At 33.6% G+C, this 115,343-nt stretch carries 110 protein-coding genes and 4 tRNA genes (1 of these 114 only partly in view); 28 read left to right on the top strand and 86 right to left on the bottom strand.

Translation table 11 applies throughout. The features are described 5' to 3' along the window. Positions 1-7: 7 nt before the first annotated feature. The 20 genes from rplF to CLAVI_RS01920 form a co-directional block, all read right to left on the bottom strand. Positions 8-562: a 50S ribosomal protein L6 gene (gene rplF / locus CLAVI_RS02015; protein ID WP_194843910.1), complete on the bottom strand. Its 555-nt coding sequence runs from the start codon at positions 560-562 to the stop codon at positions 8-10. Positions 563-581: 19 nt separating this feature from the next. Continuing rightward, positions 582-980 (bottom strand): 30S ribosomal protein S8, encoded by a 399-nt coding sequence (gene rpsH, locus CLAVI_RS02010; RefSeq protein ID WP_194843909.1) that lies wholly within the window; start codon positions 978-980, stop codon positions 582-584. A gap of 16 nt (positions 981-996) precedes the next feature. Beyond that, complete coding sequence (gene rplE, locus CLAVI_RS02005) at positions 997-1,539, bottom strand: 50S ribosomal protein L5 (protein WP_194843908.1); 543 nt, start codon at positions 1,537-1,539, stop codon at positions 997-999. After that, positions 1,526-1,873 carry a 50S ribosomal protein L24 gene (rplX, locus tag CLAVI_RS02000; RefSeq protein ID WP_194843907.1) on the bottom strand — a complete coding sequence of 116 codons (348 nt, stop codon included), beginning with the start codon at positions 1,871-1,873 and terminating at the stop codon, positions 1,526-1,528. Before rplX ends, rplE begins: the two co-directional genes overlap by 14 nt. Positions 1,874-1,875: 2 nt before the next feature. Beyond that, entirely contained in the window at positions 1,876-2,244 is a 369-nt protein-coding gene (rplN, locus tag CLAVI_RS01995) for a 50S ribosomal protein L14 (RefSeq protein ID WP_194843906.1), read from the bottom strand. 45 nt (positions 2,245-2,289) lie between these two features. Then, positions 2,290-2,547 carry a 30S ribosomal protein S17 gene (rpsQ, locus tag CLAVI_RS01990; protein WP_194843905.1) on the bottom strand — a complete coding sequence of 86 codons (258 nt, stop codon included), beginning with the start codon at positions 2,545-2,547 and terminating at the stop codon, positions 2,290-2,292. Between the two features lie 2 nt (positions 2,548-2,549). Further along, positions 2,550-2,753, bottom strand: coding sequence for a 50S ribosomal protein L29 (gene rpmC, locus CLAVI_RS01985; RefSeq protein ID WP_267239483.1), 204 nt, complete (start codon positions 2,751-2,753; stop codon positions 2,550-2,552). Between the two features lie 2 nt (positions 2,754-2,755). Then, positions 2,756-3,172 (bottom strand): 50S ribosomal protein L16, encoded by a 417-nt coding sequence (gene rplP / locus CLAVI_RS01980; RefSeq protein WP_194843903.1) that lies wholly within the window; start codon positions 3,170-3,172, stop codon positions 2,756-2,758. Positions 3,173-3,192: 20 nt separating this feature from the next. Next, complete coding sequence (rpsC, locus tag CLAVI_RS01975) at positions 3,193-3,837, bottom strand: 30S ribosomal protein S3 (RefSeq protein ID WP_194843902.1); 645 nt, start codon at positions 3,835-3,837, stop codon at positions 3,193-3,195. Next, positions 3,837-4,190, bottom strand: a complete 354-nt coding sequence (gene rplV / locus CLAVI_RS01970) for a 50S ribosomal protein L22 (protein WP_194843901.1) — start codon at positions 4,188-4,190, stop codon at positions 3,837-3,839. The genes rpsC and rplV overlap by 1 nt, the downstream gene beginning before the upstream one ends. A 22-nt stretch (positions 4,191-4,212) precedes the next feature. Further along, a complete protein-coding gene (rpsS, locus tag CLAVI_RS01965) occupies positions 4,213-4,476 on the bottom strand; it encodes a 30S ribosomal protein S19 (protein ID WP_194843900.1) in 264 nt (87 codons plus the stop codon). A gap of 5 nt (positions 4,477-4,481) precedes the next feature. Then, positions 4,482-5,336 (bottom strand): 50S ribosomal protein L2, encoded by an 855-nt coding sequence (gene rplB, locus CLAVI_RS01960; protein WP_194843899.1) that lies wholly within the window; start codon positions 5,334-5,336, stop codon positions 4,482-4,484. A gap of 32 nt (positions 5,337-5,368) precedes the next feature. Continuing rightward, the gene (gene rplW, locus CLAVI_RS01955; protein ID WP_194843898.1) at positions 5,369-5,692 is read right to left on the bottom strand and encodes a 50S ribosomal protein L23; all 324 of its coding nucleotides are present in this window, start codon (positions 5,690-5,692) and stop codon (positions 5,369-5,371) included. Then, positions 5,692-6,372, bottom strand: a complete 681-nt coding sequence (rplD, locus tag CLAVI_RS01950; protein WP_194843897.1) for a 50S ribosomal protein L4 — start codon at positions 6,370-6,372, stop codon at positions 5,692-5,694. The genes rplW and rplD overlap by 1 nt, the downstream gene beginning before the upstream one ends. A gap of 13 nt (positions 6,373-6,385) precedes the next feature. Then, positions 6,386-7,063, bottom strand: a complete 678-nt coding sequence (gene rplC / locus CLAVI_RS01945) for a 50S ribosomal protein L3 (protein ID WP_194843896.1) — start codon at positions 7,061-7,063, stop codon at positions 6,386-6,388. A 486-nt stretch (positions 7,064-7,549) separates the two neighbouring features. Beyond that, a complete protein-coding gene (gene fabZ, locus CLAVI_RS01940; RefSeq protein ID WP_194843895.1) occupies positions 7,550-8,017 on the bottom strand; it encodes a 3-hydroxyacyl-ACP dehydratase FabZ in 468 nt (155 codons plus the stop codon). A 122-nt stretch (positions 8,018-8,139) separates the two neighbouring features. After that, positions 8,140-9,108, bottom strand: a complete 969-nt coding sequence (locus CLAVI_RS01935) for a hypothetical protein (protein ID WP_194843894.1) — start codon at positions 9,106-9,108, stop codon at positions 8,140-8,142. A gap of 323 nt (positions 9,109-9,431) precedes the next feature. After that, complete coding sequence (locus CLAVI_RS01930) at positions 9,432-10,181, bottom strand: putative quorum-sensing-regulated virulence factor (protein ID WP_194843893.1); 750 nt, start codon at positions 10,179-10,181, stop codon at positions 9,432-9,434. 12 nt (positions 10,182-10,193) lie between these two features. Next, positions 10,194-10,706 carry a tRNA (adenosine(37)-N6)-threonylcarbamoyltransferase complex ATPase subunit type 1 TsaE gene (gene tsaE / locus CLAVI_RS01925; RefSeq protein ID WP_194843892.1) on the bottom strand — a complete coding sequence of 171 codons (513 nt, stop codon included), beginning with the start codon at positions 10,704-10,706 and terminating at the stop codon, positions 10,194-10,196. Further along, complete coding sequence (locus CLAVI_RS01920; protein WP_194843891.1) at positions 10,682-11,401, bottom strand: DUF2709 domain-containing protein; 720 nt, start codon at positions 11,399-11,401, stop codon at positions 10,682-10,684. Before CLAVI_RS01920 ends, tsaE begins: the two co-directional genes overlap by 25 nt. A 301-nt stretch (positions 11,402-11,702) precedes the next feature. Between CLAVI_RS01920 and trxA the strand changes: the two genes are divergently transcribed. Next, positions 11,703-12,014, top strand: a complete 312-nt coding sequence (gene trxA / locus CLAVI_RS01915; RefSeq protein WP_194843890.1) for a thioredoxin — start codon at positions 11,703-11,705, stop codon at positions 12,012-12,014. Between the two features lie 11 nt (positions 12,015-12,025). Here trxA and CLAVI_RS01910 read toward each other — a convergent pair whose 3' ends face one another. The 4 genes from CLAVI_RS01910 to hisS are packed head-to-tail and all read right to left on the bottom strand — an operon-like array spanning position 12,026 to position 16,241. Further along, the gene (locus CLAVI_RS01910) at positions 12,026-12,475 is read right to left on the bottom strand and encodes a tRNA (cytidine(34)-2'-O)-methyltransferase (RefSeq protein ID WP_194843889.1); all 450 of its coding nucleotides are present in this window, start codon (positions 12,473-12,475) and stop codon (positions 12,026-12,028) included. A gap of 24 nt (positions 12,476-12,499) precedes the next feature. Next, positions 12,500-13,192, bottom strand: coding sequence for an FKBP-type peptidyl-prolyl cis-trans isomerase (locus CLAVI_RS01905; RefSeq protein ID WP_194843888.1), 693 nt, complete (start codon positions 13,190-13,192; stop codon positions 12,500-12,502). Then, complete coding sequence (gene aspS, locus CLAVI_RS01900; protein WP_194843887.1) at positions 13,189-14,955, bottom strand: aspartate--tRNA ligase; 1,767 nt, start codon at positions 14,953-14,955, stop codon at positions 13,189-13,191. Before aspS ends, CLAVI_RS01905 begins: the two co-directional genes overlap by 4 nt. Next, positions 14,952-16,241, bottom strand: a complete 1,290-nt coding sequence (gene hisS / locus CLAVI_RS01895) for a histidine--tRNA ligase (protein WP_194843886.1) — start codon at positions 16,239-16,241, stop codon at positions 14,952-14,954. The genes aspS and hisS overlap by 4 nt, the downstream gene beginning before the upstream one ends. Before the next feature lie 309 nt (positions 16,242-16,550). Between hisS and pgtP the strand changes: the two genes are divergently transcribed. Both pgtP and dnaE read left to right on the top strand, forming a co-directional pair. Then, a complete protein-coding gene (gene pgtP / locus CLAVI_RS01890; RefSeq protein WP_194843885.1) occupies positions 16,551-17,900 on the top strand; it encodes a phosphoglycerate transporter protein PgtP in 1,350 nt (449 codons plus the stop codon). A 39-nt stretch (positions 17,901-17,939) separates the two neighbouring features. After that, entirely contained in the window at positions 17,940-21,662 is a 3,723-nt protein-coding gene (gene dnaE, locus CLAVI_RS01885) for a DNA polymerase III subunit alpha (RefSeq protein ID WP_194843884.1), read from the top strand. Between the two features lie 2 nt (positions 21,663-21,664). Here the strand turns inward: dnaE and CLAVI_RS01880 are convergent, their stop codons facing one another. Beyond that, the gene (locus CLAVI_RS01880; protein ID WP_194843883.1) at positions 21,665-22,576 is read right to left on the bottom strand and encodes a hypothetical protein; all 912 of its coding nucleotides are present in this window, start codon (positions 22,574-22,576) and stop codon (positions 21,665-21,667) included. Positions 22,577-22,759: 183 nt separating this feature from the next. On the opposite strand from CLAVI_RS01880, the gene CLAVI_RS01875 reads away from it, so the two are divergent. Together CLAVI_RS01875 and CLAVI_RS01870 are read left to right on the top strand one after the other, a co-directional pair. Then, a complete protein-coding gene (locus CLAVI_RS01875; RefSeq protein WP_194843882.1) occupies positions 22,760-23,734 on the top strand; it encodes a tetratricopeptide repeat protein in 975 nt (324 codons plus the stop codon). Between the two features lie 146 nt (positions 23,735-23,880). Continuing rightward, positions 23,881-24,357, top strand: a complete 477-nt coding sequence (locus CLAVI_RS01870) for an ATP-binding protein (RefSeq protein WP_194843881.1) — start codon at positions 23,881-23,883, stop codon at positions 24,355-24,357. Here the strand turns inward: CLAVI_RS01870 and CLAVI_RS01865 are convergent. Further along, positions 24,343-24,756, bottom strand: coding sequence for a hypothetical protein (locus tag CLAVI_RS01865; protein ID WP_194843880.1), 414 nt, complete (start codon positions 24,754-24,756; stop codon positions 24,343-24,345). The genes CLAVI_RS01870 and CLAVI_RS01865 overlap by 15 nt on opposite strands. Positions 24,757-24,880: 124 nt before the next feature. Here CLAVI_RS01865 and CLAVI_RS01860 point away from each other — a divergent pair, with 124 nt between their 5' ends. Next, a complete protein-coding gene (locus CLAVI_RS01860; RefSeq protein WP_194843879.1) occupies positions 24,881-26,182 on the top strand; it encodes a D-alanyl-D-alanine carboxypeptidase family protein in 1,302 nt (433 codons plus the stop codon). Here CLAVI_RS01860 and CLAVI_RS01855 read toward each other — a convergent pair. The 8 genes from CLAVI_RS01855 to CLAVI_RS01820 all read right to left on the bottom strand — a co-directional run bounded on the left by CLAVI_RS01855 (position 26,179) and on the right by CLAVI_RS01820 (position 34,870). Further along, positions 26,179-27,315 (bottom strand): RsmB/NOP family class I SAM-dependent RNA methyltransferase, encoded by a 1,137-nt coding sequence (locus tag CLAVI_RS01855; RefSeq protein ID WP_194843878.1) that lies wholly within the window; start codon positions 27,313-27,315, stop codon positions 26,179-26,181. The two genes, CLAVI_RS01860 and CLAVI_RS01855, sit on opposite strands and share 4 nt — an antisense overlap. A gap of 22 nt (positions 27,316-27,337) precedes the next feature. After that, positions 27,338-28,480, bottom strand: a complete 1,143-nt coding sequence (locus CLAVI_RS01850) for a hypothetical protein (protein WP_194843877.1) — start codon at positions 28,478-28,480, stop codon at positions 27,338-27,340. 87 nt (positions 28,481-28,567) lie between these two features. Continuing rightward, on the bottom strand, positions 28,568-30,013 hold the full coding sequence (locus CLAVI_RS01845; RefSeq protein WP_194843876.1) for a hypothetical protein: 1,446 nt from the start codon (positions 30,011-30,013) through the stop codon (positions 28,568-28,570). Between the two features lie 207 nt (positions 30,014-30,220). Then, positions 30,221-30,571 carry a hypothetical protein gene (locus tag CLAVI_RS01840; RefSeq protein ID WP_194843875.1) on the bottom strand — a complete coding sequence of 117 codons (351 nt, stop codon included), beginning with the start codon at positions 30,569-30,571 and terminating at the stop codon, positions 30,221-30,223. Between the two features lie 84 nt (positions 30,572-30,655). Next, on the bottom strand, positions 30,656-31,516 hold the full coding sequence (locus tag CLAVI_RS01835; protein ID WP_194843874.1) for a hypothetical protein: 861 nt from the start codon (positions 31,514-31,516) through the stop codon (positions 30,656-30,658). Between the two features lie 122 nt (positions 31,517-31,638). After that, complete coding sequence (locus CLAVI_RS01830) at positions 31,639-32,838, bottom strand: phosphoglycerate kinase (RefSeq protein WP_194843938.1); 1,200 nt, start codon at positions 32,836-32,838, stop codon at positions 31,639-31,641. A 68-nt stretch (positions 32,839-32,906) separates the two neighbouring features. Then, the gene (locus CLAVI_RS01825) at positions 32,907-34,178 is read right to left on the bottom strand and encodes an inorganic phosphate transporter (protein WP_194843873.1); all 1,272 of its coding nucleotides are present in this window, start codon (positions 34,176-34,178) and stop codon (positions 32,907-32,909) included. Positions 34,179-34,201: 23 nt separating this feature from the next. After that, positions 34,202-34,870, bottom strand: coding sequence for a TIGR00153 family protein (locus CLAVI_RS01820; RefSeq protein WP_194843872.1), 669 nt, complete (start codon positions 34,868-34,870; stop codon positions 34,202-34,204). 53 nt (positions 34,871-34,923) lie between these two features. Between CLAVI_RS01820 and CLAVI_RS01815 the strand changes: the two genes are divergently transcribed. The 4 genes from CLAVI_RS01815 (at position 34,924) to CLAVI_RS01800 (ending at position 38,358) form a co-directional block, all read left to right on the top strand. Further along, positions 34,924-35,916 (top strand): ABC transporter ATP-binding protein, encoded by a 993-nt coding sequence (locus CLAVI_RS01815; protein WP_194843871.1) that lies wholly within the window; start codon positions 34,924-34,926, stop codon positions 35,914-35,916. Beyond that, on the top strand, positions 35,906-36,721 hold the full coding sequence (locus CLAVI_RS01810) for an ATP-binding cassette domain-containing protein (RefSeq protein WP_194843870.1): 816 nt from the start codon (positions 35,906-35,908) through the stop codon (positions 36,719-36,721). Before CLAVI_RS01815 ends, CLAVI_RS01810 begins: the two co-directional genes overlap by 11 nt. A 194-nt stretch (positions 36,722-36,915) precedes the next feature. After that, positions 36,916-37,527, top strand: a complete 612-nt coding sequence (locus CLAVI_RS01805) for a hypothetical protein (RefSeq protein ID WP_194843869.1) — start codon at positions 36,916-36,918, stop codon at positions 37,525-37,527. 78 nt (positions 37,528-37,605) lie between these two features. After that, entirely contained in the window at positions 37,606-38,358 is a 753-nt protein-coding gene (locus CLAVI_RS01800) for a polysaccharide deacetylase family protein (protein ID WP_194843868.1), read from the top strand. Here CLAVI_RS01800 and CLAVI_RS01795 read toward each other — a convergent pair. The 6 genes from CLAVI_RS01795 to CLAVI_RS01770 all read right to left on the bottom strand — a co-directional run bounded on the left by CLAVI_RS01795 (position 38,348) and on the right by CLAVI_RS01770 (position 47,615). Then, a complete protein-coding gene (locus CLAVI_RS01795) occupies positions 38,348-39,598 on the bottom strand; it encodes a SufS family cysteine desulfurase (RefSeq protein WP_194843867.1) in 1,251 nt (416 codons plus the stop codon). The two genes, CLAVI_RS01800 and CLAVI_RS01795, sit on opposite strands and share 11 nt — an antisense overlap. Further along, complete coding sequence (locus CLAVI_RS01790) at positions 39,591-40,856, bottom strand: SufB/SufD family protein (RefSeq protein ID WP_194843866.1); 1,266 nt, start codon at positions 40,854-40,856, stop codon at positions 39,591-39,593. The genes CLAVI_RS01795 and CLAVI_RS01790 overlap by 8 nt, the downstream gene beginning before the upstream one ends. A 4-nt stretch (positions 40,857-40,860) precedes the next feature. After that, a complete protein-coding gene (gene sufC, locus CLAVI_RS01785; protein ID WP_194843865.1) occupies positions 40,861-41,613 on the bottom strand; it encodes a Fe-S cluster assembly ATPase SufC in 753 nt (250 codons plus the stop codon). A gap of 3 nt (positions 41,614-41,616) precedes the next feature. Beyond that, complete coding sequence (gene sufB, locus CLAVI_RS01780; protein WP_194843864.1) at positions 41,617-43,065, bottom strand: Fe-S cluster assembly protein SufB; 1,449 nt, start codon at positions 43,063-43,065, stop codon at positions 41,617-41,619. Between the two features lie 144 nt (positions 43,066-43,209). Then, entirely contained in the window at positions 43,210-44,277 is a 1,068-nt protein-coding gene (locus CLAVI_RS01775; RefSeq protein ID WP_194843863.1) for a tetratricopeptide repeat protein, read from the bottom strand. A gap of 68 nt (positions 44,278-44,345) precedes the next feature. Beyond that, the gene (locus CLAVI_RS01770) at positions 44,346-47,615 is read right to left on the bottom strand and encodes a penicillin-binding transpeptidase domain-containing protein (RefSeq protein WP_194843862.1); all 3,270 of its coding nucleotides are present in this window, start codon (positions 47,613-47,615) and stop codon (positions 44,346-44,348) included. Between the two features lie 235 nt (positions 47,616-47,850). Between CLAVI_RS01770 and CLAVI_RS01765 the strand changes: the two genes are divergently transcribed. From CLAVI_RS01765 to CLAVI_RS01725, 9 genes are all read left to right on the top strand, one after another. Further along, positions 47,851-47,921, top strand: a tRNA-Gly gene (locus tag CLAVI_RS01765). A gap of 96 nt (positions 47,922-48,017) precedes the next feature. Beyond that, complete coding sequence (gene rpsB, locus CLAVI_RS01760; protein WP_194843937.1) at positions 48,018-48,842, top strand: 30S ribosomal protein S2; 825 nt, start codon at positions 48,018-48,020, stop codon at positions 48,840-48,842. 1 nt (position 48,843) lies between these two features. Then, positions 48,844-49,677 carry a translation elongation factor Ts gene (tsf, locus tag CLAVI_RS01755; RefSeq protein ID WP_194843861.1) on the top strand — a complete coding sequence of 278 codons (834 nt, stop codon included), beginning with the start codon at positions 48,844-48,846 and terminating at the stop codon, positions 49,675-49,677. Then, positions 49,678-50,379 (top strand): UMP kinase, encoded by a 702-nt coding sequence (gene pyrH / locus CLAVI_RS01750; protein WP_194843860.1) that lies wholly within the window; start codon positions 49,678-49,680, stop codon positions 50,377-50,379. It abuts the gene before it with no gap. Positions 50,380-50,389: 10 nt separating this feature from the next. Next, a complete protein-coding gene (gene frr / locus CLAVI_RS01745; RefSeq protein ID WP_194843859.1) occupies positions 50,390-50,944 on the top strand; it encodes a ribosome recycling factor in 555 nt (184 codons plus the stop codon). Positions 50,945-50,996: 52 nt separating this feature from the next. Next, positions 50,997-51,071 (top strand) — tRNA-Glu (locus CLAVI_RS01740). 19 nt (positions 51,072-51,090) lie between these two features. Then, positions 51,091-51,162, top strand: a tRNA-Lys gene (locus tag CLAVI_RS01735). Positions 51,163-51,251: 89 nt separating this feature from the next. Then, entirely contained in the window at positions 51,252-51,764 is a 513-nt protein-coding gene (locus CLAVI_RS01730; protein WP_194843858.1) for a UvrB/UvrC motif-containing protein, read from the top strand. After that, on the top strand, positions 51,748-52,815 hold the full coding sequence (locus CLAVI_RS01725; RefSeq protein ID WP_194843857.1) for a hypothetical protein: 1,068 nt from the start codon (positions 51,748-51,750) through the stop codon (positions 52,813-52,815). Before CLAVI_RS01730 ends, CLAVI_RS01725 begins: the two co-directional genes overlap by 17 nt. A gap of 550 nt (positions 52,816-53,365) precedes the next feature. Here CLAVI_RS01725 and CLAVI_RS01720 read toward each other — a convergent pair. The 21 genes from CLAVI_RS01720 to CLAVI_RS01620 all read right to left on the bottom strand — a co-directional run bounded on the left by CLAVI_RS01720 (position 53,366) and on the right by CLAVI_RS01620 (position 78,987). Next, complete coding sequence (locus CLAVI_RS01720; protein ID WP_194843856.1) at positions 53,366-53,992, bottom strand: hypothetical protein; 627 nt, start codon at positions 53,990-53,992, stop codon at positions 53,366-53,368. Positions 53,993-54,050: 58 nt separating this feature from the next. After that, positions 54,051-55,385: a hypothetical protein gene (locus tag CLAVI_RS01715; RefSeq protein WP_194843855.1), complete on the bottom strand. Its 1,335-nt coding sequence runs from the start codon at positions 55,383-55,385 to the stop codon at positions 54,051-54,053. A 176-nt stretch (positions 55,386-55,561) separates the two neighbouring features. Next, complete coding sequence (locus CLAVI_RS01710; protein WP_194843854.1) at positions 55,562-57,118, bottom strand: hypothetical protein; 1,557 nt, start codon at positions 57,116-57,118, stop codon at positions 55,562-55,564. 149 nt (positions 57,119-57,267) lie between these two features. Beyond that, complete coding sequence (locus CLAVI_RS01705; RefSeq protein WP_194843853.1) at positions 57,268-57,606, bottom strand: hypothetical protein; 339 nt, start codon at positions 57,604-57,606, stop codon at positions 57,268-57,270. Between the two features lie 143 nt (positions 57,607-57,749). Beyond that, positions 57,750-57,956: a hypothetical protein gene (locus CLAVI_RS01700; protein WP_194843852.1), complete on the bottom strand. Its 207-nt coding sequence runs from the start codon at positions 57,954-57,956 to the stop codon at positions 57,750-57,752. 514 nt (positions 57,957-58,470) lie between these two features. After that, complete coding sequence (locus CLAVI_RS01695) at positions 58,471-59,973, bottom strand: hypothetical protein (protein WP_194843851.1); 1,503 nt, start codon at positions 59,971-59,973, stop codon at positions 58,471-58,473. A gap of 53 nt (positions 59,974-60,026) precedes the next feature. Further along, positions 60,027-61,529, bottom strand: a complete 1,503-nt coding sequence (locus tag CLAVI_RS01690; protein WP_194843850.1) for a hypothetical protein — start codon at positions 61,527-61,529, stop codon at positions 60,027-60,029. A 34-nt stretch (positions 61,530-61,563) separates the two neighbouring features. Continuing rightward, positions 61,564-63,093 carry a hypothetical protein gene (locus CLAVI_RS01685; protein WP_194843849.1) on the bottom strand — a complete coding sequence of 510 codons (1,530 nt, stop codon included), beginning with the start codon at positions 63,091-63,093 and terminating at the stop codon, positions 61,564-61,566. A 42-nt stretch (positions 63,094-63,135) separates the two neighbouring features. After that, on the bottom strand, positions 63,136-64,680 hold the full coding sequence (locus CLAVI_RS01680; RefSeq protein WP_194843848.1) for a hypothetical protein: 1,545 nt from the start codon (positions 64,678-64,680) through the stop codon (positions 63,136-63,138). A 191-nt stretch (positions 64,681-64,871) separates the two neighbouring features. Beyond that, entirely contained in the window at positions 64,872-66,401 is a 1,530-nt protein-coding gene (locus CLAVI_RS01675) for a hypothetical protein (RefSeq protein WP_194843847.1), read from the bottom strand. 348 nt (positions 66,402-66,749) lie between these two features. Continuing rightward, a complete protein-coding gene (locus CLAVI_RS01670) occupies positions 66,750-67,763 on the bottom strand; it encodes a hypothetical protein (RefSeq protein ID WP_194843846.1) in 1,014 nt (337 codons plus the stop codon). Positions 67,764-67,928: 165 nt separating this feature from the next. Continuing rightward, positions 67,929-68,930, bottom strand: a complete 1,002-nt coding sequence (locus CLAVI_RS01665) for a hypothetical protein (protein WP_194843845.1) — start codon at positions 68,928-68,930, stop codon at positions 67,929-67,931. A gap of 135 nt (positions 68,931-69,065) precedes the next feature. Then, entirely contained in the window at positions 69,066-70,034 is a 969-nt protein-coding gene (locus CLAVI_RS01660) for a hypothetical protein (RefSeq protein WP_194843844.1), read from the bottom strand. 193 nt (positions 70,035-70,227) lie between these two features. Continuing rightward, positions 70,228-71,790, bottom strand: coding sequence for a magnesium and cobalt transport protein CorA (locus CLAVI_RS01655; protein ID WP_194843843.1), 1,563 nt, complete (start codon positions 71,788-71,790; stop codon positions 70,228-70,230). A gap of 115 nt (positions 71,791-71,905) precedes the next feature. After that, entirely contained in the window at positions 71,906-73,411 is a 1,506-nt protein-coding gene (locus tag CLAVI_RS01650; protein ID WP_194843842.1) for a magnesium and cobalt transport protein CorA, read from the bottom strand. Between the two features lie 249 nt (positions 73,412-73,660). After that, positions 73,661-74,590, bottom strand: a complete 930-nt coding sequence (locus CLAVI_RS01645) for a hypothetical protein (protein WP_194843841.1) — start codon at positions 74,588-74,590, stop codon at positions 73,661-73,663. 162 nt (positions 74,591-74,752) lie between these two features. Beyond that, positions 74,753-75,814: a hypothetical protein gene (locus CLAVI_RS01640; RefSeq protein WP_194843840.1), complete on the bottom strand. Its 1,062-nt coding sequence runs from the start codon at positions 75,812-75,814 to the stop codon at positions 74,753-74,755. Positions 75,815-75,925: 111 nt separating this feature from the next. Next, positions 75,926-76,138, bottom strand: coding sequence for a hypothetical protein (locus CLAVI_RS01635; RefSeq protein ID WP_194843839.1), 213 nt, complete (start codon positions 76,136-76,138; stop codon positions 75,926-75,928). A gap of 245 nt (positions 76,139-76,383) precedes the next feature. After that, positions 76,384-76,617: a hypothetical protein gene (locus CLAVI_RS01630; RefSeq protein WP_194843838.1), complete on the bottom strand. Its 234-nt coding sequence runs from the start codon at positions 76,615-76,617 to the stop codon at positions 76,384-76,386. A 50-nt stretch (positions 76,618-76,667) separates the two neighbouring features. Continuing rightward, the gene (locus tag CLAVI_RS01625; RefSeq protein ID WP_194843837.1) at positions 76,668-77,636 is read right to left on the bottom strand and encodes a hypothetical protein; all 969 of its coding nucleotides are present in this window, start codon (positions 77,634-77,636) and stop codon (positions 76,668-76,670) included. 379 nt (positions 77,637-78,015) lie between these two features. Next, positions 78,016-78,987, bottom strand: a complete 972-nt coding sequence (locus CLAVI_RS01620; RefSeq protein ID WP_194843836.1) for a hypothetical protein — start codon at positions 78,985-78,987, stop codon at positions 78,016-78,018. A gap of 219 nt (positions 78,988-79,206) precedes the next feature. Between CLAVI_RS01620 and CLAVI_RS01615 the strand changes: the two genes are divergently transcribed. Further along, complete coding sequence (locus CLAVI_RS01615) at positions 79,207-79,377, top strand: hypothetical protein (RefSeq protein ID WP_194843835.1); 171 nt, start codon at positions 79,207-79,209, stop codon at positions 79,375-79,377. Between the two features lie 95 nt (positions 79,378-79,472). Here CLAVI_RS01615 and CLAVI_RS01610 read toward each other — a convergent pair whose 3' ends face one another. The 21 genes from CLAVI_RS01610 to CLAVI_RS01510 form a co-directional block, all read right to left on the bottom strand. Further along, on the bottom strand, positions 79,473-79,847 hold the full coding sequence (locus tag CLAVI_RS01610) for a hypothetical protein (RefSeq protein ID WP_194843834.1): 375 nt from the start codon (positions 79,845-79,847) through the stop codon (positions 79,473-79,475). Positions 79,848-80,030: 183 nt separating this feature from the next. Beyond that, the gene (locus tag CLAVI_RS01605; protein WP_194843833.1) at positions 80,031-80,990 is read right to left on the bottom strand and encodes a hypothetical protein; all 960 of its coding nucleotides are present in this window, start codon (positions 80,988-80,990) and stop codon (positions 80,031-80,033) included. A gap of 534 nt (positions 80,991-81,524) precedes the next feature. After that, a complete protein-coding gene (locus CLAVI_RS01600; RefSeq protein ID WP_194843832.1) occupies positions 81,525-82,616 on the bottom strand; it encodes a hypothetical protein in 1,092 nt (363 codons plus the stop codon). Positions 82,617-83,135: 519 nt separating this feature from the next. Continuing rightward, a complete protein-coding gene (locus tag CLAVI_RS01595; protein WP_194843831.1) occupies positions 83,136-84,137 on the bottom strand; it encodes a hypothetical protein in 1,002 nt (333 codons plus the stop codon). Positions 84,138-84,374: 237 nt separating this feature from the next. After that, positions 84,375-84,755, bottom strand: coding sequence for a hypothetical protein (locus tag CLAVI_RS01590; RefSeq protein ID WP_194843830.1), 381 nt, complete (start codon positions 84,753-84,755; stop codon positions 84,375-84,377). A gap of 318 nt (positions 84,756-85,073) precedes the next feature. Further along, positions 85,074-85,295: a DciA family protein gene (locus CLAVI_RS01585; RefSeq protein ID WP_194843829.1), complete on the bottom strand. Its 222-nt coding sequence runs from the start codon at positions 85,293-85,295 to the stop codon at positions 85,074-85,076. A gap of 27 nt (positions 85,296-85,322) precedes the next feature. Then, positions 85,323-85,472, bottom strand: a complete 150-nt coding sequence (locus CLAVI_RS01580; RefSeq protein ID WP_194843828.1) for a hypothetical protein — start codon at positions 85,470-85,472, stop codon at positions 85,323-85,325. A gap of 40 nt (positions 85,473-85,512) precedes the next feature. Further along, a complete protein-coding gene (locus CLAVI_RS01575) occupies positions 85,513-86,472 on the bottom strand; it encodes a hypothetical protein (protein ID WP_194843827.1) in 960 nt (319 codons plus the stop codon). 568 nt (positions 86,473-87,040) lie between these two features. Further along, entirely contained in the window at positions 87,041-87,976 is a 936-nt protein-coding gene (locus CLAVI_RS01570; protein ID WP_194843826.1) for a hypothetical protein, read from the bottom strand. 1,082 nt (positions 87,977-89,058) lie between these two features. Further along, positions 89,059-92,430, bottom strand: coding sequence for a secretin GspD/PilQ domain-containing protein (locus tag CLAVI_RS01565; protein WP_228547629.1), 3,372 nt, complete (start codon positions 92,428-92,430; stop codon positions 89,059-89,061). Continuing rightward, positions 92,427-93,995: a serine/threonine protein kinase gene (locus tag CLAVI_RS01560; protein ID WP_194843825.1), complete on the bottom strand. Its 1,569-nt coding sequence runs from the start codon at positions 93,993-93,995 to the stop codon at positions 92,427-92,429. The genes CLAVI_RS01565 and CLAVI_RS01560 overlap by 4 nt, the downstream gene beginning before the upstream one ends. A gap of 1 nt (position 93,996) precedes the next feature. Then, positions 93,997-95,160 carry a type III secretion system cytoplasmic ring protein SctQ gene (sctQ, locus tag CLAVI_RS01555; protein WP_194843824.1) on the bottom strand — a complete coding sequence of 388 codons (1,164 nt, stop codon included), beginning with the start codon at positions 95,158-95,160 and terminating at the stop codon, positions 93,997-93,999. 24 nt (positions 95,161-95,184) lie between these two features. Next, a complete protein-coding gene (locus tag CLAVI_RS01550; protein ID WP_194843823.1) occupies positions 95,185-97,482 on the bottom strand; it encodes a DUF5421 family protein in 2,298 nt (765 codons plus the stop codon). Positions 97,483-97,492: 10 nt separating this feature from the next. Beyond that, the gene (locus CLAVI_RS01545) at positions 97,493-97,987 is read right to left on the bottom strand and encodes a type III secretion T3S chaperone (RefSeq protein WP_194843822.1); all 495 of its coding nucleotides are present in this window, start codon (positions 97,985-97,987) and stop codon (positions 97,493-97,495) included. 29 nt (positions 97,988-98,016) lie between these two features. Continuing rightward, positions 98,017-99,342, bottom strand: a complete 1,326-nt coding sequence (gene sctN / locus CLAVI_RS01540) for a type III secretion system ATPase SctN (protein ID WP_194843821.1) — start codon at positions 99,340-99,342, stop codon at positions 98,017-98,019. Between the two features lies 1 nt (position 99,343). Then, entirely contained in the window at positions 99,344-100,066 is a 723-nt protein-coding gene (locus CLAVI_RS01535) for a hypothetical protein (protein WP_194843820.1), read from the bottom strand. Between the two features lie 32 nt (positions 100,067-100,098). Further along, positions 100,099-100,548: a tetratricopeptide repeat protein gene (locus CLAVI_RS01530; RefSeq protein ID WP_194843819.1), complete on the bottom strand. Its 450-nt coding sequence runs from the start codon at positions 100,546-100,548 to the stop codon at positions 100,099-100,101. Between the two features lie 39 nt (positions 100,549-100,587). Continuing rightward, on the bottom strand, positions 100,588-100,827 hold the full coding sequence (locus CLAVI_RS01525; RefSeq protein ID WP_194843818.1) for a DUF5407 family protein: 240 nt from the start codon (positions 100,825-100,827) through the stop codon (positions 100,588-100,590). Positions 100,828-100,873: 46 nt separating this feature from the next. Continuing rightward, on the bottom strand, positions 100,874-101,131 hold the full coding sequence (locus tag CLAVI_RS01520) for a DUF5398 family protein (RefSeq protein WP_194843817.1): 258 nt from the start codon (positions 101,129-101,131) through the stop codon (positions 100,874-100,876). 37 nt (positions 101,132-101,168) lie between these two features. Further along, entirely contained in the window at positions 101,169-103,622 is a 2,454-nt protein-coding gene (sctD, locus tag CLAVI_RS01515; protein ID WP_194843816.1) for a type III secretion system inner membrane ring subunit SctD, read from the bottom strand. A 6-nt stretch (positions 103,623-103,628) separates the two neighbouring features. Next, positions 103,629-104,024 (bottom strand): type III secretion system chaperone, encoded by a 396-nt coding sequence (locus CLAVI_RS01510; protein ID WP_194843815.1) that lies wholly within the window; start codon positions 104,022-104,024, stop codon positions 103,629-103,631. Positions 104,025-104,545: 521 nt separating this feature from the next. Between CLAVI_RS01510 and CLAVI_RS01505 the strand changes: the two genes are divergently transcribed. The 7 genes from CLAVI_RS01505 (at position 104,546) to CLAVI_RS01475 (ending at position 110,745) form a co-directional block, all read left to right on the top strand. After that, a complete protein-coding gene (locus tag CLAVI_RS01505; RefSeq protein ID WP_194843814.1) occupies positions 104,546-106,369 on the top strand; it encodes a toprim domain-containing protein in 1,824 nt (607 codons plus the stop codon). Between the two features lie 7 nt (positions 106,370-106,376). Then, positions 106,377-108,308: a DNA topoisomerase IV subunit A gene (locus tag CLAVI_RS01500; RefSeq protein WP_194843813.1), complete on the top strand. Its 1,932-nt coding sequence runs from the start codon at positions 106,377-106,379 to the stop codon at positions 108,306-108,308. Next, the gene (locus tag CLAVI_RS01495) at positions 108,301-108,603 is read left to right on the top strand and encodes a CT656 family putative T3SS effector (RefSeq protein WP_194843812.1); all 303 of its coding nucleotides are present in this window, start codon (positions 108,301-108,303) and stop codon (positions 108,601-108,603) included. The genes CLAVI_RS01500 and CLAVI_RS01495 overlap by 8 nt, the downstream gene beginning before the upstream one ends. A 10-nt stretch (positions 108,604-108,613) precedes the next feature. Beyond that, positions 108,614-108,940, top strand: a complete 327-nt coding sequence (locus CLAVI_RS01490) for a hypothetical protein (protein WP_194843811.1) — start codon at positions 108,614-108,616, stop codon at positions 108,938-108,940. After that, positions 108,897-109,859, top strand: coding sequence for an RluA family pseudouridine synthase (locus CLAVI_RS01485; RefSeq protein ID WP_194843810.1), 963 nt, complete (start codon positions 108,897-108,899; stop codon positions 109,857-109,859). The genes CLAVI_RS01490 and CLAVI_RS01485 overlap by 44 nt, the downstream gene beginning before the upstream one ends. After that, positions 109,847-110,287 (top strand): D-aminoacyl-tRNA deacylase, encoded by a 441-nt coding sequence (dtd, locus tag CLAVI_RS01480; RefSeq protein WP_194843809.1) that lies wholly within the window; start codon positions 109,847-109,849, stop codon positions 110,285-110,287. Before CLAVI_RS01485 ends, dtd begins: the two co-directional genes overlap by 13 nt. 212 nt (positions 110,288-110,499) lie before the next feature. Further along, a complete protein-coding gene (locus tag CLAVI_RS01475) occupies positions 110,500-110,745 on the top strand; it encodes a KH domain-containing protein (RefSeq protein ID WP_194843808.1) in 246 nt (81 codons plus the stop codon). 5 nt (positions 110,746-110,750) lie between these two features. Here the strand turns inward: CLAVI_RS01475 and CLAVI_RS01470 are convergent. The 4 genes from CLAVI_RS01470 to CLAVI_RS01455 all read right to left on the bottom strand — a co-directional run bounded on the left by CLAVI_RS01470 (position 110,751) and on the right by CLAVI_RS01455 (position 114,474). Further along, a tRNA-Arg gene (locus CLAVI_RS01470) sits at positions 110,751-110,823 on the bottom strand. Between the two features lie 242 nt (positions 110,824-111,065). Next, on the bottom strand, positions 111,066-111,899 hold the full coding sequence (locus CLAVI_RS01465; RefSeq protein WP_194843807.1) for a hypothetical protein: 834 nt from the start codon (positions 111,897-111,899) through the stop codon (positions 111,066-111,068). 30 nt (positions 111,900-111,929) lie between these two features. After that, a complete protein-coding gene (locus CLAVI_RS01460; RefSeq protein WP_194843806.1) occupies positions 111,930-112,097 on the bottom strand; it encodes a hypothetical protein in 168 nt (55 codons plus the stop codon). 76 nt (positions 112,098-112,173) lie between these two features. Further along, entirely contained in the window at positions 112,174-114,474 is a 2,301-nt protein-coding gene (locus tag CLAVI_RS01455; protein ID WP_194843805.1) for a CT620/CT621 family type III secretion system effector, read from the bottom strand. A gap of 214 nt (positions 114,475-114,688) precedes the next feature. On the opposite strand from CLAVI_RS01455, the gene CLAVI_RS01450 reads away from it, so the two are divergent. Further along, a protein-coding gene (locus tag CLAVI_RS01450; protein ID WP_194843804.1) for a CT620/CT621 family type III secretion system effector crosses the window boundary here: on the top strand, positions 114,689-115,343 show its 5' end (the start). 1,451 nt of this gene lie beyond the right edge of the window; only the first 655 of its 2,106 coding nucleotides appear in the window; its start codon is at positions 114,689-114,691; its stop codon lies off the right edge, out of view.

The following is a 115,343-nucleotide window of genomic DNA, read 5'->3' as shown; positions in this document are numbered from 1 at the left end:
GAGCTACCTATTTTTTGCCTGTTTTACCAGATTTCCCTGCTTTACGACGCACATATTCATTAGCATAACGAATACCTTTACCTTTGTAGGGTTCTGGGGGTTTTTTTAATCGTACAACTGCTGCAAATTGTCCAACTTCTTGTTTATTTATTCCTTTAACAGAAATGAGAGTATTCTTTTCTACTGCAACTTGAATACCTTCAGGAATTAATACTTTAACTGGATGGCAAACACCTATAGAAAGATCTAAATAAGATTGCTGCACTGAAGCTCTCATACCTACTCCAACCATTTCAAGTTTTTTTTCAAACCCTGAATGAACACCTATAACCATATTATTGATCAAAGACCAATAGAGACCTTGAAATTTTTTCAAACCATCAAGTTCAAACCCATCAGCTACACGAACACTAATTTTTTGATCTTCACAAACTACAGAAATACCAGCTTTGAATTCTTGTGATAAAAATCCTTTTGGTCCTTTTACACTAATAAAATTCTCTTGAAGAGTTACTTCTACTCCAGCTGGAACAACTATGGAATCTCTTGCTTTTCGAGACATAACACTAACCGTTTTTAAATTACCAAACCAAACACAATAACTCACCACCAAGCTTACGCTCACGCGCAGTTTGCCCTGCTATCACTCCTTGAGAAGTCGATATAATAGACAATCCTGTATTACCAAAAACACGAGGTATTTCTTTTGAAGAAACATATACTCTTAAAGATGGTTTTGACACTCTTTTTAAAACACGAATCACTGATTCACGATCGCGCTTATACTTTAAGAAAATACGCATAGTACTTTTTTTATTTTCTTCTTTTACTAAGTAACGAGCTACAAAACCCGCTTCTTGTAAAATCTTTACTATAGCTTCTCGCATACGACTATGATTTATATCTAAAAATAAATGTTCTGCTGTTAATGCATTACGAATTCTTGTTAATAAATCTGCGATTGGATCACTTATACTCATAAAAAATTTCTATCCTTTAGGCTGAATGCTTGAATGGTAATCCCAACAACCGCAAAAGTTCGATGCATTCAGCATCGCTAACAGCCGTTGTAACAAAATTAATATTCATTCCTTGGGTTCGCTTAACTGCATCAAGATTAATTTCAGGAAATATTTGCTGATCATCAAGACCTAATGAATAAGACCCTCTTCCATCTCCTTTTAAAGAAAAACCTCGAAAGTCTCGAATTCGAGGACAAACGATATTAAAAAATCTATCCATAAAATCAAACATTCTGACACCACGCAAAGTAACTTTAGCCCCAAGAGCTTGCCCTTCACGTAATTTGAACCCTGCCACAGAGACTCTCGCCTTAGTAACTAATGGTTTTTGCCCTGAAAGCATTGCCAATTCAGTTAAATGACTTTGAAAAGCATTTTTATCTTTAGATGCTTCTGCAAGGCCCATGCTAATAACTAGTTTTTTCAAACGAGGCGACTGCATAACATTTTTATAGGCAAACTTCTGGATCAAACTTTGTTTGACTTCAGTTTCATACTTTAGCTTAAGCCGACTCATTGCTATCTTTTCTCTCTTTAATTACACGACAAAATACAAGTGGTGTTGAACGACTACGTCCCCACAATTCTTTTCTTCCATCATCTCTAATTTTAGGACGAACAGGCTGATTATTTACCATCAACATAACATTTGAAATATGAATTGGAGATTCAATATCTATTCGTTTACCTTTAGGATTTTGTTGGCTCTTTTTGATATTTTTGACACGAACGTTTATCCCTTCGACAACTATTCTATCATTTTTTAATAAAAGAACAACTCCACTTTTTCCTCTATCATTTCCAGCTATCACCATTACTTGATCGCCTTTACGAATTTTTGTATGCCGCATGACTAAATGACCTCCGGTGCTAAAGAACTAATTTTTAAAAAACCTTTATCTCTAATTTCTCGAGCAACAGGTCCAAAAATACGAGTACCTTTAGGATTTCCTTTTTCATCGATCAAAACACAGCTATTGGTATCAAAGCGCAAGAATGAACGATCTTTTCTTTTAACTTTACTTTTTGTTCTTACAATCACAGCTTTTACAACATCGCCTTTTTTCAAAGCGCCATTAGGCTCGACTTCTCGAACAGAACATACTATAACATCACCAATGCTTGCATAACGTCTTTTAGATCCACCTAAAACCTTAAAACACTTAACAACCTTAGCGCCAGAATTATCTGCTACTTTTAACTTTGTTTCTTGCTGAATCATATTTTCCCTATTTCCACTAAGTCTTTCAAGAGATCATCTTCACCATTAAATGGTTTCGATTACTCTCCATCTTTTTAATTTAGACAATGGTCGTGTCTCAACAATACGAACCTTATCGCCTTCTTTAACCCCTTCTAAAAGGTTATGCGCGTAATATTTTTTGAAACTTTTTACCACTTTAGAATACTCAGGATGTCTTAAAACTCGTTCCACTTTAACAACTACTGTCTTTTCCATTTTAGTAGAAACTACGACACCAGTTTTAATACGGCGCAAACCTCTTTCTTCGTTAGGACCATTCATAATTAATTTGCCTCTATACTTCTTTTTACAGTCATTGCTCTCGCAATATCTTTTTTCTTTTGCGCAAAAAGATGAACTTGAACTTGCGTACCACTAGTCATACGAGTATTACGAAGAAGAAATATTTCTTTCTTTAACTCGTTAATAAAAGCATCTAAATCTGCTACTGTCATTGATCTTAGATCTTTATTTTTTTTTTGTTTCATGGCTATACCTGTTCTAATCTCTTAACAAAACGTGTTTCAATACCCAATTTTGCTGCTGCACGTCTTAAAGCGCTTTGAGCCTCTTCTTTAGTAACATTAGCAACTTCAAATAATATACGACCTGGTCTTACTACTGCTACCCAATGATCAACAGCACCTTTTCCCTTACCCATACGTGTTTCAGCTGGCTTTTGGGTGATACTTTTGTCAGGAAAAACTCGAATCCAAACTTTTCCTTTACGTTTTAAATAACGGTTTATAGCAATACGAGCAGCTTCAATTTGCTGACTAGTAACCCATCCTCTTTCCAGAGCCTGCATACCATAATCACCAAAATGAACGAAATTACCCGCTTTACTTAATCCAGAAAAGAAGCCTTTCTGCTGCTTTCGAAATTTAGTGCGTTTAGGCATTAACATAAAATTTTACTCCCGATGAATTAAGATGCTGATCGATTTCCAACTTGTTCGCCTAGATTAATCCACACTTTGATGCCAATAGTACCATATGTGGTTTCTGCTCGAGAAGTTGCATAATCAATGTTTGCTCTCAGGGTATGCAAAGGAATTTTTCCCTCTTTATACCACTCAGAACGTGCAATTTCAGCTCCTGCTAATCTTCCAGAAACTTGTACTTTAACTCCTAAAGCACCCGCATCCATAACGCTAAGCATTGCTTTTTTCATAACACGTCTAAAAGCTACTCTTTTTTCAATTTGACGAGAAATTCCATCAGAAACTAATTTTGCATCCAATTCTGGACGTTTAATTTCTTCAATTTCTAACCAAACTTCTTTACCAGTCAACTTACACAGTTGTTCTTTTAAAAGAGCTGCTTCAGCACCTTTCTTTCCAATAACTAATCCTGGACGAGATGTATGAATAGTAACTTCTACCTTTCCACTCATACGACGAATAATTATTTTCGCTGTGCCTTGACAAGACGTCTTCTTTAATAAAAATTCACGTATGCGGAAATCTTCTATTAGAAATTTTCCAAATTCTTGTTTATTCCCAAACCATATAGATCGCCAGTTTTTTGTAACTGCAGTACGAAATCCTATCGGACAACCTTTTTGACCCATTATTCCTCTCCCAACTGACCTTTAGCACCAAGTACAACAGTAAAGTGACTTGTTCTTTTTAAAATAGGAGCCCGGCCACCCCGACTCTTCGACTTAGCTCTTTTCAAAGAAGGGCCTTCATCTATCTTTACTTCAATAACACTTAACTGTTCTCGAAGTAAGTTGGCTCGCGAAGCAGCATTAGCTACAACGCTATCTAAGAGTTTTTTCATAAAACGCCCAGATTTCATATTGCAAAACAATAATTGATTCTCTGCATCTTTTACTGAAAGACCTCGAATTAAATCTGCTACCAACCTAGCTTTCCTAGGCGGAACTCTATGCCCTTTAGCAACACCCTTAAATAATTCCATTCTTCTTTTAACCCTTTTCTAACTATTTCTTCACTGGATGAGTTTTGAACATCCGTGTAGGTGCAAATTCACCCAACTTATGCCCCACCATTGTATCAGAAACAAAAACTGATAAGAACTTCTTTCCATTATGTACATCGAAAGTATATCCCACCATTTCTGGAAGGATCATGGAACGACGAGACCAAGTTTTAATTGGAAGTTTCTTTCCACTTTCATTCATATCCGAAACTTTTTTCAAAAGATGATGGTCAACAAAAGGACCTTTTTTTAAGGATCTACCCATATGTATTACTTCCTACGATCTTTAATAATCCATTTATTTGACTTTCTTTTACTACGAGTTTTTAAACCTTTAGTAAATTGTCCCCAAGGCGTTTGCGGAATATATCCATTATGCCTACCTTCTCCCCCACCATGTGGGTGATCAACAGGATTCATCGCTGTCCCCCTAACAGTAGGGCGAATACCCTGCCAACGCTTTCTTCCAGCTTTTCCTTCTACTCGCAAATTATGGTCTGGATTAGAAACAATTCCTAAAGTAGCTCTACAATCTTCATGAAGCAAACGAATTTCTCCAGAAGGCATTTTTAAGCTAACATACCCAGTGCTTTTAGCAATAATTTGAGCAGAAAGTCCTGCTGAACGAACTAATTTTCCACCACAATTAGGCTTAAGCTCTAAATTGTGAACAGATATTCCCAAAGGAATACTTCTTAAGTTTAAACAACATCCAGGACTCAATGGACTTCCTTCGCCAGAAAGAACTTTATCACCTCTTTGCAAACCTTTAGGAGCTAAAATATATCGTTTTTCTCCATCTGCATAATGTAACAAAGCAATCCAAGCAGATCTATTTGGATCATACTCCAAAGTAGCTACTTTGGCAGGAATGCCATCTTTATTTCTTTTAAAGTCAACTAGACGATAATGTCTCTTTTCTCCACCACCACGATGACGACAAGTAATATGACCAAAATTATCTCGTCCACTTGTTCGTTTTTTCAACGCAAGAAGACTTTTTTCTGGTTCTACTCTTTTTCTAGAAGAGCCACCTGTTAAATCGCCTACTCGAGTTAGTTCTTCTGAAGTAGAAAGAACCAAATGACGAGTTCCGGGCGTTACCGGCTTAAATTTCTTAAACATACAACGATTTCCATACTACATTTCATTATCTATCAGATAGAGCCACTTTTAAGCGTAACTACTGCTTTTTTGAAGCCAGCAGAAAACCCTGGACGGCCTTTACGGGCTTTCTTAGGTTTTGGTTTAGCTACAATAGTATTTACTTTTTCTACCAAGACGCCTTCACTCTTATAGATAGCTTCAATAGCATGTGCTATTTCTGGCTTAGAACTACTTGGGTGAACACGGAAAACATATTTTTTAAATTTACTTAAAGCGCCTTTCTTTTTTCCAGGCCGATCTTCTGACAAAGATTCAAGAACTTTCGCTTTTTCTGTAACATACAAACTTTTTATAATATCATATGGGTTTTTCATTACTCGCCCTTCGTCTTATGCGTTAAAAGATCTATCATTTCAACAAAAGCGGATTCTGCAATGATAAGACTGCGTGCTACAGCCAAATCATATCCATTAAGATTAACTCCTAATAAAAAATCACGAAACCCAGTTAAATTACGGACACTTTTTCTAAAATTAAAACAAAAATCACCTGCTAACGAAGACGAACTAACAAAAATCATTTGTCTTTTTTGAATTGGCAATAAATTTAAGAAAGATAATGCTTGAGAAGTTTTTGGCACATCAAAAGTTGAAGTAAATACATTATCTTCAACCAAACAAACCGCATTACTTTTGATCTTTTCAGCAAAAAGTAATCTAATAACTGCTCGTCTTTCTTTTTTATTAATTCGAACATGTTGATTAAACTTAGGCAAAGGACCAAAAACAATCCCACCACCTCTATAATGAGGTGCAGCTAAAGTTCCTTGTCGAGCATTACCCGTTCCTTTTTGCCTAAATGGCTTACGGGTCGAGTGACTAACCTCAGAACGCCCTTTAACAGAAGCACTCCATTGTCTCTTATTTTTTCTAAGCGCAACAAGATAATCTTTTGCAGCTTGGGAAGAAACCTGCGTATTTAGAAAGTCTTCATCAACTGACAACTCCCCTACTTGACGGCCTTCAAAATTATATTTAGAAAGAAGAAAACTCACTTGTAACCCTTACTTACTTTTTATTTTTAGCAGAAGCAAATGATTCTGTTATAGAAACCCATCCATTACAACCACCAGGCACTCCACCTTGAACAAGCAATAATTTGCGCTCCAAATCAATCTTAAAAACAGAAAGATTTTTTACAGTAACACCATATCCACCCATACGACCAGCTTTCTTTTGTCCAGATAAGCAACGACCTGGCGTTGAACGCATCCCCGTAGAACCTCCATGACGATGGAACCCTGACCCATGACTTGCTGGACCACCTCTAAAGTGATATCGCTTCATGACGCCTTGAAATCCCTTTCCTTTTGACGTAGAACAAACATCAACAGCTGTTACATCATTGAACCATTCAAGCCCAAATTCTGCACCTGGAACAATATCTGCCCATTCTGCATCAGAAAAATCAGTCCGTACCTCTCTCATTTTTTTAAAAGCTGGAACATTTGCTTTTTTGAAATGACCCAAAAGAGGCTTAGTTACTCGTTTTTCCATCGTTCTAGGATCTGAAACAATCACTTTGCCATAACCAAGTTGAAGAGCATCATAGCCTTCGTTTGCTTTGACCTTAGTTTGTACAACAACGTTAGGCTCAATAAGCAAGACTGTACAACTTACAGCATTCCCCTGCTCATCAAAAAGCTGAGTCATACCCTTTTTAATTCCCATTAATGTCTTGTTCATAGAATATCTCTTAAAAAATCATCTTTGAAAGCAAGACGAAAAAGCATTTGCCTTTATCAGTCAATAATCTTGCTGCCAAACAGAAAGTTTTTCAGGAAAAGAAATTTTTCCAAAAAAAATGAAAGCGAAGATTAGCAAAGCTTTTACATTTTGACAACAAAAAATCACCTTAAAATTCTCAGCAAAGTCGTTTCAAACAACAAAGAACCTTTTACAGGTTATTTTTAAAAGAAATCAAAAAAAGAATAGCTAGAAAATTTCTCCTCAGAACCTCATATAAAAATGATCTTTTTACACGCAAATCAATATTATTTTTATATAAATAAAATTATTTGAAATAATTTTATTTTAAATCATAAAAAAAATGTTTTCAGGAAAAAAATTCTGAAAATAATTTGTTTTTTAATATTTTAAAAAGAAAGTTTTCTACATTTAGAATAGATGTTACTACATCATTAAAGTAATGAAACTTATTATCATTTTGAATCAAGCCACTTTATTTATTAATCCAAAACCTAAATCAGCTTCTACCTTTAATTCATCGCCAACATATACTTTCCCTGCCCCACGAAGACCTAATGCACTCACCCTATTAAGATGAACCTTCAACTCAAGAATGTCGCCTGGCGTGACAGGACGCCGAAATTTTGCTTTATCTATAGTAAGAAATACGCCTAACTTTTCTGGCCAATTATTTTGCTTACTAATCAGCCCATACAAAACGCCTGCTGTTTGAGCTAAAGCTTCTAATAGTAACACCCCAGGAAAAATAGGCATATCTGGAAAATGTCCTTCAAAAAACCATTCATTAGAAGTAACGTTTTTTTGACCAATAATGGTTTTTTTCTCTAAATCATAATGAGTAATGATATCTAAAAATAAAAAGGGATATCTATGAGGTAATATTGCTTTTATTTCATCTAATCGCAATGTATTAACAGATGTTTTATTCATAACTACTCTCCTTCATGAAATCGTTGACTAGAAGATTTTTTCTCTTCTAGCCTACAGACAGGTTTGTTTTTCAACAAGAATTTCAACATCTCTTAAAAAAATTGTATGTATAAGAATAGATCCTATTTTTTATCTAATGACTGCCAAACTTTGTAAATACCAATCAATCCAATAAAGATAGAAAGACCTGCCCTAGCTTCTAATGGAACACAAGCTCCAAACTCTACTATGCCTTTTACAAAATCTAAGAAAAATTCTAATATTTTTTCTACTAAAGTTAAAACATGATTTACTACAACAGTTCGGTAATGTAGGAATATTCCTCTTGCTACTTCAGCATGATCAGCAGAACTCATATTTTGATCAGCATCAATAAGACCTTTTACTCTAGTATAGCACTTTTTTTCTCTAATCAATTCTGCAGTAGTCCCAGTTAAAACTGCTGCATGATTCACAACCATCAATGTATTCGCTGCAAGACCCATACCCAATGCATGATGCCCTAAAAATGGCGTCATTTTATTAACCCAGCCGCAAGAACGAAAAACAGCAAAAGATAAAACAAAAGTAGTGGCAGCTAAACTTCGCATCCCCGCTGATAATGCAGCTAGTCCTTGTTCTTTTTTACCTAAAGCAACTTTGTTATGCTGATATATTTTTTCTGAATCAAGAACAGAGCCATCTAATAAAGAAATATCTTTTCTTCTTGAACAAAAATCTCTAACAAGACAAACAGCAGCTTTTCCATCACCAATAGCCCCTGGAATAGCACCATTAAATGCGTTAAAAAGACCTAATACAGTCCGTGCCCCGGATAAAGCTTTCATAGCATTACTAAATCCATTATGAGAAGATTCTAGATCTACATTTGACTTCGTTAATTCTTTTCCTAATTCACAGACTGCTAAAGCTGTTTTTATCGACTTATCTACACCACTAACGCCACGAACAAAGCTGGCCATTTTATTATTACGATTAGTAAAAAATCCTTTAAAATTATGTATTGGAGTATAAGTAGACGTTCTCCCAAGTGCTGGAGTTATTTTTGCGCTCATGTAAAGAGCTTTTGCAGCATATATAGATGACGCCATATGAAATTTCCTCTCTGTTTACACCTAATTTAGTGGATAGGCTATAATTAAATTTTTCTATTAAAAACATTTTAATATTTTTAAAAAATTATTATTATTGTTTTATACGTTCATGTTTTATGAAAAAAATGATAAAAAGTAATTGTTTTTTATAAAAAAACAATTACATTATCTCTTAAATTAAATGGTCTTGTCAATACAAAGATTAGATAAACATAGACTTGAAAAACTAGAAAATAAAATATTTTTTTTACACAAAGCCTTTCTTTTTGCCAAATACTTTCTTTAAAAAAAACGCTGTATCATTCTACATTTTCAAAAATTTACATTTCAGAAAAAGGATTTGTTATTTGAGAAAAGCGTTGTCCTTGCTGACGATGTCTGATCTCTGAACGAATAGAATGGAGTAAATCTAAATCAAAATCCATAGATAAGGCCCATTGCAAATACTGAAGTGGAATATCTGCAAACAAACGCCCTTTATATTTTCCTAATGGCATATATTTCATTTTTACAGGCTTAGACAAAACGCTTAATAAAATTTCTAAAGATTTGTATCGCTTAGTTAATTTTTTGAAAACTTCAATATTCGTCTTAACATCATTCATTGCCCGATGAGCACCTCCTCTAGGAATATTAAAATGACCTGCTAATGTATCTAATGCATTATTAGGACTATCACCATAATCTCGCGCTAACCGCAATGTATCAATTAATAAATAATTTTTTGGAAAAGGAATTTCTGCTCTTTCTGCTTCTTTAGACAAAATACTGACATCACAACCAATACTATGCCCAACAATCATTGCTCCATCTCCAATAACACTAAATAATTGAGGCAAAATAGCTTTTATAGGAGGAGCATTTATTAACATTTCAGATGAAATATGATGCACAGCCAAAGCTTCAGGAGAAATTAAACGATCAGTATATACTAAGCTTTCAAAAGAACTTAATATCTCTGTGAAATTAAATTTAACTACAGCCACTTCAATGACTCTATCATGCTCAGGATCGAGCCCTGTCATTTCACAGTCTAAACAGACAAAAGTGATATCTTGTAATTTTTTCATGTTAATCTCCTATTAAACAATACTTTTAGGACCATTCCTACCTTGTCGCATCACTTCAAAACAGGCTAGAAAATGCGCCCAATCAAATCCTAAAAAACCTGAAAAAGTGATATCTCTTAACCCTTCTTCTATATGCGTTAAATGAATTTCAAACACAGGCTCAAAAAAATTCTTGTCTAATTTTTCAGGCCATTCAATGACAACTGGGCCATTTTTTTTGCAAAATTCATCAAAACCAAGCTCAAAAAAATGGGAACCATTTACAAGGCGGTAGAGGTCGAAGTGATAAAAACATAAAGTGTCATCACCATATATGTGTAAATATGCATACGTTGGGCTGGAAATATCTTCTGAAGAAATTTGACAAAAGAAGGAAGCCATGCCCTTAGTTAATAAAGTTTTTCCTGCACCTAAATCACCATACAAAAAAATAATAGTATCTTTTTGCAAAAACTTTCCTAACAAAGATCCAACTAAAAAGGTTTCTTCTTCAGAATGTGTTATGAGTCGTCGACATCTACCCATGCAGTCACATATGCGTGAAATACTTCATCTTCAGCCAATGCTTCTACAAATCCTGCAACTTTGTCTTCTTGCAAAAAACTTTCTACCAATTGCAAGAAAGATTCTTCCATTTGATAACGATTTTGATTTTGCACTTCAAATAATGACATTGGTTTGAGATAAGCAGATTGAAAATCTTGAATAACAGCTTCTTTTGTATTGTATAATTTACCTGTCACTGCTGAAGAAAATACTACTTTTGTTATGGGTTTTTTGGGAGGCTGCATATAATTTTTAATAACATCTAGATCATCTGAAACAAAAAATCTTTTGACTCTGACGCCACTTTGTCTTTCTGTATTTTCTGGACATTTGGCCAACCAATCATAAATAGCATCTTGTGGATTAGAGTAGACATTGTCAGCAAATACTTTTCCGGTAAATGGGCATATGTAAATTCGCTTTGTACCTTCATTAACAATAGGCAATCCTGTCCCTATTTTTATTTCAGTCTCTCGCCAAATTTTACCAGATTTTTCTAATGAAGCAATCGCTGCTTCTTGACTAGAATATAAAATTTTATCTCTTAAGCATGCTACTGGGCGCAATTTCATTTGAACGCCTAAACAAAAAAGATAGGCCCCCAATAGCTCAGGTGCTTTTTGTGTTTTTAAAAAACAAAGTAGCTTTTGTTTAACTTCTTGCGCAATCTTCATCCTCATACCCAGTAATCAAGCAGAACAGGAAAATTCTATCGCATATAAGGGTTTCTTAGCAAGATTATCCCCCTACTAGAAGAATTGTTTGTTCTTTATTATCTTCAATAAAATAATTTATACATTAAGGGTCAAAAAAGAGAAAGTTGTACTTTTTGGATAAAAGTTGTAGTATGGTCCTACTTTATCAACAGCCAAGCCAAAATGGATAAATAACCTAAATTTAAGCTCTAGCTTATTTTTTAATAAGAGCTTACGCTCTCTTGGTTGTAATTATGTTTATACTAATAAGGATTTCTTCATGGTAACTCTTATAGATGATGACCAATTTTCTAATGCAACTAAAACTGGTCTTGTTCTTGTTGATTTTTTTGCAGAATGGTGTGGCCCTTGTCGCATGTTAACACCAATTATGGAAGAATTACAAAATGACCTTGGCGCTCAAATTGTAATTTTAAAAATGGATATTGATAAAAATCCATTAACCGCAGAACAATTTGAAGTCACTTCTATCCCTACTTTAATTCTATTTTATAATGGAGAAGTAGCTAAAAAAGTGGTTGGCCTAAAAGACAAAGATTTTTTAACTGCCATGATTTCTCAATATCTGTAAGATCACAATAGTTATCTGTGGCTGGATTGCCTATGTGCTTCATAGGCGCTTACAGCCACTGCCACAGCAAGATTCAATGATCTTACCTTTCCTGGCATTGGAATTGTAAAAAGCCTTTCTTTGTAATTATCTGTAATTACTGAAGCCAGTCCCTTCGACTCTGATCCAAAAATCAATGTAGAATTTTCAGAAAATACTCCGTTATAACAACTACTTTCTGCCTTAGAAGAAAGTATAAACATTTCTTCTACCAAGACACCTTCTATAGCTTCATCAAAAGAATCTACTACACGAACCTTAACTAAATCCCAATAATCCATAGCAACACGCTTTAACCTTCGGTCTGAAAAAACAAAGCCCAAGGGTCTCACTAATGTAAGAGTTGCACCCAAGGCAGCACAAGTCCTTGCAATACTTCCTACATTTTGTGGAATCTCAGGCTCTACAAGAATAATATTCATGAAATAATTTTTAGAACATTGATCTTACTTTTCTGACTGACCATCTGCTTTAATAATTTCTATATCAAAAATTAAAAGAGCATTAGGTGGTAATTGTCCAGATGTTCCATAAGCATAATCTGGATGTAAGAATAAAGTTCTTTTTTCTCCTTCTCTCATCCCTGAAACTCCTAAGGAAAAACCAGGAATAGTTTGAGTTAAAGGAAGAACTATAGGTTCTTTATGTTCATAAGAAGAAGAAAAGACAGTTCCATCTTCAAAACGTCCTGTATAGTGTAAAAGAGGTGCCGCAGAAACTACTGGGCCTGTTCCTTCTTTTTCAATTAAATATTGAATTTTTCCTTCTTGTAATTCTATTACACCAGGATTTTCAGCATTTTTTTTCAAAAATTTTTCAGCTTTAACTAAATTTTCTGCAGCTTCTTTTTCCATTACAATGTTTCTCACTTTATTTAATGTATCTTCGTATTCTTCTTCTGTCATAGGCGCAGGCAATCCTTTTACTTCGTCTTGCATACCTTCTATGACAATTTTTAAATCTATCTTATAATCACCACTCTGCAATAACTGACGAGCTAAAAGATGCCCTAAAGTTTTTGATAAAGATTGTGCTTGTTTCAAAGAAATGCCTTCTTCATTTGCATGAATAGCATTCCATGGACAACATAAAATTCCTAAGAAAATAGCCCATCTTGTCATTGCTTTAATTTTTTTCATTTTACAATCTCTGTGTCTGTTATAATACTTAATTCTTTTAACTGCGCTTCAGAAACACTTGAAGGTGCCTTTGTCATAAGGTCTGCAGCTTTTTGAGTCTTTGGAAATGCTATAACATCCCGAATACTATCTGTCTGAGTTAGTACCATCATTAAACGATCTAACCCTAAAGCTATTCCTAAATGTGGTGGTGTTCCATAACTTAAGGCATCTATGAAAAAGCCAAATTTATCTTGCGCTTGTTCTAAAGAAATTCCTAAAGCTGTAAAAATTTTACTTTGTAAAATTGAATCATATATCCTTTCTGATCCAGATCCAATTTCATAGCCATTTAATACTAAGTCATAACTAGATGATCGCATATCACCTAAAGAAGTCTCTAATAAATGAATATCTTCTGATAAAGGTGCTGTAAAAGGATGATGCGCTGAAGCCCAGCGACCTTCTTCTTTACAGAACAAAGGAAAATCTGTAATCCAAACAAATCTATAATCATTTTCAGAATATAATGATCTATCTTTAGCACAACATCTTCTTAGATGATCTAAAGTTTGATTCACTACTACTGACGAGCCTGCAACAATAAAAAGTAAATCTCCTATTTCAGCCTGAACAACGTTCTTCAGTTGAGCAAAAACTTCTTTAGAAGCAAATTTTTGAACATTAGAAGAAATATCTTCTGCATTCCATTTTACCCAAACAAGACCTTGCGACCCATACCTTTTAACAAAATCAGTGTATATATCAATTTGCTTACGGGAAATCTCAGCACCATTTTTAATAACAAAGCCTTTGATTTCTCCACCCATCTTAAGAACATCAAGGAAGATGCTAAAAGAAAACTGAGCTGCAATATCATTCAACCGAATCAGTGGCATGCCAAAACGTAAATCTGGTTTATCTGTACCATACATTTCCATAGAAGCTGCATAAGTCATTTTTTCAAATGGAATAGCTATAGGTATTTGCTTCAAAGCAAATACCTGCTGCATCATTCTTTCTATTAATTCAAATAAAAATTCTGTTGATTCAAAACTTACTTCTATATCAATTTGTGTAAATTCTGGTTGTCGATCTGCTCTTAAATCTTCATCTCGAAAACATTGCGCTATTTGGAAATAACGATCCATCCCTGCAATCATTAATAATTGTTTGAAGATTTGAGGTGATTGTGGAAGGGCATAAAATGATCCTGGATAAATTCTTGATGGAATCAAATAATCTCTTGCTCCTTCTGGAGTTGCTTTTCCTAGCAATGGAGTTACTATCTCTAAAAAGCCCTCTTTATCTAAAAAATTACGTACAAAAAGAGCTGCTTGATGTCTAAAAATTAATCGTGAAGCAATATCTCCACGACGAATATCTAAATACCTATATTGTAATCGTAATTCTTCATTTACATTAACATGCTCATCGCAGATAGAAAATGGAGAAACTTCAGCTTTTGCTAAAAATTCACATGCATACACATCTACTTCTATTTCTCCAGTAGCCAATTTAGGATTGGACATTCCAGGCAATCTAGTTCGTACTTTTCCTGTAATGTTAATGACCCACTCTGAGCGAACATGACTTACTTCTTCATGTAAAGATACATCTGTTTCAGGGTGTATAACTAACTGAGTTAATCCATAACGATCTCTAAGGTCTAAAAATATCACCCCTCCATGATCTCGACGACGATGAACCCATCCAGATAAGCAAACTTCTTTCCCAACATCTTGTATAGATAATGTTCCACAATTATGTGTTCTTTTATTCATTGAGAAATCCTATCTCTGATTTCATTAAAACCACATGTTATTGCGGTAGATGTTTTTAAATTTTTTAACATTAAGCTTTGATCTTTAATTTCTTTACTACCTAAAACAGCAAAAAATGATACTTCTCTTAAAACTGCTTCTTTAACAATATTTTTTAAATTCTTTGTTACAGGCGTTAACTCTGCTGAAATACCTTTTTTTCTGATAGATGTAACTAAGCGAAAGCCTTCCTCTATAGCAAACTCATCCATTGGCGCTATCCATAGTACAGATGCTTGCATAGCTGGTAGCTCTATGTTTTTTTGAACTAAAAATTGTTGAATGACTCTTTCTAATCCAATCCCAAAGCCTGCAGCTGGCAATGGTGGTCCTCCTACAGATTTTGTAAGATCATCATAACGCCCTCCACCACCTAAGGCACTTTGTCTCCCAACAGCGTCTGAACAGCTCACTTCAAAAACAAAATCAGTATAATAATCTAATCCTCTTACTAAAAAGGGATCTTTTTTATAAGAAATGGCATGCTCTTGAAGCAATTGGCAAACTTTTTCAAAATAAATTAAAGATTCTTCTTTAACAAAATCTATTAACTTTGGTGCAGCTTTTAATAAAATCTTATCTTGTTCTTCATTTGAGTCTAAAATTCTTAAAGGATTTACCTGATACCGCTCTTGGCTTAAAGGAGACAAAGATTTAAAATCTTTTTTAAAAAAAGCTTTTAAGGCTTCTTCATAAATTTTGCGATCATCCGCATCACCTAAGCAATTCACATGAATAACAGCTTTATTGATCCCCATTTTATTCAAGAAATCATTCATTAGAAAAATAACTTCTGCATCAACATAAGGATTTTTTATACCTATAGACTCAATGCCAAATTGATGGTGTTGACGATATCTTCCTACTTGTTGCCTCTCATAACGAAACATTGGTTCAACATAAAACAATTTATTTTCTATTCGTTGTGTATGGAGACCATGCTGCACTAAAGCACGTGCTACTGGAGCAGTGCCTTCTGGTCTAAGGGTAAGACTTCTGCCTTTCTTATCTTGAAAAGTATACATTTCTTTTTTGACAAGATCACTTAAATCCCCTGCACTTCTAAATAAACCTGAATCCTCAAACATAGGAGTTCTAATTTCTGAAAAACCATAAAGTGTTGCTACATCTCTTGCTGCTTTTTCTACAAAAGTCCATAAATGCATGCTCTTCCAAAAATCTTCTGATGATTTACTTCCTTGATAGGGTAAGATATCAAACACGCCTTTGGCAGAATTATAACGCATAATAATCTCTTGCATATTTTGATTGCCTAGCAAGAATAACCTAATAGATCATATATCCGCAAAGTATTCGCAGCATCTGACAACTCTTAAAAATTTTTGCTTTCATTAATTAAACTAAATAATCGATAAAGACAAATTCATTAGATGATACTTTTTCAAAAATTGATTAAAAATTCTTGCTACTCAATGACAGCTGAAAAATGATACCTCTTTTTAAAACCTTTTGATAGAATATGAAAAGTTTATAAGATCTTTTTTTGCTTAAAAAATTTTTTAGGCATTGAAAATAAGGATTTCAAGGAAAATTGGATGACAAAAAAACCGACAAATATTTTCAAAAGATTTTTCAACCCGCCTCCTCATCGACCTGAAATAAAAAACCCTGAAAAAGTTGATCGCCGTTACCGCTACTGGCGGATGCGTATTTTTTATTCTATATTTTCTGGTTATGTTTTTTATTATTTTACCCGTAAAAGCTTTACGTTTGCTATGCCTATGCTTATTGCAGATTTAGGATTTGATAAAGCTGATTTAGGTATTTTAGGAAGCATTTTATATATTTCTTATGGGCTTAGTAAATTTGCAAGTGGCATATTATCTGATCAATCCAATCCACGATATTTCATGGCTTTTGGATTAATTATTACAGGCATTGCTAATATTTGTTTTGGCTTATCCTCTACTCTAGTGATGTTTTCCATTTTTTGGGGTATTAATGGATGGTTTCAAGGATGGGGATGGCCTCCTTGTGCTCGGTTACTTACGCATTGGTATTCTCAAAATGAACGTGGTAGTTGGTGGAGTATTTGGAGTACTTCTCATAATATTGGTGGTTTCTTAATTCCAATTGTTATGGCTTACGCAGTGCAGTTTTTTGGATGGCGTGGAGCAATGTTTTTGCCAAGTATTTTATGTATTGGAGTAGGATTTTTCCTTATTAATCGATTGCGAGATACGCCTCAATCTCTAGGACTACCCTCTATAGAAAAATATCGTAATGATTATCCTGAATCTTCAGAAGCTGGCTTCATCGAAGAAAAAGAACTTACATCTAAACAACTTTTATTTGACCATGTATTAAAAAATAAGTGGGTATGGTTACTTGCAGTTGCTTCATTTTTTGTCTATGTTGTACGCATGGCTATTAATGATTGGAGCGCTTTATTTTTAATTGAAACAAAAAAATATTCTGTTTTACAAGCAAATTTATGCGTTTCTATGTTTGAAATTGGTGGCCTATTTGGCATGATTTCAGCAGGATGGCTATCAGATAAGCTCTCTTCTGGCAAGCGTGGGCCAATGAATAGTATTTTTTCTTTAGGCATGGCTGTAGTTATTGTAATTTTTTGGCTAAATAATCATTCTCAAATTTTACTTGATGGTTCTTGCTTATTCCTTATTGGCTTTTTCTTATTTGGCCCACAAATGATGATTGGCTTAGCTGCAGCAGAACTTTCTCATAAAAAAGCAGCTGGTACAGCAAGTGGATTTACTGGCTGGTTTGCTTATTTTGGCGCTGCAGTTGCTGGTTATCCATTAGGAAAATTAGCTGAAGACCATGGTTGGCCTTCTTATTTTGCAGCTCTTACAATCTGTGCAATCGTTGCTTTTCTTTTATTTTTACCTACTTGGAAAGTCAAAGGCAATAATAAAGCATAGTTAAGCTACTTCCCATTCATTCGCATTAGGACCTTCCTTATGATTCATCTTCATACTCACTCGCAGTATTCAATACTTGCTGCTACTGCTTCTCCTGAAGATCTTGTATTAGAAGCGGTAAAGCATGGAATGAAAGCTCTTGCTTTAACCGATGATGGCAACTTATATGGTGCTATTGAATTTTATAAAGCTTGTATCAAACATAATATTCAACCTTTGCTTGGATGCGAACTTTATGTAGCTCCTGAGTCTCATCTGATTAAAAAAAAAGAGCGAGGCACTCCTGTAGCATTTCGTCTAACAGTATTAGTAAAAAATGAAGAAGGTTATAAAAATCTCTGTCTTCTTTCTTCCCTAGGCTTTTTAGAAGGATTTTACTACTTTCCTCGTGTTGATAAAGAGTTACTACTTAAGCATAAAGAAGGATTAATTTTTCTTTCTGGATCTTTAGGGGGTCGCATTCCTTATGCCATTTTAAATGAATCATCTGAGATTTTAGAAGAAGAACTCACATGGTTCACTGAAAATATGGGTGATGATTTTTATCTAGAGCTTCAACGTCACTCAATGACTTCAGAAAATATTAGTAATTTTTCAGAAGAATGGCTTAAACAACAGTATTATGAATGGGAAAATAACCAAAAAAAAGTTAATACAAAGCTTTTAGCCCTTAGCAAAGAAAAAAATATTAAATGCGTGGCTACCAATGATATTCACTATATCAATCCAGAAGATTGGCTAAGCCATGAAGTCATGCTGAATATTCAATCTGGTGAAACTATTCGTATTGCCAAAGAGCATGGTCATATTCCAAACCCCAAAAGAAAAACCTACTCTTCCCGAGAATTTTATTTTAAATCTTCAGAAGAAATGGCCGCTCTTTTTTCAGATTGTCCAGAAGCTTTAGAAAATACTAATGAAATAGCATCAAAATGCGCTTTAGTACTTGATTTTTCTCTCAAGCATTACCCAATTTATCTCCCTCCTTCATTAGAAGGGCAAGATAATATTGATGAAAAAGAAAGAGCAAATCAATGTAATTTATTTTTAAGACAACTTTGCGAAGAAGCTTTACCTATACGATATACATCAAAAAAATTACAAAAGATCCTTGAGCAATATCCCAATGAAGATCCCATGACTCTTGTAAAATCCCGCTTAGCTCAAGAATTAGATTTAATTATTGATAAAGGCATGTGTGACTACCTATTGATTGTCTGGGACATTATCAACTGGGCTAAAAATCAACATATTCCAGTAGGACCAGGAAGAGGATCAGGAGCTGGTTCTATTATTTTATTTTTAATAGGTATCACAGAAATTGAACCTATCAGCTTACAACTTTTCTTTGAACGCTTTATCAATCCAGAAAGAATTTCTTATCCTGATATTGATATAGACCTCTGTATGGCACGAAGAGAAGAGGTTATTAACTATGCAGTAAAACGTTATGGACAAGATAACGTGGCACAGATCATTACATTTGGCACTATGAAGGCTAAAATGACTGTTAAAGATGTTGGTCGTACTTTAGATGTCCCTTTAAATAAAACTAATATGATCGCCAAATACTTGCCTGAGAATGCTCTTTCATTAGAACAAGCGTTAGAGATGGATCCATCTCTAAATGAACTATATATTAATGATGAAGAAGCTCGAGAAATTATAGACCTTGGAAAAAAATTAGAAGGATCTATACGTAATACAGGTGTTCATGCAGCTGGCGTGATTATTTCTGGTTGTTCTTTACTTGAACGAATTCCTGTTTGCTTGCCAAAAGAATCGGCCATGATTACAACTCAGTACTCTATGAAACCTGTAGAAGCTGTTGGTATGTTAAAAATGGACTTCTTAGGGTTAAAAACTTTGACTGGCATTCACACTGCAATTCAAGCTATTAAAAAACAAAAAGGCATAGATATTCATTGGAATGATCTTCCTTTAGATGACAAAAATACCTTTAAGCTTCTCCATCAAGGACGAACTATGGGTGTCTTTCAAATGGAGTCTGGAGGAATGCAGGAGTTAGCTAAACAACTACAACCTGATAAGTTTGAAGAGATTATTGCAATAGGAGCTCTTTATCGTCCTGGTCCAATGAATATGATTCCTTCCTTTATCAATAGAAAGCATAAAAGAGAACCTATTGAATATGACCATCCATTACTTGAGAAAATTCTAGAGGAAACCTATGGCATTATGGTTTACCAAGAACAGGTCATGCATATTGCTCAAAGTCTTGCTAGTTATTCACTAGGAGAGGGTGATGTCTTAAGACGAGCTATGGGAAAAAAAGATACAGCTCAAATGCTTAAAGAAAGAGAAAAATTTTGCTCTGGAGCACAAAATAATGGCATATCTCAAGAAACAGCTACCTGTATTTTTGATAAGATGGCTAAATTTGCTTCTTATGGATTCAATAAATCACATGCTGCCGCCTATGGATTACTCACATATATTACTGCTTACCTAAAAGCTAACTATACAAAAGAATGGTTAGCTGCATTAATGACCAATGATCAATACGATATAGAAAAAATTGGTAAATTAATTCGCGAAGCTCGGAGCATGAATATTCCTATCTTACCTCCTGATGTTAATGAATCTGAATCTAACTTTACAGCAACAGAGCATGGTATTCGCTTTTCCATGAGTGGTATCAAAGGTATTGGTCATCGCATCGTAGAGTTAATTATAGAAGATCGCGATGCTATTGGCCCTTTTACCAGTTTACATAATTTCATCTGCAGAATGTTAAAGAGAATGCCTGGGAAGCGCATTACCAAAAAAATTATTGAAAATCTTATAGATAGTGGTTGTTTTGATTTTACTCAGTACAGTAGAGGCGTTTTAAATTATAACCTAGAATACAGTTATGATAGAGCCTTACAAGCTCACCGAAATGATTCTTCTGGCGTCCTTACCTTCTTTTCTCTTATGGACCCAGATAATAATGAAAAAGATTATGCTATGCAGGATTTAGAAGAAGATCCTCGCTTAGCTAAAAAAGAGCTTCTAAAAAAAGAAAAAGAACTTCTTGGAGTATTTTTAAATGAGCATCCTTTGGATGCTCATAGAGCTATTCTAAAACGTTTATGTTGTGTCCCTTTAGTAGAAATTAATGATTTAAATGATGGAGCTGTAATTAGAGCAGCTTTTATCATAGACACATTAACCACAAAAATTTCTTCTAAAGGGCATAAAAAATTTGCTCTTCTTCGAGTAAGCGATGATGTTGAATCTTTTGAATTACCTATCTGGCCTGATCTTTACTCTGAATATAGCGCTTTACTAGAAGAAAACAAATTATTATATGCTATTATCATTATTGATAAGAAAACAGACAGCACACGGTTAAATTGTAAATGGTTATGTGATCTTTCTGAAGTAAATGAAGAAACTGTTATAACATGTGACCTGATGTTTGATAAAATCAAAGCACAAGTACGACGCAGCACTATAGCTGCTAACATTAAAAATGAAAAAAAACAGATGGAAAACTCTAGCTCAGCTAAGTCTAATGAAAAAGATATCTCTACGCCTCTTAAACTTAAGATTGACTTAGAAACTGCAAAGATGAGCCTATTTTTACAAATCAAAGAAATAGTTATGAATCATCCAGGGAAACGTTCTCTTATTTTACAGTTTATCTATAAAGGCACTCCTTTAGCCAACCTCATTACTGGAGAACCTGGCATTTCTTATAATGCTCCTTGCGAAGCAGCCATAAAAAAATTATCTTTACTTGCTGTAGAAGCTTAACTTTACCAAGCATTATCTCTGTCTATCATCTTACGTCCAGTGACAGCATTCCAGTAACTTACTTGAATTGATCCATCTGGATTGACAGTAGAAATATTATATACTGGCACAAAAACTTTATCTTTTTTTCTAATAAGAAAATCTGCTCCAAAAGCTACTTGAATCATTTTCTGAATTCTAGATGGTGAATACTTAGGAGATAAAAACTCTGCATCTCCAGCTGATTGCTTAACAATAGGATTTTTAAAATAGGTCACTGGATCCACTTCAATAAGTGGATTCATAACATGTAAGCGAAGCTTATTCCCATTCATAGAAATCAATTTTTTATTATGACAAGCTTTGAGCCATTTAGAAACAAAACGTTCGCCCTCTTCCCTTAAAGAACCATAGACGCTTTCTTTCGTTGCAGCACCACCAAATTGCGCTAAGGTTTTTAATACCTTAAAGTCTCCCTTACTAGCGCGAGCTAATAAACAATCTTCAAAACCTTTTGTTTTTTCCCATGAGACTGAATCTATTACCATTTCTCCATCCACCAAACTCCATAAAATCATAGATTCTTTAGTGCCACCATCTTTAAATAAGCCTGGTTTAGAATATTTTACTTCCATCAAAAGATACGGAAAAAATAAAAGTTCTGGGTCAAGAATACGTCCTTGCCGAGACAAAACTAGTAACTCTTTACTTCCTTTAATAATATCCTGAGGAGAATAGCGTAACTCCAATGTCCGAATTTCCTTATTCCCTATAGCTATTTTCTGCATGAATTTTGGAATCTTTGAAGAAACATTTTTAAAAAATAATGAAGACTCTTCAAAATGGGCCCTAATACTTGATGCATTATCCCATACATAGAGGCCAGATCCAATTAGGCCTGCTGCAAATAACAATCGAATAATAAATTTTTGCATATCCAATTTCTTGTAAATACCTTTCCTTTGGGGTTGTACCAGAAATATCATAAAATTGTCTCTGCCTCTTTAACTATATGTGCTAATAATCTCCTTTCCTTGAATAAAACTATTTATATATGTTGATATTGACTGATTAGTCTTAAAAGATTAGGATCTCAGACCTATCCTGTGAGAAATTTTATGAAAAGATTTGTTTTCTTTTGCTTATTCATAGTAAGTAGTAGCTTTTGGCCATTATCAGCTCAACCTCATATTTTGAAACGGACTCTTATTAATGCAAAAAAGAAGCCCCTTTCTTCTCCTGAGATTTATATCAAAAATGGAAAAACCTATTTAGATGCAGGTAATGGAGAAAAAGCATTAAATTGTTTTTTTAAAGTAATCACTCATTTTAAAGGCTGTCCTTCTTTATATAATGAAGCTCTTTTCCTAGCAGGAAAAGCTTTTATGGAGCTTGGAGAGCCTGACCGCGCTAATAGACTATTAAATAATTACTTAGAACAAGAACTTTCTCCCAAACATTTTGAAGAAGTTTTCCAAATTAAATATGGTATAGCTGAAAGTTATCGTCAAAATGACAGACGTCTTTTAAGAACCTCCGCTGTAAAAGATGGTTCTCAATCTGTTAGTCCTGCTATCCTTATTTATGATCAAATTTGTTCCATCCTTCCTAATAATAAAACTGCTGCTATGGCGTTATACCGTAAGGCATGCTTCCTTCAAGAACAAAAAAATTATAGCGATGCTTTATCAACTTTCAGAGAATTAATCACTCAATTTTCATCGCATCCTCTTGCTACAAAAGCATTTTTAAATATTAATGAAATTTTTTTAACCCAACTTCAAGAAGAACCTCAAAATCCTTATATTCTTCCCCAAGCTGAATTATCTTTAAAATTATTCCAAAGTAAATTTCCTAGTAGCGAAGATCTTCCTCAAGCAACCGCACTTGTTACAGAAATGAAAGAAGTGTTAGCTGAAGCTTTGTTTAATACTGGTAAGTTTTATGAAAATAAACGTAAGCATGAGTCATCCTTGGTCTATTACAAAATGTTAAATAAGATTTATCCTGAAAGTCGTGCTGCCCAAAAAGGCAATATCCGTGTAACAATTTTAAAAAATCAAAAAATGAGTAAATCTAAAACTCAAAAATAAAACGTAATCTATAAATCATAATTAAAGTTGACTAGAAAAATTCTTTGAAAGATTCTTTCTAAAAAAGACTTCCTTTCTTTTTATTCATTTTTTTTAAAATAAAAGGATAATTTTTTCAGCACCACATTGATCATTTGGGAAAAATTATGGTCTCTCCAGGAAATCACCATTTTAAAAAAAAATCTCCCTTAGAATCTAACTGTCTCATTTTTCACCAATTTGAAGCTCATCTCTCTTCTCTCTACAAGATGCTCAATCTTATTAAGATAGAAGCCTTACAATGCAATATCCCAATTCAAAAAATAAGAAAAATGGAGCTTGCTGCTGAAGAGGTGATCATGAACATTATCTCTTATGCTTACCCTAATAATGATTCAGTAAGGCCTATAAAATTATCTTGTTCTGTCTTAAATTCAATTTTTGAAATTCATATTAAAGATAAAGGAATCCCCTTTAATCCATTAAATATGAAAAAAAAAATAAATTTACCTTTTGATCCAAATAATCCTATTTCTGGAGGATTGGGCATCTTGCTAATAAAGAAATATTGTGATCACATTTTTTATCAATATGTAAAAAATGAAAATTGGATCTCTCTACAATTCTTTTTAGTAAAAGTATAATTCCTTTTCATTGTCTTCTATTTGCTCTAGTAATTTTTCTAAAACCCTTAAAACAAGATTTGAATGATTATAAACTCCCTTAGCAGAGAAGACCATTTCTAAATGAGTATCCTTCTCATGATTAGACGCTATTAATCCATATGTAACAGGCACTTTATCTATTAATTGAGGCACAATCCAAACAATAAACTTACTATTAAATAATGTAAGTTTGTCTGATGACTCAACCACATAGAAATTATAGCCCATGTTATCTTCTTGGCTTAATTCCATGGGTTCTTGTACCAGGCCCAATTGCTGTAGTAAATCCAAATCTACATCTAAGATGCCATCTGGAACAAAACTAGCTAAATTACCCATATACTTTTGGTAAACAATTTCTAATTCTATTGGACTCATTGATTCCCCCTAATATAATGGTAGATCATTTTTTAAGAGATCGTCAAGTTTTTATTTGTTGTTGAAAATTATATAAAATTATAAAACCTTTGTTTTAAACATTTAAATCTATTTAAGGCATATTATGAAAATAAAAATAATGTTCTTATTAATTTTAAGCGTTTTTTATCCTTTACATGCTCATGATATCTTTAACCATATTGACCTCAAAGAAGAAGCCGTTGTTTTAATTAATGCTACTAATGGCAGAATCCTTTTTGAAAAAAATAAAGACCTTACTATTTTTCCAGCAAGTATAACAAAAATTGCTACTGCTCTTTTTATTCTAAAAAAAAAATCTTTCTCCCCTAATTCTTTAATAAAAATAAAAAAAGAAGCTTTACAACAAATTAGTAGTAAAGACAAAAAAGACTCTGGTTACAGAAGTCCAGCTTATTGGCTTGAACCAGAAGGAAGTAGTATTGAATTAAGGGTTGGTGAAGAACTCTCTGCCAAAGATTTATTCTCAGCTATGCTAGTTTCATCAGCTAATGATGCTGCTAATGTTCTTGCTCATTATTACGGCCCTACTATTCCTGTTTTTTTAAAAGAATTAAATATATATCTAAAAGAACTTGGTTGTAAAAATACCTCTTTTCTTAACCCCCATGGCTTACACCATCCTGCACATATTAGTACTATAGAAGATTTAGCTCTTATCACAAGAGAAGCTCTCAAAGAGCCATTATTTCAAGAAATCGTTAAACTTAAAAAACATATTGTTCATCTCTCTGATGGATCAGAAAAATGTGTTTGTTATCAAACAAATCGCCTTCTTAAAAAAGGTTCTTTTTTTTACCCAAAAGCCTATGGAGTCAAAACTGGTACAACAAAGATGGCTGGAAAAAATTTAGTAGCTGCAGCTAAATCAAATAACAGAGACTTAATTGCAATAGGTATGGGATGTAGAACTGATCTTTTTTATTTATATCAAAATATCATAAAGCTATTTGAAATAACCTTTAATGAACCTCTTCAAAGATGCATACTTTTAGATCCTGGGAAACAAGTCTTTACTACTAAAGTTAAGGGTGGACGCAAGAAACTAATAACTACCTTGCCAAAAGGACTGTTTTATGATTTTTACAGATCAGAACCCTATACTCCTATCGTTTCTTTAACATGGGATATTCCCACTCTTCCAATTAAAACAAATAGCATTGTAGGAACATTGATTATTAAAGATAAAGACTCTCCAGAAATCATCAAACAACAGCCTTTATTTGCTGCAGCAGATGTTCCACCTAATCTAATATTTCAATGCTTTTCTTTTGCAAAGAAGCATCCCATATGGTTTGCCCTATGCAATATAACTCTATTAGCTGTGCTAACAGGAAAGAAATTTAAAAATCATCGCTCGAAGAAAATTAGAAACTTTCAACATTAAGCTTTCTTCTTTCTTAAAAATGAAGCATAGAAACCATCAGCTCCGCCTGCCTCTGGCAAGATAAAAAGATCTGGCCTATCTCTTTCTAAAGATAAATGCTCTATAAAGAATTCTGTTTGCTCTTCATTTTCTTCTGGCAAAATAGAACATGTAATATATGTTAATCGACCATTAGGAGCTAAAAATTGAGCTGCTTCTGTGACTAACTGACGTTGAATACGAATAGTTCGTCGCTGATCTTTAGCAAAAAAACGCCATTTATGATGAGGATTTCTTCTTAATGTTCCTGTTCCAGAACAAGGAACATCCACCAAAACTTGATCAAAAGGAGCACATTTGTCAGCTTTTAATGCTCCTGCTTTTACCATCTGACAATTAAAAATCCCTGCTCGCTTCATCCTTTTAGTTGCTTCTTGCAATAAAGCTGCCCTTAAATCATGAAGGACTAAATAACCCTCTTCTCCTACCCGAGGTGCTAACGCTAAGCTTTTTCCACCTGCTCCTGCACAATAATCAAGAATATGGTCTCCAGGACGTACTGTAATAGCTTCACAAACAATTTGTGCTCCCTCATCTTGAAACTCAAAGCAGCCTTCGTTAAATTCAGGGAAAGATTTAAAAGGAAAGCGTTTAAGCATAGAAATAGCATAAGGAACCCGAGAAGATTCTGTCATCTCAAAATCTTGACCAAAAGTTTCCATAAAAGCTTCTCTAGAAAATTTTAATGGATTAATTCTTAAGGTTGTTGGCGCCTGCTGGTTAGATATTTGACATAGATCAAATGCTTGCCCATCTCCATATGCTTCAGATAATCTGCGAAATAATTCTTCTGGAAATCCAACTCTTATATACAATGGCAACGATTCATCATCTTCATATTTTTTATAATCAAACCCTTCTGCAAGAAATTTAATCTTATTTTCTAATGTAGCTTGATTTTCTCCTACAAGAGCTTCTACCAAATTTTTATAACGTATGTAAGTAAAGAGAATGTCAGAAATAAAAGCGCGATCCTTAGAGCCAAGTGCTTTATGCGAGCGAAAATAAGCTTGAATAATCCCATCTGGAGAAGAATCAGAATCTTCTATAGCTTTTAAAATAGCTTCAGCATGATTCTGGCGAAAGGCATTCATCATAAAATTAAATCCATATCAATTATTTGAGCAAGATTATACCGTAATCATGAGTAAAACTGTTCAATAAGACTTGAAAACATGCAATCCAGAGATCTTTATTCTCTTTTTTAAGTTGATTAAATTCTTTTTTTACTTGTTGATACTCATTTTTTATCATAGATGCTTTTTCTGAAATGACTCCTTCTAGGCATTTCTCAAAATCATGCGCCCAATTACCTATAAATCTATGATAGAGAAAAGGTGAAACTGTTTGGATAAAATAAATTTGATTAAGTAAAATGGTCTCTATTCCAGCTGGAGCTTCTAAAGATAAGGGTAACCATTTTATATTTCCTGGAATAATTGCCTCCTGAAGAAAAAATCCTACTATTTTATGATATCCTTCAGGATCTATATCTTTAATTTTACCTAACCAATCATGGATATCCTGAATCATTTCTTCTAGCTGACGACGTTTATACTTTTCTTTTGCTACAAGATTAATCTGCTGTCTTTCTTCAAAAATACTTTGTAATAAATGATCTCGGACTAATGCATCCTCTGATCTATCACGATGATTTAATCTTTGAAATAACTTAATTAAGTAACGTTCTTCAGACTTTAAGGCATTAAATATATGCTTACTTTCATACCTAAGGTTTTTTATAGCCTTTATGCATGAGAAGTTTATCTCTTTAGTTTTTTTGCACTCATGCTGTGAGCCCACAAATTTTGCATTTTTTAGATGTTTATCATTAAGAAAAAACTCTGCTCTATATTTCTCTATTGTAGCTGTTAATTTTGAGATTTTTTCTAATAAAAATTCTCTTATAACAAAAAAATTTCTTAGTTTTTGATTAACTTGTTTTTTATGTTTTTTGTGCCTAAAGAGCAACCTTTTCCAAAAGGGTAAATCTTCCTCAAGTGTTAATCGTTGTTCTAAAGAATCTAAGAAACTCTTAATCATCCCCCCATGAATGATTTTATTTTTAAAAGAGTCATCGACATACTTTAAAATGATTGAAGAATCATCTGTTTGCCAATGTGATATTGGAACGTTATAAGCTTTTCCTTCTAGTATTTGACTTTCAAAATTATAAACCAATTCCAGATCTTGACCATGCACAATTCCCTCTAGTATAACGAGTGGATAATCATGTGGTAAATGATGCTCAAATTTCATTATGTTGCATTTGTTCTTGTTGATAAAATGATAATGAAACTGGCGCTTCATTAAAAAACAAATACATGATTCTTAAATCTTTTTGAATTATGAGTTTTTAGGATAACGATTTTTAAAACCTTTAAATACTGACCTTAAGTTTTTTTTCATTGTTTTTCCTTGAGCACTTAAGCGATCTGCTACAGTGCTCAACCCTTCCTTCATGACATCCAGCTTACTAGTCTCTTTGCCAACAGAAGCGTTATTACTTTCTAGCGCCTCAGCTGGCTCTTGAGATACTGCTTGAGACGTACTTGGTTGATTAAGAAATTGAGCTAATCTTGGTGGTTTTGGGGGAGCCTGTCCAAATGCTTTAACATTATCTACAAACTTAACTGTCTTCACATTTAGATCTTCTGATATTCCTCTTGGCACTTTTGGTTTTCTTATAGCATTTTGTCGTTGAAGTGGTGATGGTTTACTAAAGTCTATTTCTACTGATGAATCATCATCTAATTGAGAATGATCTACTTTCAATAATTTTCTTGTCCCATTAGAATTTACATCTTTCTCAGGAGCGCCTACCGACTCAGTATCACTCTCATCAGTATCCACACCTGTAAAATCATCACTGCTTAAAGATATACTTGAACCAGTAAAGCTTGTATTATCACTTATAGAATTCTCATCTACTTGCATACCAACCGCCCCAGACTCTCTTTGGTCAGAATCATTTACTGGCGTATCAACCCCATTAGATGCTCCTTGCTCTTCTATATCTACTGCTGTACCAACCGCCCCAGATTCTCCTTGGTCAGAATCATTTACTTGTGCACCAACTACTTGTGTACCAACCGCCCCAGACTCTCCTTGGTCAGAATCATTTACTGGTGTATCAACCCCATTAGACGCTCCTTGCTCTTCTATATCTACTGCTGTACCAACTGCCCCAGATTCTCCTTGGTCAGAATCATTTACTTGTGCACCAACCACTTGTGTACCAACCTCATTAGACAATCCTTGCTCTTCTTTGATTTTTCTTCTTGCTGCTCCACGTTCTTTAGCTTTTTTCAGCAAGCCCTCTGGGGTTACTGTTCCAGCAGTTTCTTCAACAGTTGTTTCTTCTCCAGTTGTCGCTACCTCAGGTTCTTCAGACATAACATTATCTTCAACAGGAGGGACATATCGTCTAAGATGTATCTCATCTTCTTGGTAAGGTTTATAAAAACTTGCTGTGTAATCTATCTTTGAGCTTTTTCTGCAAGACAACAATAGGTTGGATACCCTTCCTTTAAATACCATCCAACAAGCTCTTGCTACATTAACAATCGCTCGCATAACATGAGTAGCTTTTGCTAGAAAAGTTTTTTGCTTAAATTCTACTTTTGCTCCTGTAGTACGACCTCTTTCTGCTGATGGAATGTTAGCATGCATATTTTCCATTGATCCCAACTTAGTATCTCTGTTTTCAATTCTACCACTAACTTGAGACTGTTCCTGATTTATCTTTTCAGAAGAAAATTGAGGTGATGATCCATTTATATTGCCAGTCATATAATACCTTTTAAGAAAACAACTAAGATTTTATAATTCTTATTATTTTTAATTATATATTATATTTTATTGAAAAAATATTGTTATCAACAAAAAAAATATAATAATTTTTAATAAAAATATTATTAATTTCTTAATTACATCAAAATCAAGGATAAAAAATATATTTAAGTGATTAAATCAAAAAAAATTTTTTGTAAAAAATAACTAAGAGCGTTTGATCTTGTGAGGTTTCTTTGCACTAATTTTGATTGCTTGCATGAGAAGAGTTTCATAACTTCTATATAGACATATTATAGCTGTTTTAAAAACACTCCAAATTTTGTAACAGATGAGAAAAGAAAAGATAAAAATGACTTTGATAACATAACAAGCATCTGCCCATAAGGACTTTAGCCTTCCTTGTTTCACTGCTTCATTCTTTTTAATATTTTTTGGAAGAGTTTCCATAAAAACTGTTGCTGAACCAGTCTCTTTATGAGTATTTATTACAGACCTCGCTGATAGCACTTCTACTATAGAAGATGTTGAATTAGATCTACTTATAATATTCATCATAAATACTTACTTTTAAAAAAACCAATAATAATTTAAATTAAAACACTTATTAATAACAATATAATTAAATCACCCTCCCCATCTTTATTCTATTTTCTTTTTTACTAAAGCGGACCATTTTCTCTGATATTCTCCTGGAAATAGATCTATATCTAAATCAGGCCTTAAAGAAGCTCTTTTAGTATTAATATGTCTATATTGATATAACCATATTAACCTTTCATAAAGTTCATTTTTATCTTCTGCTCTAGATAACAGTGTTATTATTCTTTTCTTTTTTTCAGGAACTTGCCATTTTTTCACATCTAGAGGACCTTCTGTAGTACTACTTTCTTCTAAGAAAGTTTTCCATATCATTTGGGTATATCTAACAGTTAAGTTAGCCAACATTTTCAATTTATTTTTTTGTAACAAAAAGATATCTTGCAGTCTTTGAGACACAAGTACTACTGAATTTGAACTTTTTTTAGGTAATTTTTTTGTAATGACTCTAGGAGTCATTTTATTAGAATGTCCTTGATTTAACCATTCTTTCTGGTAATAAGAAGCTAAAATTTTTGTAATAAACAGGAGCTGTGGAATAGCCTTATGTTGAGCTTTACGAGTTGTTTTAAAAGTTTTTTTAAAATCTTGTTTAGATGCTTCTTTTTCCTTTTCTTGTTTAACTGCATTCTTAATATCAGTACTACCTGCAGAAAAAATATGAAAGAACTCTTTTTCATCTAAAGAAATACCTTCATCTAGCTCTTCTTCTAAAGCTTCTCCCTCATCACTTTCAAGTTCTTCTTCTAAAGCAGTCTCAGGTTCATAATCAATATTATCAGCAGCAGATAGGCCCTGCCATTCTATGGGTTCTAAAGACTTATTGGGCTCTGGTGGTTCATAACTGGGGATGCCTTCATTAGCAATTGTCATAATATATGCTAACCTAGCTGGGTTTTTCATAAAAAATAGATATCTATGAAATATCCAACCATTGTTTAAAATACAAGGTAACTTTTTTAACTATAAAGTGATAAAGATAGATGCTCTTCAGCATTAATTGATTACATAATTATGTAATAGATTTAATTTCTATCTGAAAGAACTTCTAACCCAGGTAGAGTACCTAATTCAATATACTCTAAAGAAGCTCCTCCCCCTGTAGAAAGATGTGTGATTTTATCAGAAAGACCCGCTATAGCAACCACTGCACCTGCATCTCCCCCTCCAACAACACTAATTGCTGATAACTCACTAATAATTTTAGCTAAAGATAACGACCCATGAGCAAACGGAGCTTTCTCATACACACCGACAGTTCCATTCCAAAAGACTGTAGCTGCTTTAGCTAAAGTCTTAGAAAATAAAGCTAATGACTCTGGCCCTATATCAAAAGCTTCTAACTCGTTTGGAATGCCTCTACTAAAAGAGATGACTTGAGTCGAAGTGGCCTCTATATCAGTTGCAACAATCGCATCTACTGGGAGAACAAGTTCTACCTTTTTTCTTTCCGCCTCTCTTAAGATTTCTTCTGCTAATGGTAAAGTGGCTATATCGCATAAAGATTTCCCAATATTAAATCCTTGTACCTTAAGAAAAGGGTAGGCCATTCCTCCTCCTAATATTAGACCATTTGCCTTATCTAAAAGTGATTTAACTACTCCAATCTTAGATTGAATTTTAGCTCCACCTACTACAGAATAAAAAGGACGTTTTGGCTGTGAAAGAGCATTTCCCAAAAACTCCACTTCCTTCATCATCAGAAAACCAGCAAAAGACTTTCCTGGAAAGAGTTGTGGAACAAAATAAGTTGAAGCATGCTTCCGATGAGCTGTTCCAAAAGCATCATTTACATAAAGATCTCCTAGTGCTGCTAAGGCTTTTGCAAAAGAAGGATCTGTTTCAGGTTTTTCTTCTCCTGCATAAAAACGAAGATTTTCTAACAATAACACTTGTCCTGAAGAAAGTGCTGCTACCTGTTTAGTTACTTCATCACCAATGCAATCTATAGCCCATAGAACAGGTCTTCCTAATAATTCTTCTAAAATTTTTCTGATAGGCTGTAAAGAAAAAGAAGACTCTGGTCCATTACCCTTAGGTCGACCTAAATGGCTCATTAAAATTAAAGAGCCTCCTTGATCTAAAATATGGAGAATAGAAGGAAGTGATGCGCGAATCCGAGTATCATCTAGAATAACGCTATCTTGTATGGGAACATTAAAATCTACACGCATTAAGACACGTTTATTTTTAAAATCCCCTTCATGAATAGACAACTTCATAATCATTCTCCTTATCTTTATCTATGAACAAATACTATACGAAAACAGTCACAGTATCTGTTGTTAAGATCTTATTGCCCTAAAATATATTTTAAGGCTAGAAAACACATCATAGAAAGTAAGGCTGAAACAGGAACTGTTATTACCCAAGAGACAAAAATATCCCGAACGACATTCATATTAAGAGCTTTAATCCCACGAGCAAACCCAACACCTAGTACTGATCCAACAACAACATGTGTTGTAGAAATAGGTAACCCAATTTTTGAAGCTAGAACGACTGTTAATGCTGAACCAAACCCAGCAGCAAAGCCCCGAGAAGGAGTCAGCTCTGTAATTGTTTTACCTACAGTTTCAATAACACGCCATCCCCAAGTAACTAACCCAACAACAATACCAATACCACCCATACCAAGTAATAGAGTGCCTACCCATGGAGCATTCCATGAAGGCTTAAGGATTTTAAAGATAGCTGAAACAGGACCAATAGCATTAGCTACATCATTAGATCCATGCCCAAATGCCATAAAACATGCTGTAATAACTTGTAAATAACCAAAAATACGTTCCACTTCTGAATAATACGTTTCTCTTTTAGAAACTTTTTTATTCTTTTTTTCCATGATGTTTTGAATAGTTTCTAAAGAAAAATTTCTTAAAAGAAATTTTGTAGAAAAGAAGGATACTGATCCTATAACCAATAAGATCGCCATCAAAACAATGCCTGAAAATATTCGATGATCATCTTTAAATAAGATAATCCCAGTAAGAATAACAAATAAAGCTGTAACTAAAGTAGGCGCTAAGCGACGCATAGCATTTACTGGATCTGTCTTATATAAGACCTGCTTTCTGATAAGAGAAAAAATTGCATAAGCACAACAACCACCCAAAAGAGGCGAAATAATCCATCCTAAAACAATAGATCCAACATAACCCCAGTAAACAACAAAGCCATTACCAACAGCTATACCAAATCCTATAACAGCACCAATAACAGCTTGTGTTGTAGAAACAGGGCATTTAAAAAATGTTGCTATCTGTAACCATCCACCAGTAGCAAGCAATGCAGCTAACATCCCATAGACAAAATTCATAGGATCAATACTTGTTAAATCTGCTCCAACAATACGATATTCTATTGTTCCAGCAACTTTTCCTCCTAAAAAGAAAGCTCCTGCAGATTCAAAAATAATAGCTAACAAAACAGCTTTCTTTAAACTGAGTGCACCCGAACCTACGCTGGTTCCTACAGCATTAGCTACATCATTGGCCCCTATACTCCACGCAGCATAGAAACCAAAAGTCCCTGCCAATACTAATAACAAAACTAAAAAAGACATGAAAAAGGAATCCTTGAGATAATTTATTCTAAGATCATACAAACACGATTAGCCAATTTCTCGGCAACATCTGATATCCCAGAAACAGCATGTATAATTTTCATCCATAAGAAAAATTCTCGACCAGAAATATATGCATCCTGCTTAAACAGTGTTTTTAAGAGTTGCCTTTGCAAAATATCTGACTCATGTTCCCCTATGGAAACTCGATGAACATGTTTACGAATTTTTTCAGCTTCAGTACCACCAAAAGAACTTTCTAAAAGAAGATTTAACCTCTTGATTATGGCCCAGACAGATTCAAATACTTCTAAATTTTTTTCTAATAAAGCAAAAAATTTATCACTAAAAGATTCATGAAATAAAAGGTTATGAATAGATAAAAGCACAGCAGTATCTTCAGCTTTATCTGCTAATCCATCTTGTAAAGAAAGAATATCAAGCAATCCTGCCCGAGATACAGGAAGAAATAAACCTGAAGGAAGATGATTACGAATGTCATTCTTTATTTCATCAGCTTCATGTTCTTTTTTAGAAATCTCTTCTCCCATTTCAGCTACTTTATCATAATCTTTCATTGCAAGAGCATTGAAAAGAGCTGGAAGTAGATGAACACATTGAGCTACTGCAGCCATGTGAGCTTCTAAAGGAGAAAAAGGAGAGTGTCCAAAGAGACGCGCCAGCGTTTGCATAAGAAAACCTTTTCCTATATCTTATCGCTCAAACAACTTAATTGTAAACCATGATGTCTACTCCAACGACTCCACTTCTTACAGTAAAAAATCTTCGTGTATCATTAATGCTTTCTGGAAAAAAATATATGGCTGTTAATGATATTTCTTTTGATTTGATCAAAGGAAAAACTATTGCTTTAGTAGGAGAGTCTGGCTCAGGAAAATCAGTAGCCACTCATGCAATTTTAGGTCTTTTATCTACTCCTCCTTTTCTTCCTCCTGAAGGAGAAGTTATATATGATAATAAAAATCTATTAACCTGTTCTGATGCTCAATTAAGAAAAATTCGTGGCAATCGCATTAGTATGATCTTTCAAAATCCACAATCAACTCTTAATCCTGTATATACAATAGAAGATCAACTTTCAGAAGTTTTAGAAACACACCAATCTATGGAAAAAGATGAGAGTATCTTTCATATTTTGGAAGCATTAAAACAAACTCATTTACCTGATCCATCACGTATACTTTCTCAATATCCTCATCAATTATCAGGCGGGATGCTTCAACGGGTTATCATTGCTATGGCTCTTTTATGTAAGCCTGATATCTTAATTGCTGATGAACCTACCACAGCTTTAGATGTTTCTATTCAACATCAAATTTTAAATCTTCTTAAAGAAATACAACAAACTCATGGCATGGCCATACTTCTTATCACTCATGATATGGGTGTTGTAGCTGATATTGCTGATGATGTTTTTGTTATGTATGCAGGGGAAATCATAGAACAGGCTCCTGTGCTTGATTTATTTGACAATATGGCTCATCCTTATACTAAAGCACTATTCGCTTCTCGTCCTGGAAACACCACAAACCTAGCTAGAAAAAAACTTCAAGTAATATCTGGCTCTATTCCTCATATCACTAATTATCCCACAGGTTGTCATTTCCATACTCGGTGTGCATACGCTATGCCATCTTGCCAACAAGGCCCCATCCCTATTATTAATCAAAGCCAATGGCATAAAGTAAAGTGTAGACTCTATGAAGATGAACTCTGAACCTCTTCTACAATTACAAAATTTAAAAAAATATTTTCAAAAGAAAAATCATTGGTTTTCTCTATCTTCATCTCTTATTAAAGCTGTGGATAATATTTCATTCTCTGTAAATGAAGGAGAAATTGTTGGTTTAGTTGGAGAATCTGGATCTGGCAAAACATCTACAGGTCTAATGATAGAAGGATTAAGTAGGCCAACTGAAGGAGCCATCCTATTTCAAGGAGAAAATTTACTTACCTTAAAAGGACAGAAGAAACGATTTTTAAAACGCCAAATTCAAATGGTTTTTCAGAATCCTTATTCTTCTCTAAATCCTCGTAAAACAGTATTTCAAAGTATTGGAGATCCTTTACTTTACCATGGACTTGTAAAAAATAAAACAGCGCAAATGGTTGCAGTATTAGATGTACTCAATGCCATAGGACTGTCAAAAAATTCTGTATTTCAATATCCACATCAGTTTTCCGGAGGACAGCAGCAACGAATCTCGATTGGAAGAGCCATTGCCTTAAAACCCAAATTATTAATTTGTGATGAAATTGTATCTGCTCTAGACATGTCAGTACAAGCACAAGTATTGAATCTTTTAATGGATCTACAACAAAATCTTCGTTTTGGATGCCTTTTTATCTCTCATAATTTAGCTGTAATTAAGCATCTTTGTTCTAAAGTTTTAATCATGTACCAAGGAAAAATTGTAGAGCAAGGTGATATTAATAACGTTTTTAAAAATCCTCAGCATCCCTACACAAAATTATTACTAGCTTCTCAAGCACCTGCTCATCCAAGTCAAAGATCTAGATAATCAGTTATTTTATAACAAATATAGTTTTACTTTATCTCTTGCTCTTACAGGCTTTTTTATAAAAAAATTTTAGAATTTGCCTCAGAATTTACAAAAAGCTCTTTTACTTGTACAATTTTTACTATTCCAATCATTAAAAATTTATGTTCATGATTTTGAAAAATTCTTTCTTATTCAAAAAAATTAAGATGGTTATGACTATCTTCCTTTTTTTAATCTTAACACCACAAACCAGTTGGTGCGCTTCTCATGCTCGTTCTAGAACATTTACCAATAGTTTTTTAGAATCTATATATGCTTATAAATTTTTAGGTATCCCAGAAATATGCTCTGCTGATTTCATCAATTCTTTAGAAACTGAAATGAAACGCTCCTTTCCTAATGATCCCCATGTTTTATCAATTTTAACATCATGGAATATGTTAGAAAATACTCCTCAAACATCTTTACCTTTGTTTGAAAGCTATACTACATGCCCAACATCACTACACTCCCATTCATCATGCGTTGAGCTTTATAATAAAATTGTATTGTTAACTTTACAGAACTCTTATCAAGAAGCTTTTTTAAAATCTCAAGAATTAGACACATTATTAAATAGTAGCTGTAAATATCCATTATTAAAAATTTCTAATGAATTATCTATGCTATTTTTAGCTGTTAAAAGTGGTCATAAAGAGTTTGTTACTCAACATCGATCTAAAATTAAAGAAGCCAATTATGAAGAACGCTTTAAACCATTTTTATACATTGGTTTTTGCTCTTTAGACTCCTATCTTGACCATCTTATTTCTTTACATCCATAGGATCATGTTATAAAAAGCAAAGCCTCATCAATAAAATTTATTAATGAGGCAAATCATTATTTAAATAGAAAGGCCCATATGTTATTGGTTCTTAACTACTCTAAGATTCAGCTTTTCAATAATTCTAATGATGCTTTTTTTTGGAAAAATCAATTATCTTTTTTAAAAAAAAATTTTCCTCTTGTTACTCCTGGCGATCCTATCCCTGTGCATAAAATGTCCTTAGCCTTATGCTTTGATCATGCTAGTGCTGACTTTATGTATCATATATTTCCTTTGTTAAAGCAACTAAATATAAAAGCTATTCTTGGTGTATCTACACGTTATATCTCTCCTGATGACTCTACAGTTCCCCTTTCCATTCGCACATCTATCTCCAATGCCTTAACTACTACTGATGGTATTTTTGAAAAAACTCATCCTTTTTGCTCAGGAAAAGAATTGCAGGAAATGGATCAAGAAAAATTACTGCATTATGCTGTTCATGGACATTCTGGCTGTAACTTACGCTTTGATTTTGTAGATGTTCATCAAGAAATTATTTTGGCAAAAAATATTTTAGAAGAAATTTTAAGTAGAAAAATTACTTCCTTTATCTATCCCTTTGGACAAACCATAAGATCCACCCACGCGACTGTTTCAGAGCAATATCAATATTCTTTTGTTAATGGGAATGCCATTAACATGACATGGGGAAAAGGCAGATGGCCACTTTTTCGTCTTTGTGGAGATAAATTTTCTTGTGTACAAGAACTTTTCTCTCTAAAAAACCTTATTAAGATATATGGCCATAGCATTTGGAAACAAGTAAAGTCACAATTTACTTACTAAGTAATGTGATAATCTCTTCTAACACTTGACTAAAATAATCTATATCTGACTTAAGCGTATATACACCAAAAGAGATCCTAGCTAGGCTTGTATAGCCACTTCTACGCATAGAAGATTGACTGCAATGGTTACCACTTCTTATTGCAATTCCTTGTGCATCTAATAAATAAGCAATATCTAGTGGATGAATACCTTTTACTGCAAAACTTACTAAAGATCCTCTTGCAAAAGCATCCTTATTTCCTAAAATTTCTACTTGATCCATTGCCAAAAATTTTTCTATAGAATAGGACGTTATTTCTCGTTCTCTTAAAAAAACTTTATTCATCCCAATATTCATTAAAAAATGACATGCTTCTCCCAAGCCAATAACAGAGGCTATAGCTGGAGTTCCTGCTTCAAACTTTAAAGGCGCTGGATGAAAAATTAATTCATCTTCAGTAACTGTTTCTACCATATCTCCACCACCTTCAAATGGTGGTAAGTGGTCTAATAACTCTTTTTTAATATAGCTGATCCCTATACCTGTAGGGCCATACATCTTATGCCCTGAAGCAACAAACACATCCACATTCATCTTCTTTAAATCTAAAGGAAAATGTGCTGCACTTTGAGTACCATCTAATATAACCAAAACATCATGCTTATGTGCAATATCGATGATTTGATCTACTGGAATAATTGCTCCATATACATTAGCTATATGCACTAAATTAATAACACGAGCCCCTGCTTTTATTAACCTTTCAGCTTCTTCAATAATCAAATTTCCCTGATCATCAACAGGAATATACTTAATGATTAATCCATATTGCTTTGCAATAATACGCCAAGAAACTTCACATGCATGATGTTCTATTGAGCTTAATAAAATGACATCACCTTCTTTTAGCGCTGACATTGATAAGGCGCGAGCTATATTATTTAAAGCAGAGGTAGCTCCACGAGTAAAAAGAATCTCTTCAGGTAAAACGTGAAAAAAAGCTGCAATTCTCTCTCTTGCTTCTATAAATTGTTTAGTAGCAGATCGAGATAAAGCATAAACACCTCTATGGACTGTTCCACAACCATAAGAATAAAAATCTGTAATTGCTGAAATAACCGCCTTTGGCTTTTGAGCTGTTGCTGCTGTATCTAAATAAATTAGATCATTTCCTTCTATCTTGCGGGTAAAAATTGGAAATTCTGCTTTTATTGCTGTAAAGATCTCTTCTTCAGCGTCTGTCATTAAATTAACCATTAAAAATCCCTCTACAAAAATCTTTTAAACAAAGTTTTCCACTATTAGGCAAAATGCAATCATCAGCTATTTCATCTACAAAAGCTTGAATTAAAAGGGCTCGGGCTTTTTCAGCACTAATCCCACGACTTCTCATATAAAAAAGATCACCAGACTCCAGCTTTCCAACTGTTGCTCCATGAGATGCTTTGACATCATCTGCAAAAATTTCTAGTTCAGGCTGTGTAAACATCACAGCTCCCTCACTGAGTAATAACCCATCAATACGCTGATAAGCATCTGTCTTATCACCTTCTTTTTCCACAAAGATTCTTCCTTGGAACGAAGCCTTAGCTTTACCTGTTAAAATAGCTTTTACTTTCTGTCTTGATGTTGTTTGCTCTCCCCGATGAGTCATAAAAATTTCTAAATCTATTGCATTACTTTCTTTAGGACTTAGTAAGCCTACAACCTCAGCATGAGAAGCTGTTCCAGCTAATACACATCTAATGTCATGTTCATCTTTAAATTTTTCTCCTGATAAAATACCTACCTTAAAGGTTGAGCGATCCTTTAAATAACTTCTAACAGAAGAATGCCGCCGACATTGTGCATTAGAAAAGTAACATTCTAAAGATGCTTCTTCTTCTAAGAAACAGTCTAAAAAGCTATTCAGCCAAAGAGCCGCAGCTTCTTCGCTCTTTACTTGTGATTGCATCTGTATCTTCAACTGCGCATGATGACCTAGTACAACATGTATTCGTGGAGAACAGATAAATAATTTTTCTTTATCTAAAATTGTATTAACAGAACAAATATGTATAGGATGAGCAATAACACAATGCTCTGGAATATATATAAAAATACCTTCTGCCCAAGCAGCACCATTAAGCAAAGCTAGTGGGGCTGTTTCTGTATTCGCCCATTGCTTAATCCTATAACCTAAAAATCCACTGTATGTTTTTAAAGCAGCTGTTAATGGTAAAATGATCGCTTCTTTAGGCATTAATGATAGCTGTTCATTATAACGTCCATTAATAAATACACACCGATACTCTGACTCATCTATAGTAAGGTCATTATAATCCCAAGATAACGCTCCTATATTTTTAGAAAGCATCTCTAAAGTCTTTTTATCTTGAGGTTTTTGATCAATTTTTTTTGTTAATTCTAAAAAACGATCTAAACATTCATGTTGAGGAAATCCTTCTTTGATAAGAATCCCTTTCATTAAAATATCTGTGGATGTTTGAATTTTTTCCTGTAACAGCTGACTCATTGGTTTAAAGGATCCCTATAAGTTTGTCATATCCCAACTCTTCTAACTCTAAACCTAGGCTAGCAGACCCACTTTTAACAATACGTCCTTCTGACAATATATGAATAAAGTCAGGATCTACATAATCAGAAAATTTTCTATAATGCGTAATTAACATCATGCTACTTTTTGGATTGTCGATAAAAAACTGAGATAAGCTTTTTGCTACAATACGCAGAGCATCTACGTCTAACCCTGAATCTGTTTCATCTAAAATTGATAATGCTGGCTTTAATAAGATCATTTGCAAAATTTCATTTCGCTTTTTTTCACCACCAGAAAACCCTTCATTAACTCCTCGGGATTTAAAATCTGCACCAATTCCTAACTGCTTCATTATTTCATTAAGGAGTTCTTGAAATTCAACCTCTGAACACAAAGATTTTTTATGAGCCAATCTATGCGTGTTATAAGCTTCCAGAAAAAAAGTCTCATTAGAGACTCCAGGAATTTCTGATGGATACTGAAAACTCATAAAAATACCTGCTAAAGATCTTTCTTCTGGAGACCACATTGTAATATCTTCTCCTTGAAAAAGGATCTTTCCTCCAATTACCTCATAAGCAGGATCACCTGCAAGCACCCGGGCTAATGTTGATTTTCCAGATCCATTAGGACCCATAATAACATGTCTTTTACCAGGAAAAATTTCTAAATTTACTCCTTTTAAAATAACATTTCCTTGATTGCTTACTTGTAAATCAGAAATTGTTAACATTTTTTAGCCCACACTGTTTTCCAGTTTCAATAATAATAATTTTTTAGCTTCTTCAGCAAATTCCATTGGAAGTTCTTGAATCACTTCTTGACAAAAGCCATTAACCACTAAGTTTAATGCTTGATCCCGAGTTAATCCTCGGGATTGTAGATAAAATAATTGCTCTTCATGAATTTTTGATGTTGTTGCTTCATGCTCAGTTTCACTTTCAGTATTCATCACCTCTATAGAAGGAAATGTATTTGCTGAACAACAGTTTCCAACTAACATAGAATCACATTGTGTATGATTGCGAGCTCCTTTAGCTCCAGGTTTAATCGTGACTAAACTTCTAAATGTGTTATGTGATTCATCTGCAGAAATACCCTTAGAAACAACTACAGAACGTGTATTTTTTCCTAAATGGATCATTTTTGTTCCTGTATCTGCCTGCATTTTTCCATTCGTTAATGCTACTGAATAAAATTCTCCTACAGAATTATCTCCAGCCAAAATACAACTTGGATATTTCCATGTAACTGCGGATCCTACTTCTACCTGTGTCCATGAAATCTTAGAGCCTTCGCCTTTACATAAACCTCTTTTGGTTACAAAATTATGGACTCCACCTTCACCCGTTTTTAAATCACCCGTGTACCAATTTTGAACAGTAGAATATTTAATTTTTGCATCTTTTAAAGCGATCAACTCAACTACAGCTGCATGCATCTGTTTAGTAGAAAAAGCAGGGGCAGTACAACCTTCTAAATAACTGACAGAAGAACCTTCTTCAGCTATAATTAAGGTTCGCTCAAATTGTCCTGCTTCTTTGTCATTGATTCTAAAATATGTAGAAATTTCCATAGGGCAAGCAACCCCTGCTGGGACATAAACAAAAGACCCATCAGTAAATACTGCTGAATTTAATGCTGCAAAAAAATTATCTCCTGCTGGAACAACTGTTCCTAAATATTGCCGAATAAGATCAGGATACAAACGAACTGCTTCTGAGAATGAACAAAAGATCACTCCCGCATCTGTTAATTTTTTTTTAAATGTTGTTCCTATTGACACTGAATCAAAAACTAAATCTACAGCTACATTCGCTAACTGTTTTTGTTCATCTAGAGGAATCCCTAATCGTTGAAATGTTTTTAATAGTTCTGGATCAGCGTCTTCTAAATTTCCCAAAAGAGCTTTTTGCTTTGGTGCTGAAAAATAAACTAAAGAATTATAATCTGTTCGTGGATAACTTATATTTGCCCATTCTGGCTCCTTTAAAGTCAGCCAATGCCTATAAGATTTTAACCGAAACTCTAATAAAAAATCAGGCTCATCTCGCTTTAATGCTATTTGTCGAATAGTCTCTTCTGACAAACCTGGCTCTAACGAATCTCGCTCAATATCAGTGATAAAACCATACTTATATTCAGAACGATTTTGTAAAATTTCTTCAGTAGATAGTGATGACATATATAAATTATAATAAAAAGCTTCAACAAGCTATTTGAATGTTTCTAAGGCTATACCATTTCAAAAATTCATTCAAATAAAATGATCAATCTAAAACTTTATATCAAAATAAATAATCTTATCCATTAAACTTACAAACAATAATTAAATAAATTCATTATTTTCAGATAAATAATAAACTTCTTCCTCATCATTAACTAGCATTTTTCCAGAATCATCTACATATCCCTTAATCTTTTGAATCATTTGAGCATATGGAGAATTTTTTTTAGTCAAAAAATCTATTTCTTTTTCTGCCTGAATAAACCGGCCTTGTTTATAGAATACGCAGCCTAAAAGATAATGAGCTCTTTCATAATCTAGATCTAAAGACAACACCTGCATGAAATAATTTTCTGCTATTATAATTTTCTGCTGCTGCAAACATGTAAGCCCTAGATAAAATAATGTATCTATATCTTGAGGGTTCATAGATAAAGCTTTGCGAAATGCTTTTTCGGCTTCTTTAGTAGACCCATTTAAAAGTAGGCATAGTCCCAAGTTATAAAACCCATCAGCTGATTCATTAATTAAGTCCATAGCTGTCTGATAAGCTACTGCTGCTTGACTCCATAATTTTTGCTTAAAATAAAGAGCTCCCAATTTAGCCCATAGCCTAGAACAAAGAGGATGCTCTTGCGTGGCTGCTGCTAATAATTGCATCGCTTCTTCCTCTCTTCCAGATCTTTCCATTAGCACAGCAAGACCATACGAAGCTGGACAATTAGCAAATTGCAATGCAAGAACTTTACGGTAACAAATTTCTGCCATGTCCGTTTTACCTTGTTTTTCTAACATATAGCCCATGCTCAACATAGCTTCTGTATCATGAGGCGCTTGTTTGCAATACATTTGATAATAATGAGCCGCTTCTTTCCACTGCTCTTCTTGCTCAAATGCCGCTCCCAAACAATAGTATAGATAAATGTTCTCTGGATCTTCTTCTAATCCTTCTAAACACTTCTCTTTGCCTTCAGTAAAATTACCTTTTTCCAAAGCAATAATTCCTAAATAGCAATAAGCTAATGGGTTTCTTTTTCCATATGCTAGCATAGCCTCAAAGCTTGAAGCCGCCTCATCATAATCTCCTGTTAAAAAGGCACTTACTCCTTTATAAAAATCATTTTGGCCAGCTTCATTACCGCTGTTTAAAAAAAACATTTCTTTGCTCATACCTTGAGATCCTCTTTTTTTAAGCTTCTCTTTAGTTAGAGCAAAAAGTAGGCCAAACCTTTGCTACTTTAATTTTTTTTTTGCAATTCTTCCCATTTTTTAATCATCTTTATAGCTAAGGGAGCAGCTTCTGCTCCAGAGCTTCCATATTTGAGATAAACAACTACTACTATTTTAGGAATCCTTAAAGATTCATCTTCAAATTTAGCCGCAGAAAACCAGACATGTTTTAGCTTTCCAATCCCATATTTTTTTTCTGGCCCTAATCTAATCATTGTTTCTGCAGTACTAGTTTTTCCTATAATTTTAGATAACAGCTCTTTTGAAAATAATTCTTTTAATCCTCGAGCTGTACCCTTTTCTCCCTGAATAACTTGCTGCATTCCTTCTAATAACACTCTCTGTACTGCTGCTGGTAAATAAATTCGTCTTTTAATCTGCGGCTCTACTGACCGCCATTTTCCCGTAACACTGTTTTTTTCTTTTAATAACAATTTTGGCGTAAACAAAGTGCCACCATTAACCAAAGCTGATAACATCACTGCTGTTTGTAATGGAGTTGCTACTAACGAATGTTGCCCTATTGCAAAAGCATATAACCCTGAGCGATTATAAGCAGAATCTTCAGGAAGATATCCTCCATATTCTCCTGGTAAATCTATTCCTGTCTTTTCTCCAAACCCAAATAACTGGGCTGCATAATAAAGATCTTCTGAGTCATCTAATACTTCTCCTGCCAATAAAGAAAAGTATGGGTTACTAGAAACCTCTAAAGCTTTTTTTAAATCTAGTAATCCTGGCTGTCGTCCTTCACTTTTAGGTAATCTCCCCCCTTTATAAAATGTAGGAATAGGATCTCCTTTTTGAGAAAATCCTATAATCCACTTGCCATTTTTTGGATCAATACATCTTTTATCATCCGTCATGATCAAGGGATTCAACTCAGTAGAAGATATATAAGGGGCCATTTTTTGATATTGCTGCGTGAGCGCAGCGTATGCAGGCATTAATTTAAATACTGAGCCTAAGATTACCGCCTGCCTAAATGCATGAGATCTCGCAAACCCAAAACCTCCAACAGGATAAAAAGATAAAGCTAGTCCTTTTTCTGTAGTAATCCCACCTCGGTAAGATCCTAATAAATCTCGATCTAACTCATCAAATGAACGAAGTAGTCTCAAGTACTCTATCTGCTGTTCTGTACCTCCTATTTTCTTTAATAGGGCTCTGAAAATATGAAAATGCCTTGTCCAAAATAAACCTGAATGAGCTCCTGAAACTAATTCATTATGCCACTTATGAAGCACTGATTCATAAGCTTGTATAGGTAAATCAAAAGATTGATTACCTAATAAAATTGCTAATAGGAAGCGTTCTTTATATGTTTCCCAAAAAGCTTTAAAAAATTCTTTTTTATTTTTATCTAAATATTCTATGTATGGAAGAGGATACCTAACCCCTTTCTTTTTTTCTAAACGTCTTTGACAAGCCAAAAAATCTGGAAATTCCTCTTCTCTCCATGTCTTAAAATCAAATTCTTCAAATAATCCTTGAACAATTTCTTTAACTACACTCTCTATAGAACATAAACACCCTTCTGCCTGACGATGTTCATCTAATGTAACATCAGAAATAATCTCTAAAAAATTATTACCTGCTCTTCTTTCATCCAGGCATAATCCATATAGATCTGCTACCAATAATTTATCACTATTTAAAGACAATGGCTTCAAAAGTTCATCTAATTTTTCAATCAGAAAAGATGTTTCATAAAGCTTTTCTTCTTTTCTTCTTTCTAAAAATTTTCTTTCTTGCTGACTTAATTCTGTAGTTTCAGCGACGTTATCTCCTTGTGGAAAGAAAAGAAAATCTAAAATTTTTAAAGAAGAAATAGGGGTATCAACAGATTGATATATAGCTAAGATTTTTTTTACATAACTACGTATTATTAACGCATCTGACAATTTGTTATTTTTTTCTAAAAATTGTCTCACTTCACCTTGATGGGCTAAAGTTAAATCACAATATAAAGACCATGTTAATTCTTTTTTTTGCGTTATATTATTATTTTTTAAAATATCTTTTCTTTCTCTAGTAAGCGCTGCTTGTAAATCCCATATAGCCCCTATATAAGTAGGACTTTCTAACCATTCTGCAATCCGCCATGGTCTTGTCTCTTGCTCATTAAAACTTTCTTCTTTTGCAGACTTAATAAAATCATTAGGATCAAAACGTGGAAATGATGACATTGCCAATACAGCTCCAGAAGATGGATCTAAAGCTACAATAGCACCTCCCCGAATCCATGGCTGAGCTATTGGCTCTAGTGAATTTTTACTTAACGCAGCTATTCCTTTATTTTGAACTCGTTCCTCTCTTTCAAGAAGTAATTCTTCACCATAAGCTTGTAAATCTGCAGATAATGACAACATTAACGCTTGTCCTTTACAAGGACTTTCTGATTCACTTAATTCTTGTACAAAATTTCCTGCTCGATCAACTAAAAATTCACGCTTACCCGCAATCCCCCTTAATCTTCCATCATAAAAGGCTTCTATTCCTATCTTTCCTACTGAATCATTCCATAGCACCCGTCGCTCTAAAACTAAAATCTCTCTCTGAGCTTCTTCTAATTGAGTGATCCCTCTTGGCCAAAAAGGAGGTTCTCCTTCTTCAAAAGCTATTATAGCTCTACGTAATTCTTTCACTCTCTTCGTTGCTTGATCAAAATCTTCTTTGCTTATTGGTCCTGTATAACCAATGATTTCAGCAGCAGTCATTCCTAATGGGTAATATCTTATTGTGCGAATTTCTGCATGAATGCCTGGCCACTCTTTTTCCAACATTTTTAAATGAAAATATGTAGCTGCTCCAATATTTTCTTTAATAACAAAAGGAATGTTTCCTGCCACTGCAGCCTTTGCATATATAATGTCTTCTAACCTGACTGGGTCACTATTTAATTCTTCACCCAATAATTTTGCTAATCGTGAAATATATTGCTTACGAAAAAAAAATTTATTTCTTCTTCCTTTTGCATCTTTTAACCACACCCATCTTGGCATTTCTCCTATGGCACTATAATTAACTGCTGCATCATATCGCACTGTATTTCCAGCTAATAATACTTCATTACAGTCATAAATTGGCGCTCGCTCTGCTCTTTCTATTACTGTGCGTTTTTGTGGTTTATGTGCTTCTAAAGTTTTTTTTTCATGTTGTATAACAGCAATACACCAAATTCTAATGCCTATTAAAAAAAAACAAATAAAGACCCCTGATAGCAATCGATTTGCCTTATCTACAATTTCTTTTTCTGTTTTTTCTTTATGCTTCATTATTTGAATCCAAAGCTTTTTATTGATTTTCTTTTTTTGATAAAATTTTTCTATCTTGCAACATACTTGAGAAATCCCTTCCTACTCAAGAGAGATTCCTATTTTTTTACTCTGATGTAACTATAATTATTGATCATAACTAGCTAATCTTTTTAAATTTTATTTTTTTCTTTACTTATCTTTTTTAAAGATTGCCGAAAATATCTGCATATTTTAAGATTACCAACTCCATTTCGCGCCCGTAGCTCAATGGTAGAGCTGTAGCCTTCCAAGCTACCGGTGTCAGTTCGATTCTGATCGGGCGCTTTTTTAAGACCAAGACCGAAATCTCATTTTCAACAATGGGATGCCGTGTTGAGTTATCGTTCACAAAAAAAAAAACAAACTATAGAGGAACAAGGCTTGGAAGATTCTGCAACAAATGTTTCTGTTCATCAGCTAGTAGAAGCTGGTGCACATTTTGGACACCAAAAACGTCGCTGGAACCCTAAAATGAAACGCTTCATTTTTGAAGCTCGCCATGGGTTATATATCATAGATTTAGCTAAAACACTTCAGCAATTGCGCAGTGCTATTGCTGTTGTATCCAAAGTTGTGGAACGTGGCGAATCTATTCTCTTTGTTGGAACTAAAAAACAAGCTAAAGGCGTCATTAAAGAATCTGCAGAATTATGTGGTGAATTTTATGTATGCGAACGTTGGCTTGGGGGCATGCTTACAAACATGTCTACTATTCGTCAGTCTATTAAAACTTTAGAAAAAACTGAAAAACAAATTGAAATGGATGATGGCGTCCTTACTAAAAAAGAACTTCTTCTTTTAGGTAAAAAGCAAACAAAGTTAAATAAAAACCTTTCTGGCATTCGCTCTATGCGACAGAAACCTGGCTTATTAATTATCGTTGATCCAGGCTATGAAAATATCGCTGTAGCAGAAGCTAGAAAATTAGGCATCCCTATCATGGCATTGGTTGACACGAATTGTGATCCAGATCCTATTGATTATGTTATTCCTTGCAATGATGATTCTTTAAAAAGTATTAAAATCGTTGTTCAAGCTCTTGCCCAAACAATTGTTCAAGTAAAACGTGCTAATAGTATAGAAATTACTCCTCCAGGTGTTATTTCTTCTAAAGGCCAAAAAACTGATAAACATTTAAAAAATCTTGGAAAAGAAGAAATTTTAAACATGAAATATTCATCTAATGATGAAAAGGAGCCTTCATAAAATGTCTGCTATTTCTACAGATTTAATTAAAGCTCTTAGGCAGCAAACAGGTGTTGGACTAACAAAATGTAAAGAAGCATTAGAAGTTTCCAAAGGAAACTTAGAAGATGCTCTTACATATTTAAGAAAAAAAGGTCTTGCATCAGCTGCAAAAAAAGAAGGACGTGAAACAAAAGAAGGCGTAATCAAAGTATCTGCTTCTTCATCAGGACTTTCTCTTGTAGAAGTTGATGTAGAAACTGACTTTGTTGCTGCGAATGATCGTTTTCAAAGTTTTGCTGCTGATTTAGCTGATGATTTCTTAAGCCAAGGAGCACAAACAGATCTTAATCAATTTTTACAAAAACCTTTTTCTAAAGATCTTTCTTTAACAATTGATGAACACAAATCTGTTATGATGCAAACTCTTGGTGAAAACGTCGTTATTAAGCGTGTTCTTTTTATTCCTAAAAAACCTGGTCATTCATTGGGATTTTATTCTCACTCAGGTGGTAAAGTTGTTGCAGTTGTAGAGCTCGCTGGTAGTGGTAATTTTGAAGATTTAGCTAAAGAAGTTGCTTTACATGTAGCTGCTGCTTCTCCCCTATATCTATCACCAGAATCTGTTCCTGCTGAAGTTTTAGCTAGAGAAAAAGATATTGCAGCTGATCAAGTAAAAAATAAACCTGACCATGTCGTTCAAAAAATTATTGATGGCAAGTTGGCAGCATTTTTTGAAGAAATGTGCTTGTTGAATCAGTCTTTCGTAAAAGATTCTTCGAAAACAATCGCATCTCTTATTGCTGAATCAGGAGCTTCTCTTATCTCCTTTGTTCGGTGGAAAGTAGGGGAATAAGTGATAAAAAGAGTTTTGCTCAAATTATCTGGAGCAGCCTTTTGTTCTAAAGGAAATTTTGGATTTGATTCGCATCAAATAAAAAATCTTGCTTTTTCACTAAAAACAATCCAAGACAAAAATATTGGATTAAGCATTGTTTTAGGTGGTGGCAATATTTTTAGAGGTGTGCAAGGCTCTTCTCTTTCTTTATCTCGGCTAGCCTCAGATCAAATGGGAATGCTCTCTACTGTTTTAAATGGTATAGCTTTACATGATGCTCTTTCTCAAGAAGGAGCATCTGCTTCATTATTTTCTTCTTTTGTATGCCCACAAATAGCTAATGTTTATAAGCCACAAGAAGCACTTAGAAGGCTTAATGATGGTCAAATAATCATTTGTACTGGTGGAGCAGGTAATCCTTATTTAACGACAGATACAGCCGCAGCCCTTCGGGCCTGTGAAATCAAAGCAGATCTTTTATTAAAAGCTACCACTTGCGTAGATGGCGTATATGATAAAGATCCTTTGATTTTTGATGATGCTATCCACATGCCTAAAATTTCTTATGAGAAATTTTTAGAAATGAAATTAAAAGTTATGGACCTTTCTGCTATTACTTTATGTATGATAAATGCTATTCCTATCCGTTTATTCAAATTATCTACCATGGACTTAGAGAATGCCATTTTTCAATCAAACATTGGAACAGAAATAAAATAGGACTTATCGTATGCATGATTTATTAAAAGATAATGATAAAAAAATGGAGCACTGCCTTTCAGGATTTAAAAATGATCTTCAAGGGTTACGCACAGGAAGAGCATCTCCATTGCTCTTAAACACAGTTTTTGCAGAAGTATATGGAGCACAAATGCGTCTTGCTGATGTTGCTTCTATCTCAGTCCCAGAACCTAGACAATTATTAGTTACTCCTTTTGATGCAACTAATGTACATGCTATTGCAAAAGGTATTATAGCTGCTAACCTTAATCTTAACCCCCAAGTAGAAGGTAATCAAGTTCGTGTTAAAATCCCTGAACCTGATAGTGCCTCTAGAAAAGAAATGGTTAAGCAAGTCAAGCGACAAGCCGAAGATGCAAAAGTACATATCCGAGGAGTTCGCAAAGACTCCAACAATAAAGCAAAAAAACAAAAAAACGAAGGTCTTTTGGCTGAGGATCTTTGGAAGTCTTTAGAAAAAAAAATACAAGAAAGCACAGATAAATATTGCAAATTTATTGATGAGGCTGCAGAAGCTAAAGAAAAAGAGATCACTGAAATTTAAACCAATTGCTCTAAATCAGAGGATGGGTTAAAATTTTTGTTCCTTTGGTTTAGGCCCCATCGTCTAGCCTGGCCTAGGACACTGGATTTTCATTCCAGCAACAGGGGTTCGAATCCCCTTGGGGTCAATAACATATAATACACTTGGGGCTTTTAGCTTAGCGGTAGAGCACCTCACTTTTAATGAGGGGGTCGAAGGTTCGAATCCTTCAAGGCCCATTATGTGTTGTCATAATCTTCAACACGTATAGTTGTATTTATTATCTTTGATTAGTAAGATCAAACTTTTAAAAGTGAAGGTTTGACTCATGAAAAAGAAGCCTAAAGAATGCGTGCATTGCAAAAAACCAATCACCATTTGTTTCTCTGAGGTTTCTCAAGAGACTCTTACTCATACTTTTATGTGTGAATCATGTCCCCAACTATCCTCTCTTCTATATAAACAAGCATCATCAGAAAAATCATTATCCAGTATTCCTTCTTTAGAATGCGACCACTGCCATACTACGTGGAAAGAAGTCCTAGAAACTAATGACCTTGGCTGCTCACACTGTTATGACGTTTTTAAAACCCTTTTAGTAAATTTATTAATAGAAAAGCATGCTCTTTCAGAAAAAGAAAATGATACACAAGCAACTCTTCCTTTACATGTTGGAAAAGAAGCAAAAAAGGCTCTTGAAATTAACCCTCAGCTACAAATCATTGCGTTAACAGAAGCTTTAAATGAAACTCTTGCTAAAGAAAATTATGAAGAAGCAGCTGTCCTACGTGATCAAATTCGAAAATTAACTAATACGGAATCACATGACAAATCAAAATAGTGATAATTTACCTGTATTTAAGCCTTGGGAATCATTTTGGACCTCTATCCCTCATGCTACATGGCTAACTTCTCGCTTTAGCCTTCGACGTAATTTCTCTCAATTAAAATTTTCTAAACATTTACCTAAGCAAAACCAAGCTGATATTATAAAAATTGTTCATGAGAATTTAATTACCTGCAATGACTTCAGTCAACCACAACTCTTTAACATACACAATCTATCTGCCTTGGAAAGAGAATGGATTACAGAAAGATTTTTATTATCATTACCTCCTCGGAATTCTGATGAAGAAACCTTTATCATTAATCAAGAAGGTAACTTATTAGTGATATTGAATGGCAATGATCATTTTAATCTTCATGCTATTGACAAAGAGAATCAATTAGAAGAAAAATGGAAACAACTTACTCGTATTGAAAGCCACCTTTCTAAACATATTGACTTTGCTTTTTCCAAAGATTTTGGATTTTTAACCTCTGACCCTTCTTTCTGTGGCACAGGTCTTTCTATTAACGCTTATCTACATCTTCCAGCTTTACTACACACAGATCAATCTCAACAAATATTTGCTAATGAAGCCAGCATCACTGCTCATAGACAAGAGGCTAACTCTCCTCAAGTTCAAGGCGATATAGCCATCTTTCATAATACTATTACCCTTGGGTTAACTGAAGAAGATATTATTTCTAAAATCAGAACAAGAACAGCTAAAATGATTGCTATGGAGCAAACAACCATCAATGAATTGATGACAACAATCAGCGATGAATTAAAAAATAAAATTACCTTGTCTCTTGGAACCTTATCCTATTCTTACTGCTCTGAACTACCAGAAGCTCTTAATGCAATTAGCTTAATTAAACTAGGCTTAACACTTGGGTTGATTAAAAATAGTGATAGTAAACAAATTATACATCCTCTCTTAGATCTTAACCGTGCTCATATATTATTATCCCATGATAGTAATGCTTCTCCAGAAACATTATCCAAACTAAGAGCTAACTATTTAAGAAACTTCAGCAAAATATTGAGCATTGGTACTCTTTAAGAATTAATAAAGAAGCTCATAGTGAATGTCTTATATGTATTAATCATGAAAGCAACTTTTATTCATTATATAAACAGTCTGAAATTGGCATAGAAAACAACCAACCCCAAGATCAATCTTTAATTATTTATACATTTTTCTAATAAAATATTTTTTGCCTGTTATTCTTACTTACTATCTTTACTAAATTTTTAATATTTAATTGCATACATTCTAAATATGGAACATTTTGTTCATCTGAGGCTAGAATGCATGATTTAATAATAAGCCAAATTTCTTGTTGTGTATTTAATAAAACAACAGATAGAGATGGATAAACAAATGTTTTACTCCATGATTTTTTTGAGCAGCTAAAATCCCATTATGAACAAAAAAGAGGGCCTGTAAACTATTACGCTATGATTGAATAAAAGATGAAGATGGAGTCAGAAACTTTTTATCACTCTTCTTATTTACTTCTGCACATAAATCTCTAAAAGGTTGTATTGCCATAAAATGTAAATCTGTTAAAAAAAATACTTATTGTAATTATTCTATATAGATAAACGATCTAGTCGTACATACATTTTTCTACTAACACTCTTTTTATAAAACCATCATATCCAGAAACCATGGAAGCTAAAGGGAAAAGATCATGATCCTTAGAATACCCTAGCTCCTGAGATCTCTCACAAAGGAAGACAGGGGCTTCTCCTTGACATAAAGGCCTTATCCCCATTCTTGTGTGCCTTTGTATATTTTCTTCAATCTCTGAATGATATCTAAGCAACGTATTTATATATGATGGTCCCCAATGTCCCAGAGGATTTTTTGCCCTACTAAGTACAAAAGTACTTTGAGATTTGCAAATAACTATTGCTGACCATGATGATAGTGGTAAAACAGCACTTATTTTATCTTTCTGGGATAATCTATTCACTTTGCCGAGCAATTGTAGCGCTGAAAGTTTATCACTAATTTCTTTCATTAACTGCTCTTTTAGAATGATGGAACTCGTTCTTTGTTTTAAATCACGCATAATACTATGAGGTAGTTCTAAAAGAACCTTATTTAAAAGAGATTTAGGAAGTTTTTGTAATATAATTATCAACATTTCTAATGGCATATTTTTTACACATTCAAACAAATCACTATTTGATGCATCCATTAAAATTTGTTGTAAAAGGTCTAAGAGCATTACTTCTAATAGTGATATTGAAAGATTAAATTTTTAAATTCTATGTGGGATCGACTACCTAATTTTGTACACATCTTTCTATTAATGCTTTCTTTATAAAATCATCATATCCAGGAAGCATGGAAGCTAATGAGAAAAGATCATGATCATTAGAATATCCTGGATGATGAGCTCTTTCAAAAACCAACTCATGGCATGTTTCTGGACATTGAATCCCTACTCTTACTCGCTTTTGTATATTTCTTTCAATCTCTGGACGATCTTGAAGCAACATATTTATATATGATGCCCCCCAACATGCCAAGGGCTGTTTTAGACTACTACCTATAGACCTACTTTGAGACTTGCAAATAGCTATTGCTGACAATGATGATAGTGGTAGAACAACTCTTGTTTTATCTTGCTGGGATAATTGATTCGCTTTTCCTAGCAATTGTAATTCAGAAAGTTTTTCATAAATTTCTTTCATTAACTGCTCTTTTCGAAAGATACAATCCATTTTTTGTTTTAAACCACAGACAATACTAGGAGGTAGTTCTAAAAGAATCTTACCCAAGATCTCTTTAGGCATTTCTTGTAATATAATTATAAGCATTTCTAATGAGATATTGCTTATATATGTAACAATATTTTTTTCATTTGATGGATCTAGACATAAAAGCTGTGATTTTTCCTTTTCTTCTAAACGTCTGTTTATATCTATACCTATTAGATTGAGCAACAAAGCATCTAATTCAGGAGATGGTAAGACCTTTTCATCCTCTTCCTCTAAACATCCACTAATCCATATCTTGGCCTGTAGAAGCATTTCCTTCAATGCACTACATCCTCTTTCCTCATAGGCCCTTTCTGGTAGTTGTTCTAAGGCTTGCTTAAGCGCCTGTATTTTCACATCCCCTAATGTAAAAGAAGTACAATCCAGAAAATCTTTATATAACCACAATAAAGATGCTAGTAATTGTATAAATGCTGATAAATTTAAGATTTTGACCCGAAGAAACAGGTCATTAATTTTTAAACAAACTATACGAACGCGTTCCTCTTCACCTTCCCTACTCATCTGCATTAGCGCTTCTATACTTAATTGTACATTTTCTAAATATTGAGAGAAATCTTCTCCTTTCGGGAGCTCATATGATGTAAGATTAATCTTGACTAAGTCTTTGCCTAATAAAGAATTCTCAGCTAAAACAAAAGAACTGGTTATTACTAAATAACGCCTGCTGTTACTAGAGCACGCTCTTTGATTAACTAAAATCCCATCAGAGCCAAAAAAAAAATCACTTAATCTCTTCTTCCATAATTCAATAAAGGGTGACGACCGAGACAATAAATTTATAGGCACCTCTTCTCTTATTCTTCCACGTTGCTCCCTAAAACAAAATACAGACATCGCTCACAAGTTCCTTAAAAACAGTATCATAACGATAATGTCTTGTTTTATTTATGACCATACTTTTATAAAATAACTTCATAACTAAGATATAACGTAGCTAATAATACACATTCCCTAACTAACTCTTAATAAACATAAAGATTAAACTTTTGAATTCTATGTGGATAAACTATCTAGTCCTGCTCACATCTTTTTATTAATGCTTTCTTGATAAAATCATCATATCCAAGCTTCATGGAAGCTAATGGAAAAAGATCATGCTCCTGAGAGTATTCTGGATGATGACATCTTTCAAAAACTAACTCAGGAGCTCCTTCTTGATATAAAGGCCTTAAAACCACTCTCATGGATTTTTTAATATTTTTTTCTATCTCTGGATGATCTTTAAGCAACATTTCTATATATGATGGTCCCCAAGCATCCAGGGACTGTTCTATACCACCAACTACAGCCCCTTTATGAAAGCTACAAATAGCTATTGCTGACAGTGACAGTAATGATGCAACAGATCTTGTTTTATCTTTCTGAGATAATTGATTCCCTTTTCCTAGCAACTGTAATTCAGAAAGTTTTTCATTAATTTCTCTCATCAACTGCTCTTTTAAAGGCATGTCTCTCATTCTTTGTTTTAAATCACACACAATACCATGAGGTATTTCTAAAAGAATCTTACCTAAGATCTCTTTAGGCATTTCTTGTAATATACTTCTAAGCATTTCCAATGACATACTACTTATATAGTCAAGCATATTTTTATGAGATATTTCCATTAAGACCTGTTGTAATTCATCTAATGGAATTACTCCTAATAGTGGTATTGAAAGCCTACTTAAAATAATCTTCCATGTACTTATTGGCTTATTTTTTAAAACTTCTTTTAAGCTTTCCATTGGAGATAGATTTGCAATTTCTTCTAACGCATATATAAAATCTTTCTCTGGCAAACATTCCAGCCATCTAACAACATCTTCTTCATTCGATAAATCTGGACATACAGCCTCTGATTTTTGTTGTTCTTCTCGACGCATATGTATACCTACATCTATTAGATATAGAAAAAAAGCACTTACCTTAGGAGAGGCTAATCCCAATCTATTCTTTTCTTCTAAACATGCATCATTCCATTTCTTTGCCTGAACAAACATTTCCTTTAATGCGCCGCGCTCGCCTTCTTCACAGGGCCTTTCTGCTAATTGTTCTAATGCCTCCTTAAGCAACTGTCTTTTTTCATCTTCTAATGTAAATACACTACACGCCAAGACATCTTTATATAACTGTAATAAAGATGCTAATAATTGTATAAATGCTGAGAAATTTAAGATTTTGACTGGAAAAAACAGATTATTAATTTTTAAACAAACTATACGAACATTTTTTCCTTCCCTCCGCCTACTTATATGCATTAAGACCGCTATATTTTCTTTTACATTTTTTAAATATCGATCAAGACCTCCTTCTAAAGAATACTTGCGTGATGTAAGAGTAATCCGAGCTAATTCTTCACCTAATAAAGAATTCTGTGCTAAAACATAAGAACAATTTATCACTAAATAACTCTGATATTGACTAGCACCGCTTCTTGTATTAACTAAAATCCCCTCTTTACCAAAAAAAAATTCCATCAAACTATCCTTCCACAATTGAAGAACAGGTAAATGTGAGGCCAGAGAATTTATAGGCACCTCTTCTCCTATTGTTCCCATTTGCTCCCTCAAAGAAAATACAGCCATTGCCTATCACCTGCTAAAATCAATATTATTATGCCTATAGATTTTTTATTTATCGCAATATTTCTATAAAAGATGCACCATCTCAACTTGTATACATCTCTCTATTAATGCCCTCTTTATAAGACCATTATATCTAGGAAGCATGGAAGCTAATGAAAAAAGATTATGCTCCTTAGAATACCCTGAATCATAAAATCTTTCAAAAACCAATACAGGGGCTTCTCTATATTACCAACTATAGACCCTTGATGATATCTGCAAATAGCTATTGCTGACAATGACAGTAATGATGCAACAGAACTTATTTTATCTGGCTGTGATAATTCATTCCTTTTTCCCAGCAATGATAATTCAGAAAGTTTTTCATTAATTAGTTTCATTAACCTCTCTCTTATAGGCATGTAAGCCATACTTTGCTTTAAATCACACAAAATATTAGGAGGTAATTCTAAAAGAATCTTACTTAAGAGCTCTTTAGGCATTTCCATTAAGACCTGTTGTAATTCATCTAATGGAATTACTCCTAATAGTCATATTGAACGTCTACGTAAAATGATCTTCTGTGTACTTTTTGGCTTATTTTTTAAAACTTCTTTTAAGCTATTCATTGGAGATGAATTTGCGAATTCTTCTAACGCATACATAAAATCTTTATCTGGCAAAGATTGTAGCCAACTAAAAAGATCGCCGCATTTATATCTATTACATGCTTAAACCTCTCTTCCACTTCCCTCTCTATACATAATTTAAACGCTATTTCATTTACTAATAAAGAAAGGTCTATCTTGGCATCTAATTTTTTATGATTATCTTTTTCTAAAGATGCACTGATCCACATCTTTGCCTACACCAGCATCTCTTTCAATGCATGACACGCCTCTTCTTGGTATGGCCTTTCTGGCAATTGCTCTAAGGCTTCCTTGAGCATCTGTCTTTTCATATATTCTAACATAAATGAGCCACACGTTAAGACATCTTTATATACACGCAATATGGAGGAGATTAGTTGCATACATGATGATTAAACTTAAGCTTCTTCCTACGAAAGACCGTTTATCAATTTTTAAGCAGATTATCAGATCTTCTCTCCCATCATACTCACTAGCTATCTTTGTTAAACTTTGAATATTTAATCTTAGATTTTCTAAATATTTCTCAATATTTACCTCTAATGAAAGCTTATATGGGTTAATAATCAGCCAGAGTGCAGTTTGTTCATATAAGGCAGGATTATGTAATGCAGTACACGAGACTGTTAAAGATAGATAGATCCTTTCCTGCTTGAGCAAGAGCTTGATCTCTAAAAGGAAGTATAAGCACTGAGCACAAATTAATTTAGAAGAATGATTTTGTTATTTACTTACACATTTTTCTAATAGAGTTTCTTTTAAAACGTCTTCATACCCCTCCACCAGAGAAGCTAATGGAAAAAGGTCCAATTCAGGTAAATAAGCTGGCTCCTGAGCTTCTGAAAAAGTAAACCTTGGAGATCCCTGCGTAATAGGAACATTTATTCTTCCTCTTACTTGATCAAAAACCTCTTCCTGAAGTCTTGGAGAAGTCAGTAATACACGCTCTAGAGATACTGAAGATAATGCCTGAGCTCCTAGACCAACTACAGAGCTATGAGGAGCTTTGCAAATAGCGCCTGCTGCTAAAGAACGTAGAAAAGAAATTACTGTTTTATGAACGTTTAAGGCCTTATATTTTTTTTGATACGCTATCTTTAATTCAACAAAACATTCTTGTATCTGCTTTTCTATAGATATAGATAAGACCTCTTTCCTTAAATTGTACACCTTCTCATAGGGGAGCTCTGCAAGGATTTTGTCTAATAAATTCTCTGACACCTCTTGTAATATAACTATAAGCTCTTTTATTGAAAATTGATCCCACAACTTCTTAACATCATTTATTAACATGTCTTTGAGCGCTTTTTTTAATAAATCTAACGGTAAAAACACAGAAAATATTTTTAAATTTTTTTGTAATATGCTTATTAAAATCCTACTCGATCGCGCTCGCAGAACATTGACTAAAAGAGACCTTGGAAATTTTTTCCATGAATTAACACATACACAAACAATCTCTTTATCTGGCAAATGCATCAGCCACTCACTACACTGAGCAATGAAATTATCATTAATTTTTATCTCAGAAATCGCTATGTTTTCTCGAAAAAAATGATATTTTATCTGCAACTCATCTAACAGCCGCCTTTGCCACATTATCTGGTCTAGCTTTGCCTTATTTTGATATTCTTGTTTATATATATGACATTCTCTCATTTCTAAAATCATTTCTTTCAATGTATTCAAAGGATCTGTTTCTTCTGTTGTTAGTGCCAAATTTTCTAACCTTTCCTGGAGTATTACTAGCTTCCTTTCTTCAATTTGACACTTACTAATTTTAAATATATCTTTATATAAGTTGAATAATGAGGCTGTTAGCTGCATAAAATGCCTTTCTTCTAACATCATTATTTCTACAGAAGAACCAAAAACTCTTTTACATATAACCACCTTACTATTAGCAGGATTTTCTTTAACCAATTGTAAAAGTTTTCTAATGTGCCTGTTTATAAGTGTTTTAAAATCACAAAAAGTATGCTGCATGCCTAGATTAGATGGTTCTATAGAGATCCATATTTCTGGCCTAGGATGTAGGGGAATATAATTAATAATTAAATTTGGAAAGCAACTCACCTCACCAACCATCAATCCTTCTTTATTAAAGAAGAATCGTTGTAAACTACTATGCCATGACTTGATAAGAGGTGAATTTTGCGTTAATACTGCAACAGGAGATTCAATGCGTCCTGCTTGAGCAGAATCTCTATGATAAACTATAGCCATTACATAACATGTTCAAAAAACAGTCTGCATTATGCAATTTTTTTAATTACTGCCTAGTCTTGCATACATCTTTCTGCTAATACCTTGTTTAGAGCGACTCTATACCCTTCTGCCAAAGAAGCTAATGACAAAAGATCTAATTCAGATAAATAATCTGGTCCCAACACATCTTCAAAAATAAACTCTGGAGATCCTTCCACAATAGGAATTTTTACCTGAACTCTTACTTGACTTCGAACCTCTTCTTGAATTCTGGGAGAAGTCAGTAATATCCTCTCTAGAGATATTGGAGATAAAGCCTGATATCCTTGACCAACTAAGGAGCTATGAGGAGCTCTGCAAATAGCGCTTGCTGCTAAAGAGCGCAGAGAAGGAATCACGCTTTCATTAATTTTTTTGATGTTATATTTTTTTTTATAAGCTTTCTTTAATTCAACAAAACACTCTTGTATCTCCTTTTCTAAAGATATGGACAAGACCTTTTCTTTTAAATTATACAACATATCATATGGGAGCTCCAAAAAAATTTTGTCTAATAAATTCCCTGACATCTCTTGTAATATCCCTATGAGCTCATCCCCTACAAATTGATCCCAAAATATCTTAACATCGTCTATTAACATTGCTTTAAGCGCTTTTTTTAATAAATCTAATGGCAAAAAAACAGAAAATACTTTCAAGTTCATTTGCAATATGCTTATTAAAACCCTGCTTGATCGAGATCGTAAAACATTGATTAATAGAGTCTTTGGAAACCTTTTCCATGAATTAATACATACACAAACAATCTTTTTTTCTGGCAAATGCATCAGCCAATCAGTACACTGCGCAATGAAATTATCAGGAATTTTCATCTCAAAACCCCCTAATGGCGGTGAAAAAACTTGATATTTTATCTGCAATTCATCTAATAACTGCCTTTGCCACATTATTGGGTCTAACTTTGCCTTATCTTCATATTCTTTTTGAAATATGGAACATTCTCTCATTTCTAAAATCATTGCTTTCATTGTATTCAAGGAATCTGTTTTTTCTGTTGTTAGGACCAAATGTTCTAACCTTTCCTGTAGTGTTACTAACTTTCTTTCTTCAATTTGATATCTACTAATTTTCAATATATCTTTATATAAGTTTAATAATGAGGCGCTAAACTGCATAAAATGCCTTTCTTCTAATCTCATTATTTCTGAAGCAGAACCAAAAACTCGTTTATATATAACGGCCTGACTATTTGCAGGATGTTCTTTAACCAACTGCAAAATCTTAATAATATGACTGTATATAAGTGTTTTAAAATCATAAAAAGTATGCTCCGCACTTAGATTAGATGGCTCTATAAAGACCCAAATTCCTACCCCATGATCTACATCCATATGATTAATAATGAAATTTGGGTAACAACTTACTTCATCAACCATCATGCCTTCTTTATTAAAGAAGAGTTTTTGTAAACTACTATGCCATGACTTAATAAAAGATGAATCTTGCGTTAATGCTGCCACTGGATATGCAGTACTTTCTGCTTGAGTAACATCTCTATGATAAAATATAGCCATTGCATTATGCCATTTTTTTAATTATTGCTTAATCTTACACACATCTTGCTACTAATGCTTTCTTAATAAAATCATCACATCCAGGAAGCAAAGAAGCTAATTGGAAAAGATCACACTCCTTAGAATATAATGGATCTCGAGACCTATCAAAAACCACCCTAGGGAATACTTCTGATGATAAATCATTTATCTTTGCAAATATTTTGACATATTCTTTGATCTCTGGATTAGCTAAAAGCAACTGATCTATATATTGTGCTCCCCAAGGTGCTAAAACCTGTTCTTGACCCTCAATTACTGACTTTATTGGGTATTTGCAAATAGCGCTTGATGACAATAATAATAATGATGGAACAGGTCTTTCTTTTGCCTTCAGAAATGATTCCTCGTTGTTTTTATTCATTTGTAACCCAGAAAGGTACTCATCTATTCGTTGTAATACATGCTTCCATAAAGGCATGTCTCCCATTCTTTGCTTTAAATCACATATGACACCAAAAGGCAATTCTAAAAGAACCTGATTTAAGAGATTTTTAGGAATTTCTTGAAGTATATTTATAAGCATTATTATTGGCATATTGCTTACACATGTAATTAAATTACTATGTGACACATCCATTAAAATCTCTTGCAATAGCTCTAATGGAACGATTCTTAATAATTCAATGGAAAGCCTATTTAAAATAATCTCCCATGTACTCTTTGGCTTATTTTTTAAAATCTTTTGTAAAATTTTTATTGGAAATAGATGCTGACCTATTATTAACAATTGTACAAAATCTCCTTCTGATAAAAATTCCAGCCAATGAACCAGCTCGTCTTCAGATAGATGTTTATACCTTCTATTTACTTCAAAAGATATGCCTAATGCACCCTCCATTGCATCTATTAAACAAGTATCTATCTTATCAGATAGTACTGTCTCTTCATCCTGCCTTCTTAAAAATGTATTACTCCATATCTTTGCCTGTAAAATCATCTCTCTCAATGCATTACATGACACTGCTTCAGAAGGCCTTTCTGGCAATTTTGACAAGGCCTCTTTAAGCATATTGCTGCATGAACCTTCTAATACAGATAAACGAAAAACTAAGACATCTTTATACAACCGTAAGAAAGATGCTATTAATTGTTTGCATGCAGGTAGATTGACATATTCCCCCTCAAAACACAGTTGATCAATTGTTAAGAAAAATATATGAATTTTTTCTTCATCATGACCCTTAACCCTCTGTATTAATTCTCCAATAGCACATATTTCTTCTTCTAAATATTCATAAAGATCTCCTTTTGGAAAAAGCCTAACTGGTGCAATAGTAATATGAATTTCTGCTTGCTCTAAGAGCGAATCCCTGGCTGAAATATACGAACAATTTAAATTTAAATAACACCTGTCCTGACTAGCATTAACTCTTGAATTAACTAGCATTCCCTGATTACCAAAAAAAAATTCATACAAGCCATTACACCATGATTGAATAAAAGGTACAGATGGAGATAGAGACTCCATCTGATTACCATCATCTACTACTGGAAATATATCCCTAAAAGGTAAGATTACCAAAACATCTAACCCGCTTTAAAACAAAATTTTATATTAGTGTTTTTATTCTTTATTTCCACATTTTTTTAGCATTCTTTTTTCAAAGATGCCCTTATAACCTGGCAGAAGAGACGCTAATGACAAAAGATCTAATTGAGGTAAATAATCTGACCCTGGTACATCTTCAAAAATAAACTCTGGAAATCCTTCCTCAACAGGCATTTTTACCCTAACTCTTATTTGACTTCGAACCTCTTCCTGAAGCGTTGGATAAAGCATTGCCATTCTCTCCATATATGTTAAGGACAATGCCTGAACTCCTTGACCAACTAAGGACCTATAAGGCGCTTTACAGATAGCACTTGCTGCTAAAGAACGCAGACAAAGAAAAGGTCTTGCTATCTTTTTTAGATATACTGGATTCTTTTTTTGCAGCAGTTGTAATTCAGAAAGGTATTCATCTATTTGCCCTTCTACTTGCTTTATTAAAGTAGCTCCAGCTGTACTTTGCTTTAAATTTCCTAAAACATCCTTAGGTAATTCTAAAAGAATATTTTTTAAAAGATATTTAGGCACTTTTATCAATATATTTATAAGCGTTTTTAGTGAAATATCCTGCAGAACTACTATTAGATCGGCTGTGGATATTTCCCTTAACGCTTGTTCTAATACATCTAATGGTACCATCTTTAATGCTGTTATGGAGTTTTTCTTTAAAAGACCAATCAAAAACCTGCTCCCTTTCTCTTTCCAAGCTTTACCTATGCAATTTGCTGGTAATTCTTCTCCATATAAAACCAACATCATACAAAACACTTCCTCTGGGAGAGACACTAGCCAATTAGAAACATCCTCTAAAGAAATCCCTCTAACTACATTCCCTGACCTTCTTTCACCATTTGCATCATAATCATATATTTGCATATACACACACAACTCAAGAAATATCGTCTCTAATTCTACCACCTGTACTTTCTCATTCTGACACTCAATAATCTTCATTCTTTCATGTAAAATCATTTCTTTTAATGCATTACAATGCCCTACATTTTCTGTATTTTCTGACACTTGATCTAACAATCTTTTAAGCTCTTGTCTTTTTACCTCTTCTAATACAAATATATCGCACGTTAAAACATCTTTATAAAATCGCAATAACGATGCTACTAGCTGCATAAATGAAAAATTATTTAAATTTACCTTTGCAAAACACTGTTTGTTTATTTTTGAAGATACTCTAAAGATTTGCCCTGTATTCTGCTGCCTCACGATCTGCATGAGCTCATACAAACCTAATTCTAGGCGCTCTAAATATTCAGTCATCCTATTTCCTGATGATAACCTAGCTGATATAATAATAATTTGAATGTTTGCGTGTTCATTTAATAAAGGAAAACGAGATAGCATAAAAGACACACTTATAAATGGATAAACGACTTCATCATTACCATTCCTTCTTCCAGCAACTAAAATCCCATTAATGCCAAAAAAGAATTCATGCAAGCCTTTACACCATGATTGAATAAAAGGTGAAGATGCAGACAGAAAGTTTTCATGATTGCCATTATTTACTACGGGAACTAGATCCCCACGAGACAATATCGCCACAATATATAACTTAATGAAAAAAATAGCTTATTGTAGGGCCTTTATTTTTTATTTTCACATTTTTTAACATTTTTTTTTGAAAATTGCCCCTATAATCTGGCGCAATAAAAAATTAATGACAAAAGATCAAAAAAAGGTCACGCCCTATCATCTGCTTTTTTTGATAAAAGATGAACTGCCTAGTCTTTAGCTTATCTCCCTACTAGGGCTCTGCTTATAAAAATATTATATCCAGGAAGCATAGCAGCTAAAGGGAAAAGATCATGCTCCTTAGAATATTCCAGCTCTGGAGATCTTTCAAAAACCAATATAGGATCTCCTTCTGGCTCTGAAAATCTTACCTCTGCGTACCTTAGAAGCTCTTCTTTCATCTCTGAATTAACTGAAAGCAACATCTCTACATATGCTGGCCCCCAATCGGCTTTATCCTTATCTGTAAAAACAACTGCAGACTGTTTTCGCAATTTGCAAATAGCTATTGCTGACAATGACAGTAATGATGAAATAGGTCTTTCTGAATCTTTCAGAGATAATTGATTCATTTTTTGTATAAGTTGTAATTCGGAAAGGTTTTCATTAATCCCACTTAATAAACTCTCTCCTAGCGACATATAACTCATGCTTTGCTTTAAGTCATACACAATACTAAGAGGCAGTTCTAAAAGAATTTTACTTAAGAGATTTTTAGGCATTTCTTGTAATATGCTTACAAGCATTTCTAAAGGCATACTAAGCACACATTTAAATAAATTTTTATTTGATTCTTCCATTAAGACCTGTTGTAAGAGATCTAATGGAATTACTCTTAATAGGGGGATTGAGAGATTATTTAAAATAATCTTCCATGCATTCTTTGACTTCTTTCTTAACACTTTTTGTAAGGAAATTATTGGCAATATCTCCCAATTTTCTTCTACCACCTTTACAAAATCTGTATCTGATAAATCTTGCAGCCAATTCATAAACTCTTCTTCTGAAAGATCTTTATATGCAGGTAGTCGTATTGAATTTCCTTCCCTATGTATACTGAAAAGCCCTTCTATTAGATGGATTAAAAGAGTATTTATTTTCTGTGGCACTAACATCAATCTATCCTCTTCTCCTGCACATGTACTAATCCATATCTTTGCCTGTACAAACATCTCCTTCAATGCATTACATGCTCCTTCTTCACATCTTCTTTCTGGTAGTTTCTCTAATGCTTCTTTAAGAATCTGCCTATACTTATTCTCTAATACAGATGAACTACACGCCAAGACATCCTTATAAAGCCGTAATAAAGATGCTAGCAACTGTATAAATGCAGATAAATTTAAGCTTTTTGCAGGAAAAAGCTTTTCATTAATTTTTAAGCAAACTGTACGATTTTTTTCATTATTACGCTCCATAACAGTCTGCATGAGATTTTCTGCATTTTTTTTTACCTTTTCTAAATATCCAGCAAGCCCTTCTTCTGGACAAAGCTTGTATGGCATAATAACAATATGAACTTCTTCTTCTTTTAATAAAGAATGATGCGCTAACACATAAGAGCAATTTAAATCTAGATAGCTCCTTTCTTGACTAGAATTAATTCTTTGATTAACTAAAATGCCCTCTGGACCAAAAAAAAATTCTCTCAATCCATTCTGCCATGATTGAATAAGATATGAAGATTTATCTAGAACATCGCTAGCACTTCCTATATTTACAGATTGATCTCTAAAAGAAGGTATTACCATTGTATTCAACTCAATGAAAATCAATGATTTATACTGATTATTCTTTTTTTTATCTCTACATTTTTTAAATTTTTTTTGAAATATGCTGTCATAACCTGCAGAAATAGACGCCCCTCTGAGTAAAGATCATTATTTTTAAAATATATAATATCTATTTAGGTAACTCTCTAAGCATTTTTAATGATTATGAGCTATACCTTCTTTACATTATCCTTAACCTTTTTAGGAGTCATTTGAGCTACGAATAGATCTTTTGGCAAATTCATGCTAACTTTACCAATACACTTATAGTATTTGTCATTCATATCCAAGCTCCCTAACACAACATTACTTTGAACAAGGCGCCTTCTACTTTAATAATTTTTTTAAAATAAATTTTTCTAATTCTTCTGAATAATTAGGAAGTAAAGACGATAAAAAGATAAAAGGAAGCTCTTCATCAACATCTAAAGCTACTTTTCTATGGCCATGGGAACAAAGCTCAGGCGTTTTATGTCTTGATATAACAGGAGCAGTAACGCTTAAATCTAAGCCAGCAGCAAACTCTTCTTTTAGCCTGGAATTTATTAAAAACGTCCTTTCTAAATACAATGCATTTAATTTGATTTCCCCAGGAAAAGATGTATCACGCCATGGTTGATAAGACTCTGTCAACATGCACCTCAATGATAAGAAAATTAAGGAAGGTACAGTTTTATGTATTGGCTCCCCCATAGCTGCTCTCATCTCGACATACAATTCTTTCCATTCTGCCAAATTAGCAACAACAGTCTGCATTAAAAGATCTCTTGCTGCCATTAGATTTGTATTATTTCGGTGTAGTAAGACCTCTCTTATCTTTCCTTGATCGCTTCTCGGATAAGAATTTTTAGATAATTGACTAAAAAATTTTGCATAATATTCCCTTTGCTCTTTAAATAAAGCGCCTATCACAATTAAAAATTGCAATAACTGCCTTTGCCCTAACATGAATACTTGTCTATTTGACGACTCACAAGTTATTATATAGCTCGTGCTTGGAGGTAACATTTTTAACAAAGCAACTAACTGATCCATAGCCCTTAGAGCAAATTTATCTCCAACTATATCTGAACCCCAAGATAGATATTCATTATATACCTGCTGAAAAAGGCTTATGCTTACGCTGCCTTCTTCTAATCTATAACTAAACTTTGGACTAATATATTTACATGTAAAACCATACACACTACTCCTATTAGACGAATGACAATGGGAAGAAAAGAGATCTTGCACAACTTTACGCCACATTTTAATCACAGAAGAATTTGTGGTTAATGGTTTCTTTAAAACCATTGGTGTTTGTTGTAAAGCTGCGGCATATGCACTAGTATTAAAAGTCATTTTTCCAAAAAATATTTATTACTAATACAACAAGTTTTATAGAATAAATTGTTTCTTAGCAATTCCAAGCTATTTTAAAAGAACCTAATCATCAGAATTTAAAACGCTTAAAAAGAAAACCTATTAAACTAGTCATTCTTTGTGTTAATAGCTACAGACAGGTTCTTATTCTTTTAGAGTACATTTTTCCAATAATGCTTTGGTTAGAGCTTTTTCTACTGCTTCTTCATAACCTTCTACCAAAGAAAGCATTGGCATTAAATCTAACTCTGGAATGTAATCACTGTAGCTACGATCCAATCCTTCCATTGTGAAAGATGCTCTTTGATCTATAACCATCATCACATATTGATTTCTTTCCCAAACAGCTTTCTGAATCCTGCCATCTTTTATTAATTTTTCTTTTATTAATTCTGCAGTTAGTAAACCCCCTCTAACCAACATTGAAGATGCTGCTCCGCCTTCTGGCATCTTGAGAATGGTCTGTAATGATAACGCTAACAATGATGGCATTGGAGATTGTTGAATCACACCTTCCCCTCTATGTCCTATAAATATTGTCCTTAAATCTCTAATACACTTTAAAATCTGTCTTGCGCATTTACCATTTATCTTTATATATCTCTGTAAAACAGAGGCATCTTTATGTAAAGATTGACTAACCTCTTGATTCAACATCAAAGAATATAGCTGCACCTGATCTAATAATGTATGTAATAAAGAAGAGAAGAAACTTATAAGATGCCTTAAATCTAATTGTGCCTTTATTGTCTTTCCCTCAACATCACATGTAATGCCATAAACTGAATGCCTGCATTTTTTAACTATTAACATCATCTGAAAAAGTGAATGCTCTAAATGGTTTTCTAGAAATTCATCTTCTGGATTATACGGCGTTACAAAAATCTTTGCATCTATACCACCAAAATCACCTGTGGCTATTCCAATCCAAGCATGACCTGCTAAAACACATTGTGGCCATTTAATTGGACATAGCTCTTTATTTAGCGCATCAGGGTTATCATTAAAAGTATGTTCCACAAAATATTTAGAAAAAAATTCCCTCCAGAACTGAATGATTGGAGAACTTCTTGTTAAAGGTCTTTCTGATATTTCTCCTGTGCTATTTAAAGAAATACTACTTCCTAGAATAGATGAAAACGCCATATATACTTTTTAATCCTTACATTTTGAGGGCCATAAATCATTTTCTGTATGTTATCATGAGTACATTATCTTTTACAGCCACATGATGCCTCCATGCATCAAAGCTCTACAAATCTCTTCTTGTATTTACACTGCTTACTGATTGTTACTTGGATGAAGATCTGAGGCATCTTCTTCACAAGGCTGTTCATCACCACTCATACATTGTGCAAAAATTTTTTCTACCACTAAATGCTGTAACAATGATTTATAATTAGGAAGCAATGATCCCAAAGGGAAAAGATTTAGCTCTGAACATATATTCCTTTCCTGGGAATCTCTCAGCGAGAGTGCAGGCTCTTCTCTACCACAATGAGGAATAAGCATCACCTTAAAGTCTGCACAAACTTGAGATATAATCTCAGGATAATACCTCACCAACTTTTCTAAATATGCCTTTCTCAAAGGTATTTCTGTAGGCAAAGCATTAGGCTTAATGAGCGCGCTGCATGATAACGCCAGTAAAGTATTTGGCGTTACACCTAATCCTCCCCCACGCTTTTTATATTCCATCCTTAATTCTATTAGAATGCTCTTTATCAAAGGCAACATGTGACAACGTATTATTGCTTGTTCTTTCCGTCGCATAATCTCTAACTCGCCTACATTAGGCAACATATCAAGCAACAAGTATTTATAAGATAAATTATCTTGTAGAAAATAAAAAAAAGATGCCAATAACTGTATAAGCTGAATAGCACTCAAGGTATATTCTTCTACCAACACAGGAGAGTTTATTACATCACTCATAGTATTCAATAGCAATTGCATATCTTTTAAGCTTTGAAACATCATTGGATACATTCCTAGTCCATATGGAGATGATTCATAGACTTGTAGACGTGTACTATGGTCAGCCGATAGTTGTACGCGAAGCCAAAGATACTGATAAGGAATGTACGTGCTACCTGTATATGTATGAAGAATGTGACAATGACGCCTAAAGTATGGCTCTAGCAATTGTCTCATAAACACTATAATTGGTGAGTTTACTGTTAAAAGAGGCTCTTGGAGCACTTTTCTTTGAGCCGTGGCTGGCATTTTAGTAAGAGGCAATATAGCCATAGAAATAATTTTTTTAGGAAAAATATAATAAACCAAACAAATTATAACAATCTAATTCACAATTTCTCTAAATATATAAAATTCTCATCTCCTAATACTATTAGAGAAGATTTCACTCTATACTTGAGGTTCTCTACATTTGAGCCACTATATACACCTTAATTAAGAATAAAGATTTATGAAAATGAGTGTGTTATTTACATCCACATTTTTGTAATAATGCCTTTTTAAAAAGCTCTTCATAACCAGTCACCATAGAAGCTAATGGTAAAAGATCTAATTCAGGTAAATAATCTAAAGATTGGGATTCTAAGAAATTAAACTCTGGAGATAGATCTTTAATAGGAATCTTGACGCCGACTCTTACTTTTCTATACACCTCATCCTGAAGCCCTGGATAAAGCAATGCCATCCTTTCTACATATGTTAAAGATAAGGACATATTTTCTTGACAAACTAAAGATCTGTTTGATGCTTTGAAAATAGAACTCAATGCCAAGGAGCGCAATGATAAAACAGAGGGCCCTTTACCTGGTAAAGATAATTCATTCATTTTTTTCAGCATCTTCAGCTGAACAATAGAGTCCTTTATTTGCTTATTTAGCGATTCGATTAAAGATATAGTAGCTCCTATTTTTTGTTGTAATTTACATACAATCCCTTTTGGCATTTCTAGAAGAATCTTTTCTAATAGTTCTGAAGGCATCTCTTGTAATATATTGACAAGAAAATTTATTGACATGTTATTTATAATTTCAAGCAAATCAATTTTAGAGATATCTCTAAGAACCTTTTGTAATAAATTTAATGGTATTATTTTTAATAAATTTACTGAACTTGCAGCTAAAATAATCTTCCATCGGCTGATTGGCTGCTTTTCTAGCACTCTTACTAAGTTTATTTCTGGAAACATACCTGTCCATTCTCTTAAAATGAATATAAAATTTGTTGCTGATACAGATTGCATCCGCTCCATAATTTCATCTTCAGTCACACCTGTATCTTTAGGCATTAAAATGCATTGCATCCTTGCGTATATGTTCCTCCTCATCTTCTGAAGAAAATAGCCCATATTTGATTCAGAGCTGTCTACCTCCCCAATAACTTTTATTTTTTCTTGTTGTATTACACATCTTGTACTCAATTCCTTGGCCTGTAATATCATTTCCTTCAATGCATTACATGATCCTGTCCCCCAAAACTCTGCTGGTAATGCCTCTACAGCTAATCTCAAACGCTGTTCTTTTACACCCTCTATCATACATGAATTATATGATAAAATATCTTTGTATAAATACAGTAAGGATGCCATGCATTGTACAAATGAAGGAAAACTTAGCCTTATTGCTTTGACACTTTTTCCACCAATTCTTGAGCGAACTATAAGAATTTCTCTTTTATTATGCTGTTTAACACGCTCTGTTATCATAAAAATACTTGCTTTTAGATGCTCTATATATCCAGGAAGACCTTCTCTTATTCCCCCTTTATATGGCGCAATAGTAATCATAACCTCTACTTCTTCATGTAATAAAGAACGATATGGTGAAAGATAAGAAAAAATTAAATCTGGGAAAACCATTATTGATTGATTAAAAATATCCCTTTGAGTAACTAAAAGCCCCTTAGATCCAAAGAAAAAATCTTGCAATCTACAACGCCATTTTTGCATCCAAAGTTCAACCGGATACAGAGTATCTTTAGAATTCACTGTATTTACTGATTCAACTTGATCACCAAAGGGAAATATAGCCATTATATGTCACTTAATTAAAAATAAGAATTTATGATCATAATTTTGTAATGTATTTTTTACATTTTTCTAAAAAAAACTATTAGCAATAATAGTCTTTTTTTATAATTAAAATATATCATTTATCATTTTCTTTGTTATTATCCCCACACTTTTCCAACAGTGTCTTTTTAAAAACATCTTTATAACCAGGCAGCATAGACGCTAATGGTAAAAGATCAAGCTGAGGCAAATAGCATTTACTCTGCTCTTCTCCAATAATAAACTCTGCAGCGGTACCCACAAAAGGAATATTCGCTCTAATTCTTACTTCTTGTTGAACCTCTTCTTCAATTCCTGGAGAAGTCTGTAATATCCTCTCTAAACATGTTGAGGACAATGATTTAACTCCTTGAGGAACTAAAGAGCTATTAGACGCCTTAAAAATAGCGATAGCTGCTAAAGAACGCAGCGATAGAATACTTGTTTTATTGACTTTTAACGCAATGGCTCTTCTTTGATAAGCCATGTTTAATTCAACAAGATATTCTTGAATTTTCATATCTAGAGATCTATATCCAATCTCTAGCTTTAAATCAGACACAATATTCTCAGGAAGCTCTAAAAGAATTTTTTCTAATAGATCCAGTGACATATTTTGTAAGATCTCTAAAAGTTTTTTAATTGAAAGGTTCTTTAATATTTCATTAAAATCATTCTTTAACATTTCCTTAAGTGCTTTTTGCAATAACTCTACAGGAAAAATAGGTGCAAATCGTGTTATATCTCTTTTCAAGATGCTTATTAAAAGACTGGTTGACCGCTTACATAAAGCAGTAGTCAAAGCATCTGCCAAAAAACTATCGCATAAATCTACATATACATTTAAAAAATGCTCATCAGATAAAGATATTAGCCAATCCCATACCAGATCTAAGAAGAAGACAGAAGTCCTGCTCATAAAAGAACCTGAAAAATGAGAAAATTGATGCTTCCAACACAGACGTTTTTTGAGATAATCTAACTGGCTTTCTCCCATATCTGGGGTTTTCTTTCTATATATACTCAGTTTATTTACTTCTAAAGTCATTTCTCTTAACACATTACAAAACTCTTTTCCTCCTACTGTTTTTGGCAAATTATGTAGCATTTGCTCTAACGCAACCAAGTTATTACCCTCTTTTAGACATATGTAACTTTTCAATACATCTTTATATAAATTTAAGAATGAAGCAACTAACTGTATCAAATGCATTCCATCTAATTCTATTATTTCTTTAATAGAACCTACCACTTGTTTGCATATACGCACTTTTTTATGTTCACCATACTCTCTAACAAGCTGTAATAGTCTTCTCATATTCGCCTCTGTGAGTCTCTTCCAAGAATCAAAAGTATGCACTCTTGTTAAGTCAAATACTCCTATAGAAATCCACCCATGCACTCTTGAATTTAAAGGAGCATGAGTAACCCATAAAATTGGAAGGCCTCTTAACTGACCTACCATTATTCCCCCTTTATTAAAAAAAAGGGGTTTTATACTACTATGCCAAGACTTAATAAGAGATGATGCTTGCGTTAACGCAGAAAGAGGTTCTTCTATACTTACTTGTTGAGAAGGAGCTCTATTGTGAAATATAACCATATATATATTCGTTAATTAATCCTTATAAATGCTGTGTTGTTATTATGATCATACTTTTCTGAAAACCTTTTCCTAAAGCTCAGTATATAGAATAGTTATCCTTTCTACATATATTAAAGATAAAGGCCTTACTCCTAAACCAAAAACAAATGTGTCTTATGCTGTAAAAATAGATGAAAATGATGACAGCAAACTTTTATAACGTTTGGTCCTTACTACCCCTAAAAAAGGAAATAACATCATTAGGTTTTATCTTGTTGTTTTTTTGAACATTACTTCTTGTAAAATCTTGTGCACTTTTTCTTCATATTCAGGAATTAAAGATACTAAAGGCAATAAATCCAATTCTCCGCGCCATAAGCTTCTTTTACAATTTTGTAAAATTATTACAGGCACACTGTTAAAGCCATTAGCCTTTGCTGTTAATTCCTTTCTACCATACCTACGTTGCATCATCCTTGGCTCAACAGACATCAATTGCATTACTTGAAATTCAACTAGTGAAGCTTCACCAGACTTCGCTGAAACTAAATGATTCTTATATCTATCACTAAACAATGAATTTAACGTTATATCGAATAAAGATCTTATAGACACTGAAGGTGAATTCAAAGACCTATAATGATAAAAACATGTTGGTAAATAATCATTAATAATCTCCAGTAATAGTCGCCAATCCCTATTAGGATGATTAGGCCCTAGTATACCAAGATGAAGATTTACATAATCTCTTAACAAATGTAGCAATGAAGCAAATAATTGAGTCAGCTGTATATAACTCAACTCCCACAAATAATCTGTGCTATCATGTGTAGCTTTTATATAAAATTTTTTGAGACCTTCTTTTCCTCTAATAATAGAAATCATTAATAGCATTGTTTCGCAAATAGCATTTAAATGTATGCTTGAAGCAATAGTATCACTTAAAGCACAAGAATAAGGCCTGAGTGCTAAGACTTCATCCTCTTGGCCCCCCTCACGAGCTAGCTGTACCCAAAGATATCTATATTCTGAGATAGAATATCGAAGAGGATTGCCTTTTTGAAAGGCTGTGGCACATTCTTTTAAGTATGTACTACACATTTCACGAACTATTTTAATAATGAAAGAGCTCTGTGTTAAAAGAGGATCTGTATGCTTTATAGATCTTAGAGAAGAAGCAGCTATTGCTATAGACATTTTACACCATTATTAATAATAAATAATTACATTATATTAACAAAAAAACAGAATAAATGAATTCCATTAAATAAAAAATTATTATGAATAATCTCTTTTATCTAAGATGCAATATATATTTTTCTTGATGTAAAATAATTCATTTATAAATACACCTATTCTTTAACACCTAAAATTTGATGGCGTACATTTTTTTAAAACTTCAACTTTAAGCAATTGAACTAATTGTTCTTTATATTTAGGAAGTAGCGAAGAAAACTTTAACATGGCTAGATGAGGCTCATATATAACGCCTACTTCTCTATTCAAAGTAAGCTTTAGCTGTTCTGTCATCATCCGTGGTGCTATAATCACTCTCATAGTACTGGAGATATAATCTCTTACTTCTGGATAGCTTTGCAATGTTTTTGTTAGGTACACTTCAGTTAATCTAGGAACTTCAAGACGTGATGCATCACATAATGACTTTTGTGGAGAACTTAAAATTTTTTTGAAGGATAAAGCTAATAAAGAGGGGACCTCTTTAACTTGCGCTCCTCCTACCACACCTCTTGCATGTAAATAAATGTTTTTAGATTCTTTTACAGCTTCTTCCAACTTTTCATCCATAAAAGTTCTTGCTCTGACAAATCTTGGCTCATTTCTATAATGTAAAAGTAGGAGGATACTCCTTCGCACATAGAATGGGCTTGAATAAGCATCAGCAGCTATTGAATTAAAAAAATCTATCGAATGTGAATGACATTCTCTCCATAAAGAAAGAAGTATGGAAAATAATTGGATTAACTGCAGGGCCCCTAAAACACATCTATCTCTTTGGACATAACTTTTTACTTCTTCATTATATACATGAGAAATTACCTGACATGGTTCTTTAGAAGGTAAAAGTTTCAGCCTTTGAACTAGTAGAAGCATGTGATTTATGTTGATTGTATTTAATTCTGCCCCAAAAACATTGTGACGCAATGAATCATTCTTTTGAGCAAAAATCTGAACAACCATTAATCCTTCTGCATCAAACTCTCCCCTAGCAAAAATTTCCATAACAGGACACTCATAAAGAAAGATAAAACTAGAGCCAGGCACAAGACATTGCTCATGCAATACACTCTTCCATATTTTTTTCCATAATTTAATAATTGGTGAAGTACATGTTAATGGCTTCTGAAGATCTAATGATGGCAACTGAGCTGCTTTAAGCTGGGACACATGATTGAAAGTCATTGTTTAAAATATGATAACCTCTAAATAAAAAATAATATTAATCAAAATACACAAAAGATTTATACCTTTTCTTCAAAAGATATACTTCAGAGAACTATAAAGACAAACTTCTTATTCAATAGATTTACTATCCTTATGCTTTCTTTTCAACCCCTGAACAGATGAAACTGCCAAACTTAATAACTTTTCTATCATAGCTTCTTTTAAGCTTATTTGAACCTTAAGAACAAAAGAAGATAAAGGCATGAGGTTTAATTCTTTCAGACAACCATATTCTCTAGCATTACCTAATTTTATAATAGGTTTATTGCCTTTTAAAGGCATATGAACCTCTATATAAAATAAATGAACTGCTTCTGTTAACAGATAACAGATCAGGGTTACACATAAATAACCTCTCTAATAGCCCTTTCGTAAGATATGGATCACCATTAGCACTATAATTTAACAATCTCTGCAAAGTAATTGCTTCTAAATTACATAAATTTAATGCAGAAGATTTTTGTTACATTATCCCAATGATACTTTGAATGATCTATTTCATATTTTTGAGTAGTACAACATACCTCTTAAAGACCATTAATAACGTTTTCTTTTTGATCTAAGTTTACCCATGTAAAATCATTACCCATGCCTAAAAGGCCTCTATAAATAAGTTGAGAGCATTTATGTTGAAATTTTTTCCCAAGCAACTTCTGCCAAAATTCAATAACCAAAAAAGTAGTGGTTAATACAGCAGAAATATCTAAAACATTTATAAAAAAATAACATAAAAAGGCTCCTGTACTAGAACTTACAGACATTATTTTTCCATCTTTTTTGATTACCAAAAGAAAAAATTACCAAAAATATATTAAACATAACTTTTAACTATCTCCTGGATATGTAATATCTCCTTTACAGCAATACCTTGTACCATAGACTTCCAACCAGGAACAAAAGAATATAATGGCAATAAGTTTAGTTGTGGAGCGCCACCAGCTTCTCGAGCAGAGCCTATTTTTAGGTCAAAAAAAACTCCATCATCCAACAAATCTATATCAATATCAAATTGCCACAAAAATTCCTCTAAAAGTCCTGGATGTGTATTAAAAAGTTCTTTTAAATCATTTTCTCTAATAAGTGAACCTCCTCTAGAAAATTTTAGAACGCTCTTAACAGCAATCTTGTAAGGAATCAAAGCAGATAATGGTACTGTTGATCCCAATCCATGATCACCCATCACCCCTGCCCCTATTATAATCCTTTGCGCCTTGGCTGTAACATCTAATAAAGCTAGAGATTTGGTCATTTGACACATTATCTCATCCCCTGGGACACAGCCACTACTCCCTAAAGCACTAGATCTAACCAGGCCTCTACCTAAATTTATTAGCGAACTTAATAATTGTACTGTATGGCCAGCACTTAATTGGCCACCTCCATCTAGAAATCCTGGGCATATGAAATCTATCTGGTGCCCTAGTGAAGCCCAGTTAGCTATATCTTTTACTATCTTTAATACTCGCCACATACCCAGTATACCTTCGCCACCATCAATCTCTGGATCACATCTTCCTGAGTATTGCTTTTCATTTATCAATACACTTTGAAGCGTGCCATTTTTAGCATTAAAGACCCTTAAATCTATCCATGGAAAGCTATATCCCGTACCTAATTCTTCTTCTATAACTTCTTCTGTCTGGTACTGTTGAATAGCTTTCACTCCCAATCTACTCCAAAATTTCATGATTGTAGATGCAGAAGTTAATAAAGCATCCCCACTATTTCCATCACTCATAAATGAAGGAGCAGATGCTCCTGATATAGCATTCAAAGACATTATTTTTTCATAATTTTTAATTTTGAAAAATAACTTAACAAAAACATGTTATTTAACAAAGAAATACCTTTATATTTCACAAAAACAATGACTTAAGATTTTTTTGCATTTCCTTACATCCTTTTTTACTTATGCTAATATCACTTCAATCCCTTAAATTAATCAAGAATAGCCCTTTTTTAGCTTATTTATTTCCATAACAAGCTTCTTCTCTAAATGCATCTACCCACACATGGATACTTACATAAAAAGACCCCCACAAATATCAGAGGTCTTTTTTAATATAATAGGCTTTTAACTATGTTATAAAAAGATGTTAATCTTTTTATATATGACTATATCTTAAATTTCTTTGCTTCTACTTGCCACCAGCACCTTCTTATTCAATAAAACGATGAAAATTTAATATAGCATCTATTGTAAAACTTATTACATCCTCTTGCCATCCAGGAACAAACGAATATAAAGGCATAAGATTTACTACTTGATTCCCACAATAACTTCTAGCAAAACCCTGCTTAAGCACAGGTTTAGTTTCACCTTTTCCTAGAATCACATCAATATTCCACTGTTGCACAAAGTCTTGTACAATATTCTTATGCTCCCTTAATAAGCTTTTTAATCCTTCTTTGGTCATACAAGTATCTTCTTTATGACCTACCTTCATAATATCCTTAAGAGAAAGTGTTCCAGGAGCAAAAGAAGATAATCGAGGCAACTTCTCTAAACTCGAAGCTCCTACTGAAGCACTTTTATGCATCATTCCATAGATGATAGATATTTGTTCTATTACCTCTAAACAGATCTTCATTGAACATCCGAAATCCTGCTTAAATAAATGTTTAACAAAGAGAGGAGCCTCAACCATCATGCTTTGTATTATGTCTTTACCCATGTTTACTAGCGAGCCTAAGAATTGTAGTGTTTGCTGAGAAGATAAACTCCCCCCTCCATCTACAGATTCTGGACATAAAAAATCTACTCCCTGACCATCTTCAGAATCCTTAGCTAATTTTTTCACCACCTGAAGTACCTTCTTAAGATCTAAAAACCCTTTATTTACACCTTCTCCTCTTACGAACATAGCTGCTTGATACTTTTCCTGCTTTATAAGTACACTGGGACAAGAACCATCATCATTACTATTCAATAAACTTAAAGACACCCAGGTGAAGGTGTAAACAGAAGTAAAACTTGAATCAAAAGACCCTCCCATTGATGGGTGAAGAGCCTTCTCTCCTAATTGACTCCAGTATAAAATTATTTTTGATGTTGGAGTTAATAAAGGGCCATTTCTACTTCCAGTATGTGCTACTACAGTATCCGCTCTTAAAACTGGACTAATTGACATAAGTTTATCTCACATTTTGATTAAAAAAATAAAAATAACGTACACAATATCAACTATTAAAAAAATTGCTTTTTATTAAAAAAAGTTTATTTATACCTTTAAAGGCATCTAGAGAGAATAATTTAGTAAATTCCCCTTCTAAGTATAGATACAGATGTCTTTGATTACTAAAAATACTAGTGGATTTCAAGATATTGCCTATTTGTATAGCCGTATTTCATGGGACACATTTCTTCATCATGGCCTCTACAATTAAATCATCCATCTGCTCTTCATAATCTATCACCAAAGATTCAAGAAAACATAGATTCAATTCTTCTTGAACATATAAAGCCATATTCTCCAATAACAAAAACTTTGCTCCCCCTCTTAACAAAGGAATTAAAGTAATACTTAGTTGACTAAAAATATATTTTTAAGGTTTTTTGTATATAGCCCTTTGTTAGCTTTGGAAGAGAAACTGCTGATCTCTTTATTACTGAACTCTAAGATGATTGAAGCAAGCCCTTAAAAAACAAAGCTAATAGTGATGGTACACGTATGTTGAGAATGCCTTGCTCTTTTGATTGATGATCATAACGCCTTTTTAACTCATTTAAAGTACTTCCTACATAAAAAGAGATCGTATTTAATTGATGTATTACAAAAAGAAGAGAATCCATTTCAAGAGGTGCTACCTCTTCAGAAAATAATCCCAATTGATAATTTATATTACTGTTTAATGTAGATAATAAAGAACCCAATAATTGTAAGAATTGAAGCCCTGATACCTCTAGCTTACTGGATACATCTTCATTTAAAGAACAAGAAACAACTACATATTTTTCACATAAATTGCTATGTTCTGTTATAGCTAGCATCTTTGATAAGCTACCCTAAATAGCAGGTAGCATCCCTGGATTTTTAAGCAAATAAAGATGTGGAGTCAAAAAATATGATCAGGAAGAGTACATTCATCCATTGGTAATCATTGCCTTCATTAAAATCATATGACTTATTCGTATAATGTTTTTAAGAGAAGAGCCATCGATCATTAATCCTTCTTATTCTATACATCTTGAGCATATGTGCCTTATAACAAGATTTTTTAACATCTCTCTATAATTAGGCATAAACGATACCAAAGGCAAAAGATTTAACTCATCATAATCACTGTTTTCATAATGCTGCCCAAACGCCAGCTTATAAGGAATTCCTGAAAAACTAGGAACTAGGTATATGATCCTTCCCCGCCCAACCTGATCTACAATCCATGGATTTTCTTCTACCAAAGCCTCTACGCTATGTATAGTCAAAAGTTCTCCAACACTCAAAGCTTTCAATAACAGCCTTTGTATCGCTGAATCAGTAGAGGATATAGAGCTTATAATAAATGTAGCACGCGAAGATGGCGCTGACTTTCCCTGAAGGACTCTATATCTTACTCCTATCTCTAGAAATGCACGTGTAACAAATAATCGCAGAGCATGCAGCTGCCCACCCTGCTCCCATTTTTCCTCATCTCTAGCTTTACTGACATGAGGCTCTAAAACTAATAATGCTATTTTATAATCTATCTGTTGCCCCAACAAAAGTAATAATGCTGCAAATAATTGTGCTAATTGAGCAGCAGGTAGAATTCCTCCCAGCGCTCCTAGATTATGTTGGCGGCTAGGATCAAGACTCCGCACAATAGCCGCCATATTACTCGCGCTTTGTTTCATCGTTTCTACTACTTCTGAAGAAAAGTTATCAGAAAGACAACATTTTAGAGCAAGATCTACTGGACTGACATTGCTATGTATAGTTAATGATAAATTTATCCAGTAAATATTACATGTAAAACAACTAGCACTACGATTTAAAAAATTTTGATAATGCTGCAGAAACGATGGCCGCATCATATCCCGCCACACCTGTAAAATAGATGAAGATGGCGTCAATAGGGATACTATTCTTGGTTGTGCTGAGTCTTCAGTAGGTTCTGGAACATATGGCCGCTTAGCAGCTCGACGGATAGACATTATTATATCCTAATTTGTAAAAAACAAAAAAAATATAAACCACTATACCATAATCAATAAAATATTTTCTATGATTAACAGCCATTCTATTACATCTTTGATGTGCATGGATGCTATGCAGGAGTTATTCTCAGCCTCGTATACATAGTATCTGTTCTGTCAAGAGTATTAACTTTTTAGAAAGACTTTGACTTACTACACATAAAAACATCCTTGAAAAACTATCCACAGTTTAAAAAAGAATTGTGCCAAAAAGATAATATAGATCTCTGTATTTTGATAAACTGGTTATTAATCTTAAGAACTCTTCTCTACTAAGTCTTCTTCTGGACTTATCTCACATCAATCTAATAACTTATTCGCACATGTAATCGCCATTAAAATACTTCTTTCTCTTAATAAAGCTGGATGGTGCCACTGATCTAAAAAAGCACTTATTTAGGTAAGGAGCTACTACTAATTCTGCAATAATTTTACTAAAACTTTCTTGTATAAATAATTAATAAAATCCCTATAATTTCAAAAATGCTTTCCCTATTTTCTTATCTTTTTATAAAAATTTACCAAAAACTTTGACCATTTATTCTGACTATCTTTCTTAAGATCTAAATCTTTTAAAAAAATACCTTTGGGAGATATTTTTTTTAAAATAAGTTGTTCCAATCTTTCTTGATGACGTGGAATGAAAGAATAGAAAGGAATAAGATAAAGATCTTTACAATCATCTTGCCTTTCTCTTTCTTGATAACAAAATTGAAGCCCTTCTTTTTCTGCTATAACAGGAGGCGCTATACCTAACCCTACGAATTCTGCAAACTCTTCTTTTAACTGAGGCTGTATTAAAAAAGTCCTTTCTAAATACACAGGACTTAATTGCAAACACGACCTCTGATTCCATGGTTGATACGATGACTGACACATACAATTCAAGGCCATAGAAGTCAGCGAAGGCACTTTCCAGCCTATATTTTCTCCCATAGATATCTTCATAGCTATATAAAGCTTTTTCCATTCTGATAGCTTCTCTAAGACCAGCTTCATTAAAAAATGTTGTTGTTCTACTAGATATGGATAGTTTCTCTGCGTTAATATCTCTTTTACATCTTTTTCTCTATAATGCCTTGGGTAATAACCTTTTAATAATTCATCAAAAAACCTTCTATAATAAACCTTTTGTTCTTTGAATAAAAAAAGCATCACAAACAATAATTGCAGTAATTGTTTTGGGCCTAAAGAGAAATTCCATCTATTTGGTACAGCAGACACAACTCTACAACATGTATTTGGAGCTAAATCTTTTAGCTTTACAACAATCTGCGCCATTGCTTCTACACTTCTTTTATCTTGAATTACTTGCCATACACAACATCTAGAATCATCACACACCCTTTCTGAAAGAACTACCTCTAACACTCCCTCCCTTGTTACTCTATGAAATACCTCTGCCCTGATATACTCACATACAAAAGTATTTAAACTGTTTATATTAGTAGGACTACATTGCTGTAAAAATTGGCTTTCTACAATATTACGCCACATTTCAATAACAGGAGAAGTTGCTGTCAATGGCTCTTTAAAAGCTGTTTGCGTTCTTTGTAACGCACATGCAATTGGATCTATAGGCATTTATTGGACTATTATTCTTAGTTTATTAAAAAAAAATTACTTAAGATCAACGATCTGGTCATTGAACAAATATTTTATCTAATAGCTCTTTCTTAAAATCAGGGCTTCCATCATCCCTAGAAGCTAATAATCCTTTATACAGCAATACATAGAACTCATGGAAGCCTTTCTTTTGCTCGTCAGATCTAATATCCTACTTCTAGATACTCTACCATGGCACGATCAGCAGCTTAAACATCATGATTTTGTCATATTTTTTAATTTAAAAAAGAAAAAGCTATCAAAAACATGTTATTTACCTTCTTTAGTAATAGTTTTTTCTTCTGTTTCAATAAAAACAGAATGTTCACTAAGCAAGCCTCTTTAAATATACCTTCACTGATATTAATCATTTTTATAAAAAAGAGATTTTATACATACTTTGCAACTCTTGTATTAACACCCTTTTCTTGACCAAATAGAACCTTAATTTTCTTAAATCAAGTTCTCCATGATTTCAGCACCATGTTTTCTTATTCATTAGCAATGAAGAGAACCACATTTCTCTAGTAACTCTCTTTTAATAAAAGGCTCTACCGTTTCTTTAAGAGCAGTTAGTTTTTGTTTTCCTAAAACAATACATGCTGGCATAGAAAGTAAATCTAGCTCTTTAAGATAACCAGGCGAACGAAATCCTGAAAAAGCAACTTGATGCTCTATTCCTGGAGCAGATGGCTCTACACGCACTTCTAATTGCTTACTTAAATCATTTACCAGATTTTTATTTATTAATAATGTTCTATTTATATATGTCATTGTTAATGGCTTTTTAGAAGTATTTCCTTTTTCTAGCTCACCTTTACTAAACTTTAAAATAGTAATCACTGACAAAGATAATAAAGATGGCACCTCTTGTTTAATTGATAATACTCCCCGTAACCTCATATAAATTGCTCTCATTTCAATAATTCCACCCTGATATGTTTGCACCATTATAGCATACTCTGGAGGATCAGGAAAAAAGACAGGCGAAACAGGATATGACATACTCAAGTGATATTGAAAATCTTTTAATAAATAAAAAAATGATGCAAATAACTGCACCAATTGAAGACTATTGACAGTATGTCTATGAGCTGTTCTGCTATTCACTGATATGCCTGTTCGAGATATTATTGTATAAAGCTGCCCATGAACACTTTTTTGAGCAATAGAGCGCATCTTCTCTATTGTTCCCAATAACTCCATTGCCTCTTCTCTATACCCATCACTACTTTTAAGATAATATTTTTTTTTAGTGTAATATGATTTTAAACGAAGAACAATTTCTGTCTGCAAACCTTCAGTAATACTTATTATACAAGGAAAAAAATATTGATATTTAAACCCAGTAAATGCTCCATTCATTAAAAAAGAAGACTGTCTCCGACAAGAGATTTCCATAACAATACGCCATATTTTAACAAGGGCGTGTTCCTGATCTAGCATATCAACAAGCGTTGGAACTCCTTGTGAACGAGATCTCAACAAAGGCGCTATCATTTCGATTTTTTACAAAAAATTAAATAAGCAAACAAGAATTCTATCATAAAAAAAACATCCTACACAGCACTATTTCTTAAACATATAATCAGAGAGCAAATCCATCATCTTCTTTTTTTTATGCTCTTTCTTAAGATGTTCTGAAACTATATAAGGACCCACCTCTGCCTTATTAACCTTCTGCCATCCTTTATACCTAAATTAAATATACTAAAACTCAATAAACTACTTTGTTAATCAATCAGTCTCGTTTGCTACTAATGTTTCATAAATCAGTTGTGCTAATTTTTCCTGATACCCTGGTAATAACGAAGGAAAAGTAATCAGAGATAGTTTAGGGCAATACTCTTTCTCCTGTTGCACCTGAAAATAAAGCTGTGGCGACCTTTCTGATACAGTAGGTATGGTTAACTCTAATGGCATGATTTTTAAAAATTCTTCTTCTACCTCTGGGTGTAGCATCAACATTCTTTTTATGTATAAGGGTGTTAATTTACCCTTTATAAAAAAAGATCCTTCTTGCTTAGATTGATAAGATGATTGTAGTGCTCTTTGGAATGATAAAGCAGTCAAAGAAAGCACTGTATGAACTGGCTTATTTTCCATAGATTTTTTCATTTTTACATAGATCTCTTAGATTATAACAATTACTTGAGTAAGAACCTGTAGATGATCCTAAAAAACATTTTTCATAATAAAGATTCTGTTCTTGAGCTAGAAATATTACTGTAAATAAAAATTGCAATAATTGCTTTGAATTTAGCCTAAACTCTCTTGCATCTAATTCAAAAAAGAAATACAGCAACATATCCCTGAATCCAAATGCTTTAAAGCCCTTGCTAAATCAGCTATCTCCCATATATTTTTTCTATCTTCAAATAGATCTAGATCTTTGGTTGTACAGTGATTGCGTATATTTGCTACAACACTTCCCTCTCATTCCTTATTGCCCTTTCGCATATAATTTATGCTTGGTGATACATATGTAGATGTAAAAAGTCTTAAATTTGCTGTATTAGCAGGAACATAGTGTGAAGCAAATGCATCTCCTACAATTTTACGCCATATTTCAATAATCAAAGAAAGCTGAGGTATTGGTGGCTCAAAATTTTCTTCTTTTTTGCTTATTGCATTCGAATATGTAATGGAATTTAACATAATGTTTCTTTCTCCAAAGTTAATATTCTAAAGCGATTCATTACAAAAAGGTTCTACTCTTATACTCACTGTTTTCCATATTTTATCAAAAATTCCAAATCCAAGAACAGCAGAGCCTGTAATAAAATCAGGAATGCCACATACCTGCATTGGTGGAGGTAATCTATAACTAGACATAAAACAAATCCCTATTGTAATAGGCAAAAAATATTTATTATTATATACATCTTGAACATATGTGATTTACAACCAGGTCTTTTAACATCTCTCTATAATTAGGCATAAACGATACTAAAGGTAAAATATTTACCTCTTCAACATCATTACTGAAATTATAGCCTCCAAACTGAAGCTTATAAGGAATTCCAGAACAACTAGGGACTAAATGTACCTTTCTTCCTCTGCCAACCTGATTTATAATGTGTGGATTTTGTTCTATTACAGCCTCTATACTCTGTCTAGTAAGAAGTTCCCCAGAACTTAAAGCTTGAGTTAAAATCCCTCGAATAACTTTATCAGACTCAACAATAGAATTTATAGAAAATGAAGCAGCTAAAGGCCCTGTGGGCTTCCCCTGAAGATATCGATATTTTTCAACTATCTTTACGAATACACACTCAAGGAATTCTTGCAGCTTAGTAAGCTTCACTCTCTCATCCCATTTTTCTATGTCTCTCGCGTGACCTACATAAAGCTCTAAAGCTAATAATGCTAATTTATACTCTATCTGTTGCTGCAATAAAAGCAAGAAGGCAGCAAATAATTGCGCTAATTGAAAAGCCGCTATAGGGGATCCATTTGCCCCCAAATTATGGCTTTGGTGAGGAGAAAGACTATGCGCAACAGCTAGCATATTACTTGCGCTTTGTTTTATATCCTCTAACACCCTCCCAGTAAAGTTATCAGAAAGCACACATCTTATATCAAGACCTACTGAACCAATATCTTGCTGGACAATTAATGATAATTTTACCCAATACCAATTACACCTAAGAGAAACAAAACTACGACTTGAAAAATCTTGATAATGCTGCATAATAACTGGCTGCATAATCTCTCTCCATACCTGTAAAGCAGATGAAGATGAGGTCATTGGCAGTGATACTACATTTGATACTCCCAAGTCTTGCCTAGGCTCTAATCCAGATAACCCCAAAGGCACTAGTGGTAGTGACATTTTCATATCCTAATTTGTCAAAAAAAAAACAATATAACATTTTTAGAGAAAATATTTTTTATTTCTTACAGCAACTTTATATTATTAAAATTAATGGATGATTTATATAACCTACTCTACTCAACACATACTTTGTAAAAATCTTGGCTCTTTAGTAGATATTTAACTGTTACATATGTAAAAAACACCCTTTAGCATGGGGACAGCGCTAAGGGAAAATTTATCTGAAAAAATACATGAATCTCAGTCAAGTGCAAGGAAGAACTTCCTTTAATTTGAGATCCTAATAAGCAAGCTGTTCATCTTATAAACTACTGTCTGATAAGTCTTCTTCTGGACTTAGCCCAAATTAATCTAATAACCTAATAAGAAATACATCTATTACTGTTTTGCCATATTTGAGCTTCTAATCTAATGCCACCTTCTTCTTCTCCTAATGGACAAATTATCCTTACACTAGGAAATTTATAAACACCCTATTTTTTCTTTTACATCCCATAAATGTAATCTTTATATGTTCACTTATAACTAGAAATCAAACAAATCCTTAGCGTAATAGAAAGAATATTTATGATATACATCTTGAACATATATGCTCTATAACTAGATCTTTTAACATCTCTCTATAGTTAGGGACAAATGATGCTAAAGGCAAAAGATCTAGCTGTGCAGTAGCACTACTGTCATAATAATTTCCAAGCTTAAGACTATAAGGTATTCCTGAAAAACTAGGGACCAAATATAGCTGTCTTCCCTTAATAACAAAATCTATAATATCTAAATTCTCTGCTACCAAAGTCTCTATAACCTGTCTAGTAAGAAGTGCCCCAGTACTCAAAGCTTGATTTAAAAGTCTTTGGATCGCTCTATCAGAAGAGGACATACAACTGACAAGAAATGAAGCTGGTGAAGATTGCTCAGGGGCTCCTTGAAGAGCTAGATATTTATTCTTGATCTCTATTAATACAAGATCCAAGAATGCTTGCAAGTGGAGCAGCCGCCTTCTATCTTGCAATTTTTCTATATCTCTAACCTTACTTATATGGGGCTCTAAATGTAATAATGCTATTTTATAATCTGTCTGTTGCTTTAACAGAAGTAACAACGCGCCAAATAACTGAGTTAATTGAACAGTAGTTAAAGATCCTCCTAATGGCCCTATATTATGTCTTCCAGTAGAAGCAAGAGCACGCACAAGATTTAGCACATTTATCTTACTTTTTTTCATTTTTTCTACTCCTGATACAGTAAAGTTATCAGACAAGGAAAATTGCAAATCAAAAGATAATGGACCAGGTTGATCATTTATTAATAATAAATCTACCCATTGAAAATTACATGTAAAACAACCATGACCACGACTTAAAAAATCTTGATAATGTCGTAGAAAAGCTGGCTGCATAATCTCTCTCCACACCTGTAGAATAGGTGAAGATGGGGTTAGAGGCGCCTCTTCATTTGATACATTTAAACCTTGGCTCCGTGATGTTGATGGGATAGACATTATTATATCCAGATGTGTAAAAAATAAAAAAACATAATAATAAAAAGACATAATAATAAAAAGATATAAAGAAATATCGATATCTAAATAAAATTTTTTCTATTACTTACAACTTCTTTGTATTATTAAAATTAATCGATGTTTTATACAACTTACACTTTTCCTACTGTACCCAACTTATCTTCTGTAAAGAATATTAGCTCTTTAGTAGACCTTTAGCTACTACATATAAAAAACACCCTTTAGAAAGAATCTAGAACTAAGAAAAGATTTATCTGAAAAATACATTGATGCCTTTCATGTGCACAGAGTAGCTCCCTTTAACTTGAAATCCTAATATCTGGACTATTTATCTTATGAACTCATATCTGATCAGTCTTCTTCCTTCTTCTGGACTTATCCCACATCGATCTAATAACCTATTAGCAACCATATCTACTACTTTTTCTTAATCACTCCGAACGAGACTATGCATAGACATAAGATCTAGCTCTCTTACATAATCTTTGCCAACCTTTAAAGGACCCCAATCAAAGTCTATCTTTTTATTGTCTAAGAAATATACTTTTTTGGTCTCTCTTTGGAATAGCTTTTCTATAGTCTCTGGATGGTACTTACATATGTTTTTTGCACATGTTTTATTAAAAGGTCTTCCCAAATTTTAACTGTATCTACAATGGGTACTTCAGAACGATGTAGAATATGGTTATAAGATAAAAACAGTAAATATGGTACTGATGGCGACTCTCTTTCTTGAACGCCTCTATAGATACTTTTTAAACTTTGCAGTGTCTTGCTTATATATTGTAAAACCTTTTTGTTTGGCTTTTTTTGCTTTGTGCCCTGCAAATTTTGTGCTGATTCTTCTTAAAAATCATTAGACCTTTCTTTGTGTATTGGCCTGATCTTTAGCTTGTTTTAATATTTCATGCAAATTTAATAATGGTAGCTCATTAATTTTAGGTTTTTTCTCTTACATAAAATTGCTGGAATCTTTGGATTTTTATGTCCCAGAATCTCTATAGGTGCACTTATAATAACCTCTAAAGCTGATAATGATAATCTATAATCTCAAGCAACGATCAATCATCTTCGTTTTTTTCATGGTCTTTTTTAAAACTATCTGAAGTTACAAAAAACTCAAAAGTCTTCTGGTCATCTAAACCTTCAGGTAAAGGTTGATACTCTGGAGCTATACGAGGTGTATAGTCCATAGATGCCTTATTAGCATCCCAGTTGTACTTATAACCTTCTTTATTAGTAAGATTTACTGCATCTTTAAATCCAGAAAGAACCTTAGGACGAATAAACATCATAATATTTCGTTTTTGTCTTTGATCAACAGTTCTGCTGAATAGATTACCAATAAAAGGTATAGAACCTAATAAAGGCACGCCTGAACGAATTTTTACAATTTTATCACGTATGTGACCACTCATTACTAAGAAACAACCATCTGGCACTTGTAAGCGCGTAGAAGCAAATGTTTTACTAGTAAATGGTGTAAGCAAACCTAATGCTGACTGCATTTCAGAAATTGTTTGCTCTATCTGCAATGTAACAACATTATTAGGGGCAATAGTAGAAGATACTTTTAAATCCACCCCAACATCTTTGTAAGAAATATTTTGTCCTACAGTATTGCCTGTTGGAGAATTAGATGTTGTACTTTGAGTTTGATATGGAATAGTTTGCCCAACAAAGAACTTCGCTTCTTGAGTATCTTGAGCCATAATCCGTGGATTTAACACTATAACTGTATCACCATCTTGATCTAAAGCACTTAGTAAAGCTCCTAAAGATAAGAAAGATTTTCCTCCATGACTAATCACATTACCTAAAATTCCAAGCCCAAAGGAAGCAGAACCTGTAATAAGATCAGGAATGCCACATACCTGTGCTGGCGTTGGTAATGTATAACTAGACATAGATGGCGCTTTTCCTGATTCTGGAAAAGCTCCTGTTACCATTTTTGGAAGAGGTGAATTGGCATTCATAAGACCTGATCCATAGGCAACTTTATTTTGGTCATCACCCATTGCTATCCATTGAACACCAAAATCAAAAGAATTCTCTAGTGATGTGTCCAAAATCAACACTTCTATATAAACTTGCTTTGGTGGTTGGTCCAATGTTTCTAAAAGTTGAACAATCTTTTCTGTGTCTTTACGATTACCAGCAATGACTAATGAGTTATTCGATTCTAACCACCTTATTGCTTTTACAGATTGTACAAAATCTTCAGACATATGTTCAGCTGTAGCCAAACTTAAACCTATCTCTTGCAAAGATCGAGCTACTATATCACCACGTTGATATTTTAGCTTGTACATGAAGAAGGAAGGCGCTGATCCTTTTTTATCTCCTTCTGCCATCTCTACTATCCCTGAAATTGCAGGTACATCTAATGATTCTATTAATTTTATAGCTTTGTTTAATAAAGCTTTTGAAGAAACTAAGAAAAGTCTATTTGTGCCAGGCTGAGATGTTACCTTGAATGTTTGCTCTTTTGCCAAGGAAGCCATTAAATCTAAAACATATGATGCTAGCATTTCTGGATTTGCATGCTTAACATGATATTCTATCATATCAATATCACCAGAAATGCTATCTAATGCTGCTAACAGATCACCAGCTTTATTAACATTTGCTGTTATATCAGATATCACAAGATGAGAAGTCTTTTCTGAAGCACTTAAAATTGCATCTTTGGAAAGTAATGGCTTAATAATATCTAACGCAACCTGTGGCACTAAAGTATATAGCTTGAAAACTCGGGTAATAACAGTCGCATTATTCGTTTCTTTTAAATTACTCTCAGTAACTACTGTAGATAGTCGAGAAATTCCTTCATTCTTATAAATTAAAACACTATTCCCTTGTTCAAGCACTTGCAAATCATGCATTTTTAATACTTGAAGTAAGATAGCTGATAAATCAGCTACTGACGATTGTTCTTGAGAAACAAGACTAACATTAAAATCTAAATCTTGGCTGTCATAGACAAAATTTGTTCCAGCAATTTTGCTAACAAATTGCAGTAACTCAATCACAGAAATATTATCAAAATTTACAGTATATCCTGTAGAAGGCTCTTCTTCTTTATTCTTAACTACCTTTTTAGGAGGCGCATAGCCATTATCAGGAGCTATGTACTTCACTGAACTAACTTGAGGTACTTCTTCCTTAACTGGCACATCTGGTTTTTTTGTTAAAGAAGCTAGTGCTTCATTTGTAACAGATGCTAGCTTGTCAAAAGAAAAAAATGTAGGTTCATCTGGCATTTCTCTTGGCGGGCTCTTGAGCTCTTCTTTCTTTTGCTCTACTGTTGCAACATTTTGATTAATCCCTTCTTCTTGGGTACTTTGATCAATATTTAAATTATTTAATGAATCAGCATTAGGATCTATTGGCTGAAGATTAGGTATAACTGGCTCTTTTTTCTTTTCTACTAAAGATTTTATTCCCCCTTGAACAAAAGATTCTGCAGAAATAACCAGGTCTTTACTCTCTTTAGTTTCTTTAATAAATCTCGTGACTTGTTTTTCTTTTTGAGTTTCTCGCCGAATTATTAATTTTTTTACTGCCTCTTTCTGATTCACCATTCGCTGCTTTCTTCTCAATACAGACATTGGTCTTACAGTACGGCGTCGTTGTGGAGTTATAGTCGTTTGAGCAGTTGGCAGATGAACAAAATTTTCTACCTCCGCCAGATTGGCCAACATCTCAGGAGAAAACTCATCCAAAGACCTTTTTGATAAATCACGACCTTTTTCTAATAAATCAAACAAATTGTTAGCTTTATCTTTGCAGGCATCAAGAAGTAGCTCTTTTTCCTGTAAAACAGCATTCTTTCTTCCTTGTACTGAAGAAGAACGAGGACCTCCATGAATAGCTGTTTTTCTAAAAGCTTTTTGCTTTTCTATTCTAGTAGTTGTTGATAAAGAGAGAGCTGTTTTTCTTTGCTCTGCACGGGCATATGTTCGCTTTCTTGAATTTCTAAGAGCTTTCTTTTTTTTAGATTTTCGTTCTTGCCATGTATCTTCTTTAGATTCTACAAAATGAGTGCTTTGAGGCATTGGCTCAATAATTTGTTTAGAATTATCTTTTACTTCTATCTTTCTAGGTTGTAAAAGTTCTTGTTCAGTGCCAACACTGGCTTGTTGCCATTTTTGGAGTGTAGAAGAAAAAGCACAGTCCTCGCCAAAGCCTTCTTTCTCATCTTCAGCAGGGCCTTTAAATAAGTAGTAATTTTTATTAGAAAAAGTAGATCTAGAATTGTCTTTTTCATATAATTTGGGATCAATAATAGCAGCATCTAGGTTTGTCACCAGGACTAAGGCTATAAAAAGTGTAAACAGCATGAAGCTAACAGAATGCAGCCTCTTAATTTTAGGATGCATACTATCAATCTCTTGGTATCCCATACTGGAGATTGCTTTTCTCTTTTTCACGCTACTCTCTTTACACTAATGATCGTTAAAGGATTTGAGTTAAAAGCTCTCATCTTTTTTTGTGACATTTTTAACGAAACAGCTTCCACTTGTTTCGCAGGTCGCAAAAATAGACTGTCTTGTAAAACATTTTTAAAAATCATATCTTTTGTTTCAGGTTGATGAACAACTTTTTCTGGGTCCATATGAAATGCATGCAAAACTGCACCACTTCCTACATGCCATGGCGCTTCCATAATTACTGGCCCTTTTACTGATAATAACCCTAATGAAGGATTACTTGCATTAAGGCTTCTTAAATTATCTCCAGTTGAAGACCATGTCCATAAAGGAGCTCCCCCACAAGAAGTATATGTCAATCGATTTTCTTGCATATTTAAAGTAAGAAAAGAAAATAAAAAATCATGACCTGAAGCAGGAACTAAATCTAATTTTAACCGCAATAAGCGGAAAAAATCCTTTGCATTATACAAATTTGATAGTCCTAACACCAATCCTTTTAACATCGCTGTTTTTAATAATCCCTCTATCCCACTCATAAACGACTGAGCTAAAACAATATAACAGTAATGCTGATTTACTTGAACCCAATCGTAATATACCCATGGTGTTGCAGCATCATTTTTAGTTTTAACAGCTATTTCTATACCATTTGGTTGTGTATGAGTATCTAATGGACATAGTAAAACTGTACTTTTCTTTAAATCTTCATTTAGCTCTCCAAGAAAATCATTCCCTCGCATATCTTTTTTTAATTGATCTGATCTCATGTAAATAGACAAATCTTTCACAAAATCCACGATATCATCATATCGATTACATGGATCTGGCTGTAATGCCTTATTTACAATCTTCTGCATTCCATTTGGCAATAATGATAACATTATGCGTCCATAAGACAGTCGACCTAACACCAACTCATATGCAATAACCCCCAATGCATAAATATCAGTAGAAAAACTAATATTCAAAGGATTTCTTTTTTGTTCTGGACTCATATAACCTGGAGTTCCAGCAAAGCCTTTAGCTACTAGATTTTCATTACTATTATTAAATAAATAAGAAATACCGAAATCTATTAATTTAATTCCGCCTTCTTTAGTTAATAAAATATTTTCAGGTTTTAGATCTCTATGAATAATACCATGAGAATGTAAATGAACTAACGCATGCGCTATTTGTAAAATAGCGCTACTAGCTTTTCTTAAAAACATAGTTTCTTGAAGAATGACTTCTCTTAAAGAAATTCCTTGGACAAATTCTGTGGCTAAATATAATCCCCCCTCCCAATGTCCATGCCCATATAATTTTACAATGTTGGGATGATCTGTCATGCTAATAATTTTACTTTCACTCAAAAATGCATCAACCATATCTGATCGTGAAACTAATTCTTTGGACAAAATTTTTACAGCTATAGGCTCGTAAGTTTCTGGATGCGCAGCAAGAAAAACAGTACTTTTCCGGGAACGACTTAATACGCCCTCTATCTTATAGCCACCTATCTGTTTAGGAAAAATACCTCCTTCCTTGAAAGGACAAAATTCCAAATCATTCTTTATCATACTATAGTTTTAGAACTCTTACTCCTAGCATATCACCTAAAGATATTAATTCGCCCTGTCCTACTTTGGTCCCATTTACCACTAAATCTACACCTCTTTCTGGAGATGTCCCTAAAGGAATAAGACTTCCTGGCGTTAACTTCATAATTTCTTCTAAAGTCATTTTAATACGACCAACTTCAATAGTCAATCTGCAAGGAAATTGCTTTAATCCTTGAGATCGTTGCTGTTGATCTGCTGCTGATAACTGTGATGGAGCTCCTTTTCCAACTATAACCTCATCTTCATCATCTTCATTGTACATATTTACCTCTTGATTCAGATACCCTGTAATTTTAAAATTAACACCATCATCCATGAAGCGACCACTAAATAAAGGCTTCCCTTCATTAAGAGCTAAAAATGCTCCTCCTTCTTTTTCATCTGGATCAAAAAAGCAGCCATCTAAAACAATGAAATCCCCTGTTTTAACAGACATCCACTCTACAGAAGAAAGAGAGGAAAAGCCCACTTCTACTGCAAGATCTAACACCAATAATGGATCTGCTTCTCTTATATCCATAACCCTTACAGGTACTTCTACTTTTTTAACACAGTCCATATAGACAGTAAAAGGAATGATCAGTCTTCCAAAAAAAGTTCCATTTGGCAATATCCAAGCAACTTCAGACATTAAATTTTTATCTGATAAAGGAGGTAATTTATGAACTATTTGATCACTAACTCGTAAAGCTATTGGCATCCATTTTAAAGATTCTGTCATCCGTAAGCATTCAGCAGCAAGATAATACATAAAACTGAATAAAGCATCTTGCTCGAGAAAAAAAGCAGCTGTTTGATTTCCACCTAATAATGCGGCCATTAATCCTTTAGCTTCATTCTCTCCTATAATAAAAAATACATCATCATTCACTGGTTGAATATTAATAGAAAAAATTAAAGCATTTGAAGGCAATCCTGCAAGAGCTTGAGAAGCATTTGCCATTCCCATCTCTCTATAATCAAATTCTGCACTATCCAGACGAAATAAGGCCTTCATTCGATGTTCAAATTCTTTCCATGGAAATGGCGGCCACTGCAAAGAATTATTTTTTAAAGAAAATAATTCTTCATTAACCTTTTTAATCCAACTTAATGGTTTTTCTGTATTAGTCGTGGTGCTCATTTTTTAAAAATCACTTCTTACAATCTATATCATTTCTTTTTCAAGAAGAGTTGGTTCTTCTTCTTCTTGATCTTGTTTACCAGAATCTTGTCGTCTATCTTCTCCAAGATCATGCTGCAATGCTGCCTCCATAAATTGGAAAGGAGTAATTACATCTTCTGTCCCTTGTGGTAGCGAAACTGAATGCTCTCCAACTCGTAATCCTTGTAAAGATAAATTTCTTTTTCCTAACGCTTTCATCAATTCTACTAATTGAGCTTGTCCATTTTCAACTAATTGAACAGCACTAATTTCTTGCGCCTGATCAGTAAAAGAATGGAAAGATACATTAATATCGTTCCCTTCTTTTTCAAGGGCTAAGCCTGCTCCCAAAAATACTGAAGGAACATCCTTAGATTCAGCCATAACCATCTCGACTGTTTGGACTCCTGTAGCCATATCTACTGCAAATGCCATGCTGTCTAATCTATCAACGATTAAATCTGATACCCATGATAGATCTGTTGTTGGAACAGCTTGAGTTGGAGCCAAACTAGCTCCTTCTACAACTGCTTGATTCGCTAATGACGCTTCCTGTACTACTGGATTTTTATTATCTATTTGTACAGGGACTTCTTTTTCATCTTTTAAGAAAACTTTCACAGAATCATGAGATGATTTTTTAGCAAATCGAGCGAGAGTATTGCCTACTTGTAATGATTTTATATCAATTCCATTATGTTTTAATTGATCTACTACATTACGTAATACACTTATCTTTTTTTTATCTATGGAAGGCGTCGGCACTGGCTTACTAAAATTCTCAGAATTTTTGGGCGTTTGTAAAGTTGTGCTGTCTCTTGAATCTAACAAGGTCTTTGGATTTTTTTCTGAACCCCCTGGCAATTCTTTTACATTTTCATTAACTTTTACTTCATTAGAGAATTGAGCAATTTTAGACTCTATATTTACTACTACACCATCTTGCTCTTTTGTAAGTAACAATTGATTATTTAAAAAAGGGTGTGGAAGATCTTCTTCTACAATCACTGTCCCTTCTGGAGCATCTACAAGTTTTGCAGCTTGCTTAGTTATTAAATTTTGTAATGCTGCTAAAATAGAAGCTGATTCTTCTAAATCTAAAAATCCAAAATTTTCCATAACTGAAAAAACCTGTCTTTCTTCTATTGAAGGCTTGCTGTCTATCACTATACTTTCAGCAAAGTCCCCTGGTAAAATTTTAGAAAACATTGCTAATGAATCTTCTCTAGTGTTAACAACTTCTTCTTTTTCAAAAATATTATCATCCCGTAAGAGGTGCAGATCTTTTACCTCCATTTTTCCAAAGGAACTTGTTAATAGATCTTTTTTAGAAGCATCTTCATTAGATTGACGAATTAATCCATCAACCATTTTCTCGTTGTGCCCAATTTTTAAATCTTTTTCATTCTTTGATTCATATTTTTGCTCCACTCTATCAAATATATCCACCCCTGAAGTGCTTTCTTCAACTAGATTATCAGATACAATTTTCTGCTCTTTTTCTTCTAAAGATAGATCTTGAAGCTGTTGACTATCTGTGCTTCTTTGCTCGTTTTTAGAAAATTCTTTATCAACAAAAGACAGATTCTTAGCTTCTATTTTTTCTGTAGTTTCTTGAACCATTGATTGATTCTCATCTTTACTTTCTCTTGTCATTTTTGAATCATAAATTTCTTTATGCTCACCAAAATTAATATCTGAAAGAGTAACAACGTCAGCTTGTTCAATTTCTACAGGTTTAGCTTCTTGTTGCTCTTGAAGATCTACTTCTTCTTCTATGTGCTCTACTTTTTCTGTACTTTCTACAACATCATCTTTTATAGAAACATCATCAGCAACAACCTTAATTTCTGGTAATATTGTAAGTTGAGTCGCAAATTCTCGTCTTCCAGAAAAACCCATCATCACTTCTTCGAAAGAAAGATCTTTTTCTTTATTAATTTCTTTTGAATTAGCAGATTCTGTATTTTTGAAAAAAAATGTTTTTTCTTTTACTGTAGCTTCTGCGTTGTCTTTTGCTTTAGCTTCTGTTTTTTCTTCGATGGAATCCTCTTCCATGGCCTCAGAAGATCCTTCAATATTTTGATCCAATGACTCATCTATATCCTGAGAATTAGATGCTTGAACAGAAAAAATATCTGAGTGTTTTTCAAGAGCCTGTGTTTCTTGCTCTTTAGGTGATTGTAAACGAAATTGTTTTACCTCTCCTTTATCTCCAGCATTCAATGCTTGAGGTTCTGAAGAATCTAAAGAAACAAAGCTGGAATTTACACCATCAGTAGCATTTTCAAATAATTTCATAAGTCACTCCTTATTGTTTTTCTTTTCTACGACGAAGTTCATAAAGTAATTGCCCCATTTCATCTTGCTCTTTCTCTTCTTGCAACTCTTCTTCTCGTTTAGCAATCTTGAGCCATCCTTCTTTATGCATCTTTGTCTTTTCTTCTTCAAGTCGTCGTTTTTGTAAATCTTTTTTAGCCCTATCAACTTCCCTAACTGCTTTAGTAACAAATTCTTGCTGCTTTCGGACTTTTTCTTCTTCTTCTGCAAGCTGTATTTTTACTACTTGAATATACGCTTTCATTTTTAGAACTTCTTCACTAGTAGTTCCTTGATCTAAACTATCACGTAATTGCGTTATTTTTTGTTGATAATGGCTAAAAACACCATCTCGTTCTGCTTTTACTTTTTTTAATTTCTGTTGTTCAATTTCTAGAAGGCGAAGTTTTTCTTTAACAACTTTTTCAGCTTTAGATACGCGATCCTTCTTAATAACCAAAACCCTTTCCAGGGGATACTTTAACATAACATACCGCAAAAGAATTAGAGCAACAATTACCGAAATAATGCTCTTAATTGTTGAGCAGCTTCTTGATAATTAGGGCGTTCACTTAAATCTTGTTTCAAAAAGCGATTTAAGCGATCTATATGATCTATCGCAAAATCGACATCCTTATCTGACCCCCGCTTATACTCACCTAGCTTTATCAACATTTCATTGTTTTTGTAGTTAGCTAATACTTCTCTTGCTTTACCAATAACACGTCGCTGATCTTCTGGAACAATAACAGATAATAATCGGCTAATAGATGTTAGGACATCAATCGCTGGATAGTGATAACCTTGCGCTAATGAATTAGATAAAACAATGTGTCCATCTAAAATAGATTTGACTTCATCTGCTACTGGCTCATTCATGTCATCACCAGCTACCAAAATAGTATAAAACGCTGTGATAGACCCTTTATCTGAGTTTCCTGATCGTTCTAGTAAACGAGGTAGCATAGCAAAAACAGAAGGAGTATAACCAGAACGAGCTGGAGGTTCTCCAGCAGCTAAGCCTACCTCTCTTAAAGCACGAGCAAAACGAGTGACAGAGTCCATCATCAGAATAACAGTTTTACCTTGATCTCGGAAATACTCTGCTATAGCAGTTCCAACATATGCAGCATTTAATCGTAATTGTGATGCTTGATCTGAGGTAGAAACTATGATCACAGAACGTTTCATACCTTCTTCACCTAAGTCTTGCTCTATAAATTCCCGAACCTCTCGACCCCGCTCTCCGATAAGAGTAATAACATTAACATCAGCTTCTTCTGCATTCCGAGCAATCATCCCCAATAATGAAGATTTACCAACCCCAGCGCCTGCAAAAATCCCAACCCTTTGACCTTTAGCACAAGTAAGCATACCATCTATACATCTTACTCCTGTAGAAATAATTTGATCAACTCTAGCTCTTTTCAGAGGATCTGGTGGCGCTTGAAAAATAGGATATGATTCAGTAAGTTCGAGAGGGCCTTTTTTATCAATATCCATGGGGTCACCCAACCCATTCAAAACTCGACCTAATAAATTATTGCCAACTTTGATGTGCAAGGATAAGTGTGTTGGAATAACTTCTGATGAAACACCAATGCCTGTCATTTCTCCTAATGGAGAAAGAAAAACTGTTTCTAAGTTAAATCCCACTACCTCTGCCATTAATGGTGGCAATTCATGACGCTGAATCATACAGATTTCACCAATACGCACACCTGGAACAACAGCTTGAATTAACATCCCAACAACCTGAATAATACGACCTAACACTTGTGTTAACTGTACTTCTTCTAAGCGTTCTGCTAAAGCCTCAAAGTTAGTTTCTACCTCATTCATGTTATCCGAGCTGGGTGGTCATTAAGGTTTTAATTCCAGTAACAACTGCTCCCACAATCCCTGCAAATAATTCAGTTTTTTGTGTTGCTCTTTGTACAGCATATTGTAATTTTAAAAAATCTGCCATACTTGCTTGCTCAGTTGCTCGCGCAGGATCAGAAATAAATGATAAAGCTCCTGCTAATGTTTTTTCTCCACTTGTCATCCAATCACTAAATTTATCTAAAAATGGTGTTGAAGGATCTTCCTCTAATGCTTTAATAGCAGTTTCATCATGTTGTTGTTTAGTAACAGCTGCTATTTCTTTAAAATCTTGATTAGAATTAGCCATAAGACCCTTGCCAGCTTCATAATGCTCAGCATCTAACTGCCCTTGTCCTGACTGACTACGAACTTGATGATGAAGATTATCTAACTCTTTTTGCAAGCCTCTAATATCCCCTTGAATCTCACCAACATCAAGACTGTCTATAGAATGAGACCCTTTATTTGTTGAGGTATCTTGCTCACTACCCTCCCTTACTAAATCCATAAAACCAGGTAATTCATTTTGAATGGGCGCATTAGCAGCTGCAATAGCAGAATTTTTTTGATTTAAACCTAAAGAAAAAGGAGGTGATGAAAATTTTTGATCAGCACTTGCTAACGGACCAATGTCTTGAGATTTTTCAGAAGAATTATTTTCATCTTTCCAAAATAAAGAATTCACTGTTTCTGTTATCATAAAATACCTTTTTCCTTTTTGATTGAAATTTTTTATCTAAAAATTTCAGTCTTTTTATCACCTAAAACATTATACCAATCTAGGACTGATTGCGCTAAGTTCTTCGTAGTCTCTACTTCCGTGTTTTCTACTACTTGAGCAGCATACTCTACACTTTTTTGCAGACTTTCTTCTCTTATCTCAAATTTCAATGAAGTTTGCTGAGAGATCAACATATGTGTAAGAGCAAGAAAGCTAAGAATAGAAAAATTTTCTGATTCCACTGCTATCACTCTTTCAAAATGATCTTTTGCTTGCTCTAAATCCATTTTATGTAAAGCAGATAATCCATATCCTGCCTCTGCTGCAATATGATTTGCATTCAATACTTTTGCCGCATCGAATAACCGACGTGCACCAAGTTCATCACCCTGTCGAATAGCAACAAAGCCAAGCTCAAAAAATAATGGAAAATCTTCTTTAAATTCTTCAGGAAATGACATATCACCTCTATAATATGATTATAATGTTAAGAAAAACTATTATCCGCCTTTAACAGCTCTAGCCATCGTAATCATCTCTGTATTAGCCGCTGTTAGAACGTTGGATGCAGCCTCTACAAATTGTGATAATGTTTGCATACAAAATTGTAATTGAAACATATTTCCCAAGTCCATAACACCATTTGGTGCATTTTCCAAGCTTGTAATCTGAGCATTAACGTTGGATACTAATGAGGTTACTTGCCTCAAAAGATCTGTAAAATTAAATTGTGCTGTCATTTTTTTTCCTTTTAAAATTAAATATCACGATAAATCGCCACTGCTATTAAATGAAATCTCCTTGAATCCTGCCAAGAACTCTCAAAAGAGATTTATAACCATTCATTAATACTTGGTTTTTCTCAAATGCGGTCTTTTCATCACCTTTCCGCATTAATTCTTCTAAAATAACTATTCGTGTTTTAATTTTTTCTTTTAACTGCATGTATATCTCTGGATCTGACACTTCTTTTTCTATATCAAACCAAGGTCCATGAGCCCACGAATCTTCATCTTTTTTTTGATTATTTTTTATTTGCAACATATTATGCCCCAAAGAACGAAATTAGGTGATATTATTCTTACTTATTATAATTCAACTTATACTTCAAATTATCTTTTTCAAAAAATATAGTTGTTGGTTGTATCCCAGTAACAATCATACCCTCTAAGACATCTCCTCTTGCGAGAATTTTTCCATTAATAACAACATTTACAACTACTTCACCAAGTTTAGAAAATCCACTTACTTGATATTTCTTTGGATATCGTTTATTTAAATCGATAATATCTTGTTCATTTCCAAGAAATACAACAGTATTTTTTACATTTCTTACACCATTAATCGTCTGACATGATGTCGCTAACTGACTAAAATGTGCTTGTTCTGTAATATTTGCAAATCCTGTAAACGACACTTCTCCTGAAACAAATGTACTAGCAACACCAATAAAACCTTTTTGTATTAACTTTGATCCAATTTCACGCGCTACTGATTCTTCCACAACTACTTGATTATCTAAAAGAGAACTGTAACTAAAATTAAGATGTATATAGTCTGTGAGGGTAGTTGCTTCTGCTTCTGTTTTTAAATATCCAGTAATAACAAATTTACCTGGTTCTGGAGAATGCATTGTAACGCCTTTATAACCTCGTTGTTTTACAAGAAGTAAATTCATTTCCTGCCATACAGACTCATCATCAACAACATAATCTTCTAATACTTTAATAAAAGCTAGCCCAGTAAGATTATGCAAGAGCTCATTTCTTTCCAAGCCTGTTCGCACATGCCCAGATAAAAATAACTCTCCTGTAACCTTATTATAAGAAAAATTAACTGCTGGAAAATATTTTACTATATTATGTATTTCATGATGAAAATCTATTCTTTCTTTACGAACTTCTTTTTCTCCAAATAAAGATGCTGTTCCAATACCAAATAAAATAGCTAACCCACCAATTAATAAGGCCATAATCAGAATTCCAGAAGAAAAAGTATTCCCTTTTCTTTCTTCATCCATAAAAGAGGAATCAGAATTAAAACCTTCATTACCTGAAGAGGAATCTTCTGTTTTTCTATTGTGAAAATCTCCCTTAAAAAATGATCCTGCAACTAATGTTTCAGCTGGATGCTCTCTATCAATGACAGAAAACACTGTTGTTCCTAGAGATGCGAATGCGCCCTCTGGAAAAACAACTAATTCTTTTATACGCCGACCATCTAATAACACCCCATTACGACTTTGTAAATCTTCCAATGTAATTTGCCCAGTTGCACTTACTTTTAATTGAGCATGTTTATGTGAAACACTTAAATCATTAAAAATGATGTCACAGATTGTTGTATCTGTTCCTATAGTATAAGTATGATCTGGATCCAATCCAAATTCAGCACCTACATTTGGACCTGCTATAACTTTAAGTAAAAAACGACTTGTTCTAGCTAGATCAACAAAAGAGTCTTCCTTTTCTTTATCTTCAAAAATACCATCATCAAAGGCAAAAAGATCCTGAATCTTAAACTGTTCTCCAGCATTTTCAGCAGGAAGATGTTGCTCTTCTGGTAGAGTTGGCTTGATCACCTCTTCTGGTGGCTTAGGCTCTTCTTCTTGAGGAGCAGCAGGTGGTGGAGATGCTATTTGCGCTTCTTCATTTACAGAATTGGGTTTCACTTCTTGTGGTTGAGCTACTGGCACCTCTGTAGCTGGCGCGTCTGAAATAGACGCAGCAACAGCTATCTCAGGAGCGACAGCCCGAGCAGGAGCTCCTTGGCTCGCTACTTTTGCAGAAGGTTCTTCATCAGGATTAATCACAGGCTCCTCTTGTTCATCAGGAAGTATAGATTTTTTATTTTTCTTGCTTTTTCCAACTTTAGTAGGCTCCATCATTTCAACTTCTGGCATTTTTTTCATTTCAGCAATTGAAATAGCTTCGCTATCCTCTATTGGAAGTTCTTGCTTTTTTAACTTACTTGAAGAAGGTGGTAACGATTGAACAGGTAAAATCTCTTCTTCCTGCTCTACCATTACTGGCTCTTCTTCTTGTTTATTTAAAGGAGGAGAGCTATTGCTAGCTTTCTTCTCCTTTAAAGGCGGTGCTTCAGTATTTGACTCGTTTTTAAAAGTCTCGCTATCATCTTGTTGTGGTGAATTATCTGATTGTCCAGATCCCCCACCTTGTGAAGATGTCCCATCTTCTGCATCAAAAAAAACAAGATCTTCTTCATTAGTAAAAAAACGAAAAACTGATCCACCTAGGGTAATAACATCACCCTCTTCTAAAACGTATTCTTCTTCTGTAATAGAAATGTCATTTACTAAAAGAGGAGTTGCAAGATTTAAGTTTCGGATTGCATAGCTTCCATTCTCTACATCTAAAGTTATTTCTGCTTGCTGTGCGCCTATACCATCTTCTTGTAAAATAACCTCACATGAACTCGTATCACTACCAATTACCCATGATTGATTATCTTGAAGAGCAATTTGGGTTCCTGCGAGAACACCTTCTTCAGCTATTAACCGTGGCACCATAGCCATGCAAACCTATTTTTTTATTTCTCTTGCAATTTCTTTTTGCCAGGCATCAGCATAATTAATAAATGCTTCTACATGGTTTAGCATTATGTCGTCAACTGCTTCTATTGGAAGCTTTTGCGACAAAATTATTTCTTGATCTCCTCTTATTCCTATTCGACTATTTCCTGTTTCTTGGCCAAAAAAATTTCCTGTCATTAGCCTTTGTTTTAAAACAAATTTATCTGAGCAGTTGTTAAGATTCCCTAATATAGCATATAACATCATGTCTGAGTCATATGCTAGGCCTAAACACACCCTTAGCTGTGGGTCAATATCAAATCCATAAAAACCTTGGTCATCCATGGAAGGTATTGTTACTTCACCTAAAATACTCGAAAGCTGTTTTACAAGTTGGTCCAACATAAAGTAGTTTATTATGTAGTTTTTTATGGGACGATTTTTTTAATGATGATTCATTATCTTTTTTTATAAAAAGGGATAATTAAAAAAATCATTTTCTTACACCAAAGATCGATCGAAATCATTCTTAGGTTGACCCAACTTCAAAATGAAATGTTTCTTCATTTTTAATCAAATCAAAAAAAAAATCTGCTAGGAAACAGTGCCTTTCTAAAGTATAACTCTATTGTTGGAAAAATACAAATTCAGCATATGTTATAAGAATGTAAGCAATTGATGAACAGTAGTTTTTCATAAATGATAGATGAAAATCTTTCTTCACTAACAAAGGAACTTCATAATAAGATCTTCTCACCCTATCTATCCTTGTAACGAACTGGTTCAGTCTAACTCTAGACAAAAAAAACAAACCATGTTTTACCTTATAAAAAACTGTTCTTAAGAAAAAATAATTTCAATTATAAATATAGATAGCTGATATGAACTTACTAGTTTTTCTTAATTATTAAATAAAATGGTCTTCTATGAAAAAAAAACTCTATGACCAAAATGCTATTATCACATTAGAAGCATTAGAACATATTCGTCTTAGAGCAGGTATGTATATAGGACGTTTAGGTGATGGTTCTCATATTGATGATGGGATTTATGTCTTACTTAAAGAAGTCATAGATAACAGTGTTGATGAATTTGTCATGGGCCATGGCTCTCAGATTATTATTACTTTTGACGATGAATCTGGCGTTCTTGCTATCAGAGATTATGGAAGAGGTATACCTCTTGAAAAAACAGTTGACTGTGTGAGTAAAATTAATACTGGCGCAAAATATAATGATGATGTTTTTCAATTTTCTGTGGGACTTAATGGAGTAGGTCTTAAAGCTGTTAACGCTCTCTCTTCTCATTTTAAAGTGAGTAGCTTTCGAAATAAAAAAGGCATCACTGCTTTCTTTGAGCAAGGACGTTTAATTTCTGAAACCTCCTTCAGGAGCAAAGAAGAAAATGGTACTTTAATAGAGTTTCTTCCTGATTCTAGCATTTTTAAACAATATGCTTACGATCTTGATATTATTCGCAAACGATTATTTAATTATGCTTATCTAAATACAGGTTTAACTTTAATATTTAATGGCGAATCTATTCTTTCTTTAAATGGACTTACTGACCTTATTGATGCTGAATTTCCTTTAGATCGACTTTATGCTCCATTTCATTACAAAGATGCTGCTTTAGAGTTTGCCTTTGTCCATGCACAACATTATGGAGAAATCCATTACTCTTTTGTTAATGGACAACACACTACAGATGGGGGAACTCATTTAAGCGCTTTTAGAGAAGGATTATCTCGAGGAATTAATGATTTTTCTGGTAAAAATTTTCAAGGTGCTGATGTAAGAGAAGGCTTAATTGGGTGTATTGCAATTAAAATTAAAGAGCCTTTTTTTGAATCTCAAACTAAAAATAAATTAGGAAATACAGAAATCAAAGCTCCTTTAGTACAAAGCGTTAAAACAGCTGTTGCTGGCTTACTGTACAGAAATAAAGATAATGCTAAAATCCTTATAGATCGTTTGATTTTTAATAAAAAAGTCCGCGAAGAACTTTCTGTTATTAAAAAAGAAGCTAAGGAAAAACAAAAAAAAATTTCTGTTAAAATTCCAAAACTCCGTGATTGCAAATTTCATTACAGTGATAAAAATCTATATGGCCAAAAAAGCATGATTTTTTTAACTGAAGGAGAATCTGCCAGCGCTTCTGTTTTAGCTGCTCGGGACCCTCTAACACAAGCTGTTTTTTCCTTAAGAGGAAAACCTGTTAATGTGCATGGAATGAAAGCAGACTTACTTTATAAAAATGAAGAAATGTTTTATTTAATGAATGCATTGAATATTGAACATGATCTTACTGGCCTACGTTATAATAAAGTTATCCTAGCAACAGATGCTGATGTTGATGGCATGCATATCCGCAATCTTTTGTTAACATTCTTTTGGACCTATTTTGAAAATCTTGTTATCCAAGGGCATATTTTTATTTTAGAAACCCCTCTTTTCAAGGTCAGAAGCCCTCAAACAACCTTATATTGTTATTCAGAAGAAGAAAAAATTTCTGCTGTAAATTCATTAAAAACTGGTACTAGTACAGCAAACATAGAAATCACCCGATTTAAAGGATTGGGAGAGATTTCCCCTAAAGAATTTAAACAATTTATTGGGAAAGATATTCGCTTAAAATCAGTAGATGTCTTTTCGCATAATGAAACTCGCACTATGTTGGAATTCTATATGGGCAAAAACACACCTACCAGAAAAGATTTTATTATGAATAACCTGATTCGAGAAGAATAAATTTATTATGAAAAATGATATCAAAGCTTTATTTAAAGACCATTTTCTTCGCTATGCTTCTTATGTTATTCTAGAGCGCGCTATTCCTCATCTTTTAGATGGGTTAAAGCCTGTTCAAAGACGCCTTTTATGGGCGTTACGTAAAATGCATGATGGAAAAATGCATAAAGTAGCTAATATCGCTGGCCAAACTATGGCTTTTCACCCCCATGGGGATGCTCCTATTGTAGAAGCATTAGTTCTACTAGCCAATAAAAATCACCTTATCGATACTCAAGGAAATTTTGGAAATCCATTAACTGGAGATCCTCATGCTGCAGCTCGGTATATCGAAGCTCGCTTAAGTCCTCTTGCAATTGAAGTTCTTTTTAATCCTGATCTTACATCCATGATTCCTTCATATGATGGCAGAGCTTTAGAACCAAAAGTATTACCTGCAAAAATTCCATTACTCTTAATTCAAGGAGCAGAAGGTATTGCTGTTGGGATGACTACAAAAATTTTACCTCATAATTTTTGCGAAGTACTAGAAGCTCAGATTGCTATTTTAGAAAACCGTCCTTTTTCTCTTGTGCCTGATTTTCCTCATGCCTGTCTTATGGATGCGAGTAATTATAATAATGGAAAAGGATATGTTTCTCTTAGAGCAAAAATGTCCACTCCGAGCGAAAAAACGATTATTGTAAACCGTATTTGCTACAACACAACTACTGAATCGGTTATTAAATCCATAGAAGAAGCTGTTAAAAAAGGCCGCTTAAAAATTGATACTATTAATGACTATACTGCTGAAAAAATTGAAATTGAATTACACTTGACCAAAGGTCAAAAGCTAAAAAACACGATGGAAGCACTCTATGCTTTCACTGAATGTGAAACCAAAGTTCATTCTCAAATCACAGTGATTCAAGATGATCGTCCTCAACAACTATCTGTTAATGAGATTCTTTATTTTCATACTAAAACACTCTGCTCTTACCTTCAAAAAGAATTAGAAACAGCAAAACATCGCTTTTTAGAACATGTTTTTGCAAAAACTTTAGAACAAATTTTTGTGGAAAATAGACTTTACCACAAAATTGAAAAGGTAGCTCATCGAGCAGAAATTTATTCTGTCTTATTTACAGCTTTTAAACCTTTTATAAAAAAATTAAATCGCCCATTACAAGAAGAAGACCTCACCACTCTACTTAATATGCCTATCCGTAAAATCTCTCGATTTGATGCATCAAAAAATGAAAAAGAACTCGAACAAATAGCTTCTGAACTTAAAGCTACTCAATACCATTTAGATCATCTTAATGATTATGCTATTCAATATTTAAAAGATTTGCTTAATAAATATGGTGATCTATTTCCCCGTAAAACTATTATTCGTACGCTATCCCCCATTGATAAATCATCTTTAGATATTCCAGCTCTTTCTAACATCAAAGTTTTCTTTGATGAAAGCACAGGTATGCTTGGAACAAAAGTATCTTCTGGTACTTCCTATTCCTGTTCTCCTCAAGATCGCTTAATTTTGTTTTACCCTGATGGCGTACTCATATCTATTAAAATTCCAGAAAAGCATTATGCTCGCAGGAATAACTGCGTCCCTATATTAATTACTCCCCCAGAACCTGACAGTTTGTTCTGGATTTTATATACAGATTCCAAAAAAGGAGCTTTGTATGGAAAAAAAATTCGCCTTAAAAAATTTATTGTAAACAAAGAATATCTTTTCATTACTCCTCTAGAAAAATTTCTAACAATAAACAGAGAAGAAGCAAATTTGATAATAGAAGTAGAATTACTATCGAAAATAAAACGATCAAAAGATAGACTTCAGTTAACAGGAGATTCCTTGCCACTGGTCTCATCCCCTGAGCGTCGCGGGACCAAGCTTACAGAAAGCAAAATTTCCAAAATACATGTTATAAGAGGTTGTAATGAGTAACTCATCTCCATTATATAGGAAAGGTCAACCATATGACATTAATCCTACTGACCCTGCTAGTGAAGATCTCTTTGCACCCACTCCCTTAGTAGAAAACCAAAAGGAATTTGAAGGCCCTGTTAAAACTATTCATGATTTAGAGGCAGCGCTTATATCCAGCATGGGACCGGAAGAAGGCGCTAAAATGTTTGAGCAATTCTTAGTGTCTATTGTTGTCAGCTTGACAAGCATGACTAATCGAGCTCAAGAACGAGCGCAACGTGCAGCAAAAAGTCTTCGCTCCATTTATAGATAAGCTTAATTTTATGTCTGAGCTTTTTTTAGCAATGGCACTTCCTTTTGATTTAATCAATAACTTAAGAGTTGCCCAACGTCAATTTTTATCTCTTTTCTTGAATAATTCTGGCTATTACTTATCTATTTTTAATTATCAAGAAACTAATTATGTGGGTAAAAAACTTCTTTTATTCTATACTTCTGGCTTTCGTTTAACAGATAATATTTGTCATTTTGAAAGCCTTTTAAAAAAAGTTTTTCCAATGTTGCCTGTGTCTGTAAAGAATATTGTTCTTATTGGTGTAGGTCTTCATGAGTACGTCCCCCTTTCTCTCTCTGACTTTGGTGAAAAATGATGAAGAAGCAGTTCGCTTAGATCGATTTTTAGCTTTAGAATTTCCTACTTTTTCTAGACAACATTTTCAAGATCTCATTGAGAAAAATGGCGTCCTAGTTAATGAAAAGGTAATAGAAAAGAAATTTTTTTTAGTTAAAGCTGGAGATCGTGTCTCTTTTGCTTCAGCAGCTGCGCTTGCAGCTCAACATGATGAAAATACTGTTTTACCTGAATCTATTTATTTTTCAGATCTTTATGAAGATGAGCATATTTTAATCATCAATAAACCAGCAGGCATGACTGTTCACCCTGGAGCAGGCAATTATTCAGGAACAGTAGCTAATGGACTAAAATTTCGATTTATAGATCTCAATAACTCTCAATCTCCTCGTCCAGGAATCGTACATCGATTAGATAAAGACACTTCTGGAGTATTACTTACTGCTAAAACTGAAGAAGCAGTCACTTTATTTTCCAAACTTTTTTCTGATCGGCTTATTAAAAAAACATATATTGGCATTACATCTGGATACCCCAAGACATCCGCTTTGGTAATCAATGCCCCTATCGCTAGACATCCTATAAAACGAAAAGAAATGCAAGTTAACCTAAAAAAAGGAAAATCAGCAGAAACCTGCTGTCAACTTTTAGCTTCATCTCAATATTTAGGATTATTAAAAATTAATCCTATTACAGGCCGAACTCATCAAATACGGGTTCATCTTAAACATAGTGGTCTCCCTATTTTAGGAGATTCTGTTTATGGAATGATATCAACCAATCGTCGTTTTAAAGCAACTCGCCAACTTCTTCATGCTGCTCATTTAGAATTTTGTCATCCTATTACAAAAAAAATCATCCAAGTGTCAGCTCCTATTCCTTCAGATATGCAATCCATCCTAACTGCCCACTTCAGCCCTTTAACATGCGTCTTTTAATCCAACGAGTATCATCAGCATCTGTACATGTAAATGATTCTTTAATAAGTCAAATTTCTTCTGGCTTACTTATTCTTATAGGCATTAAAAAAGATGAAGATATCTCTATTATTCCTAATTTATGTACAAAAATTGGAAAATTACGCTTATTTCCTGACGCTAATGGGAATGATAATTTAAATGTCGAAGAAAGTAATAGTTCACTTTTAGTAGTCAGTCAATTTACCCTTTATGGGTCCTGTTTTTCAGGAAATAAGCCTGATTTCAAAAAAGCTGCTTCCGCAGAAGAAGCTTTTCCCATTTATAATTTGTTTTTGGACACCCTGAAAACAAAAGTCCCTGTTCCTTTGTTTTCAGGAACTTTTGGAGCCCATATGAATGTTTTTTCTACAAATGTTGGCCCCATGACCTTCATTATTGAAAAATAATAATTGCATAATCCACGACCTTTTGGTATCCCAAAACTTAGATAAATGATGAAATAGCTGTCACCTTTTTCCATCTTCAAAAAATACTAATTAATTATTTTTTTGTTTTTGGTATCATTAAAAAAGATAAATACAATTAATATTGTTTGAAATAACAAAAGATTATTATAAGCTATTGATAAGCAAACGATAACAACCACTAGGATTGAAATATGAACGATTTTTTAGCTTATATTGTTAAAAATTTAGTCGATTGTCCAGAGAAAGTTAACATCAAAGAAGTAGAAGGTTCTCATACCATTATATATGAATTAACTGTTGCTCCCCAGGATATTGGCAAAATTATTGGAAAAGAAGGTCGAACCATCAAAGCCATTCGTTCTTTACTCATGTCTGTAGCTAGCCGCAATCAATTGCGTGTCAGCTTAGAAATTATAGAAGAAGAAAGTAAGAAATAAAAATACGGACCGAGCAGGATTCGAACCTGCGACCATTCGCTTAGAAGGCGAATGCTCTATCCTCTGAGCTATCGGTCCTTATCTATTATACTTCTGTTCAATAAAGACCATGTTAGCCATAAAATGACTACTGGTCTTTAGATGGACAAGTATAGGGCTGTCATCTTAGCATACTCCTAACTTCTCAGTCATCAATAAGAGTACAAATTTTCTTCAATTTTTATGATGAAGAATTTTATCTTTGCAAAAGCAACATTTTTTCATCTTACGTTTAAGAGTCCTTGGCATTAAATGATTAGGTAAAAAAATATTTATTAAGATTAATTAGGTTTAACAGAATCTTCTCGCAAAAGCTTAATAATATCCATAAAGTCCATCATCGTTTCTTTTTCTAATATAGTTAACCCTGGCTTTATCCCTCTTTCTGCCAATTCAAACGTTCTAAATGTGTTACAAAAACGGCCTTTTAAAATAACTCCTATACCAGTAAGTCCAATAATTTGAGGATAGCGAGCAAACATTTCTAATGAAAGCCCACAGGCTGTAATTAAAAATACAATTTTTCTTTTTGAATTTTCTTTAATTAATTCTATTAATTTTTCAGCAATATCATGAAATGTAGGAATAATTACTGTTTTGATATTTTTTTTAGGCAATGCATGGATTGCCTTTCCAATAGGACATTGCCGACATACAGGATGAAATGGATCTGCACAACATCTATCATTAAATCTTCCTCTTGGACATTCTAAAGGCTTCTGACAATAAGAAAATCCTACTACTACTAAAGTATCTTTTTGTTGAGCTTCTATTTGAAAGTCTTTTACTGATTTGCAACCAAAAAATAAAAAATCGCCCTTTTGAAGGTATGGCTTTTTTTTACTTATGCATCCTTTTAAAAATCTATAACCATAAACAAAAGGTCTTTGAAAAAAAATTGAAGCAATCCCTCTTCCTCTACTTGAAGAAAGGAGATAAAACATTGTTTTCCACTGTAACCATTTCTTTGTAGATGGAACGATTAATGGAACATTTGGAGTTCGGACTTTGTTTCTAATAGGTCTTTGGGTTGCTGCTCTCACAGTCCCTTCATCCCATTGTTTTTCAGCATCCTCCCAAGAAGAATGCTGATGCCAAAAAGAGGGTTCTTTCATGCTATCTATGATAGCTAGTCATAGACTAAATTACTCTGCAATTTCATTATTCATTTCATCTTTTATAGCTAATGCGGCTTTTTTTAAAGAAGCCCACCCATTAACAAAACCCACATCTCTGAGTACTTGATCAATATCTTCTACTTCTTTTAGAAGTTGATCATAGGCAAATTCAAAATAACCATTGTTATTAGACATGTTCTACTCCTTACTTATTCAAGTAATGTAAAAGCAAAAAACGTGCCAAAAGCTTAAAATAATTATAAAAAATAAATTATCCAACCATACTTCGCGCAACTGCGAGATACACTTGGTTCAATACTTGAAGAGCTGTAGCAACCACACTCCATTGCTGCTGCATGGCAGTCAGTTGCATTTGTAGATTTAATTGTACACTTTGTCCAGCATCAGCAGCACTTTGCTGGTCTGCATGAACCTGTGCATAAAATGAACTTAGCCCTCCAGAAACAGTTTCTCCTGGGTTTCCTGATGCTAATACTGATTCAGCAGTTACCAAACGTTTTAACCATTTATGATTATCATTTAAAAGAAAGTCGTCCACACCCCAAGTGACAGTAAATATACCACTATTTGTGTCTGCTGCAGGAGGAGTAATCACTATATTTTCAAGAAATAAGTTTACTAAACTAAATTGTGAAACAATAGTTCTTAATGAATTCTCATATTGTTGTAATTGAATCATGTAGCTTTTTTTTTGAACAGTGCTTAACCCTGTACTATCTGTTACCTGACTACGATATGTAGATAACAAATCTATCATAGCTAAGGTATCACCTAACATAGCCTTTAAACTTGTTTTTTCAGCTGTTAGCTGGGCACTAGCAGCGCTCGCACTTCCTGAAAAAATTGTTCCTGCTGCATCAGTAGGCGATCCGAGATAAGACCCAAAAGTAAATGTAGTGCTTGCATTAAGATAACTTAATAGATTTTGAAGAAAATCATTTCCTATTTGAGCTCCATAGTTACTACTATTCAACTCACTTACTAATCCTTGTAAATACTGTTCTTCTCCTGGCATATAATTATCTAAAAGAAGAGTGACTAATGCTGCTGGTAATGGCTTGCTTTTAATAGCTGTTGCTATAGCTTTTTGTTGATCTACTTCAAATAAATCTCTTAAACTTGCTATCTTTTCTAAAGCTGCTACTCTTTTTTTTGCAACAGATTGTGCGTCTGTTACAATCGTATTTAGCGCAGCCACAGTTGTATTTAATCTTGTTAAAGAATCATTTACATTACTTATATTATTCACCATTACAAAAACACCAGTGGAAGGATTCTTTGAAGGCGGGACCTGAATAATGGAAGGCAGGAAATTTGCATTCATTTTTGCTTTTCCAGCTGTAAAAGAGACTAAATTATATGAAGAGCCACTATTAGGTAACATACCCAAAGTCTTAAAATTACTTATAGCTGCTTGATAATTAGTAATAAATGAATATGTTAATCCTGAAAAAGGTTGAAACGCTGTCGATAATTTTGTCTTAATCTCAGCTAAAGTAATCTCTGGATTACTACTGACTATTTCATTTATTGTCATGTATACCCAAACTCCAGCTAAAACATCCCCACTGTTAATTGTTGAAGTAGCTGATGTTTTTTTATCTACTTTATCAAATTGAGTTTGGAAAAATTTAGTAAGCCCCTGTTGGACCACAGCTTGATCATCTGTGGAAAGAAATGATAGCAAGCGTAAAATATCTTCAACATTTTTAGACATCTGACATAATGCTGTTTCATCAATATAATTAATACCCCCAGCTGCTTCTCCCTTAACAGTAACACAAGCAAAAAGTCCCTGTAAAATAGCTGAACATTCTTGAAGAACTTGCGTTGCGGCACCTCCAAGCGTTAAATCTTCTTTCAAACTATTATGAGCACTTATAACTTCTTTCATAGCTGACTCATAACCAGTAGTTACTGCATCCCAATAATCATTTACAAACTGTCTGTCGACTTCTTCTTTAGCTAGTGTATTTCCAAAAGTTTTTATAAAATCTGCTAAATAAACCCTATCTATCGCTTCTATTGAAGCTACCCAACCCCTCACAAGGGTTAGTTCTTCGTTCAATTTCGTAATATAATTAGTAGCTTTTGGATATTTTACAGTAGCGTCAGTAACAAAAGCGCTTAAACTAGTAAGAACCCCTTCTATCGCTGATGCTGTTACAGTAAGAGGATAATCAGGAAGAAGCTTTGAATCTGTTACTGCTAATGAAAACTTTAATGAAGATAACAAGCTCTCTGATTCTTCTGGCATAAAAGCTATGCTATCAACTCCTAATATAAGGTCATCCACACTTAACTCATGAGAAATTTTACTTCTTAGAGACTTTTCATAGGATGATGATGGCGTCACTACTGCTTCAAAGTTATTCTTACAAGAACACAATGTATCCATAAAATGTTGTAGTGTAGCTATTTCTTGATCATTTTTAGTTATAATTTCTAGTTCTGTCCATACTATCTTTTTTGCCTGATTAGCCTGAAAAGCTCCTTCTTTTAAGAAAATAGATTGGTCATCTTTAGCATTCCACACTTCAAGTATAGACATAATTATTCTACCATCTAACAGAACATTTATAAAAATTTATATTATGATATAAAAAAAAATTAAAAAAGAAAAAACTTTTAATAAGAAATGTTAAAAAAACAACTATCCCAAATAGAAGCACTTAAGAAATAAAATATAATTAAAAAGAAAAAGATTATTAATTAAAATTGTAATCTCTATTTATTACCTATAAAATACAGAAAAGGAGTTTATCATGAGTTCCATTAGTATTTTTTCTTCTGAAAAGAGCACCTATAAACATGCCCCTTACATCATTAGCATGCAATTTGGATCTACCACGCCTGACATTAATGATCTTGTATTATTCTCTAGCTATCAATCCCAGATTCAACAACTTAAAAACACGCTGCAAAGCACTAAGCAGGCTGCTCGATATGAAAAAACCCTTAGCGCACCTCCACACTATTTAAAAACTTCTTCGCCCATAGCTCCTATAGTATTAGCCGCTGCAAGCACTGATACATCTACAGTAACACCTGCTGTGTTAACAGAAGGTGAAATCCTAATTAATGGATTGAAAGAAGGCATTAATTTTCTTTTACAAAAATCTTCATCACTAGCTAGAGTGCTTGATCCCTTTACAGCAACCCTTTCAACTATTTCATCTAAATTACCAAATATTTCTGACGCAAACATATCTGTCTTACAAAATATGGCCCTACAAATTTATAATGCATTACCTAAAACTACAGAAAAAAATACACGGAATGTCTTTCTAGAAAAAATTTTAACTACTTTTCAAGCTGACCAACAGCTATACCAAGATAATATTAGTAAAGCAGCAGACGCAGTAAAAATAGGTGAACAAAAACTTAGTGATTATGAAAAAGCTGTTTCTGTTGCAAATG

This window comes from Candidatus Clavichlamydia salmonicola, assembly GCF_015356765.1.
Classification (GTDB): domain Bacteria; phylum Chlamydiota; class Chlamydiia; order Chlamydiales; family Chlamydiaceae; genus Clavichlamydia; species Clavichlamydia salmonicola.
Note: the sequence above shows the minus strand (reverse complement) of the source record. Positions and strands in the feature narration are given on the sequence as shown.

Excerpts from the sequence above, each read along its gene's own strand:
- CLAVI_RS01525 (WP_194843818.1), bottom strand. The coding sequence starts at position 100,827 with ATGACAGCACAATTTAATTTTACAGATCTTTTGAGGCAAGTAACCTCA.
- sctD (WP_194843816.1), bottom strand. The coding sequence starts at position 103,622 with ATGGCTATGGTGCCACGGTTAATAGCTGAAGAAGGTGTTCTCGCAGGA.
- CLAVI_RS01905 (WP_194843888.1), bottom strand. The coding sequence starts at position 13,192 with ATGAAAAAAATTAAAGCAATGACAAGATGGGCTATTTTCTTAGGAATT.
- sufB (WP_194843864.1), bottom strand. The coding sequence starts at position 43,065 with ATGTCATCACTATCTACTGAAGAAATTTTACAAAATCGTTCTGAATAT.
- rplE (WP_194843908.1), bottom strand. The coding sequence starts at position 1,539 with ATGAGTCGGCTTAAGCTAAAGTATGAAACTGAAGTCAAACAAAGTTTG.
- CLAVI_RS01695 (WP_194843851.1), bottom strand. The coding sequence starts at position 59,973 with ATGGCTATAGTTTATCATAGAGATTCTGCTCAAGCAGGACGCATTGAA.
- CLAVI_RS01620 (WP_194843836.1), bottom strand. The coding sequence starts at position 78,987 with ATGTCAATTAGTCCAGTTTTAAGAGCGGATACTGTAGTAGCACATACT.
- CLAVI_RS01790 (WP_194843866.1), bottom strand. The coding sequence starts at position 40,856 with ATGAGTCAGCTGTTACAGGAAAAAATTCAAACATCCACAGATATTTTA.
- pgtP (WP_194843885.1), top strand. The coding sequence starts at position 16,551 with ATGACAAAAAAACCGACAAATATTTTCAAAAGATTTTTCAACCCGCCT.
- CLAVI_RS01560 (WP_194843825.1), bottom strand. The coding sequence starts at position 93,995 with ATGATAAAGAATGATTTGGAATTTTGTCCTTTCAAGGAAGGAGGTATT.
- CLAVI_RS01705 (WP_194843853.1), bottom strand. The coding sequence starts at position 57,606 with ATGGAAATGCCTAAAGAGCTCTTAAGTAAGATTCTTTTAGAATTACCT.
- CLAVI_RS01875 (WP_194843882.1), top strand. The coding sequence starts at position 22,760 with ATGAAAAGATTTGTTTTCTTTTGCTTATTCATAGTAAGTAGTAGCTTT.
- CLAVI_RS01510 (WP_194843815.1), bottom strand. The coding sequence starts at position 104,024 with ATGTTGGACCAACTTGTAAAACAGCTTTCGAGTATTTTAGGTGAAGTA.
- CLAVI_RS01460 (WP_194843806.1), bottom strand. The coding sequence starts at position 112,097 with ATGTCTAATAACAATGGTTATTTTGAATTTGCCTATGATCAACTTCTA.
- CLAVI_RS01615 (WP_194843835.1), top strand. The coding sequence starts at position 79,207 with ATGGGACACATTTCTTCATCATGGCCTCTACAATTAAATCATCCATCT.
- CLAVI_RS01850 (WP_194843877.1), bottom strand. The coding sequence starts at position 28,480 with ATGAAATTTGAGCATCATTTACCACATGATTATCCACTCGTTATACTA.
- CLAVI_RS01585 (WP_194843829.1), bottom strand. The coding sequence starts at position 85,295 with ATGTTAAATTCCATTACATATTCGAATGCAATAAGCAAAAAAGAAGAA.
- CLAVI_RS01840 (WP_194843875.1), bottom strand. The coding sequence starts at position 30,571 with ATGATGAATATTATAAGTAGATCTAATTCAACATCTTCTATAGTAGAA.
- CLAVI_RS01775 (WP_194843863.1), bottom strand. The coding sequence starts at position 44,277 with ATGAGCAAAGAAATGTTTTTTTTAAACAGCGGTAATGAAGCTGGCCAA.
- CLAVI_RS01835 (WP_194843874.1), bottom strand. The coding sequence starts at position 31,516 with ATGAAAAACCCAGCTAGGTTAGCATATATTATGACAATTGCTAATGAA.
- CLAVI_RS01490 (WP_194843811.1), top strand. The coding sequence starts at position 108,614 with ATGTCTGAGCTTTTTTTAGCAATGGCACTTCCTTTTGATTTAATCAAT.
- sufC (WP_194843865.1), bottom strand. The coding sequence starts at position 41,613 with ATGTTAACAATTTCTGATTTACAAGTAAGCAATCAAGGAAATGTTATT.
- rplX (WP_194843907.1), bottom strand. The coding sequence starts at position 1,873 with ATGCGGCATACAAAAATTCGTAAAGGCGATCAAGTAATGGTGATAGCT.
- CLAVI_RS01710 (WP_194843854.1), bottom strand. The coding sequence starts at position 57,118 with ATGGCTGTATTTTCTTTGAGGGAGCAAATGGGAACAATAGGAGAAGAG.
- CLAVI_RS01910 (WP_194843889.1), bottom strand. The coding sequence starts at position 12,475 with ATGAATATTATTCTTGTAGAGCCTGAGATTCCACAAAATGTAGGAAGT.
- CLAVI_RS01855 (WP_194843878.1), bottom strand. The coding sequence starts at position 27,315 with ATGAATGCCTTTCGCCAGAATCATGCTGAAGCTATTTTAAAAGCTATA.
- rplF (WP_194843910.1), bottom strand. The coding sequence starts at position 562 with ATGTCTCGAAAAGCAAGAGATTCCATAGTTGTTCCAGCTGGAGTAGAA.
- CLAVI_RS01715 (WP_194843855.1), bottom strand. The coding sequence starts at position 55,385 with ATGTCTGTATTTTGTTTTAGGGAGCAACGTGGAAGAATAAGAGAAGAG.
- CLAVI_RS01635 (WP_194843839.1), bottom strand. The coding sequence starts at position 76,138 with ATGCCTTTAAAAGGCAATAAACCTATTATAAAATTAGGTAATGCTAGA.
- CLAVI_RS01605 (WP_194843833.1), bottom strand. The coding sequence starts at position 80,990 with ATGTCTATCCGTCGAGCTGCTAAGCGGCCATATGTTCCAGAACCTACT.
- sctN (WP_194843821.1), bottom strand. The coding sequence starts at position 99,342 with ATGAATGAGGTAGAAACTAACTTTGAGGCTTTAGCAGAACGCTTAGAA.
- rpsQ (WP_194843905.1), bottom strand. The coding sequence starts at position 2,547 with ATGAATGGTCCTAACGAAGAAAGAGGTTTGCGCCGTATTAAAACTGGT.
- CLAVI_RS01815 (WP_194843871.1), top strand. The coding sequence starts at position 34,924 with ATGTCTACTCCAACGACTCCACTTCTTACAGTAAAAAATCTTCGTGTA.
- CLAVI_RS01485 (WP_194843810.1), top strand. The coding sequence starts at position 108,897 with ATGAGTACGTCCCCCTTTCTCTCTCTGACTTTGGTGAAAAATGATGAA.
- CLAVI_RS01935 (WP_194843894.1), bottom strand. The coding sequence starts at position 9,108 with ATGGCGTCATCTATATATGCTGCAAAAGCTCTTTACATGAGCGCAAAA.
- CLAVI_RS01725 (WP_194843857.1), top strand. The coding sequence starts at position 51,748 with ATGACAAATCAAAATAGTGATAATTTACCTGTATTTAAGCCTTGGGAA.
- rplN (WP_194843906.1), bottom strand. The coding sequence starts at position 2,244 with ATGATTCAGCAAGAAACAAAGTTAAAAGTAGCAGATAATTCTGGCGCT.
- CLAVI_RS01550 (WP_194843823.1), bottom strand. The coding sequence starts at position 97,482 with ATGAAATTATTTGAAAATGCTACTGATGGTGTAAATTCCAGCTTTGTT.
- rplB (WP_194843899.1), bottom strand. The coding sequence starts at position 5,336 with ATGTTTAAGAAATTTAAGCCGGTAACGCCCGGAACTCGTCATTTGGTT.
- CLAVI_RS01590 (WP_194843830.1), bottom strand. The coding sequence starts at position 84,755 with ATGAAAAAATCTATGGAAAATAAGCCAGTTCATACAGTGCTTTCTTTG.
- CLAVI_RS01655 (WP_194843843.1), bottom strand. The coding sequence starts at position 71,790 with ATGGCTATATTTCCCTTTGGTGATCAAGTTGAATCAGTAAATACAGTG.
- CLAVI_RS01630 (WP_194843838.1), bottom strand. The coding sequence starts at position 76,617 with ATGTCTGTAAGTTCTAGTACAGGAGCCTTTTTATGTTATTTTTTTATA.
- CLAVI_RS01820 (WP_194843872.1), bottom strand. The coding sequence starts at position 34,870 with ATGCAAACGCTGGCGCGTCTCTTTGGACACTCTCCTTTTTCTCCTTTA.
- CLAVI_RS01845 (WP_194843876.1), bottom strand. The coding sequence starts at position 30,013 with ATGACTGGCAATATAAATGGATCATCACCTCAATTTTCTTCTGAAAAG.
- hisS (WP_194843886.1), bottom strand. The coding sequence starts at position 16,241 with ATGCGTTATAATTCTGCCAAAGGCGTGTTTGATATCTTACCCTATCAA.
- CLAVI_RS01520 (WP_194843817.1), bottom strand. The coding sequence starts at position 101,131 with ATGTTGCAAATAAAAAATAATCAAAAAAAAGATGAAGATTCGTGGGCT.
- rpmC (WP_267239483.1), bottom strand. The coding sequence starts at position 2,753 with ATGAAACAAAAAAAAAATAAAGATCTAAGATCAATGACAGTAGCAGAT.
- CLAVI_RS01495 (WP_194843812.1), top strand. The coding sequence starts at position 108,301 with ATGAGTAACTCATCTCCATTATATAGGAAAGGTCAACCATATGACATT.
- CLAVI_RS01645 (WP_194843841.1), bottom strand. The coding sequence starts at position 74,590 with ATGTCTATAGCAATAGCTGCTTCTTCTCTAAGATCTATAAAGCATACA.
- CLAVI_RS01455 (WP_194843805.1), bottom strand. The coding sequence starts at position 114,474 with ATGTCTATACTTGAAGTGTGGAATGCTAAAGATGACCAATCTATTTTC.
- rpsC (WP_194843902.1), bottom strand. The coding sequence starts at position 3,837 with ATGGGTCAAAAAGGTTGTCCGATAGGATTTCGTACTGCAGTTACAAAA.
- tsaE (WP_194843892.1), bottom strand. The coding sequence starts at position 10,706 with ATGGGTAGATGTCGACGACTCATAACACATTCTGAAGAAGAAACCTTT.
- frr (WP_194843859.1), top strand. The coding sequence starts at position 50,390 with ATGCATGATTTATTAAAAGATAATGATAAAAAAATGGAGCACTGCCTT.
- CLAVI_RS01505 (WP_194843814.1), top strand. The coding sequence starts at position 104,546 with ATGAAAAAAAAACTCTATGACCAAAATGCTATTATCACATTAGAAGCA.
- dtd (WP_194843809.1), top strand. The coding sequence starts at position 109,847 with ATGCGTCTTTTAATCCAACGAGTATCATCAGCATCTGTACATGTAAAT.
- CLAVI_RS01700 (WP_194843852.1), bottom strand. The coding sequence starts at position 57,956 with ATGTGGATCAGTGCATCTTTAGAAAAAGATAATCATAAAAAATTAGAT.
- CLAVI_RS01810 (WP_194843870.1), top strand. The coding sequence starts at position 35,906 with ATGAACTCTGAACCTCTTCTACAATTACAAAATTTAAAAAAATATTTT.
- CLAVI_RS01600 (WP_194843832.1), bottom strand. The coding sequence starts at position 82,616 with ATGCCTATAGATCCAATTGCATGTGCGTTACAAAGAACGCAAACAGCT.
- CLAVI_RS01535 (WP_194843820.1), bottom strand. The coding sequence starts at position 100,066 with ATGATAACAGAAACAGTGAATTCTTTATTTTGGAAAGATGAAAATAAT.
- dnaE (WP_194843884.1), top strand. The coding sequence starts at position 17,940 with ATGATTCATCTTCATACTCACTCGCAGTATTCAATACTTGCTGCTACT.
- rplW (WP_194843898.1), bottom strand. The coding sequence starts at position 5,692 with ATGAAAAACCCATATGATATTATAAAAAGTTTGTATGTTACAGAAAAA.
- rplC (WP_194843896.1), bottom strand. The coding sequence starts at position 7,063 with ATGAACAAGACATTAATGGGAATTAAAAAGGGTATGACTCAGCTTTTT.
- CLAVI_RS01580 (WP_194843828.1), bottom strand. The coding sequence starts at position 85,472 with ATGTCTAGTTATAGATTACCTCCACCAATGCAGGTATGTGGCATTCCT.
- CLAVI_RS01640 (WP_194843840.1), bottom strand. The coding sequence starts at position 75,814 with ATGACTTTCAATCATGTGTCCCAGCTTAAAGCAGCTCAGTTGCCATCA.
- CLAVI_RS01730 (WP_194843858.1), top strand. The coding sequence starts at position 51,252 with ATGAAAAAGAAGCCTAAAGAATGCGTGCATTGCAAAAAACCAATCACC.
- rpsH (WP_194843909.1), bottom strand. The coding sequence starts at position 980 with ATGAGTATAAGTGATCCAATCGCAGATTTATTAACAAGAATTCGTAAT.
- CLAVI_RS01825 (WP_194843873.1), bottom strand. The coding sequence starts at position 34,178 with ATGTCTTTTTTAGTTTTGTTATTAGTATTGGCAGGGACTTTTGGTTTC.
- rplP (WP_194843903.1), bottom strand. The coding sequence starts at position 3,172 with ATGTTAATGCCTAAACGCACTAAATTTCGAAAGCAGCAGAAAGGCTTC.
- CLAVI_RS01870 (WP_194843881.1), top strand. The coding sequence starts at position 23,881 with ATGGTCTCTCCAGGAAATCACCATTTTAAAAAAAAATCTCCCTTAGAA.
- CLAVI_RS01675 (WP_194843847.1), bottom strand. The coding sequence starts at position 66,401 with ATGGTAATACCTTCTTTTAGAGATCAATCTGTAAATATAGGAAGTGCT.
- CLAVI_RS01920 (WP_194843891.1), bottom strand. The coding sequence starts at position 11,401 with ATGAAGATTGCGCAAGAAGTTAAACAAAAGCTACTTTGTTTTTTAAAA.
- CLAVI_RS01465 (WP_194843807.1), bottom strand. The coding sequence starts at position 111,899 with ATGAAAGAACCCTCTTTTTGGCATCAGCATTCTTCTTGGGAGGATGCT.
- CLAVI_RS01865 (WP_194843880.1), bottom strand. The coding sequence starts at position 24,756 with ATGAGTCCAATAGAATTAGAAATTGTTTACCAAAAGTATATGGGTAAT.
- CLAVI_RS01800 (WP_194843868.1), top strand. The coding sequence starts at position 37,606 with ATGTTATTGGTTCTTAACTACTCTAAGATTCAGCTTTTCAATAATTCT.
- CLAVI_RS01545 (WP_194843822.1), bottom strand. The coding sequence starts at position 97,987 with ATGTTAAAGTATCCCCTGGAAAGGGTTTTGGTTATTAAGAAGGATCGC.
- CLAVI_RS01795 (WP_194843867.1), bottom strand. The coding sequence starts at position 39,598 with ATGGTTAATTTAATGACAGACGCTGAAGAAGAGATCTTTACAGCAATA.
- CLAVI_RS01660 (WP_194843844.1), bottom strand. The coding sequence starts at position 70,034 with ATGGCTATATTGCCTCTTACTAAAATGCCAGCCACGGCTCAAAGAAAA.
- CLAVI_RS01625 (WP_194843837.1), bottom strand. The coding sequence starts at position 77,636 with ATGTCTTTGAATGCTATATCAGGAGCATCTGCTCCTTCATTTATGAGT.
- CLAVI_RS01770 (WP_194843862.1), bottom strand. The coding sequence starts at position 47,615 with ATGAAGCATAAAGAAAAAACAGAAAAAGAAATTGTAGATAAGGCAAAT.
- CLAVI_RS01500 (WP_194843813.1), top strand. The coding sequence starts at position 106,377 with ATGAAAAATGATATCAAAGCTTTATTTAAAGACCATTTTCTTCGCTAT.
- CLAVI_RS01720 (WP_194843856.1), bottom strand. The coding sequence starts at position 53,992 with ATGCTCTTAGACCTTTTACAACAAATTTTAATGGATGCATCAAATAGT.
- CLAVI_RS01690 (WP_194843850.1), bottom strand. The coding sequence starts at position 61,529 with ATGGCTATATTTTATCATAGAGATGTTACTCAAGCAGAAAGTACTGCA.
- CLAVI_RS01575 (WP_194843827.1), bottom strand. The coding sequence starts at position 86,472 with ATGTCACTACCACTAGTGCCTTTGGGGTTATCTGGATTAGAGCCTAGG.
- CLAVI_RS01475 (WP_194843808.1), top strand. The coding sequence starts at position 110,500 with ATGAACGATTTTTTAGCTTATATTGTTAAAAATTTAGTCGATTGTCCA.
- CLAVI_RS01665 (WP_194843845.1), bottom strand. The coding sequence starts at position 68,930 with ATGGCGTTTTCATCTATTCTAGGAAGTAGTATTTCTTTAAATAGCACA.
- CLAVI_RS01595 (WP_194843831.1), bottom strand. The coding sequence starts at position 84,137 with ATGATAGCGCCTTTGTTGAGATCTCGTTCACAAGGAGTTCCAACGCTT.
- CLAVI_RS01880 (WP_194843883.1), bottom strand. The coding sequence starts at position 22,576 with ATGCAAAAATTTATTATTCGATTGTTATTTGCAGCAGGCCTAATTGGA.
- CLAVI_RS01570 (WP_194843826.1), bottom strand. The coding sequence starts at position 87,976 with ATGTCTATCCCATCAACATCACGGAGCCAAGGTTTAAATGTATCAAAT.
- rpsS (WP_194843900.1), bottom strand. The coding sequence starts at position 4,476 with ATGGGTAGATCCTTAAAAAAAGGTCCTTTTGTTGACCATCATCTTTTG.
- CLAVI_RS01650 (WP_194843842.1), bottom strand. The coding sequence starts at position 73,411 with ATGGTTATATTTCACAATAGAGCTCCTTCTCAACAAGTAAGTATAGAA.
- CLAVI_RS01860 (WP_194843879.1), top strand. The coding sequence starts at position 24,881 with ATGAAAATAAAAATAATGTTCTTATTAATTTTAAGCGTTTTTTATCCT.
- rplV (WP_194843901.1), bottom strand. The coding sequence starts at position 4,190 with ATGGAATTATTTAAGGGTGTTGCTAAAGGGCATAGAGTTCCGCCTAGG.
- aspS (WP_194843887.1), bottom strand. The coding sequence starts at position 14,955 with ATGAATAAAAGAACACATAATTGTGGAACATTATCTATACAAGATGTT.
- CLAVI_RS01930 (WP_194843893.1), bottom strand. The coding sequence starts at position 10,181 with ATGAAAAAATTACAAGATATCACTTTTGTCTGTTTAGACTGTGAAATG.
- CLAVI_RS01610 (WP_194843834.1), bottom strand. The coding sequence starts at position 79,847 with ATGCTAGCTATAACAGAACATAGCAATTTATGTGAAAAATATGTAGTT.
- fabZ (WP_194843895.1), bottom strand. The coding sequence starts at position 8,017 with ATGAATAAAACATCTGTTAATACATTGCGATTAGATGAAATAAAAGCA.
- sctQ (WP_194843824.1), bottom strand. The coding sequence starts at position 95,160 with ATGAGCACCACGACTAATACAGAAAAACCATTAAGTTGGATTAAAAAG.
- CLAVI_RS01670 (WP_194843846.1), bottom strand. The coding sequence starts at position 67,763 with ATGACTTTTAATACTAGTGCATATGCCGCAGCTTTACAACAAACACCA.
- tsf (WP_194843861.1), top strand. The coding sequence starts at position 48,844 with ATGTCTGCTATTTCTACAGATTTAATTAAAGCTCTTAGGCAGCAAACA.
- CLAVI_RS01530 (WP_194843819.1), bottom strand. The coding sequence starts at position 100,548 with ATGTCATTTCCTGAAGAATTTAAAGAAGATTTTCCATTATTTTTTGAG.
- trxA (WP_194843890.1), top strand. The coding sequence starts at position 11,703 with ATGGTAACTCTTATAGATGATGACCAATTTTCTAATGCAACTAAAACT.
- CLAVI_RS01805 (WP_194843869.1), top strand. The coding sequence starts at position 36,916 with ATGACTATCTTCCTTTTTTTAATCTTAACACCACAAACCAGTTGGTGC.